At 39.7% G+C, this 115,343-nt stretch carries 101 protein-coding genes, 3 tRNA genes and 1 CRISPR repeat array (2 of these 105 only partly in view); of the genes, 42 read left to right on the top strand and 62 right to left on the bottom strand.

The features are described 5' to 3' along the window. The 3 genes in view from ACYIB7_RS05550 to ACYIB7_RS05540 are tightly spaced (at most 18 nt apart) and all read left to right on the top strand, a layout consistent with a single transcriptional unit that may run on beyond the window. Window positions 1-1,937: the 3' portion of a TonB-dependent receptor gene (locus ACYIB7_RS05550; RefSeq protein WP_103983498.1), read on the top strand. 1,459 nt of this gene lie to the left of the window's left edge; the window shows 1,937 of its 3,396 coding nt (coding positions 1,460-3,396); the start codon falls outside the window, past its left edge; the stop codon is at window positions 1,935-1,937. Between the two features lie 18 nt (window positions 1,938-1,955). Continuing rightward, entirely contained in the window at window positions 1,956-3,428 is a 1,473-nt protein-coding gene (locus tag ACYIB7_RS05545; RefSeq protein WP_103983499.1) for a RagB/SusD family nutrient uptake outer membrane protein, read from the top strand. Between the two features lie 3 nt (window positions 3,429-3,431). Next, entirely contained in the window at window positions 3,432-4,244 is an 813-nt protein-coding gene (locus tag ACYIB7_RS05540) for a glycerophosphodiester phosphodiesterase (protein WP_103983500.1), read from the top strand. A 128-nt stretch (window positions 4,245-4,372) separates the two neighbouring features. Here ACYIB7_RS05540 and ACYIB7_RS05535 read toward each other — a convergent pair whose 3' ends face one another. After that, window positions 4,373-6,925 (bottom strand): DUF5686 and carboxypeptidase-like regulatory domain-containing protein, encoded by a 2,553-nt coding sequence (locus ACYIB7_RS05535; RefSeq protein ID WP_103983501.1) that lies wholly within the window; start codon window positions 6,923-6,925, stop codon window positions 4,373-4,375. 113 nt (window positions 6,926-7,038) lie between these two features. Continuing rightward, window positions 7,039-9,876: a bifunctional fucokinase/fucose-1-phosphate guanylyltransferase gene (locus ACYIB7_RS05530; protein ID WP_480338302.1), complete on the bottom strand. Its 2,838-nt coding sequence runs from the start codon at window positions 9,874-9,876 to the stop codon at window positions 7,039-7,041. A gap of 247 nt (window positions 9,877-10,123) precedes the next feature. Between ACYIB7_RS05530 and ACYIB7_RS05525 the strand changes: the two genes are divergently transcribed. From ACYIB7_RS05525 to cas2, 10 genes are all read left to right on the top strand, one after another. Beyond that, the gene (locus tag ACYIB7_RS05525; RefSeq protein WP_103983503.1) at window positions 10,124-10,732 is read left to right on the top strand and encodes a master DNA invertase Mpi family serine-type recombinase; all 609 of its coding nucleotides are present in this window, start codon (window positions 10,124-10,126) and stop codon (window positions 10,730-10,732) included. Between the two features lie 250 nt (window positions 10,733-10,982). Then, on the top strand, window positions 10,983-11,444 hold the full coding sequence (gene ndk / locus ACYIB7_RS05520) for a nucleoside-diphosphate kinase (protein ID WP_103983504.1): 462 nt from the start codon (window positions 10,983-10,985) through the stop codon (window positions 11,442-11,444). Between the two features lie 305 nt (window positions 11,445-11,749). Continuing rightward, window positions 11,750-12,259, top strand: coding sequence for a DUF4494 domain-containing protein (locus ACYIB7_RS05515; RefSeq protein ID WP_103983505.1), 510 nt, complete (start codon window positions 11,750-11,752; stop codon window positions 12,257-12,259). Continuing rightward, the gene (locus tag ACYIB7_RS05510) at window positions 12,256-12,924 is read left to right on the top strand and encodes a YggS family pyridoxal phosphate-dependent enzyme (protein ID WP_103983506.1); all 669 of its coding nucleotides are present in this window, start codon (window positions 12,256-12,258) and stop codon (window positions 12,922-12,924) included. Before ACYIB7_RS05515 ends, ACYIB7_RS05510 begins: the two co-directional genes overlap by 4 nt. 84 nt (window positions 12,925-13,008) lie before the next feature. Continuing rightward, the gene (locus ACYIB7_RS05505) at window positions 13,009-13,986 is read left to right on the top strand and encodes a dihydroorotate dehydrogenase-like protein (protein WP_103983507.1); all 978 of its coding nucleotides are present in this window, start codon (window positions 13,009-13,011) and stop codon (window positions 13,984-13,986) included. A 171-nt stretch (window positions 13,987-14,157) separates the two neighbouring features. Further along, window positions 14,158-14,523 carry a MarR family transcriptional regulator gene (locus ACYIB7_RS05500; protein ID WP_103983508.1) on the top strand — a complete coding sequence of 122 codons (366 nt, stop codon included), beginning with the start codon at window positions 14,158-14,160 and terminating at the stop codon, window positions 14,521-14,523. Window positions 14,524-14,588: 65 nt separating this feature from the next. After that, complete coding sequence (locus ACYIB7_RS05495; protein ID WP_480338301.1) at window positions 14,589-17,027, top strand: CoA-disulfide reductase; 2,439 nt, start codon at window positions 14,589-14,591, stop codon at window positions 17,025-17,027. A gap of 270 nt (window positions 17,028-17,297) precedes the next feature. Further along, window positions 17,298-21,416 (top strand): type II CRISPR RNA-guided endonuclease Cas9, encoded by a 4,119-nt coding sequence (gene cas9 / locus ACYIB7_RS05490; RefSeq protein WP_480338300.1) that lies wholly within the window; start codon window positions 17,298-17,300, stop codon window positions 21,414-21,416. Window positions 21,417-21,428: 12 nt separating this feature from the next. Next, window positions 21,429-22,361: a type II CRISPR-associated endonuclease Cas1 gene (cas1, locus tag ACYIB7_RS05485; RefSeq protein ID WP_480338299.1), complete on the top strand. Its 933-nt coding sequence runs from the start codon at window positions 21,429-21,431 to the stop codon at window positions 22,359-22,361. 1 nt (window position 22,362) lies between these two features. Beyond that, window positions 22,363-22,695 (top strand): CRISPR-associated endonuclease Cas2, encoded by a 333-nt coding sequence (gene cas2, locus ACYIB7_RS05480; RefSeq protein ID WP_480338298.1) that lies wholly within the window; start codon window positions 22,363-22,365, stop codon window positions 22,693-22,695. 109 nt (window positions 22,696-22,804) lie between these two features. After that, window positions 22,805-23,235: direct repeats of the CRISPR family, unit length 47 nt; unit sequence GTTGTATTCAGTATGTCAAAGATAATAGTTTGAAAGCAAATCACAAC. 12 nt (window positions 23,236-23,247) lie between these two features. Here the strand turns inward: cas2 and ACYIB7_RS05475 are convergent. The 5 genes from ACYIB7_RS05475 to rplU form a co-directional block, all read right to left on the bottom strand. Continuing rightward, window positions 23,248-23,946 carry a DUF4396 domain-containing protein gene (locus ACYIB7_RS05475; RefSeq protein ID WP_480338297.1) on the bottom strand — a complete coding sequence of 233 codons (699 nt, stop codon included), beginning with the start codon at window positions 23,944-23,946 and terminating at the stop codon, window positions 23,248-23,250. Window positions 23,947-24,092: 146 nt separating this feature from the next. Further along, window positions 24,093-25,364 (bottom strand): serine--tRNA ligase, encoded by a 1,272-nt coding sequence (gene serS / locus ACYIB7_RS05470; RefSeq protein ID WP_099463190.1) that lies wholly within the window; start codon window positions 25,362-25,364, stop codon window positions 24,093-24,095. Window positions 25,365-25,441: 77 nt separating this feature from the next. Further along, the gene (locus ACYIB7_RS05465) at window positions 25,442-25,969 is read right to left on the bottom strand and encodes an NlpC/P60 family protein (protein ID WP_103983510.1); all 528 of its coding nucleotides are present in this window, start codon (window positions 25,967-25,969) and stop codon (window positions 25,442-25,444) included. Between the two features lie 119 nt (window positions 25,970-26,088). Continuing rightward, window positions 26,089-26,352 carry a 50S ribosomal protein L27 gene (rpmA, locus tag ACYIB7_RS05460; RefSeq protein ID WP_099463192.1) on the bottom strand — a complete coding sequence of 88 codons (264 nt, stop codon included), beginning with the start codon at window positions 26,350-26,352 and terminating at the stop codon, window positions 26,089-26,091. Window positions 26,353-26,374: 22 nt separating this feature from the next. Continuing rightward, window positions 26,375-26,692: a 50S ribosomal protein L21 gene (gene rplU / locus ACYIB7_RS05455; RefSeq protein ID WP_099463193.1), complete on the bottom strand. Its 318-nt coding sequence runs from the start codon at window positions 26,690-26,692 to the stop codon at window positions 26,375-26,377. A gap of 274 nt (window positions 26,693-26,966) precedes the next feature. Between rplU and ACYIB7_RS05450 the strand changes: the two genes are divergently transcribed. From ACYIB7_RS05450 to gap, 6 genes are all read left to right on the top strand, one after another. Beyond that, entirely contained in the window at window positions 26,967-27,380 is a 414-nt protein-coding gene (locus ACYIB7_RS05450) for an ISAs1 family transposase (RefSeq protein ID WP_103983511.1), read from the top strand. A 240-nt stretch (window positions 27,381-27,620) separates the two neighbouring features. Further along, window positions 27,621-28,484 (top strand): 50S ribosomal protein L11 methyltransferase, encoded by an 864-nt coding sequence (gene prmA, locus ACYIB7_RS05445; RefSeq protein ID WP_480338296.1) that lies wholly within the window; start codon window positions 27,621-27,623, stop codon window positions 28,482-28,484. 79 nt (window positions 28,485-28,563) lie between these two features. After that, window positions 28,564-28,788, top strand: a complete 225-nt coding sequence (locus ACYIB7_RS05440) for a YtxH domain-containing protein (protein WP_099463197.1) — start codon at window positions 28,564-28,566, stop codon at window positions 28,786-28,788. Window positions 28,789-28,798: 10 nt separating this feature from the next. Beyond that, complete coding sequence (locus tag ACYIB7_RS05435) at window positions 28,799-29,206, top strand: phage holin family protein (RefSeq protein WP_099463198.1); 408 nt, start codon at window positions 28,799-28,801, stop codon at window positions 29,204-29,206. Next, a complete protein-coding gene (locus tag ACYIB7_RS05430) occupies window positions 29,154-29,543 on the top strand; it encodes a hypothetical protein (RefSeq protein ID WP_234999336.1) in 390 nt (129 codons plus the stop codon). The genes ACYIB7_RS05435 and ACYIB7_RS05430 overlap by 53 nt, the downstream gene beginning before the upstream one ends. 239 nt (window positions 29,544-29,782) lie before the next feature. Further along, window positions 29,783-30,784 (top strand): type I glyceraldehyde-3-phosphate dehydrogenase, encoded by a 1,002-nt coding sequence (gap, locus tag ACYIB7_RS05425; protein WP_099463199.1) that lies wholly within the window; start codon window positions 29,783-29,785, stop codon window positions 30,782-30,784. A gap of 197 nt (window positions 30,785-30,981) precedes the next feature. Here the strand turns inward: gap and ACYIB7_RS05420 are convergent, their stop codons facing one another. Further along, window positions 30,982-31,341, bottom strand: a complete 360-nt coding sequence (locus ACYIB7_RS05420; protein WP_234999337.1) for an outer membrane beta-barrel protein — start codon at window positions 31,339-31,341, stop codon at window positions 30,982-30,984. 156 nt (window positions 31,342-31,497) lie between these two features. Between ACYIB7_RS05420 and miaA the strand changes: the two genes are divergently transcribed. From miaA to ACYIB7_RS05405, 3 genes are read left to right on the top strand one after another with little or no spacing between them, the layout of a single operon-like run. Then, on the top strand, window positions 31,498-32,421 hold the full coding sequence (gene miaA, locus ACYIB7_RS05415; RefSeq protein WP_099463200.1) for a tRNA (adenosine(37)-N6)-dimethylallyltransferase MiaA: 924 nt from the start codon (window positions 31,498-31,500) through the stop codon (window positions 32,419-32,421). Window position 32,422: 1 nt separating this feature from the next. Continuing rightward, entirely contained in the window at window positions 32,423-33,226 is an 804-nt protein-coding gene (kdsA, locus tag ACYIB7_RS05410; protein ID WP_103983513.1) for a 3-deoxy-8-phosphooctulonate synthase, read from the top strand. 15 nt (window positions 33,227-33,241) lie between these two features. Then, a complete protein-coding gene (locus tag ACYIB7_RS05405) occupies window positions 33,242-33,922 on the top strand; it encodes a porin family protein (protein WP_103983514.1) in 681 nt (226 codons plus the stop codon). 57 nt (window positions 33,923-33,979) lie between these two features. On the opposite strand, the gene ACYIB7_RS05400 is transcribed toward ACYIB7_RS05405, so the two are convergent. Continuing rightward, window positions 33,980-34,681: a Crp/Fnr family transcriptional regulator gene (locus tag ACYIB7_RS05400; protein ID WP_099463202.1), complete on the bottom strand. Its 702-nt coding sequence runs from the start codon at window positions 34,679-34,681 to the stop codon at window positions 33,980-33,982. Between the two features lie 297 nt (window positions 34,682-34,978). Between ACYIB7_RS05400 and ACYIB7_RS05395 the strand changes: the two genes are divergently transcribed. Further along, window positions 34,979-37,018 carry a DUF5686 family protein gene (locus tag ACYIB7_RS05395; RefSeq protein ID WP_480338295.1) on the top strand — a complete coding sequence of 680 codons (2,040 nt, stop codon included), beginning with the start codon at window positions 34,979-34,981 and terminating at the stop codon, window positions 37,016-37,018. On the opposite strand, the gene ACYIB7_RS05390 is transcribed toward ACYIB7_RS05395, so the two are convergent. From ACYIB7_RS05390 to atpD, 15 genes are all read right to left on the bottom strand, one after another. Beyond that, window positions 37,007-37,900, bottom strand: a complete 894-nt coding sequence (locus tag ACYIB7_RS05390) for an N-acetylmuramoyl-L-alanine amidase-like domain-containing protein (protein WP_103983516.1) — start codon at window positions 37,898-37,900, stop codon at window positions 37,007-37,009. The genes ACYIB7_RS05395 and ACYIB7_RS05390 overlap by 12 nt on opposite strands. 7 nt (window positions 37,901-37,907) lie before the next feature. Continuing rightward, window positions 37,908-39,929 (bottom strand): excinuclease ABC subunit UvrB, encoded by a 2,022-nt coding sequence (gene uvrB, locus ACYIB7_RS05385; RefSeq protein WP_103983517.1) that lies wholly within the window; start codon window positions 39,927-39,929, stop codon window positions 37,908-37,910. 2 nt (window positions 39,930-39,931) lie between these two features. After that, complete coding sequence (locus ACYIB7_RS05380) at window positions 39,932-40,132, bottom strand: PspC domain-containing protein (RefSeq protein WP_480338294.1); 201 nt, start codon at window positions 40,130-40,132, stop codon at window positions 39,932-39,934. Window positions 40,133-40,216: 84 nt separating this feature from the next. Then, entirely contained in the window at window positions 40,217-42,880 is a 2,664-nt protein-coding gene (locus ACYIB7_RS05375) for a DUF5916 domain-containing protein (RefSeq protein ID WP_103983519.1), read from the bottom strand. Between the two features lie 308 nt (window positions 42,881-43,188). Beyond that, window positions 43,189-43,557, bottom strand: coding sequence for an RNA polymerase sigma factor (locus tag ACYIB7_RS05370; RefSeq protein ID WP_099463208.1), 369 nt, complete (start codon window positions 43,555-43,557; stop codon window positions 43,189-43,191). A 78-nt stretch (window positions 43,558-43,635) separates the two neighbouring features. Beyond that, window positions 43,636-44,376: a copper homeostasis protein CutC gene (locus ACYIB7_RS05365; RefSeq protein ID WP_455628172.1), complete on the bottom strand. Its 741-nt coding sequence runs from the start codon at window positions 44,374-44,376 to the stop codon at window positions 43,636-43,638. Window positions 44,377-44,444: 68 nt separating this feature from the next. Further along, the gene (locus ACYIB7_RS05360) at window positions 44,445-45,311 is read right to left on the bottom strand and encodes a F0F1 ATP synthase subunit gamma (RefSeq protein ID WP_103983520.1); all 867 of its coding nucleotides are present in this window, start codon (window positions 45,309-45,311) and stop codon (window positions 44,445-44,447) included. A gap of 4 nt (window positions 45,312-45,315) precedes the next feature. Then, window positions 45,316-46,899 carry a F0F1 ATP synthase subunit alpha gene (atpA, locus tag ACYIB7_RS05355; RefSeq protein ID WP_103983521.1) on the bottom strand — a complete coding sequence of 528 codons (1,584 nt, stop codon included), beginning with the start codon at window positions 46,897-46,899 and terminating at the stop codon, window positions 45,316-45,318. A 15-nt stretch (window positions 46,900-46,914) separates the two neighbouring features. Beyond that, complete coding sequence (locus ACYIB7_RS05350) at window positions 46,915-47,457, bottom strand: F0F1 ATP synthase subunit delta (protein WP_480338293.1); 543 nt, start codon at window positions 47,455-47,457, stop codon at window positions 46,915-46,917. A gap of 8 nt (window positions 47,458-47,465) precedes the next feature. Then, window positions 47,466-47,966, bottom strand: coding sequence for a F0F1 ATP synthase subunit B (gene atpF / locus ACYIB7_RS05345; protein ID WP_103983523.1), 501 nt, complete (start codon window positions 47,964-47,966; stop codon window positions 47,466-47,468). Between the two features lie 13 nt (window positions 47,967-47,979). Continuing rightward, window positions 47,980-48,234, bottom strand: coding sequence for an ATP synthase F0 subunit C (atpE, locus tag ACYIB7_RS05340; protein WP_103983589.1), 255 nt, complete (start codon window positions 48,232-48,234; stop codon window positions 47,980-47,982). 31 nt (window positions 48,235-48,265) lie between these two features. Beyond that, on the bottom strand, window positions 48,266-49,315 hold the full coding sequence (gene atpB / locus ACYIB7_RS05335) for a F0F1 ATP synthase subunit A (protein WP_103983524.1): 1,050 nt from the start codon (window positions 49,313-49,315) through the stop codon (window positions 48,266-48,268). Beyond that, window positions 49,299-49,721 carry a hypothetical protein gene (locus ACYIB7_RS05330; RefSeq protein WP_103983525.1) on the bottom strand — a complete coding sequence of 141 codons (423 nt, stop codon included), beginning with the start codon at window positions 49,719-49,721 and terminating at the stop codon, window positions 49,299-49,301. The genes atpB and ACYIB7_RS05330 overlap by 17 nt, the downstream gene beginning before the upstream one ends. Before the next feature lie 11 nt (window positions 49,722-49,732). Next, a complete protein-coding gene (locus ACYIB7_RS05325; protein ID WP_103983526.1) occupies window positions 49,733-49,966 on the bottom strand; it encodes a F0F1 ATP synthase subunit delta/epsilon in 234 nt (77 codons plus the stop codon). Between the two features lie 2 nt (window positions 49,967-49,968). Next, window positions 49,969-51,489, bottom strand: coding sequence for a F0F1 ATP synthase subunit beta (gene atpD / locus ACYIB7_RS05320; protein WP_103983527.1), 1,521 nt, complete (start codon window positions 51,487-51,489; stop codon window positions 49,969-49,971). Between the two features lie 388 nt (window positions 51,490-51,877). On the opposite strand from atpD, the gene ACYIB7_RS05315 reads away from it, so the two are divergent. From ACYIB7_RS05315 to ACYIB7_RS05295, 5 genes are all read left to right on the top strand, one after another. Beyond that, window positions 51,878-52,816 (top strand): DMT family transporter, encoded by a 939-nt coding sequence (locus ACYIB7_RS05315; protein ID WP_103983528.1) that lies wholly within the window; start codon window positions 51,878-51,880, stop codon window positions 52,814-52,816. Window positions 52,817-53,187: 371 nt separating this feature from the next. After that, on the top strand, window positions 53,188-55,626 hold the full coding sequence (gene thrA, locus ACYIB7_RS05310) for a bifunctional aspartate kinase/homoserine dehydrogenase I (RefSeq protein WP_480338292.1): 2,439 nt from the start codon (window positions 53,188-53,190) through the stop codon (window positions 55,624-55,626). 14 nt (window positions 55,627-55,640) lie between these two features. Then, complete coding sequence (locus tag ACYIB7_RS05305) at window positions 55,641-56,849, top strand: cofactor-independent phosphoglycerate mutase (protein WP_480338291.1); 1,209 nt, start codon at window positions 55,641-55,643, stop codon at window positions 56,847-56,849. Window positions 56,850-56,854: 5 nt separating this feature from the next. Next, entirely contained in the window at window positions 56,855-58,168 is a 1,314-nt protein-coding gene (thrC, locus tag ACYIB7_RS05300; protein ID WP_480338290.1) for a threonine synthase, read from the top strand. Between the two features lie 445 nt (window positions 58,169-58,613). Then, entirely contained in the window at window positions 58,614-60,149 is a 1,536-nt protein-coding gene (locus ACYIB7_RS05295; protein WP_480338289.1) for a family 43 glycosylhydrolase, read from the top strand. A gap of 27 nt (window positions 60,150-60,176) precedes the next feature. Here the strand turns inward: ACYIB7_RS05295 and ACYIB7_RS05290 are convergent, their stop codons facing one another. The 6 genes from ACYIB7_RS05290 to ACYIB7_RS05265 all read right to left on the bottom strand — a co-directional run bounded on the left by ACYIB7_RS05290 (window position 60,177) and on the right by ACYIB7_RS05265 (window position 68,396). Further along, window positions 60,177-60,614: a DUF695 domain-containing protein gene (locus tag ACYIB7_RS05290; protein ID WP_480338288.1), complete on the bottom strand. Its 438-nt coding sequence runs from the start codon at window positions 60,612-60,614 to the stop codon at window positions 60,177-60,179. A 141-nt stretch (window positions 60,615-60,755) separates the two neighbouring features. Next, window positions 60,756-61,706 carry a transporter gene (locus tag ACYIB7_RS05285; RefSeq protein ID WP_480338287.1) on the bottom strand — a complete coding sequence of 317 codons (951 nt, stop codon included), beginning with the start codon at window positions 61,704-61,706 and terminating at the stop codon, window positions 60,756-60,758. Window positions 61,707-61,888: 182 nt separating this feature from the next. After that, the gene (locus ACYIB7_RS05280) at window positions 61,889-63,877 is read right to left on the bottom strand and encodes a glucosamine-6-phosphate deaminase (protein WP_099463216.1); all 1,989 of its coding nucleotides are present in this window, start codon (window positions 63,875-63,877) and stop codon (window positions 61,889-61,891) included. Between the two features lie 106 nt (window positions 63,878-63,983). Then, window positions 63,984-65,150: an N-acetylglucosamine-6-phosphate deacetylase gene (gene nagA, locus ACYIB7_RS05275; protein ID WP_103983591.1), complete on the bottom strand. Its 1,167-nt coding sequence runs from the start codon at window positions 65,148-65,150 to the stop codon at window positions 63,984-63,986. Between the two features lie 19 nt (window positions 65,151-65,169). After that, window positions 65,170-66,339, bottom strand: coding sequence for an N-acetylglucosamine-6-phosphate deacetylase (gene nagA / locus ACYIB7_RS05270; RefSeq protein ID WP_480338286.1), 1,170 nt, complete (start codon window positions 66,337-66,339; stop codon window positions 65,170-65,172). Between the two features lie 110 nt (window positions 66,340-66,449). Beyond that, complete coding sequence (locus tag ACYIB7_RS05265) at window positions 66,450-68,396, bottom strand: ABC-F family ATP-binding cassette domain-containing protein (protein WP_103983535.1); 1,947 nt, start codon at window positions 68,394-68,396, stop codon at window positions 66,450-66,452. 235 nt (window positions 68,397-68,631) lie between these two features. Between ACYIB7_RS05265 and ACYIB7_RS05260 the strand changes: the two genes are divergently transcribed. After that, the gene (locus tag ACYIB7_RS05260; protein WP_099463220.1) at window positions 68,632-69,186 is read left to right on the top strand and encodes a DUF3332 domain-containing protein; all 555 of its coding nucleotides are present in this window, start codon (window positions 68,632-68,634) and stop codon (window positions 69,184-69,186) included. A gap of 100 nt (window positions 69,187-69,286) precedes the next feature. Further along, the gene (locus ACYIB7_RS05255; RefSeq protein WP_480338285.1) at window positions 69,287-72,679 is read left to right on the top strand and encodes a glycoside hydrolase family 2 TIM barrel-domain containing protein; all 3,393 of its coding nucleotides are present in this window, start codon (window positions 69,287-69,289) and stop codon (window positions 72,677-72,679) included. 200 nt (window positions 72,680-72,879) lie between these two features. On the opposite strand, the gene ACYIB7_RS05250 is transcribed toward ACYIB7_RS05255, so the two are convergent. The 3 genes from ACYIB7_RS05250 to ACYIB7_RS05240 form a co-directional block, all read right to left on the bottom strand. Further along, window positions 72,880-73,737 (bottom strand): TIGR01777 family oxidoreductase, encoded by an 858-nt coding sequence (locus ACYIB7_RS05250; protein ID WP_103982940.1) that lies wholly within the window; start codon window positions 73,735-73,737, stop codon window positions 72,880-72,882. A gap of 74 nt (window positions 73,738-73,811) precedes the next feature. After that, the gene (locus ACYIB7_RS05245; RefSeq protein WP_103983054.1) at window positions 73,812-74,795 is read right to left on the bottom strand and encodes a TlpA disulfide reductase family protein; all 984 of its coding nucleotides are present in this window, start codon (window positions 74,793-74,795) and stop codon (window positions 73,812-73,814) included. A gap of 19 nt (window positions 74,796-74,814) precedes the next feature. Then, on the bottom strand, window positions 74,815-75,588 hold the full coding sequence (locus tag ACYIB7_RS05240; RefSeq protein WP_480338284.1) for an EFR1 family ferrodoxin: 774 nt from the start codon (window positions 75,586-75,588) through the stop codon (window positions 74,815-74,817). 230 nt (window positions 75,589-75,818) lie between these two features. On the opposite strand from ACYIB7_RS05240, the gene ACYIB7_RS05235 reads away from it, so the two are divergent. Continuing rightward, window positions 75,819-77,366 carry a M28 family metallopeptidase gene (locus ACYIB7_RS05235; RefSeq protein WP_480338283.1) on the top strand — a complete coding sequence of 516 codons (1,548 nt, stop codon included), beginning with the start codon at window positions 75,819-75,821 and terminating at the stop codon, window positions 77,364-77,366. Between the two features lie 171 nt (window positions 77,367-77,537). Here ACYIB7_RS05235 and ACYIB7_RS05230 read toward each other — a convergent pair. The 6 genes from ACYIB7_RS05230 to panC form a co-directional block, all read right to left on the bottom strand. After that, window positions 77,538-77,614 (bottom strand) — tRNA-His (locus tag ACYIB7_RS05230). A 98-nt stretch (window positions 77,615-77,712) separates the two neighbouring features. After that, window positions 77,713-78,609 carry a bifunctional methylenetetrahydrofolate dehydrogenase/methenyltetrahydrofolate cyclohydrolase FolD gene (folD, locus tag ACYIB7_RS05225; protein ID WP_480338454.1) on the bottom strand — a complete coding sequence of 299 codons (897 nt, stop codon included), beginning with the start codon at window positions 78,607-78,609 and terminating at the stop codon, window positions 77,713-77,715. An 18-nt stretch (window positions 78,610-78,627) separates the two neighbouring features. Next, window positions 78,628-79,953 carry a signal recognition particle protein gene (gene ffh, locus ACYIB7_RS05220; RefSeq protein WP_103982943.1) on the bottom strand — a complete coding sequence of 442 codons (1,326 nt, stop codon included), beginning with the start codon at window positions 79,951-79,953 and terminating at the stop codon, window positions 78,628-78,630. A 69-nt stretch (window positions 79,954-80,022) separates the two neighbouring features. Further along, complete coding sequence (locus ACYIB7_RS05215) at window positions 80,023-81,345, bottom strand: MATE family efflux transporter (protein WP_103982944.1); 1,323 nt, start codon at window positions 81,343-81,345, stop codon at window positions 80,023-80,025. Between the two features lie 98 nt (window positions 81,346-81,443). After that, a complete protein-coding gene (gene panD, locus ACYIB7_RS05210; protein ID WP_103982945.1) occupies window positions 81,444-81,794 on the bottom strand; it encodes an aspartate 1-decarboxylase in 351 nt (116 codons plus the stop codon). Between the two features lie 36 nt (window positions 81,795-81,830). Further along, a complete protein-coding gene (gene panC, locus ACYIB7_RS05205) occupies window positions 81,831-82,673 on the bottom strand; it encodes a pantoate--beta-alanine ligase (RefSeq protein WP_103982946.1) in 843 nt (280 codons plus the stop codon). 99 nt (window positions 82,674-82,772) lie between these two features. On the opposite strand from panC, the gene ACYIB7_RS05200 reads away from it, so the two are divergent. Both ACYIB7_RS05200 and ACYIB7_RS05195 read left to right on the top strand, forming a co-directional pair. Further along, a complete protein-coding gene (locus tag ACYIB7_RS05200; protein WP_103983056.1) occupies window positions 82,773-83,597 on the top strand; it encodes a glycogen/starch synthase in 825 nt (274 codons plus the stop codon). Between the two features lie 11 nt (window positions 83,598-83,608). Further along, complete coding sequence (locus ACYIB7_RS05195) at window positions 83,609-84,985, top strand: DUF4270 domain-containing protein (protein WP_099463231.1); 1,377 nt, start codon at window positions 83,609-83,611, stop codon at window positions 84,983-84,985. Window positions 84,986-85,052: 67 nt separating this feature from the next. On the opposite strand, the gene ACYIB7_RS05190 is transcribed toward ACYIB7_RS05195, so the two are convergent. The 3 genes from ACYIB7_RS05190 to ACYIB7_RS05180 are packed head-to-tail and all read right to left on the bottom strand — an operon-like array spanning window position 85,053 to window position 89,608. Further along, window positions 85,053-86,357: a glycoside hydrolase family 57 protein gene (locus tag ACYIB7_RS05190; protein WP_103982947.1), complete on the bottom strand. Its 1,305-nt coding sequence runs from the start codon at window positions 86,355-86,357 to the stop codon at window positions 85,053-85,055. A 37-nt stretch (window positions 86,358-86,394) separates the two neighbouring features. Continuing rightward, a complete protein-coding gene (locus tag ACYIB7_RS05185) occupies window positions 86,395-87,660 on the bottom strand; it encodes a glycosyltransferase (RefSeq protein WP_103982948.1) in 1,266 nt (421 codons plus the stop codon). A gap of 13 nt (window positions 87,661-87,673) precedes the next feature. Continuing rightward, entirely contained in the window at window positions 87,674-89,608 is a 1,935-nt protein-coding gene (locus ACYIB7_RS05180; protein ID WP_480338282.1) for a glycogen debranching enzyme N-terminal domain-containing protein, read from the bottom strand. Between the two features lie 503 nt (window positions 89,609-90,111). Here ACYIB7_RS05180 and ACYIB7_RS05175 point away from each other — a divergent pair. The 4 genes from ACYIB7_RS05175 (at window position 90,112) to ACYIB7_RS05160 (ending at window position 95,017) form a co-directional block, all read left to right on the top strand. Continuing rightward, window positions 90,112-92,166 carry a M3 family metallopeptidase gene (locus tag ACYIB7_RS05175; protein ID WP_480338281.1) on the top strand — a complete coding sequence of 685 codons (2,055 nt, stop codon included), beginning with the start codon at window positions 90,112-90,114 and terminating at the stop codon, window positions 92,164-92,166. Window positions 92,167-92,374: 208 nt separating this feature from the next. Next, window positions 92,375-92,809: a dCMP deaminase family protein gene (locus ACYIB7_RS05170; protein WP_099463235.1), complete on the top strand. Its 435-nt coding sequence runs from the start codon at window positions 92,375-92,377 to the stop codon at window positions 92,807-92,809. 11 nt (window positions 92,810-92,820) lie between these two features. Continuing rightward, entirely contained in the window at window positions 92,821-94,536 is a 1,716-nt protein-coding gene (locus tag ACYIB7_RS05165; RefSeq protein WP_103982950.1) for a S41 family peptidase, read from the top strand. Continuing rightward, the gene (locus ACYIB7_RS05160) at window positions 94,493-95,017 is read left to right on the top strand and encodes a 5-formyltetrahydrofolate cyclo-ligase (protein ID WP_234999307.1); all 525 of its coding nucleotides are present in this window, start codon (window positions 94,493-94,495) and stop codon (window positions 95,015-95,017) included. The genes ACYIB7_RS05165 and ACYIB7_RS05160 overlap by 44 nt, the downstream gene beginning before the upstream one ends. A 3-nt stretch (window positions 95,018-95,020) precedes the next feature. Here ACYIB7_RS05160 and ACYIB7_RS05155 read toward each other — a convergent pair whose 3' ends face one another. Both ACYIB7_RS05155 and recF read right to left on the bottom strand, forming a co-directional pair. Next, entirely contained in the window at window positions 95,021-95,314 is a 294-nt protein-coding gene (locus tag ACYIB7_RS05155) for a DciA family protein (RefSeq protein WP_103982952.1), read from the bottom strand. A gap of 3 nt (window positions 95,315-95,317) precedes the next feature. Further along, window positions 95,318-96,415 carry a DNA replication/repair protein RecF gene (recF, locus tag ACYIB7_RS05150; RefSeq protein ID WP_103982953.1) on the bottom strand — a complete coding sequence of 366 codons (1,098 nt, stop codon included), beginning with the start codon at window positions 96,413-96,415 and terminating at the stop codon, window positions 95,318-95,320. A gap of 149 nt (window positions 96,416-96,564) precedes the next feature. On the opposite strand from recF, the gene ACYIB7_RS05145 reads away from it, so the two are divergent. From ACYIB7_RS05145 to ACYIB7_RS05125, 5 genes are all read left to right on the top strand, one after another. Next, window positions 96,565-97,254 carry a tetratricopeptide repeat protein gene (locus ACYIB7_RS05145; protein WP_103982954.1) on the top strand — a complete coding sequence of 230 codons (690 nt, stop codon included), beginning with the start codon at window positions 96,565-96,567 and terminating at the stop codon, window positions 97,252-97,254. 79 nt (window positions 97,255-97,333) lie between these two features. After that, window positions 97,334-97,828 (top strand): 6,7-dimethyl-8-ribityllumazine synthase, encoded by a 495-nt coding sequence (gene ribH / locus ACYIB7_RS05140; protein WP_103982955.1) that lies wholly within the window; start codon window positions 97,334-97,336, stop codon window positions 97,826-97,828. 31 nt (window positions 97,829-97,859) lie between these two features. Further along, window positions 97,860-97,942, top strand: a tRNA-Tyr gene (locus ACYIB7_RS05135). A gap of 19 nt (window positions 97,943-97,961) precedes the next feature. Then, window positions 97,962-98,034 (top strand) — tRNA-Gly (locus tag ACYIB7_RS05130). Window positions 98,035-98,144: 110 nt separating this feature from the next. Next, window positions 98,145-98,459 carry a hypothetical protein gene (locus ACYIB7_RS05125; RefSeq protein ID WP_103982956.1) on the top strand — a complete coding sequence of 105 codons (315 nt, stop codon included), beginning with the start codon at window positions 98,145-98,147 and terminating at the stop codon, window positions 98,457-98,459. A gap of 1 nt (window position 98,460) precedes the next feature. Here the strand turns inward: ACYIB7_RS05125 and ACYIB7_RS05120 are convergent, their stop codons facing one another. The 18 genes from ACYIB7_RS05120 to bamG form a co-directional block, all read right to left on the bottom strand. Further along, on the bottom strand, window positions 98,461-98,634 hold the full coding sequence (locus tag ACYIB7_RS05120; RefSeq protein WP_160034648.1) for a hypothetical protein: 174 nt from the start codon (window positions 98,632-98,634) through the stop codon (window positions 98,461-98,463). Between the two features lie 230 nt (window positions 98,635-98,864). Beyond that, entirely contained in the window at window positions 98,865-99,167 is a 303-nt protein-coding gene (locus ACYIB7_RS05115) for a DUF4491 family protein (RefSeq protein WP_099464044.1), read from the bottom strand. A gap of 179 nt (window positions 99,168-99,346) precedes the next feature. After that, window positions 99,347-99,712, bottom strand: a complete 366-nt coding sequence (gene secG, locus ACYIB7_RS05110) for a preprotein translocase subunit SecG (protein WP_103982957.1) — start codon at window positions 99,710-99,712, stop codon at window positions 99,347-99,349. Between the two features lie 7 nt (window positions 99,713-99,719). Then, window positions 99,720-100,487 carry a hypothetical protein gene (locus ACYIB7_RS05105; protein ID WP_103982958.1) on the bottom strand — a complete coding sequence of 256 codons (768 nt, stop codon included), beginning with the start codon at window positions 100,485-100,487 and terminating at the stop codon, window positions 99,720-99,722. A gap of 2 nt (window positions 100,488-100,489) precedes the next feature. Then, window positions 100,490-101,002 (bottom strand): LptE family protein, encoded by a 513-nt coding sequence (locus ACYIB7_RS05100; RefSeq protein WP_099463245.1) that lies wholly within the window; start codon window positions 101,000-101,002, stop codon window positions 100,490-100,492. A 1-nt stretch (window position 101,003) separates the two neighbouring features. Then, window positions 101,004-102,194 carry a sigma-54 interaction domain-containing protein gene (locus ACYIB7_RS05095; protein WP_480338453.1) on the bottom strand — a complete coding sequence of 397 codons (1,191 nt, stop codon included), beginning with the start codon at window positions 102,192-102,194 and terminating at the stop codon, window positions 101,004-101,006. A 100-nt stretch (window positions 102,195-102,294) separates the two neighbouring features. Next, window positions 102,295-103,122, bottom strand: coding sequence for a lysophospholipid acyltransferase family protein (locus ACYIB7_RS05090; RefSeq protein ID WP_103982959.1), 828 nt, complete (start codon window positions 103,120-103,122; stop codon window positions 102,295-102,297). An 8-nt stretch (window positions 103,123-103,130) separates the two neighbouring features. Beyond that, the gene (locus ACYIB7_RS05085; protein WP_103983059.1) at window positions 103,131-104,015 is read right to left on the bottom strand and encodes a CDP-alcohol phosphatidyltransferase family protein; all 885 of its coding nucleotides are present in this window, start codon (window positions 104,013-104,015) and stop codon (window positions 103,131-103,133) included. Window positions 104,016-104,022: 7 nt separating this feature from the next. Further along, window positions 104,023-104,751 carry an SDR family NAD(P)-dependent oxidoreductase gene (locus ACYIB7_RS05080; RefSeq protein WP_103982960.1) on the bottom strand — a complete coding sequence of 243 codons (729 nt, stop codon included), beginning with the start codon at window positions 104,749-104,751 and terminating at the stop codon, window positions 104,023-104,025. 10 nt (window positions 104,752-104,761) lie between these two features. Further along, window positions 104,762-105,232 carry an FAD synthase family protein gene (locus tag ACYIB7_RS05075; protein WP_099463248.1) on the bottom strand — a complete coding sequence of 157 codons (471 nt, stop codon included), beginning with the start codon at window positions 105,230-105,232 and terminating at the stop codon, window positions 104,762-104,764. 103 nt (window positions 105,233-105,335) lie between these two features. Continuing rightward, window positions 105,336-106,445: a 4-hydroxythreonine-4-phosphate dehydrogenase PdxA gene (gene pdxA / locus ACYIB7_RS05070; protein ID WP_103982961.1), complete on the bottom strand. Its 1,110-nt coding sequence runs from the start codon at window positions 106,443-106,445 to the stop codon at window positions 105,336-105,338. Window positions 106,446-106,456: 11 nt separating this feature from the next. Further along, on the bottom strand, window positions 106,457-107,491 hold the full coding sequence (locus ACYIB7_RS05065) for a DUF4837 family protein (RefSeq protein ID WP_103982962.1): 1,035 nt from the start codon (window positions 107,489-107,491) through the stop codon (window positions 106,457-106,459). Window positions 107,492-107,548: 57 nt separating this feature from the next. Continuing rightward, the gene (gene rlmN / locus ACYIB7_RS05060) at window positions 107,549-108,577 is read right to left on the bottom strand and encodes a dual-specificity RNA methyltransferase RlmN (RefSeq protein WP_099463251.1); all 1,029 of its coding nucleotides are present in this window, start codon (window positions 108,575-108,577) and stop codon (window positions 107,549-107,551) included. A gap of 115 nt (window positions 108,578-108,692) precedes the next feature. Further along, window positions 108,693-110,828, bottom strand: coding sequence for a peptidylprolyl isomerase (locus tag ACYIB7_RS05055; RefSeq protein ID WP_103982963.1), 2,136 nt, complete (start codon window positions 110,826-110,828; stop codon window positions 108,693-108,695). 98 nt (window positions 110,829-110,926) lie between these two features. Next, the gene (locus tag ACYIB7_RS05050; protein WP_103982964.1) at window positions 110,927-112,183 is read right to left on the bottom strand and encodes a hemolysin family protein; all 1,257 of its coding nucleotides are present in this window, start codon (window positions 112,181-112,183) and stop codon (window positions 110,927-110,929) included. Then, a complete protein-coding gene (lptC, locus tag ACYIB7_RS05045) occupies window positions 112,184-112,894 on the bottom strand; it encodes an LPS export ABC transporter periplasmic protein LptC (protein ID WP_480338280.1) in 711 nt (236 codons plus the stop codon). 2 nt (window positions 112,895-112,896) lie between these two features. Next, complete coding sequence (locus ACYIB7_RS05040; protein WP_480338279.1) at window positions 112,897-114,261, bottom strand: tetratricopeptide repeat protein; 1,365 nt, start codon at window positions 114,259-114,261, stop codon at window positions 112,897-112,899. Between the two features lie 31 nt (window positions 114,262-114,292). Then, a protein-coding gene (gene bamG / locus ACYIB7_RS05035) for a BamG family beta-barrel-assembly machinery protein (protein WP_103982967.1) crosses the window boundary here: on the bottom strand, window positions 114,293-115,343 show its 3' portion. It continues 233 nt past the right edge of the window; only the last 1,051 of its 1,284 coding nucleotides appear in the window; its start codon lies beyond the right edge, outside the window — the gene reads right to left on this strand; it ends in the stop codon at window positions 114,293-114,295.

The raw sequence follows: 115,343 nt of genomic DNA, 5'->3' as shown, positions 1-115,343 counted from the left end.
GAGTAGTATGGCAAGCTCTCCGGTTCAACCCGGCAATTCCATGCCGTATTGACGACGAACACTGGGGATCTGCTGTAGAGAATAATGAATTAGGAGATATAAACAATCCCGTATATGAGATATCTACAGAAAGGCATGAAAAAACCAACCACGGTTTACTGGCAGCCTTAACTCTGGATTTCAAAATCATAGATGATCTTGTTTTAAAAGGAAATGCAGCTTTCGATGGTACCATATATAATTACAAAGATTTTTTTCCACAAGTCACCGAACAGATGCGTAAAAGAAATGATGCCGAATTGCAGCAAGGATATCAAAACAGGTATTCATTTCTGGGCGAAGTATATCTTTCTTACCAAAAGAAGATACAAGAAAAACATAATATGAATATTATGGCCGGTTTCTCTGCCCAAAAAAACAAAGGTGATTTTTTTAACGCAACAAAGAAAAGTTTTGCAGACGAAAGCGATGATCAACTGGTTATGGATAACGGTTCCGTAATGGGAGCCATAAACGGAAATTATTATCCGGAGTCCTCCCTGGCCTCTTTCTTCGGACGCGGTTTTTATTCATTCAACAACAGATATTTATTGACATTGACATTCCGCGCCGACGGATCATCCAAATTTGCGCCGGGACAGCAATGGGGTTACTTCCCTGCATTTTCATTGGGTTGGAGACTTTCTGAAGAATCTTTCCTGAAAGATGTCAACTTTATTGATAACCTGAAATTAATCGGGGGTTGGGGACTACTGGGAAATCAAGACGTAGCAGACTTGCAGTATCTTACCATCATGAAAAAAAACATTGACTACGGCAACAAATACACCTTCGGTGCAGAACAAGTAGGCGGTGCCAAAATCAACAGCTTATCCAATCCTTTAATAACCTGGGAAAAGACAGGTATGACAAATATAGGAATAGACGGAACCTTTTTCGATCAGAAATTAACGGCTTCCGTGACATGGTTTGATAAGAAAACAGTAGATATGCTGGTCCCGACCGTAGCTATCGGGACACTGGGACGCGCCACCATACCTGACAGTAACATCGGAGAAATGAGAAACAGGGGCTGGGAAATTGAAGCAGGTTTTAGACAAGAGCTTTCTAATGGTTTTATGTACGACTTAAGTATGAATCTTTCTTTTGTAAAAAACAAGATTTTAAAGTTATACGGCAACAACAACTATATCGGTTCCGTTTCTTACGGACGCCAGGCTCAGGAAATATCACGCAGCTATGAAGGTAAACCCATCGCATCTTTTTATGGTTGGAAAACAGATGGTCTTTATCAAAACATGCAAGAGATACAAAACGACCCAAACATACAGAACGATCCTCAGAAAGGTAATATCACTCCGGGTGATGTCCGGTTTGTTGATATCAACAACGATGGTGTCATTGATGAAAAAGACCGTACATATCTGGGAGATCCGAATCCGAATACAATCCTAGGATTCCAGGCCAAGTTCGGATATAAAGGATTTGATTTATCATTAAACTTCATAGGCAGCTTCGGAGCCGAACTGTATAATGCAGACCGGATGCAAGGTCTGGATCCGAGTTATTCTTACAATATGTATGCAGAAGCATTGGGCAGATGGCACGGAGAAGGAACCAGCAATTCCATTCCTAAGATGTCAACACAACGGACTAACCTGAATCATCGTACTTCAGATTTGTTCATTGAAAAAGGAGATTATCTGAAACTAAAAACAGCCACATTAGGATACAATATTCCTAAACGGTTGACCCAACATCTCAGAATCAACGCCCTTCGTTTATACGTAACGGCAGAAAACCTGTTCACAATCACTCCATACACAGGTTATTCTCCCGAAATCGGCTACACGGATGGCAACAAGCAAAGAGGTGTTGACTATGCTCAATACCCTGCCAGCCGAAAATTCATCCTGGGATTGAAAGTTAATTTCTAATTTAAAACAATTACAGATATGAAACGAATAAATTTATATATAATAGCATGCCTTCTTACAGGGTATATGCTAACATCCTGTGAAAATTTCCTGTCTTCCGACCCCAAAGGTATCTATACAGAGGGAAATTACTTCAAAAACGAACAAGCTGTAGTGGATGCAGTTACCGGATTATATGGTATTTTAATAGTAGAAGACTTTGTTGCGCATGGAGACTATACATGGGATATCTGTTCTGACGATATGTTCCGGGCAGGCGACCATGCCGAAGACGAAGCTATAGAAACATTTACATTCGATACGGGAAATGCCCAGCTAAAAGCAGGTTGGAAATGGAAATATGAATTGATCTCGAGAGCCAACAATATATTAATTCATGTTCCATCTATGAATAATATTTCGGAATCCATAAAAAACCGCAGTCTGGGCGAAACATATTTCTTCAGGGCTTTCGCTTATTGGTGGCTTTATCTTCCGTATGGAGAAATACCTTTAATACTGGAGGATGACGTCAAAACGGCTAATTACAACAAGCCAAAAGCAAATATCGACGAAGTGCTTTCGCAAATAGAAAAAGACCTGAAAAAAGCAGCCGAATTGTTAGATGAAACGGCTTCTCCCGGAAGGATCAGCAAAGGGACAGCTTATGCTTACCTGACCCAGTTATACATGCATTGGTCTAGCTATAGCGGCAAAGAGAACCTGCTAAATGAGGCAATCTCTGCCGGAGAAAAGGTAATAAATAATGCCAACTATAAATTAGCAACAGATTATCAGGCCAATTTCAGGCAAAAATCCACACCTACTACAGAGATGTTATTATACGTAGCCTCTTCATCTACCTGGCGTAACACATCCACTATTTATTATTTTTCTCCCCGTGATTTGGGAGGCTGGAATTTTTTCCACCCACTTCCCAACTTATATGAAGCTTTCGGCAACGACCCGCGAAGAATCATGACCATGTGGGCTGCCGGAGACAAGATTCAAATAGGCAGTAAATTGCAGGATTATGATGCAAGCAAATCCGAAACAGGGTACCATTTCAATAAATATACTACCTTTACAAACGATGGTAAGCTCAATTTCGACTTGCTGATCCCTTTAATGCGTACATCCGATATTTACCTATTAGTGGCAGAAGCCAAAATTAGAAAATCGGGCACAGGGGCCGGCGACACAGAAATAAATACCGTGAGAGCACGTGTCGGCTTGCCTGCTATCAAGAACGCAGGAAAAGACGAATTAATAAAAGAACGGCGTCTGGAACTGGCGGGAGAAAACCGAAGACATTTTGACCTGGTTCGCTGGGATCGTATCAATTGGATAGATTTAGAGAAACTTTATGCCGATCCATCGTCATCCAACACCACAGATATAGGCCGTAAGAATTTCAAAAGACCTAAGAATTACTTTTTTCCGTTACCACAGGAAGAAATAGATAAAAGCTCCGGTATTTTGATTCAAAACAGTAATTACACAAATCTATAAATTATGAAGACTTACTTAATTCTAATCATCGGTTTACTCTCTGTTTTTATTTCAGAAGTAAACGGTTCCAACATTGACCGGAAATACCGGTTGATTGCCCATCGCGGCGGTGTTACAGAAAACGGTCTCTATCCTGAAAACAGTATTAGCGCTCTTGATGAAGCCATAAAACGAGGCTATACCGGAGTAGAAATTGATGTAAGACAAAGCAAAGACGGTAAACTATTCCTTTATCACAACCGGACATTCGAACAAGATTACGACTCGAAAGCAACCGGTTCGGAACTTACCTGGGCTGAAATACAAGCACTTCGTCCACTAAAAAGGAAAACCAATACAATTGTTTCAATGGAAGATTATTGCAATCATTGTAAAGGCAAAATAGAAGAACTGATGATCGATATAAAAATAGACAATCCCAGTCTCGAATTTTATCAGGAATTAGAACGGATACTCAGTCAGACCGGTTACCTGAAGTCTTCTTACTTTATTGGCCATGGCAACTATTTCAAAGGGAAAAGTTACATAACAATGCTGATCAGGGAAAAAGACGAATTCTTTAAAGCCAACGGCGAAAAAACAAAAGATTATTACTTTCTGTTTGCAGGCATTGACGAACTGAATTCGCGAATCATACAATGGTGCAAAAAGAACAACATTAAAATAATGGCTTGCGTTAATCGTCCATACAGGGTAGCAATGAATAACGACAATCTGCTGGATGCAAAAAAAGACATTGAATGGTTACAAAAATGGGGAGTAGTCGACTACCAGATTGATACAGACTATGACCTGTTCTTCAGGGAAGACGACTAAACACCGTGTTTGAATTTACATGTATCGAAAGATTTCATCGTAATGATTTTTATAACTCATAGTTATGATTTTGAAAAGTCATAACTATGAGTTCGTTTTTTTGCAAATCGGGATATACACAATTGACATCAGAATGTTAAATGCATACTGAACCGGACGCCACGTGTTTGAATGCCGGGATGATCTTTATAATTCAGACGCCAGACATAATCCAGGCGCAAAAATTTAAAAATATTCTCCACCCCTACTCCTACTTCCATATAAGGAGCCTTACCCATCGCATAAGAACCAGCCGGGAATAAATAAAGCCCTTCACCTCCATTTGCCGGATTATTCTTTTCAGTCAGGTTACCATATAATCCGCGAAACGAAAATACTTCACGCCACTTCAATTTTTTTATCAAAGGCAAACGGTTTAACAGAGCCCCGTTCATGAAGTAAGTCACATCCCATGATGCATATTCATCATTCAAAAACTCCATCGCATTCATACAAGTGTACGATTCGGGTTGTACCGTATACGAAAGGTTGGCATTCGGAATTATCAACAAAGGGTAAGGAACCTTATTCCAGACTTTACCGGCCTTACAAATAATGTCCGTATATCCGAATGCAGAGAACCAGAAACGTTTTTGAATTCCCACATCCGTACGGTTATAAGTATATGAAGATCCCAAAGCACCTTTAAGTGCTGTTATATGATTTACAGTAAACACCGGAGCATCCAACGTTATAGGATAACGATAATTCCGGGTTTGATAAAACTTTTCGTTCGGTGCAAATCTGAACTTAAACTCTAATTCTGTCATAGAATACGACTTCACCGGCGAAATCTCCTGATTTGCCCCAATACGATCAAACACGGCATACTCCGTAGCATATTCTTTCCTGTTTCTTAACACTGCACCATATGCCAAACCGTTGTAATGTTCACGATAATAAGTCAGTTCCGCCTTACGCAAATACGTAGCGCGGGTATCTTTCTGACGCTTCCATGCCAAAAAGATATTATCCTGATTCGTGTACATATACTGCTGCCCCAACTGATTGATATCATAACTATACTCAGCTCGTATGGAATGTACCGGAAATTCCTTTCGATATTCTTTCTTATCAATAAAAGAATATTCTGCAATGGCATCATATTTGATTTTTTCATCCTTTGTTCCGTAAGCCACGTAACCATCAAGGAAAAGCCTTTTGCTAAAAGCTGTAGTAGTTGTTCCTCCCACACGAAAACGTGCTCCTTCAATTGCATTACCACTGATAGTAGTATTCATAGGTCCGAACTCGAACTTGCTCTTCAGGGGATCTTTATTTGTTGCAATATACCCCGATACCAATATGGAAACAACCTTCTCCGTTATATAGAAAATAGGGACGGAACGTAATTTAGCCATTAAAGCTTCCACCGTATTTTGTTTGCGACGACCAGCCTCCAACGGCCTGTTATTATCCCAAAAATCCTCTGGTTGGCTGAATGCTTCTTTCACTGTAATAACAGGAGCACTTTGTTGAAAAACAGATTGATCTTCCGGAGGGGCAAAAGACTGATTAGAATATATATTGAGCCTGCGGGCATACATACCTTTTGACTTTTGGGACAATTTGAAATCTACATTTATATCATCTTTCGTGATAATGCGGGTACCATCCTCCGCCCTTTCAAAAGTTTGTTCGATAGTCATACCACCGACAAAGTTCAGATTTATATCTTTCGGTACATTCAGCTTCACCCTCTTGACAAAATAGGTGGAATCAAGAGTAATATACAAATGTCCCGTAAAACCGAACGTTTCCGAAGTAAAAGGGACAAAACCCAGATCAACACATTTACGATTGTCTATTTCCAACGTATCGAGCAGATAATACTTATAAAAATTAGGCCCCATTGTAGACAACGGGCTTACAAAACGATTCAAAAATAAAGGGATATCATTCTGAAAAATATTTACTTCACGAAAAACCTCATCCAAAAACTGTTGAATACCGTCACGCGAAAATATTTCATCAACACCCGCAGATTTTGAACCTTTAATCAACCGCTTCTCACTTTTCGGATCTTTCCTGAAATAAACCGTTGACACTTTTTCTTTTTCCGAAACCGGCAAAATTGTCGTTCCAATGTCTAATGTATCGATATAATCTACCAGGAAATCAAATTTACGGACTTTGCCATCCTGCCTTTTGGGTTTGGGCTGGAAGTCGTTCATGGCAAATACCATCTTTTCGTATTGGTCATACTGGAAATAATCATGATTACGGGGATCATTGCTTTCGCGCCTTTCTATCGCATTTTTGACGAAAGTAACAGCAGGGTTTTCTTTCTTGCTATACTTTTCTTTCTTAGGCTTTATTACAACCTCGGAAAGCGCAATAGAAACAGGGACTAATTGTACTTTAAACGTATTTGTTTTTCCCGGAATTACTTTTAATGTCTTTTCCGCATAACCCAAATATGAAACCTGAAGATTCCGGGGTTTGGATGACGTAGAAAATGAAAACTGTCCATCCAGATTCGTCGTTGTCCCAATAGTAGTACCTTCAAGCAATACCGAAACATACGGTAAAGCCTCCCCCGTAATAGAATCGGTAACAACTCCTCTTATTACAGTGTTTTGCCCATTAGCCGTCCAGGCAATCAGCATAAAAAATATCCAACAAATAAACCTTTTCACCATCACAACCAATATACCACATTAAAAACTCCGCAAAAGTATAACACCTTTCGGAATCCAAAATGTTCCAAATTACGTAGATAATATTCCAATTAGCTACAAACAAGTCTAAAACCTTAAGAACGGCTTATTTGCAATCCTTTATCCGATAAATTCATTTCCACAAACCGGGCATTCGGATTCTGAGGGGAAGCTGTTAATATTTTACGAATCTGAAGAGCAGCTTCCGGGCTCTTTGCTACCATATATAAATAGCCTCCTCCCCCTGCACCCGGCAACTTATACCCCCACGTAAAGTCTTTAATCCGGTTAATAATCTGCTCCACAGCCTGAGGATTAGTTCCTGAATCTAATGCTTTATTTTGTTCCCAGGTTTTACCCACTAATGTTCCATAAGTTTCAAAATCGCCACACTGTATTGCCTCATACATATCAAGAGCATGTTCCTTCATCTCCGAAAGCAAAGTCAGATGTGAATTGCTATTCAGGAACATTCCCCTTACAATTTCGGCTAATATATCCTTCGCCGTACGAGTTATACCTGTATAATACAACAAATGGCAAGCTTGATATTCAGGATCGGTAAACAAATATTCCGGCAACCACCTAACCAGAGGAGCCTGACTAAATCCTTCGCCGGTCTGGAGTATTTTTAGGCCATGAAGTATGCCTCCATACTGATCTTGCCATCCGCCGCCGGTAGTCAATAACTGTTCCAGAATAAGTGTACGGTTGCCTATTTCATTTTTATCCCAGGCCAAGCCACAAAAGTCGGATATTGCCCCCAATACCGTAGCTGCAAGAATAGAACTGGTTCCTAAACCCGAACCGGCAGGAATAGCCGCCAATAATGTAACTTCCAAGCCACAACCAAAGTTTTTCAATTGTTCTTCTAGCGAAGAATAATTTTCCAAGGCAAATTCAGGTACGAATCCAGCCAAAGCCAAAGCTGCTTTAGGTATGGAAAATGGAGAACCTACCTTATTATAGTTTCTGAGTTCATCCCAGGAAGTTATACATTCCATTGCCCCCAGGTCTATCGACCGTAAAATAATTTTATATTCATTCGATGGTTTTATATAAACCTGTAAAGGAGGTTGGCCATTTAATTCGATCGCCACATTTACCACGTTACCACCCGAGTACATACAAAAAGGAGGCGTATCTGTCCAACCTCCGGCCAAGTCTATCCGCACAGGGCTTCTACCCCAAACAATCTGATCGCGATATACATTAAGATGAGGATATTGTTTATCATCCGCAATAGATCCAATCAAACCATCACGTAATAAAGAAAAAGCATATTGTTGTTCGCTTGCAAAGTATTTTCCCTGCAATTGTAATACACGCGCTCTAAACATCCGATTGTGTATTCTTTTCATCAATGAAGCATCTTCCGGAAGTTGTTCCGGAAGATCTATATTGTTATTTACGAACTCCGCTGCGGCATCTGCCAGATCTAATTGATAAAAAACACTTTTCTCATGATTGGCCGCAAGCATTGGCCAATCTTTTTTTCTGAAAAATTCGCGTTGCTCTACCAAACGAAGCAAATTTGCTTTATCGGATAACTCATTGGCCGACATTTTTAGTGCAGACTTCCAAAGTTCTTTTCCCTCTGCCAATTCAGGTTCAGATATCATCCATCTCAAAAGAATACCTAAATCATCGACCGATTTACATATAGGAAATATACGGGCATTCTGAATATCATTACAAACAGGCAATTGTATTGCACGTTTCAAAGCCCATTCAATGACAGATTGCCCCATAAACGAAGTAGTACTATCTAGTAAACCGCCTTTGAACGCATCATTAAAGCCATAAGGACGGGCAACAAAATCTTTATCATTTACAGGAACCACATCCACACATGCACTCTCCGGCAGATTTAATGCCCAATTGTTTACAGGCACACCCGTAATTATGTGTTTACTATTTAACGTCCAATATTGACCTATACAACTATTTTCCACCCATAATTCAGAATTACCAACCGTCAATTTCTGATGAATTTCTGCATTCTGAACAAACATAGCTGGATGCGGTTTCACTTTACGTTGCATAATAGCCCGTTGGTCACGTACCAAGTTCTGCACAGCCAAAGTAGAAGAAATCAATTCACGGCTGGTTCCATAATGATAAAACTCACCTCCGGGTAAAGGCAATATGGCAACTCTCAATTTATTCAGTCCGGAATCTTTTATTTTAGGATTTTCACCAAGAGCTAAACCAAATTCAGAATAAAGATCATAGGTTTTCATCATGCCGTCACTCTGCTCATAAGAACGTTCCATCAGCAATTCAACAGCACGGTCGCTTAACAGCCAAATACCAATATCCATCAAAAACAGATGCGTTGCAGCCAACCTTCCTAATTCTTCCAAAGAAGGTTTTTGCAACATAAAGTCCAATTCATCCGGGGATTTCCGGCTGGACACAAAAACACCATGGTTTGTCGCTAATGCAGGTTCAACCCATAATCCGTAACAAACTACGTCTGCATCAGGTATTTCCTGTAAAGGCTGACTATTCCGGATATAAACATCACCGCTTGCTATTAATGTATGCAAAGACTCCGGAGCCTTTTGCATAATTTTCTCATATAAAGGCAATTGCAACGACAGCAAATTTTGAGATAATTTTTGCCCCCGTGCCCAACGAAAAACAGGAATCGGAGTTAACACTTTTCCCGACGGAGCATAACCGGGTAAACGCCGGCTTTGTCCTCCGGCATGAAGTAATATTCTTTTATCTGCAGATAACCATTCGGAAAAAGGCATCTCCTTTGCTTCGCTTTTATGGCACGACTCTAATAACCAAGTTGTTCCTCCCCCTGAACCTAAACGTGCACCGACAGGATCGGAAGTGCAAAACCATTCATTCGCATCAACTTTTTCTATTTTATGAAAGCAATCCACCAAATTAGGAGGCAAGGATAATAATTTTTTCATGACGTTTTTATACTAAAAGAACTCACTACACTAAGTAAATAGTCTATAAATTAGACCTGTAAAGGTACAAGTTTTATTTAATTTTTTCATTCTCCATACGTATTCATTTAAATTATCATTTTAAGAAAGGCATTAAATACCCTGCAAAAATTTAGAGTCCGATAAAAAAAGTTTGTTTTTACTAATCGACTCTTTGGATTAATACATAAAACGTATCTTACTTTGTATTTACTTAATATATAATAGTATGGTATACGGTTATGTAAGAGTCAGTACAGACAAACAAAGCACTGACAATCAAAGATTTGAAATTGAAAAATTCATCAAAGCTAGAAATATGCGTATTGATAGCTGGGTAGATGAAACAATCAGTGGGACGAAAGGTATATCCGAACGTCAATTGGGCAAATTGCTGAAGCAAATACGCAAAGGCGATATTCTTATTACAACTGAACTTTCCCGCCTTGGGCGTAATCTGATGCAAGTTATGAGTTTTTTGCATCAATGTATGGAAAGGGATATTATTGTTTTTACAGTAAAAGAGGGATACGAACTCGGTAATAATATTAACAGTAAAATTTTAGCATTTGCATTTAGTTTAAGTGCCGAAATTGAACGCAACCTCATATCTCAACGAACCCGCGAAGCTTTGGCCAGAAAGAAGACAGAAGGTACTAAATTGGGGCGCCCGAAAGGTCTCAGTCTGGATCAATGTAAACTAGCAGGTAAAGAAGAAATAATCCTGAAATTTTTAAAGGAGAAAAAAACGAAGTTATATATCAGTAAAAAACTGGGTGTCAACAGACAGACTCTACGTGATTTTATGAAAAATCATCTGGAATCGCCTCAGAAATAAAACCAGAATGGAAATTAGAACTTTTAACAACTTAGCAATTTTTTAACTTGTGTTAAATTAAGCAAGTTCCTCCATCCTTTTCTGCATTTATTTGTTTATTCGTATTAACTTGCAGAATTATATAAAGAAAATATGTTTGAAATATTTAAAAAGATACTTTTTCCTCTGTTTTTTACTATAGACAAAGATAGGATTATTTACACATATTTCGATTTGTATACTTTAGTTTAATCTCTTAATACAATTCTAAATGGAAAAAACACTCGTAATTTTAAAACCATGCACTGTTCAGCGCGGTTTGATCGGTGAAATTGTTTCTCGTTTTGAGAAAAAGGGGCTTCGTCTGGCAGGTATGAAAATGACCTGGTTGACTGACGAAATTTTAAGCGAACATTATGCACATCTGAAAGAAAAACCTTTCTTTCAGAGAATTAAAGATGCAATGAGCGTATGTCCTGTAATTGTATGTTGTTGGGAAGGTGTTGGCGCTATACAGGTTGTACGCACTTTAGCCGGTGCTACAAACGGAAGGAATGCAGCACCCGGAACTATCCGGGGAGATTATAGCATGAGTGTACAAGAAAATATTGTACATGCATCCGATTCGCCGGAAACAGCAGCTATGGAATTAAAAAGATTTTTCAATGATACAGAAATCTACGATTATAAGTTAAACAATCTGTTGAGTCTGTATGCCAATGATGAATTTTAATCATAAAATAGCCGGAATTGCAAGGTAAAAAACCTTTTCAATTCCGGCTATTTTATTTAGAAACTTACATCCTATCCTCTCGAACCGGATGAACAACCTAATTACTAATCTAAAAATCTAATACCATGAAAAACACACTACAACTTAATAACAAAAGCAGATTCAAAAAAGTTCCGGAAACGATCTCTTTTTCCATTTCATTCGAATGGAATAAAAGTTGACTTTATTGTATTTTTCCCCAATTGCGTCTATATTTGTACTTTTATTATCAACAAGAGTACAGACAAAATTAAAATGTATTAGATATGCATAATTGGTTTGAATGCAAAGTATCTTACGAAAAGATACTTGAAAACGGAATGCAGAAAAAGGTTACCGAACCTTACTTGGTAGATGCCCTGTCTTTCACAGAAGCAGAAGCTCGCATTATTGAAGAAATACGCCCTTTCATAACTGGCGAATTTACTGTAACAGACATTAAACGGGCTCGCCTTTCCGAACTATTCTTCAATGAAAATGGAGATCGTTTTTACAAAATAAAAGTCTATTTTATCACATTGGATGAAAAAAGCGGAGCAGAAAAGAAAACTGCCGCACAAATGCTTGCACAAGCTTGTACACTAAAAGAAGCTATTGCCGTATTGGAAGACGGAATGAAAGGAACTATGGCCGATTATACAATTGCCTCTGTTACTGAAACCCAATTAATGGACGTATTCCCGTTTGATGCAAACAGCATCCCTTCTGCTCCAAAAACGGGAGAAGAACTGATAGCCGAACAAAAGAAGCAGGCAGAAGAAAAGCAACAAATATGAGTATCACCCAGAATTTAGTACGACTGAAAGCTTCATTACCGGAAGGCATAAAGCTTGTTGCAGTATCAAAGTTTCATCCGGCAGAAGCTATACAGGAAGCGTATAATGCCGGACAACGCGTGTTTGGAGAAAGTAGAGCACAGGAATTGACTGCCAAACAGAAAGTACTGCCAGGAGATATTGAATGGCATTTTATCGGACCATTACAAAGTAATAAAGTAAAAGACATTGCTCCGTTTATTTATATGATCCACAGTATAGATTCTTTAAAGCTATTACAGGAAGTAAATAAACAGGCTGCAAAACAAAACCGGATCGTCCGCGTATTATTGGAAATACATGTTGCAGAAGAAGAAACAAAACATGGTTATACACCGGAAGAATGCAAAGAACTACTGGAAAGCAAAGCCCCTTTTGAATTGAAAAACATTTGTATATGCGGAATCATGGGAATGGCAACAAACACGGACGATACAGAACAAGTCCGTAAAGAGTTCCACTTGTTACACAATTTGTTTTTGGAAATCAAAGAGGCATACTTCAAAAATAACGAATATTTTACAGAGTTATCTATGGGTATGAGCCATGATTACCCAACTGCCATTCAAGAAGGTTGTACAATTATTCGTGTGGGAACCAGCATCTTCGGCGAACGTGAGTATTAGTCTTTTAACCATTTTAAATAACGGAGATAAAGGCTTGACAAAATAAATATCTATATTTGTAAAGTTAAACGAAATTAAATCGACATGATTGACATTAAAACCCAATATGCGGGACTTACACTTCGTAATCCGCTTATTGTTGGCAGTTCTGGGTTAACCAATAAAGCAGAACGCAACAAGGAATTTGAAAAAGCCGGTGCTGGTGCTATTGTATTGAAGTCTCTTTTCGAAGAACAGATTGAAATGCAAAGCGAAATACTTATGCAAGATTCCGATTACCCAGAAGCTGCTGACTACATTCGAGGTTATGTAAAAGCCAACCAGGTAAACGATTATATTGAACTTATCAAAAAATCAAAGGAACTTTGTACAATACCTATTATAGCAAGTATCAATTGCTATAAAGCCGATGCTTGGATTGATTTTGCCAAACAAATAGAACTGGCCGGCGCCGATGCCCTGGAATTAAATGTATTTTTCCTTGAAACTGAAATAGGGCAAGACTTTAATGAAATACGGGATCTTTACGTAAATATTATCCGTAAAGTTAAAGAGACAGTATCGATTCCGGTCATCTTAAAAATAGGAAAAAATTTCAGTAATATTCCGGATTTAGTTAATACGTTAAAGGTAAACGGAGCCGATGGAGTTGTCTTATTCAACCGGTTCTATCAACCGGATATTGATATTAATAACATGCAGTTAGTTTCGGGTAACGTATTTAGCAGCCACTCGGATCTGAGTGATACAATTCGATGGACAGCTATTATATCCGGAAAAATTCCGGGGATCAGCATTGCGTCATCAACAGGAATTCATGATTGGGAAGACGTTATCAAATGTCTTTTGGCTGGAGCATCTGCAGTACAAATGTGCAGTGCAGTTTACACACATGGATCGGAAATTATTTCGCAAGTACTTACCTGCATAGAAGAATGGATGCATCAGACACATTACCATTCGATTTCTCAATTTTGCGGAAAGCTGAATTATGCAAACATCTCCAATCCTGCAGTATATGAACGTTCACAATTTATGAAATATTTTTCTAACAGAGACTAGCAAATATCTCACAACAACAAAAGGAACCCGTCTGAAAAGTAATATTTGCATTTTACTTTTCAGACGGGTTCCTTTTATTTGTAAATAAGGCAAATAAAATATTTTCCACCAGACAATATTTTTATAAGAAATTATTTATATATTTGCAGCTATAATTCAATTTATAAGAAAATGGAGCCTATTTGCATTATAAAAGACATATATAAAACGCTGTATGCATTTGAAAAGACATTCACAGAAAACAACGATATAACAATCAATGAAGCAATGCTACTTTGTTGTTTGAAAGAGGGAGAATCAAAGTCTGCCGGAACGATTTGTGAATTTATCGGACTTTCCAACTCCAGAGTTTCCAAAGTAATTACAGCAGTGGAAAACAAAGGATTTATTCGCAGGAATATCAACAAAAACGATAAACGACAAATGTTTTTCTCTCTTACATCAAAAGGAAAAGAGAAAATACAACAAATGATGGAAAAGGAATTAAACTTTGATTTTCTTTTCAATCAATTACAAAATTGCATACAAAAGGAATAATCCCTTTTTTTATCAAATTATTTTCTACTAACAACTATGTATAGTATAAACAAAATAAATAAATTATGAAGTATTTGATTATTGGAGGCGTAGCCGGTGGAGCAACCGTAGCAGCCCGTTTGCGTAGAATGGACGAGAAAGCTGATATTATCTTGTTTGAACGCGGTAAGTATGTTTCGTATGCCAACTGTGGACTTCCTTATTATATAGGAGACACTATTAATGACAGAAACAAACTTTTCGTACAAACGGTAAAAGGTTTTACCGACAGGTTTCGTATCGATATTCGTACAGAACAAGAAGTAACAGCTATCTATCCCGACAAAAAACAAGTTGAAGTAAAAAATTTATCCACCGGAGAAATATATACCGAAACATACAATAAACTGGTTCTCTCACCAGGAGCAGAACCATTGCGCCCAGGTATCGAAGGAATCCAAAGTAAAAAAATATTTACATTACGAAACGTTCCCGATACAGATACTATAAAAAACTATGTAAATAAAGAAAAGCCCCAGCAAGCCGTTGTAGTTGGCGGAGGTTTCATTGGCCTGGAAATGGCAGAAAATCTCCACGAATTAGGCATTCATGTTACAATTATTGAAATGGCTAACCAGGTGATGGCACCATTGGATTATTCCATGGCAGCTATTGTTCACCAGCATTTGAAAGAAAAAAAAGTAAACCTGCTCTTGGAAGATGGTGTTGATCGCTTTGAAGAAAAAGGGAACAACATAATTGTGCACCTCAAAAGTGGGAAGCAAGTAATTTCGGACATGGTTCTACTAAGCATTGGAGTACGTCCCGAAACGAAACTGGCAAAAGAAGCCAACTTAACTCTTGGTAAACTGGGAGGTATTGAAGTCAATAAATATATGCAGACTTCCGATCCGGATATTTATGCTTTAGGCGATGCCATAGAAGTAAAACATCTGGTAACCGGCAAACCGGCATTAATACCATTGGCAGGTCCGGCAAATAAACAAGGCCGTATCGTGGCTGACAATATCGTTTTCGGTAATAAAGAAACTTATCAGGGAACTATTGGAAATTCCATTGCCAAGGTATTTGATCTGACAGTCGCGACTGCCGGAGCCAATGCAAAATTATTGAAACGTGAACAGATTATTTATTGTTCTTCTTATACACACTCTGCTTCCCATGCAGGTTATTATCCGGGAGCCGTACCTCTATCTATTAAAGTACTGTTTTCACCGGAAAGTGGTCAATTATTTGGAGCTCAAGTTGTAGGCTTTGGCGGCGTTGATAAACGCATTGAAATGATGGCACAGGTAATACAACGAAAAGGAACGATCTACGATTTAATTTCTTTGGAACAAGCCTATGCTCCTCCATATTCTTCTGCAAAAGATCCGGTAAACATGGCCGGATATGTCGCTGAAAATATCCTGACAGGAAAAGTCAAAGTAGTACAATGGAGAGACATCGCCAATTTAGACAAAGATACGCTTTTGGTAGATGTCCGTACCCGTGATGAATACAATCTTGGTTCTTTACCAGGAGCGATAAATATTCCGGTAGATGAATTGCGTGAACGTCTTTCCGAGCTACCAAAGGATAAACCCATAATAGTAAGTTGCGCTATAGGTCTCCGTGGCTATTTGGCTTATCGTATATTAGAACAAAATGGTTATACTAACATCCGCAACCTATCGGGTGGATACAAAACATGGCACACAGCAACGGCGAAAATAGCCCAACACAATAATTCTGTTCCCAACAAACCCATAATTGATGATGAGCCAGAAAGAACCTCAGGCAAATTAATCAAAATAGATGCATGCGGACTACAATGTCCGGGACCTGTCCTTCAACTCAAAAAGCATTATAGCGACCTCCAAACAGGCGAACGTTTACGTATTACAGCTACCGATCAGGGATTTGCCAAAGACGTTTCTTCTTGGTGTAATATGACTGGAGCCCGTTTAGTTGAAGTAGAAAATAAAGCCGGCATCATTCATGCAACCATAGAAAAAGGAGAAGCTAAAAATGCTTGCAAAATGATTACTAACGGAGACAATAAAACATTAATTGTTTTCAGTGATGATCTGGACAAGGCTCTAGCCTCGTTTGTTATTGCAAACGGAGCAGCTTCTACGGGTAAAAAAGTAACTATGTTTTTCACATTTTGGGGACTGAATGTCATAAAGAAACGAAAGAAACCGGCCGTATCAAAAGATATATTCGGAAAAATGTTCGGTTGGATGATGCCTTCACACAGTGGAAAACTAAAACTTTCAAAGATGAATATGGCAGGAGCCGGCAGTTGGATGATGCGTCTTATTATGAAACGCAAACATATCGACAGTTTGGAAAGCTTAATCACCCAAGCTACAGAAAACGGAGTGGAAATGATTGCCTGTACAATGAGTATGGATGTTATGGGTGTCAAAAAAGAAGAACTTCTAGACACTGTTACTTTAGGTGGAGTTGCCTCCTACCTTGAACGTACCGAAGAGGCTAATGTGAATTTGTTCATATAACCAACACAAATACATTATTCCTATTTTTAACCATTTCCAAAACTAACTCTGATAAGCCAAAAGGCTGCTTTTACAAGCAACTTTTTGGCTTTTATAATTCAAAAACAAAGGGCGAGTTGCCCCGCCCTAAATGTTTTCACAACGGAATGATCCTTATTGTGATTTGCTTCAAATTATCTTTGTATTAGCAAAGATATACATTTTTCAATAAGAACAAGAATATATTTACAGATATTTCTTATTTTTGAAAAAAACACAAATTTAATACAAATGAAAAAAATATTAGGTCTGGACTTAGGCACAAATAGCATTGGGTGGGCATTAGTAAATGAAGCAGAAAATAAGGAAGAGATATCTTCTATTGTAAAATTAGGAGTACGCGTTAACCCTTTAACTGTTGATGAACAAAAAAAATTTGAACAGGGAAAAAGTATTACTACAAATGCAGATCGAAGCCTTAAAAAAAGTATGCGAAGAAATTTGCAACGTTACAAACTCCGTCGCCAGAATCTTATTGAAGTACTGTGTAACAATGGTTTTATTACCAATAACACTATCTTATCTGAAAAAGGGAATTACACAACATTTCAGACCTATCGCCTACGTTCGAAAGCAATTACCGAAAAAATAACACTGGAGGAATTCTCACGCGTTCTTTTAATGATGAATAAGAAACGAGGATATAAAAGCAGTCGGAAAGTTCAATCAAATGATGAAGGAGAATTAATTGACAGTATGTCTATAGCCTTACAATTATATGAAAATGACCAGACTCCCGGCCAATTCTCTTTATCTTTATTAAGACAAGGAAAGAAACGTCTCCCTGCTTTTTACCGTTCTGATTTGCAATTAGAACTAAATAAAATATGGAATTTCCAAAAACAATTTTATCCAGATATTTTAACAAACGAATTCAAAGAACAAATTAAAGATAAAAGTAAACTGAATACCTCTAAAATATTTTTAGGCAAATATAAAATTTATACTGCGGACAATAAAGAGAAAAATAAGCAATTACAAGCTTATCAATGGCGTTCAGAAGCATTAAGCAAACAACTCTCATTGGAAGAAATTGCATTTGTAGTCAGTGATGTAAATGGAGCAATCTACAATTCGAGTGGTTATTTAGGCAACATCTGCAACAGAAGTAAAGAATTATATTTCAACAAACAAACCGTAGGACAATATTTAATGGCAGAATTGGATAAAAATCATAATTACAGCCTTAAAAACAAAGTATTCTATCGCCAAGACTACTTAGATGAATTTGAAAAGTTATGGGAAACGCAAGCTTTGTATCATCCGGAACTCACTTCAAAATTAAAAAAAGAAATAAGAGATATTATCATCTTTTATCAACGCCCTCTGAAAAGCAAAAAGGGATTAATTGATTTTTGTGAATTTGAGAGCAAAAATATAGAAATAACCTGCGACGGTAAAAAAAAATTGAAAACAGTTGGCCTTCGAGTATGTCCTAAATCCTCTCCTTTATTTCAGGAATTTAAAATCTGGCAGGTACTTAACAATATAATAGTAACAGAAGGAAGAAACCACAAACGTTTCCTGGAGCAAGAAGAGAAAGAACGGCTTTTTGCTGAATTGAACTGGAAAGAAAAACTATCTAAAGCCGAAATTTTACAATTATTATATGTAAAGCCGATAGGTATCGATTTAAATTTTAAAGAAATAGAAGGTAATCGGACACAAGCCGCACTACTCAATATTTATTTGAATATTATCGAAGCTAGCGGACATGACAGATCAAATTTATCCCAAATGTCTATGCCAGAGGTTGTAGATGTTATAAAATCCATATTTAATGGTTTAGGATACAATACTGGTATTCTATCCTTTGACTCCTCATTAGAGGGCAAAAAATTTGAAGAACAACCCATGTACAGGTTATGGCATTTGCTTTATTCTTTTGAAGGAGATGACTCCAAAACCGGAAATGAAAAATTAGTGAATAAATTAATTGAACTATATGGATTCGAGAAAGAATATGCCATTTTACTTGCAAATATTACCTTCCAACCTGATTACGGAAGTTTAAGCACTAAAGCTATACGCAAAATATTGTCATTCATGAAAGCTGGACATGAATATAGTCTAGCTTGTGAATATGCTGGATACCAACACTCAAAAAGAGCATTGACTAAAGAAGAACTGAACAAGAAAGTTTACAAAGATAGACTATCCCTCCTGCCTCGTAATAGCTTGAGAAATCCTGTTGTAGAAAAGATACTCAATCAAATGATTAATGTCGTCAACTCTATTGTAGAGACTTATGGAAAACCGGATGAAATTCGCATCGAATTAGCAAGAGAATTAAAAAAGAACGCTAAAGAGCGGGAAAAAATGACAAATAGCATTAGAAAAGCTACAAGTGAAAAAGAAGAATATAAAACAATCCTGCAAAAAGAATTTGGACTTGCAAATGTAAGCCGCAATGATATTATACGTTATAAGTTATATTTGGAATTAAAAGAAAATGGCTATAAAACATTATATTCAAACACTTATATTCCCAGAGAAGAACTTTTTAGCAAAAAGTTCGATATTGAACATATCATTCCACAAGCCAAATTATTTGACGATTCATTTTCCAATAAAACGCTTGAAAGTCGCAATGTAAATATTGCAAAAAGCAATACCACCGCTTACGATTTTGTGAAAAATAAATATAGTGAACAGGAATTATCTGATTATGAAGAAAGGATTCATAGGCTCTTCAAAAATAATTCTATCAGTAAGGCCAAACACGACAAATTGCTCATGGAAGAAGCTAATATTCCAAGTGGATTTATAGAAAGAGATTTACGGAATTCACAATATATCGCAAAGAAAGCACGTGAAATACTGGAAAATTTAGTAAAGTTTGTCGTACCCACTATTGGCTCTATTACAGACAGGTTACGTGAAGATTGGCAGTTGGTGAATATCATGCAGGAGTTAAATTGGGAGAAATATAATAAGCTTGGGCTCACTGAAATTTATGAAGATAAAGATGGTCGGAAAATACGCCGAATCAAAGATTGGACAAAACGCAATGACCATCGGCATCATGCCATGGACGCCTTGACAATCGCTTTTACGAAACAAAGTATCATTCAATATCTAAATAATATAAATGCAAAAAGCGATAAGTCTGGAAGCATTTATGGCATTGAACAAAAAGAATTATATAGAGATGAACACAATAAGTCAAGATTCATTCCTCCAATGCCATTAAATACATTTAGAGCAGAAGCCAAACGACAGTTAGAAAGTATTTTAGTCTCAATCAAAGCGAAAAACAAAGTTGTTACACAAAACACCAATAAAACAAAGAAAAAAAATGGTCTAAATACAAAAGTACAACTTACCCCACGTGGTCAGTTGCATAATGAAACCATATATGGAAGCATTAAGCAATACGTCATTAATATGGAAAAAGTAGGTTCAAATTTTAACTCTGAAAAAATATTGCAAGTAGCCAATAAAGAATACCGCGAAGCTTTATTGCATCGTTTAACTATATTTGATAACAACCCCCAAAAGGCATTTACGAGAAAAAACAGTTTGGATAAAAATCCAATCTACTTGAATAAACTTCAAACTAAACAAGTTCCATCAATAGTAAAAACAGTTTCATTGGAAACCATTTATACGATTCGTAAAGAAGTCTCTCCTGATTTGAAAATAGAGAAAGTTATTGATGCCCAAATTCGTCGGATTTTAGAAGCACGATTATATGAATATAAAGGAAATGCTAAGCAAGCATTTTCTAATTTGGAAGAAAATCCCATTTGGCTAAATAAAGAAAAAAATATTGCTATTAAACGAGTAACAATAAGCGGTGTCAGCAATGCAGTCGCTCTGCATGACAAACGAGACCATAGCGGGCATCCTATTCTTGATGGAAAAGGCAAGAAACAACCGGTTGACTTTGTAAGTACTAATAATAATCATCATGTAGCTATTTATAGAGATGCAAACAACCATTTACAGGAAAATGTCATTTCTTTCTTTGAAGCTACAGCTCGTGCGTCTTTGGGATTACCAATTGTGGATAAAGAATATAAAAAATCAGAAGGATGGATATTTTTATTTTCCATGAAACAAAATGAATATTTTGTTTTCCCAAATAAAGAGGCAGGTTTCGATCCAAGTGAAATAGACTTAATGGACCCCGATAATTATACACGAATTAGTCCGAATTTATTTAGGGTGCAAAAAATTACAACAAAAGATTATGTATTCAGGCATCATTTGGAAACAACAGTTAATGACGTAAAAGAACTACAAAACATCACTTGGGTCAGATTTCAATCCTTAACTGATATAGATAAACTAATTAAAGTAAGAATAAATCATATCGGTCAAATTATTTCCATTGGAGAATATTAAAACGAAACAACCATGATAAAAAGCACATTATACTTTGGAAATCCGGCATATCTATCATTGAAAAATAATCAATTGGTTATCAAGCTCCCTGAAGTAGAAAAAAATAATACTTTACCGGATAGTTTCAAAAGAGGCGCGGTCATAAGTAAGCCTATAGAAGATATAGGAGTTGTTGTTTTAGACAACAAGCAAGTTACAATAACTTCCGGGGTCTTAGAGGCTCTTCTTGAAAACAACTGCGCTGTTATTACATGCGACAATAAAAGTATGCCGGTTGGACTCATGTTACCTTTATGTGGAAATACGACCCAAAACGAACGTTTCCGGGATCAACTGGATGCTTCTCTACCATTAAAAAAGCAGCTTTGGCAACAAACGATCAAGATGAAAATCGATAATCAAGCAACAGTATTGTCTAAAAGTCAAAATTGTATAACTAAAAATATGCGCGTATGGGCTAAGGATGTCCGAAGTGGAGACCCTGATAATTTAGAAGCTCGCGCGGCAGCCTATTACTGGAAAAATTTATTTCCTAAAATCGAAGGTTTTACCAGAGACAGAGAAGGGATTCCACCCAATAATTTATTAAATTATGGATATGCCATCTTGCGTGCTGTGGTTGCCAGAGGATTAGTGTCAAGCGGCTTACTACCGACTTTAGGCATCCATCATCATAATCGTTATAATGCCTATTGCTTGGCAGATGACATAATGGAACCTTATCGCCCGTATGTTGATGAATTAATAATCAACATTATAAACAGTGAAAGTGACATTGCAAATCTATCAAAAGAAATAAAGGCTAAACTATTAACAATCCCGATTTTAGAAATTTCTGTAAACGGGAAACGTAGTCCTCTCATGATTGCCGTAAGTCAAACTACAGCGTCATTATACAAATGTTTTAGTGGTGAACTTCGCCACATAGCATATCCGGAAATGTAATATGAATAGATTTAGTGAATATCGTATTATGTGGATTCTTGTATTTTTTGATCTTCCGACAGACACAAAAAAAGAAAAGAAAGCCTATGCTGATTTCCGAAAGAATTTGCAGAAGGACGGTTTCACTATGTTTCAATTTTCTATCTATATACGCCATTGCGCAAGTGCTGAAAATACAGACGTGCACATAAAAAGGGTTAAATCTTTTCTTCCACCCAATGGTCAAGTTGGTATTCTATGCATAACGGATAAACAATTTGGCAACATTGAACTTTTCTTTGGCAAAAAAGAGCAACCAATTAATACTCCCGGCCAACAATTAGAACTTTTCTAAAATAAGAAATCCTGCTTGTGAGGCAGGATTTCTTACTAAATTACAACTACTTTTTCATTTTCTAATCATGCATATTAAATACTGAATTACAGCCAATTGTACACAGTCTGTTGTATTCAGTATGTCAAAGATAATAGTTTGAAAGCAAATCACAACGTTACATCGTTAGTATCGGTTATATACTGGTTGTATTCAGTATGTCAAAGATAATAGTTTGAAAGCAAATCACAACTCGTTTAAAACCTTCCCTTGAACAGAACTTGTTGTATTCAGTATGTCAAAGATAATAGTTTGAAAGCAAATCACAACGAGTTTTGCGTGAATAGCTGGCGGATATTTGTTGTATTCAGTATGTCAAAGATAATAGTTTGAAAGCAAATCACAACTAAACCCGGTTTGAACTTGCACGTTCATGTGTTGTATTCAGTATGTCAAAGATAATAGTTTGAAAGCAAATCACAACTAACATGTAATGCATATTAAACTCCTTTCTGTTGTATTCAGTATGTCAAAGATAATTGTTTGAAAACAAATCACAACACAACAAACGAATCACATTGCCGGCTTTATTCCTTTTTTCACCAAAAACCAATTCATTGGATATGAACATAAGAAGCCTGCACACATAGCTAACTGCATTATGAACCAAAATACCCAGGTATCGTGCGGTAAAGAATACGGCATAGCAACCATAAGCAATAGATAAGATAAAGCATACATTCCAATCTGCCAACTGGTCAGAGAAAGAAAATCTATTTTCAAAGCTCTTAAAAATACACTTCCGGTTGTTTTATTTTTCATCATCGGACGAATAGCAGCATACTGAAACCAGGCACCAATAACCAACGCCAATATATAATCCAATACCCATTGCCACGCAATATCATATAGACCAAAGGAATATAAGATTCTGGAACCTGCAGACTCCCCTATTATATCGGCCAATGTACATCCGGCACCACAGTGGAAGGTAGACAAAGCTATTTTTTGCCCAAAAGGTTTATCGTCCATCTTCATATCCATACCGGACATATCCATATTTTCATCCATTTGCATAGAATCATCTGAAGATTTTCCAAAAGAAAAATAAGCCCATAAACCAAGCAGACCACTCCACAAAACCGTCAATGGCCACACAATATTCATTACCCGCATAGACAGGGTATGAGATCTCAAGCTTTGAATAATTATTACAGCCGACAGAAAAGCCAGAAGGATAGAAATAACGGAAATAATAGCTAACCAGTCCATATATTCAGATATTAATGTTGTATCAATACGAACAACCGGTCTTCATCAAAAGTTTATTCCTATAATATACGAAAAACAAAGCTCCGGACAGTTACATAAAACTATCCGGAGCTTTTTATAATACTAATGGAGTCTTTTTCTCCTTCTTACTTAATCATATCAAAACCTGTATAAGGAATCAAAGCCTTTGGAATACGGATACCTTCCGGAGTCTGATTATTCTCCAATAAAGCAGCCACAATACGGGGCAAAGCTAATGCGCTACCATTCAATGTGTGGCAAAGTTGGGTTTTCTTATTTGCGTCACGATAACGACATTTCAGGCGATTTGCCTGATAGCTTTCAAAGTTTGAAACCGAACTAACCTCCAACCAACGTTTTTGAGCTTCCGAATAGACTTCAAAGTCAAAACACAGAGCAGAAGTAAAACTCATATCCCCTCCGCAAAGACGAAGAATACGATAAGGCAATTCCAACTTTTGAACCAAACCTTCTACGTGAGCCAACATTTCTTTCAAAGATTCATAGGAATGTTCCGGTGTATCGATCCGTACAATTTCTATCTTTGAAAATTCATGCAAACGGTTCAATCCGCGAACATCCTTACCATAAGAACCTGCTTCGCGACGGAAGCATTGAGTATAAGCGCAATTCTTTATCGGCAATGAATTTTCATCTAAAATAACATCGCGATAGATGTTTGTCACCGGAACCTCCGCCGTTGGGATCAAATACAAATCATCCAACCCACAATGATACATCTGCCCTTCTTTATCAGGCAACTGCCCTGTTCCGTAGCCGGAAGCAGCATTCACTACCGTAGGAGGCATAATTTCCATATAACCGGAATTACGGGCTTCATCCAGGAAAAAGTTAATTAAAGCACGTTGCAATCTGGCTCCCTGGCCTTTATAAACAGGAAAGCCGGCACCGGTTATCTTAACCCCCAGATCAAAATCAATCAAATCATATTTCTTTGCCAATTCCCAATGGGGAAGTGCATCCTTAGGAAGCTCTGTTTCCATACCTCCCATTTTCTCTACGACATTATCATCTGCGCCATTTCCTTCAGGCACACTTTCGTGAGGCATATTAGGAACCGTATATAGCAGATTTGTTATCTCTTCCTGGGCATTGTCCATAGCTTCCTGCAAATCTTTATTGCCTTCTTTCATCTCGGCAACTTTTGCACGTGCAGCTTCAGCCTCTTCTTTCTTTCCTTCCTTCATTAACTGACCGATCGACTTCGATATACGGTTCAGTTCTGCCAGATTAGCATCCAGAGCGGTCTGGCTATTACGTCTTGTCTTATCTAACTCGATAATCTTACCGATAATCTCTTTCGCATCAAAATGCTTTTTGGCCAATCTGCGGATTACTTCATCCGGATTTTCCGTAATTACTTTAAGCGTCAACATACTTTCAGTCTATGTTTTTTAAATGAAATGCAAATGTACGTAGAATTAAACAAAATAGAGCAAGCTATCTAAAAAAACTATTTCACGCGTCCGCCACTCAACCAGGTTCGCAGATAATATGGTTCGCTCAGACTGCTCACCATCACACCGCTTGAAGTACTGGTATGGATAAACCGTCCATTCTTCAGGTATATACCTACATGGTTAGGCACATTTTTCTTCCCTCTTCCTCCTGTTCGAAAAAAGACAAGATCACCTTCCTGCAGCTTTGCCCGGCTTACCTTGCGGCAATCATACTTTAGCATATCGGCCGACGAACGAGAAAGCTGCTTTCCATATACCTCCCGAAAGACAATCGCTACAAAAGCGGAACAGTCTACGCCCCGCTTTGTCAAGCCTCCCATTCGATGCGGAACACCCAGCCATTTAGCTCCTTCGTTATATAAGTAGATATTATCATCCGGTGTAATCCGAATACCGTAAAGACGGGACAACTCTTTCGGACCTTTAAAATCAGAAGGTAAAATAACTGTTGCTCTCCTGCTTCCGCACGAAGATAATAGAAGCAAAGCCAAAAGAATATATAGAAATTGTTGTTTATTCACAGATACGTCTTTTTTACAAAGGTAATGGTTTTCTTATTTCTGTTATATATTAAGAAAACAAAAAGAGGACATTCTTCAATGAAGATGTCCTCTTTTTATACTTTTCTATCAAGAAAAACTTACGCTTCTGCAACCGGTTGGATTGAAACGAAAGATCTGTCTTCTTTTGTTCTACGGAAAGTAACAACACCGTCTACCAAAGCATACAATGTATGATCTTTACCGATACCTACGTTTTCACCCGGGTGATGAACTGTACCTCTCTGGCGAACTAAAATGTTACCAGCTTTAGCAATTTCTCCACCAAAAAGCTTTACACCTAATCTTTTGCTATGTGATTCACGGCCGTTCTTAGAACTACCCACACCTTTCTTATGTGCCATTTCTTTTTTTCTCCTTTAAACGTTAAGCAACAATCTCTTTAATACTCACTTCGGTGAACTGCTGACGGTGACCGTTCAACTTGCGGTAACCTTTTCTTCTTTTCTTATGAAAAATAAGAACCTTGTCACCTTTTACCAGCGGAGACAGTACTTCACATACTACCTTTGCACCTTCAACTGTAGGAACACCTACTTTTACATCACCATCGTTGTCAACCAACAATACTTTGTCAAACTCAACAACAGCACCGCTTTCTGCATTCTGAATGTGGTGAACAAATAATTTCTTTCCTTGTTCAGCCTTGAACTGTTGTCCGTTAATTTCTACGATTACGTACATCTGTCTTTTAATTTAAACAGGTTAGGTCCCGGGGGTGGGCGTCGTCTCCGACTCCTCTTGTTTACCCTCTGCAGATTTTCAGACTGCAAAAGTACTGCATCCGAATTTATTATGCAAATGTTTCATGAATATTTTTGTTACCATACCCGGCACACGCATCAAAAAATAACGCCTGTTGCATTCTAATCTTTTGACAAAAGCTCCGTCACGTCATATACATTATAATATATGCCTGGTGTAACGGAAATCCATACTTTACAATTCGCAACCTCATTTGGGATGGATACCTGAGTGTGGAAAAGAATGGGAAGGAATCAAAAGCTTTGGTACAATTACTTCCCAAAGAACGATACTGTCTACAGGAGAAACGACCACAGAAACAAGATGTTTCATATCTTCCTTGGAGAAAGATGCACCCATGCAATTGAATATCATACGAAATCACTGGAAAATAGAGAACAATTTGCATTGGCAACTAGATGTTTCTTTTAATGAAGATGAGACCAAAATGAAAAAGAACCAAGTGTTAAACCTGGCTATATTAAGAAAAATGGCAATGCCGGTACTGAAAGCCTTTACATACAAAAAAGGAGCATCCTTGAAAAAGAAAATGTTAGCAGCAGCATTAAAGCCCAATATAAAGAAAGAGATAATGAAAAAGGCAATGGTACTATATCAAAAATCCTAATGCGTTTGCCCTGGATCTGTCCTGTCCTGAAATAAGTTGATAATTATCAACCGATCGGTTGATAACTATCAGCCATACGGTTGACAATTGTCGGCCGCTTGGCCGATAATTGTCAACATTCATTTTGCCAGGGATATTAATTACAAAACATATACTATTATTTCTATTTTTCCATGCGCCGAAAATCAAAGATATTTCGTATATTTGTAAATAAAACGTCTTATACAAAAAACGAAAAAGATGAATTACTACGAACTCGATTTCACATATACTTCACCCATAGAAGCATCCATACTGAACGACGTGCTTGCCGCCGAATTAGGCGAAATAGGTTTTGAAAGTTTTACAGAAAACGAATATGGATTGCTTGGCTACATCCCAGATACTTCATATAATGAGATAATATTAACGGATAAACTGAAAAACTTTCCGCTGGAAAACGTTGACATCCATTATACGGCAAAGTTGATTGAAAGCAAAGATTGGAACGAAGAATGGGAAAAAAACTATTTTAAACCTATCCGTATCGGAAACGAATGTATAATACGTGCCTCATTCCACAAGCCCGAACCAGGTTATGCCTATAACATTATTATTGATCCGAAAATGGCTTTCGGCACGGGCAACCATGAAACGACTTACCTGATGATAAATGAGATGCTAAAATTAGATCTCGAAGATAAAAAAATACTGGATATGGGTTGCGGAACAGCCGTCCTTGCCATTCTAGCCTGTATGAAAAGAGCCAAACGAGTAATAGGTATAGATATTGACGAATGGGCTTACAACAACGCGCTCGAAAACATCAGACTGAATAATGCACGAAAAATAGAAATTGCATTAGGAGGTGCAGAACAAATCCCGAATTTCGGTCTCTTTGATATTGTATTTGCCAATATAAACCGAAATATCCTGCTCAATGATATACAACGTTATACGCAATGTATGAAGCCGGGAGCTCTTTTATTTATGAGCGGATTTTATACAGAAGATATACCAGTAATTGAGGCAGAGTGTATTAAGAACGGGCTTACACTACTATCCCATGCAGAAAAAAACAATTGGGCAGCCGTAAAAACAATAAAAAACGATAACATTAATTAACCTCAAAAGTTAATACAATAATAAACTATAGTCTAAATAAAAACGTTATCTTAGTAGAAACTTTAAAAAAGGAAGAGTTATGAAAAATGTAGATTCTAAATTATTGCTAGGCCTCGTAGTAGGCGCTGCTGTAGGTGCTGCTGTAGGTTATTTAGCCGCTTCGGATAAAAGAGAACAGCTATTGGAAGATCTGAAAGAAGTAGCAGGCAAGGTAAAAGACGGCTTCAACTCTGCTTTGGCTAAAGCAAAGGAAAGCGGAGCTTTGAAAAGTGTAAAAGAAAAAGTAGCTGAAAGCGCAGAATAAAACTGATATAATGGAGAACGACTCAGAAAAATTCTTCGGTAAGCTAAAAAATGATATCTCAGCTTATGTGGAGTTAAAGCTTGAGCTCCTGAAATTAAGCACATACGAAAGGACCGGAAAGGTAATTGCGGTTCTTTCGTACAACTTGGTGTTATTGTTTCTGGCCTTCTTTGCTATCTTATTTATCTTTCTTGCCCTGGGATTTTTCTTGGGAGATTTGTTCAATTCATCCGGCTTGGGCTTTGTCAGTGTAGCAATTCTGTATATACTGCTAATAGGTATCATTGTAATAAACAAGAACAAGATTAGTAATGCCATACTGAACGAAGTCATCATAGCAATGACAGCAAATGACGATAAAAACAATGCAACAGAAAATAAACAACAAACAGACACCACTGGAGAAGCTGATTTCTGATAAAGAGCGCATTCGGAAACAATGCCGCGAACATGAGCAGAAACTCAACGAAGACTTCTCTTATATCCAAGAGAATGCAGGGAGTTTATTGCTTTCAGGCATATCGTCTTTATTGTTTCCAAAAACAAAATCGACAGCTAAATCCGGCGAAAACACAACAACACAAAATAACAAGGGAGATCTGCCTGCTGTCTCATTAGGTTTCTCTGACTATCTGTCTATTACCAAGAGTATGTTACCCCTTGTTTGGGACATAGCCCAACCGTTTATCATGACCTGGGGCATAAAAAAAGCAAAGAATTTACTCAGGAGCGTATTTTCGAAGAAAAAGAAATAAGCCCAACAATTAATTTATGTTAGAAAACATACTTTTCTGACCTTATTATAAAGCTCAATACAAAAAACATAGTTACATTTGCAGTCGTTAAAAGCAAGGATAAAATGAAACACTGTATCTATTTAATAATAGTAATTGCATTAATGCTTGCAATGTTGGTTTCATGTGCAACCCCTTGTGGCTGTTAGATAAGTTTTGGACAATCAATATTTTTAATAAACCATAAAAGTTTTATTACAATGATTAAAGTAGGTATAAACGGTTTCGGCCGTATCGGACGTATGGTGTTCCGTGCTGCAGTTAAGAACTTCGGCAATGATATTCAAATCGTAGGTATCAATGACTTGTTGGATGCTGATTATTTGGCATACATGTTGAAATATGACTCAGTACACGGTCGTTTCGACGGAACAGTTGCTGTAGAAGGTAACAATTTGGTTGTAAACGGTAACAAAATCCGTCTTACTGCAGAAATGGATCCTGCTAACTTGAAGTGGAACGAAGTTGATGCAGACGTAGTTGTTGAATCAACTGGTTTCTTCCTGACTGACGAAACAGCTCGCAAACACATCCAGGCTGGTGCAAAGAAAGTGATCATGTCTGCTCCTTCAAAGGATGCTACTCCTATGTTCGTTTATGGCGTTAACGACAAAACTTACGCAGGCCAGGACATCATCTCTAACGCTTCTTGTACAACTAACTGTTTGGCTCCTATCGCTAAAGTATTGAACGACAAGTTCGGTATCGTTAAAGGTTTGATGACTACAGTTCACGCTGCTACAGCTACTCAGAAGACTGTTGACGGTCCTTCTAAGAAAGACTGGAGAGGTGGTCGTGGTATCCTTGAAAACATCATCCCTTCTTCAACTGGTGCTGCTAAGGCTGTAGGTAAAGTATTACCTGTATTGAACGGCAAATTAACAGGTATGGCATTCCGCGTACCGACTTCTGACGTTTCAGTTGTTGACTTGACAGTAGTTCTTGAAAAGGCTGCTACAATGGAAGATATCTGTGCTGCTATGAAGGCTGCTTCTGAAGGCGAATTGAAAGGTGTACTTGGCTATACTGAAGATGCTGTTGTTTCAACTGACTTCCGTGGTTGCGCCAACACTTCAATCTTCGATGCTAAAGCTGGTATCTCTTTGGATTCCAACTTTGCTAAGATCGTTTCTTGGTATGACAACGAATGGGGTTATTCAAACAAAGTTTGTGAAATGGCCCGTGTTATCGCTGGTAAGTAATTTATCACAAAATAATAAAGAAAGCCGTCCTCACAAGGGGCGGCTTTTTAAATTCTGCCTTCAGATTAGGTTCGGATGAAATATGGAACGTATTATCCATATTTGCATAAAAGGCGAAATTGTCTTTATCAAAACTTATATCGTGATAATGTCTACTCTTCATTTTATCATAATAACCGTTTAAAGTTAATCTGGAATCAAGAACTGAGCCGGCTTTGAAAGATTGGGAACAAACTCCAATAATCAATCTCTTTATGTTTATAATATTCTCCGGACAAAGAAGCATTTACAGATAATTTATCAGAAAAACTTTTAGAAAAGCCCGCATATAAATCGTACACATATTCATTCAAGCTACTGCTGCTATTAGAGCCCGACCAATCATGCCCATCTAATGAATGGTAGATTTGAGAACTTTTATCCGAAGCAAAGCTAAACTTTGTACCATAATGAAGCTCCCACCCTTTTCCTAATTGATGATTTTGATCCGCATAAAATAAAAAACGACGAATATCCTGTTTGGACTGAGCATTAAAGATATTTTCTTTTCCTGCCATCTTCTCCCGGTAATGTTGTGTGGTATGGTTTTTATAAAGTGTAAAATCAGAACTTGCAAAGCAAAAGAAGCAATTATTTATTTGACTGAGGTATTCTTTTGGAAATATTAAGTAAGATAGCTATTTGGAGCATTTTTACCTATCTTTGTCTGCATAATGAAAAAGTATGAACTAATTACCGTTTTGGGGCCTACAGCATCCGGCAAAACATCTTTTGCTGCTGCCTTGGCCGAACGTCTGGACACGGAGATTATCAGTGCAGATTCCAGGCAAATATACCGTTCGATGGATATAGGAACAGGAAAAGACCTGAAAGACTATGTGGTAAACGGCAAAGCAGTTCCTTATCATCTGATTGATATTTGCGAGCCCGGATATAAATATAATGTATTCGAATACCAACACGATTTTTTCCGCGCTTACCAATCTATCAAAGAGAAAGGCAAACTGCCCGTACTTTGTGGAGGAACCGGAATGTATATAGAAGCTGTACTGAAGGGATATAAGCTACTGGATGTTCCACAGAATCCGGCTCTACGGGAATCGTTGAAAGATAAATCTTTGCAGGAACTGGAGAATATATTAGCTTCGTACAAGAGATTACACAATAAAACAGATGTAGATTCTGCCCAACGTGCTATCCGTGCCATCGAGATTGAAGAGTATTATAAAACGGAAGCACCGGATGCAAACGAATACGATCCTATCCATAGCCTGATTATTGGCATTGACATAGACCGCGAGCTACGTCGCGGGAAGATATCCAAACGTTTACGTGACCGGTTAAACGAAGGCATGGTAGATGAAGTTCGCAATATCATAGCCGGCGGTGTAAAGCCGGACGACCTGATTTATTATGGTCTGGAATATAAATTCCTAACATTATATATTATAGGGAAACTGTCGTATGAAGAGATGGTTTCGCAATTAGAGATTGCCATTCATCAATTTGCTAAAAGGCAAATGACCTGGTTCCGCGGAATGGAACGCCGTGGCTGCATGATACACTGGATCGATGCTACTCTACCGACAGAAGATAAAATAGAAATCACAGAAAATTTACTTCGTAACAAAGAATAATATGATTACAATAAAAGACTTAAGCAAAAGCGACAACTTCTTCCTGATGGCAGGCCCATGTGTAATTGAGGGCGAGGATATGGCTTTACGCATAGCCGAAAAGATAGCAGGTATAACAACTAAGCTAAATATTCCATATATATTTAAAGGTTCATATCGCAAGGCCAACCGTTCGCGTCTGGATTCATTTACAGGTATTGGCGACGAAAAGGCATTGAAGATTTTACGCAAAGTCAGTGAAACCTTTCATATACCGACTGTTACCGATATCCATGAGACATCCGAAGCTGCCATGGCTGCCGAATATGTAGATGTATTGCAAATTCCGGCTTTTCTATGCAGACAAACCGATCTGCTTGTTGCCGCCGCAGAAACCGGTAAAATTGTCAATATAAAGAAAGGACAGTTTCTCTCTCCCGGAGCTATGCAATTTGCTGCACAAAAAGTAGTAGACGCTGGTAATAATAACGTAATGCTGACCGAACGCGGAACAACATTCGGTTATACCGATCTAGTTGTTGATTACAGAGGGATTCCACAAATGCAGGAGTTTGGTTTTCCTGTAATCATGGATGTCACCCATTCATTACAACAACCGAACCAAACGTCCGGTGTTACAGGAGGAATGCCTGCCCTTATAGAAACAATAGCAAAAGCTGCTATTGCAGTTGGTGCAGACGGCCTGTTTATAGAAACACATCCGGAACCTTCCAAAGCAAAATCTGATGGAGCAAATATGTTACAATTGGATTTATTAGAAGAATTGCTTACAAAACTAATTCGAATCCGGGAAGCAATAAAATAATATCTTATTTAAAAGATGAAGAAATTAACATTAATACTTGGCTTTGTTCTATTCGCATTTGGAACAATAGCTCAATCATCTGTTTCATTCCAAGCAAAGGCGGGCGTTGGAGTTTCGAGTTTCTGGGGAAAAAATGCAGATAGCAATGCCAAATTTGCGTACAAACTCGGAATTGGAGCGGAATATGTCTTTAATAAGACATGGGCCTTACAGACATCGTTAAACTTTGCCTCTAAAGGTGGTAAAGATAAAGATGGTCAGACCGGAACAATCACAATGAACGAACTATATCTTGAATTGCCAATTTTAGCAGCAACTCGTTTTAATATTGGAACGAACACCAGATTTGTAATTAATGCAGGTCCGTATATAGCATGCGGAGTAGGTGGTAAAACTAAACTAGACCTAATTGAAAAGAACATTCCAACTACTACGGGATACATAACAATAGGTGGTAAATTCGATGTCAATACTTTTGGTAAAATCAGTGACGGAAATTTAGGTTGTAACCGTTTTGATGCAGGCGCCTGTCTAGGCATAGGAATCGAATACCATAAGTTTATTTTTGCATTGGATAATCAGCTCGGACTAGTTAGTATGGATGGCGATTTAGGTGATGTAGCTAAATATTTAGGTTACGAAAGTTTCTCTCCCAAGAATATATCATCTGTTCTGACCATAGGATATAAATTCTAAAAACAAATGACAGCCGGCAAATACACATATAACTGTCGGCTGTCACCCTACTAACTGTTATCCCATCTTGCTGATTTTCCTCAGCTTCTCCTCATCAATAAGTTTAATCTTTCTACCATCCAACGCAATAATACGCTCAGATACAAATGTAGATAAGGTACGGATTGCATTCGAAGTAGTCATATTAGACAGATTCGCCAAATCTTCACGTGCCAGATAAATACTTAATGTGGCACCATCCTCTTCCAAACCATAACTGTCTTTCAAGAACAACAGAGATTCAGCCAAACGTCCGCGAATATGTTTTTGTGTCAGATTAACGGTACGCTCATCCGCAACTCCCAAATCAATTGAAAGCTGGCGAATAAAAAACATTGCCAAATGAGGATTACCCATCAACAATTCTGTAACAACGGCCATTGGGATCAGACAGACGGTGGATGCTTCAAAAGCAGAAGCATTCGTCAGATAATTTTCCTGAGCAAAGTTTGCACGATATCCGAAGTACTGAACAGGTTTAATCATTCGAATAATCTGGCTTCTTCCGCCAACACCTTCTTTAAAGATTTTCACCTTGCCTTTTAATAAGCACATCATGTCTTTCGGTTCATCTCCCTCATAGTAAACCAATTCGTTCCGTTTAAAATGCTGAATGGACGAATTATTACGAAGGATTTCCCGTTCTTTATCGGTCAAAACCCTCCACACTTCTGATAAACTGGCCGATAAATCGACCTCTTCTTTTAGTTGTTTAACCACGACTGCTATATAACATACTTATGAAGCACAAATATACGGCTTTTCTTTTGAAACAATAAAACATTTTGTATGATTAATTGCAGGTAATCATAACATTTTATCTTCTTTCATCTATAATCTGAAATTTATTCATTATATTTGTATATAAAGATTAATCTACCATTGAAATACCTATATTTGATACTTGCCCTTCTTGCAACAACTGTAAGTACAATGCTAAATGCCAAAAATACTTATGGGGATTTATTTTTGCACACACACAATCATACAGCAAAAACTCAGCTAGCCGATTCTATCATGAATATTGTTATAGAAAGTGCTTGCGGTTATGCAGATGTCGTATCTAAGTATGATGCTGAAATATATATTAAAGGACGTACTGAAATACTAAAACACAACTTCTTAATCCGTTTCGCCAATAATCTCTTTCCTGTTGACCGGAAAAATAAAGATATGCTCTTTGAAATGTTCAGCCAATCTAAATTCAGCGCACCCAACAATTATTTCCATAGTTTTAAGGCTGTCAACGGAAACAGTATACCCAACCGTAGCAAACAGCAAGAAGTAGTAAGTTTTCTAAATCTCAATGTATATTCTCCCACCGCTTATAATGAAGAAATATTAATGCCGGTAGCAAGCAATGCATTCAGTTTCTATAATTTCACATTGGAAGACATACAAGATACACTCGGACTCAAAATCTACAAAATCCGCTTTATGCCTAAAATGTGGAGCCAAAAACTGGTATGCGGAGATTTATATATTACCAACAATTCCTGGGTGATTGACAAAATAGACATGAATGGACGTTTTTCTTTCGCCGAATTTAATCTGGTCATGACGTTTAATAGAGATTTCCGCCGTTTTCTTTTACCCGATAAAGCCGATCTGTTTCTTAGATACAACGTACTAGGGAATGTCATTGCCAGTACTTATCATGCGACTTTCAAATACAAGAAAGTTGAATGGATTGAAGAAAATCATCAAAGCAAGCGACAAAAATCACTCGATTTAACCAGCTATTACCGTCTGTCTTCCGATACGATCCCTATTATCAGGGATTCAACTTATTGGAATAAAAAACGGGATATTCCTCTCACCTATGAAGAAAATAAAATTCTCACCCAAGTCAAAAAAAACGAAGATAAATTAGATACTACCAACATGGTAAAGTATATAAAACTCACTCAGCAATTAACAAATACCGTAAACCTAGACTATCGCACTACCCGCATCAAATATTCAGGAATACTTAACCCTTTTCAATTAGGTTATTCCGCACGAAACGGTATAAACTACAAACAAAAAATACGCATAAGCAAAACATTTGAAAAAGACAGGCAAATCCGTTTCCGTCCCGAAATAGGTTTTACATCCAAAAGAAAAGAATTTTTCTTCAAAATTGCCGGCGACTGGGAATACAAACCTGAAAAGTTAGGAGCATTAAGTCTCATGATAGCAAATGGTAATCAAGGTTATTCATCCGAAATAACCAAAAAGATCAATGCAGAGTTAAAAGACTCCGTCTTCAATTTTGATGATCTCAATCTCAAATACTTCAAACACTATTATGTTGACCTGCGTAATACTATTGAATTATTCAATGGTTTCCAGTTAATGACGGGAATATCTTACCACCGTCGTATACCGGTAAAAACAAGTACAGATATTGACCCGGGAGAGGGTGTTGATAATATTTTAAATGAAAACTATCATGATTTCCTCACAACCGTTGGTTTTTCATATACCCCCCGGCAATACTATCGGATGGACGGGCATCGCAAAGAATATGTCCGTTCCTACTACCCGACCATTTCATTGGAAATAGCCAGAGCAATTCCTAATGTAGGGAAAAGCATAGGAAACTACGGGCGCATTGAAACCGATATACATCAAAGTATCTCTCTGGGCTTATTACGTAAACTGAATTATCATATCAGCGGAGGACTTTACACAAAACAAAAAGGAACCTATTTTGCAGACTTTGAATATTTTACACGGCACAATTTCCCGGATTCGTGGGATGATAAAATAGGTGGGGTCTTCAATTTGCTAAAAAGCGAATGGTATAATGCTTCCGATAAGTATATACAAGCGCATTTTATGTATCAAAGCCCTTTTATCCTTTTCCAACTACTAAAAAATAAAAGAGCTTCCAAACATATATTTTCCGAACGATTCTACTTAAGCCAATTATGGACTCCAATACTACCAAGCTATACCGAAGCCGGATATGGTGTCGGAAACAACATATTCAATATTGCCATTTTCCTCGGATTTAATAAATGGGAATATCAAAGTATAGGATTCAAATTTGCATTTGAATTATTTCAATGACGGACTTAACTGACGGACAACCATTATTCCGGCATTGCTCTTTATCCGTTTTGTATATGCTTCCAAAGACTCTTCATTGACAATAACCTTTTTTGCAACAGAAGAGGCATGTATAAAAGTAAGCTTATCCCCAACCCAATAAGCAATACCTACGTGAGAAATATCCAATCCTTTGATATTTGTCACAAAGCAAATTATATCTCCATCTTTAATACCACGGGCACAGGCCCCTATATCTTCTTTAGGTAAATAAAAATAAGAACGGGTATTTATCTCCTTTTCTTTTGCTGTTATCTTTGCAACACGTTCCGGAGAATCTTTCAACTGAACATAACTATCCGGATGCGTCGACATAAATGATAAATTTACGGCTAATGGCTTTCCGCCTATCTCTTTTGTAATATCTTTTATCCTGCCCTGCTTCTGGTTTTCATAAATCCAATCAGTCGTATAATGCAAACGATCCGTATAATCCAAACCGGCAGAAAGATTCTCTGACATATTATCACGATAACGGAAAAGAGATAAAACATGGCAGAAATTATCGAATGAAACAGACGGCATCTGCAATGTACGCACCAAAGCAACCGTATTCTCCACTAAAGTCATACAGTCCAATCCACTGAAATTGACAACCAGCTTTTCCGGAACTCGTTCCAATGTAGCGGCTACATAAGGTACACCCAAAAAGAACAAAGCAGCTTTCACCGTCAATTCCCCTGTAGGTAAAGATTTCTCCGACTCCACTTCTTTTATAAAACGGTCAAAAACAGCACGGTCTTCGCCCGTATAATATACAGAGTCGACAACAGGTAAGACCTGTGCTTTTCCACACAAAGGAAGAAGCAGGAAAATAGTCATACAAAAATATCTCAGAATCATATTTCAATTATTTTGTAGCCAACAAATCCTGAAGTTTAACCAGTTCATCACGAAATTGCGCAGCTTCTATAAAATCCAGCTTTTTGGCAGCTTCAGCCATTTGTTTCTTTGTACGTTCAATCGTTTTTTCCAATTGCTGGCGACTCATATACTGAACAACCGGGTCGGCCACCAGACTAGGTTCTGATTCTATATAAGCATATGGCTCAGATGTAACCGTTTGTTGTTTCTCCGCAACCAAAGAAACACTATTCTTAATAACCTGTTTTGGAGTGATACCATGTTTTTCATTATAAGCTAACTGTTTTTCGCGGCGGCGGGTTGTTTCATCCATTGTCAACTTCATACTATCAGTTATCTTATCAGCATAAAAAATCACCTTTCCATTTATGTTACGCGCCGCGCGTCCGGCTGTCTGCGTCAGCGAACGGTGAGAACGCAAAAAGCCTTCTTTATCCGCATCCAGAATTGCAACCAAAGACACCTCAGGCAAATCCAATCCTTCACGTAATAAGTTCACACCAATCAAAACATCAAACAGCCCTTTACGAAGATCATCCATTATCTGGATACGTTCTAACGTGTCCACATCACTATGAATATAATTGCACCTCACTCCCATACGAGTCATATAAGTAGTAAGCTCTTCAGCCATACGTTTAGTAAGTGTTGTCACCAACACCCGTTCATCTTTAGCAGCACGTTGCTCTATTTCTTCCATTAAATCATCTATCTGATTCAATGTCGGACGCACCTCTATTACCGGATCCAATAAGCCGGTAGGACGAATTACCTGGTCTACAACAATTCCTTCGCTTTTTTCCAATTCATAATCGGCAGGTGTTGCACTCACATAAATAGCCAAAGGAGTAAGAGATTCGAATTCATCAAAAGTAAGCGGACGGTTATCTATGGCAGACGGAAGGCGGAAACCATATTCAACCAGATTCTTCTTTCTGGCAAAATCGCCTCCGTACATAGCACGTATCTGCGGTATGGTTACGTGGCTTTCATCTATCACCAGCATGAAATCTTTCGGAAAATAATCCAACAAACAAAAAGGGCGTTCACCTGGAGCTCGCCCGTCAAAATAACGGGAATAATTCTCTATACCCGAACAATGTCCTAATTCCCGTATCATTTCCAGATCAAAAGTTACACGTTCGTATAAGCGTTTCGCTTCAAATGGCTTCCCTATTTCTTTCAGGAAATTCACTTGCGTACCTAAATCCACATCAATCTGACCAATAGCGGAATTAATCCTGTCTTGTGTAGTGACAAATAAATTCGTCGGGTAAATATTCAGTTCATCCTGTTCATCTATTTCCTGACCGGTCTTAGGATCAAAAGAAGATAAACGGTCTATCTCATCATCCCAAAACTCAATACGGTAAGCCACACCGTCAAAAGTCTCAATAGCAGGAAAAATATCCACCGTATCACCGTTTACCCGAAAACAGCCACTATTAAAATCCAATTTGTTATTAACATACAAAGCATCGACAAAACGTCTTAATAAAACATCCCGGTCAATCTTCATTCCCCGTTCCAAATGTGTTACTTTTTCTGCAAAAGCACGAGGATCGGCCATACCATACAAACAAGACACAGATGAAACCACAATAACATCTTGCCTGCCGGACAAAAGAGAGGCGGTAGCACGCAAGCGCAGTTTATCAATTTCTTCATTGATTGCCAAATCTTTTTCTATATAGGTATCTGTAGACGGAAGATAAGCTTCCGGTTGATAATAATCGTAATATGACACAAAATACTCTACAGCATTATTTGGGAAAAAGGCTTTAAACTCACTATACAACTGAGCTGCCAAAGTCTTGTTATGGCTCAAAATCAAGGTTGGTCTTTTCACCTCCTTAATCACGTTTGCAATTGTAAAAGTCTTACCGGAGCCTGTCACCCCCAACAAGGTTTGAAAAGGTACACCGCTCTGTATGCCTTCGGTAAGCGCAGCAATAGCCTCCGGTTGATCTCCGGTCGGACTAAAAGGCGACGATAATTCAAAATTCATTCTTAATACCCTTTTTCTTTAGGCATAATTAACCAGAGCACAAAATAAGCTATAACCCCGGAAAAAACAGTAAATATACTCAGCAATACATAACCGACACGAACCAATGTAGGGTCCCAGTCAAAATACTCGGCAATACCGCCACATACACCTGCAATCATTTTATCGTTTGAACGAGTAAGTCTTCTTTTTTTCTCTTCCATAATATTCTAGTTTTATGTTTTTATTTCAAGCAAAATATTCCGTATACGAGTTAAAAACAAAAATAATCAGAAAAACCGATTATACTATATATTAAACCAGTAATTTACTTTAATCATAAAAGTATTTGTGGAAGGAAGCCCAAACATACGATCCAGATTCGATCCCCAACCGCCAATTTGTTTACTGTCGCGGTTAGACATTTGGTGTTCCCATACAAAATAGAGAGTAGAACCCGGTAAATATTCCCAACGGGCCACCAGATTAGAACGGAATTCATTAAAGCTGAAATTCGGGTTCGGAAATTCATAGACTTTTCCTTCATGGGTAAAGCTATAAAGTCCTTCATTATAATTCAAAGCATCGGAATGTATTGAATAAAAACGATTATCATACGAATGAGACTTTGTATCATCAGCCAGTTTAAAGTCACTGAACTTCGCTGTAGACGTAAAAGGAGAACCATAAAATTGGATAGAAATATCAGGAGTTACGTTCACCTGTACTTTCATGGTAAGGCCATACGTTTTCTGATCCATGTGTCCCGCCAAATAAACAGGAGTAAATGTTTTTTGCGTATTCGGCAACTCTACATTAGCAGGAAGTAATGTATTTACATATTGCATATTGTCCGTATTCCACGCATAGTTCAACTCACCGGACAGATATACATGGTTTCCCAGACGGAATGTCAGGCTCGGCATCATCGTATTAAAACGATTATATCCGTCCAGATTATGGTTACCTTCATATTTCAGCATAAACATAACCCGCTTTGCTTTATCCGTGTTAAACTTTACAGATGTCAGAAAAAAAGGATTATAGCGCACATCAGGACCACCTCTGAGCATGCGTGTATCCAGTTTATTCCATCCGAATGTTTCTTTCATATCCATTTCATAACGATTCATAGTCATACTCTGCCAACGCAAAGCAACATCATTATTAATTGCATACCCACCATAATTCCACCAATTCGTTTGTGTAAGAGTAAATGCGTTATAGCGGAACATCTTCCATATATCTGTCTGGCGATAAGCTATCTCCGTTTCATTTTTTAGATAATCGGTCTCCTTCATATACCCCATATCATTCAAATCAAAACCGGGAGAAGACCAACCAAACGATTCAGAAAAAGCCCACTTAGCATTACCTTTCCTTCCTACTTTTACATAACCACCCGTTCCATTTAATGAAGTCCTGTCCGGATCGACTCCTAAATAGCCTTTAGATGATTCGCGTTGATAATAATGTACAGCATTCCGTTGTAAAAGAGTTATAGCTTCTTTTGTTCCATTCAAGGAACTCAACATTCCTTTAACGTCAATATAATACAGCCTATTGTTAAAATACTGTGTAAAATCAATACCTGCAGTAAACGCATTCCGTACCAGAAATTTTTCCAGATAAGGTTCGCTCAAATCTCTGTTTACAGAAGTCAGCATGCCCCCTAGTAACGTATTTCCTCTCCAGTTCTTTTGCACACGTCCCACCGTATAATTTGTAAGAGGTTCCACTACTTCCGTCGTTTCATTACCATTTCTACTGACTTTAACAGAAGAACGGGCTGTAACACTTTGTACTACACCGATTGTAACCCCTTTCCGATTGGTACCTGTAAGTTTCAACGCACCGATAATAGGAACATTATCTTTTGTTCCGGCAAAGCTGCTTACATTATCAATATTTTGCGGAGTATAAGACGGGGCTGCACCGATACGGCGGGTATAAAACATCATATCATTACCATTTGCAAAATCTAAGATATGTTTTCCTTCCAGAAAGAAGGGGCGTTTTTCATCATAAAAAGTTTCATAAGCTGTCAGATTCATTACCGAAGGGTCTAATTCCACTTGCCCAAAGTCCGGATTAATAGTCATATCCAACGTAAAGTCAGACAATGCAAATTTTGCATCCAGTCCAACATTACCTCCCCAACTATGCCCTTTTTGATACGGACTACCCGGTATCTGAGGTGAATTGCGAAACTTACCCATTACATAAGGCAAAAACTCTATTCCGCGCGGCTTGGGCAAATCTGTCATACCGTGCATCTCTCCGAAAGAGAAAACATGGCCATTATTTTTCAATGGTATCATGCTCCAGTTCTGAACTTCGTTGTTACGCCGGATTATACGCCGTACATGAAGCCCCCAGACACCATCATCCGATTTCTGATTATAACGAAGTTGGCTAAACGGAATACGCAGTTCTGCAGTCCATAAAGAATCTTTTTGGTCAATATGGGTTTTTCCTTCCCATACGGCATTCCAACTTAAATTGACACTTAATTTGTCAGTAACAACCAAATCTGTTTTATTGCCTCCCAGATTTATATTAAACTCAGGGGCAGCCCTATAATCATGATACGTATCAAAAGCGACACTAATCAAATCGCCCAAACTATTATCATCACGGTTTCCTATAAACCTATTCATCTTTTCGGGTACTGCGTCCTTGCACATAACCCCCACATAAATATACTTATTGTCATAAAAAAGTTTCACTTTTGTAGGAGAAGGAGAAATTACCCGTTCATAAGGAATAATTTGCACAAAACGATCAGACCACTCACCCTGTTCAGTCCAGAAACCTTCATCAAGTTTCCCATCTATCACAGGCTTCTGGCCGGAAACCTTCGTAATATTGTACACTCGCTTATATGCCTTGTCAAAAGGTACAATCGAATCTTGCTGTGCAAAACATAACATAGATATAAATAAGGCAACAAAAAAATACAGGTATTTCATGGTCATTCATCTATTCAATATACAATGATACAAAGATACAACAATATACTAAAAACATCCCGATCATTTCTCCAAATCATCTCGATGTTTCGAAAAAATGATCGGGATGTTTTTTAGTATATAACTTCTACCCCAAATCTTGTTTGCCACATAATTCATAAATCACAAATCACAAATCTTTCTTGCCTTTGCCTCACTGCGTGCATTGATTCATGGATATTTAACTATAAAAGCAGAGCGTAACGAACACATTCGGCGAATTCGTTACGCTCTGCTTTTTTCTTACTGCCGGTAAAGTTATTTATATCTTATTTGCTATCATCTTTATCGTTGCTCAAAACCTTATGTAAAGCTTGCCGTGCAAAATAAATACGACTTTTTACAGTACCGACAGGAATATTCAAATGCTTTGCTATTTCTTCATACTTATAACCGCTTATAAACAAGCTAAACGGAACTTTCAATTCATTACTGATACTACGAAGCGCTTTTGATACATCCTGCATAGAATAACTGTTTGTAGTTGAAGAACTAAAAACAGCATCAGAAGAAAGATCGATATCAGTCCAAATCTGCTGGTCGGCGTACTTATTTACAATCTTACGATATTCACTAACAAAAATATTACGCATTGCGACAATAATGCGACCTTTTAAAGCGTCTTTGTTATTCTCCATATATATGCTAATTTAAAATGAGCTCTACGTCTCCAATCAACAGAAGAATACTTTAAAAGGTTTCAGTTTTTTTGCTTTTTAACTCACAAAAGCAGCTACTTTTTTACGATCTGTCTCTACGGTTTCAAATTCGGAAGATACCACATTACTACCCATCGGAACATTTTCATTGCGATACACCATTTTACTGTAAACGATGCTGCGGGCTGACGTGTGAAACTCTTTAGCACCGGTTTCCTGCTCTATTTTTACTATATTCTCTTCGCGCACTCCGCAACCAGGCATAATAATGATGCGGTTGGCCGCACGCTTCACCAGTTCTGCAATCAAAGAGATACCTTTCACAGCATCCGACTGTTGTCCGGAAGTCAGAATACGGTCGCATCCCAATTCTATCAGCTGCTCTAAAGCAACAAAAGGATCCCGGCACACATCGAACGCCCGATGACAAGTTACCGATAAAGGCTTGGCTGCATCCATCAGCCGGCGCATCAGCGTAACATCGATATCTCCCTCTTTCGTAAGGCAACCAAACACTACGCCATGCACTCCCAATTGTTTACACATTTCTATATCATGCAACATCGACTGAACCTCGGCAGGCGTATACAGGAAATCGCCACCGCGAGGACGTATTATCACATTAATGTCGATAGCAGACGTTAACTCCCGGGCGGTCATGATCTCACCATAGCTGGGCGTTGTTCCTCCTTCGGGAATACCGGCACACAACTCTACACGTTTAGCGCCTCCCATTTCGGCCTCTACACAGCTCTGCGCCGAATTGGCACATATTTCAATAATACGAATCGGTTTCATAAACATTTATCTCTATATTCGTTTAAGCAAACACAAAGATAGAACTATTTTTGCGAAGGAGTTACAAGTTATCCGATTCCTCCCGCGATATCCAGCAATTCGTTCGTAATAGCTTGCTGGCGGGTTTTATTATATTGCAAGGTAAGTCGCCGTATGAGATCGTTTGCGTTATCATTTGCGGTCTGCATGGCCATCATCCGGGCGGCATGTTCGGCGGTTGCCGTATCAAGCATTGTTGTATAAACCGTCAGGTTGAGTAATTTGGGAAGGAGCAAAGTCTGTACATCCTCTGCTGACGGTTCCAGTATGTAGTCCGCCCTGACAGAACCGCTTGCTCCTTCTTCTTCCAGTGCCTGTATAGAAACAGGCAGGAAAATCTTCTTCACCAATATTTGCGAAGCCATACTTTTGAAGTGGTGATAAAGCAACTCTACCTGATCCGCTTTCCCGGATGCATACAATTCCATCAACTCAGTGGCCAAAGAAACAGCTCCTTCGAAAGAAGGTTTTTCTCCCATATGAATGAAATCATCGGTCGTTGCATAACCGGCCTTATGCAGTTCGTCGGCAATCTTCTTCCCTATCGGATAAAGAGATACAGCAATATTCCTATTGTTATAATCGATAAGGCATGCCGACAGTTCTTTCCAGACATTCACATTAAATGTACCGCAAAGACCGCTACTGGAAGAAAAGACAACAATAGCGACCCGTTTTACATCCCGTTGTCTCACAAACGGAGAATCCCATTCACATGCCGAAGCCAGAAGAGCATTCAGGATAGCGGACAATTTACCGGCATATAATTGAGTATGTTCCGCCAATGCCTGTGTATGGTGTAGCTTTGCAGAAGAAACCATCTTCATAGCAGAGGCTATCTTCTGTGTGCTCCGTATAGATGCAATCCTGACTTTTATTTCTTTCAATGACGCCATATTCCTATTTATATGATTCAGACAAACGCATTGCCGTATTTTCCAGAATTTTCATCACTTCATCGCTGATTGTTCCGGCTTTCAATACATCCAGCACATCGTGCCGGTGAGCAGCATGCAACTCCTGAAGGAAAGCATTCTCAAAGGCATGCACCTTCTCCAGTGGAACCTCTTTCAATAATCCTTTCGTTCCGCAATAAAGAATAGCAATCTGATCTTCAACAGGCATTGGATTATATTGTGGTTGTATCAACAACTGGGTATTCTTCCGCCCTTTATCTATCGTAAAAGCTGTAACGGCATCCATATCGTCGCCAAACTTGGAAAACGACTCCAGTTCACGGTACTGAGCCTGATCTATTTTTAACGTACCCGCTACTTTCTTCATCGCTTTCAACTGGGCATTACCTCCGACACGCGAAACAGAGATCCCAACATTGATAGCCGGCCGGTTTCCCTGGTTAAACAGATCAGTCTCCAAAAATATCTGTCCATCAGTAATAGATATCACGTTCGTAGGAATATAGGCGGAAACATCGCCTGCCTGTGTCTCAATAATAGGCAGAGCTGTAAGAGAGCCGCCACCTTTCACCTTGCTTTTCATACTTTCGGGCAAATCGTTCATCTCTCTCGCCACTTCAGGCTGGTTAATGATCTTTGCCGCCCGTTCCAGCAAGCGGGAATGCAAATAAAAGATATCACCCGGATAGGCCTCGCGCCCCGAGGGACGACGAAGGATCAACGATACTTCACGATAGGCAACCGCCTGTTTGGAAAGGTCGTCATATACCACCAAGGCATGCCGCCCAGTATCGCGGAAATACTCTCCGATGGAAGCACCGGCGAAAGGAGCAAAATACTGCATGGCAGCAGGATCAGAAGCCGTGGCACTTACCACGATGGTATAATCCATGGCGCCTTTCTCCTGTAACGTCTTAACTAAAGCGGCAACCGTAGACCCTTTTTGGCCAATCGCTACATATATACAATAAACAGGATGGCCGGCCTCATAATTGCTGCGTTGATTGATGATCGTATCGATAGCAATGGATGTTTTTCCCGTCTGGCGGTCGCCAATGATGAGTTCCCGTTGTCCACGTCCGATCGGAATCATCGCATCGACAGCCTTAATCCCTGTTTGCAAAGGCTCATTCACCGGTTGTCGGAAAATAACACCCGGTGCTTTGCGTTCGAGCGGCATTTCACAGGTTTCACCTATAATTTCGCCTTTTCCATCAAGCGGATTGCCCAAAGGGTCGATCACACGACCGATCATTCCTTCGCTCACCTGTATAGATGCAATGCGTCCGGTACGTTTTACAATGTCGCCTTCTTTTACCATATCGGTCAAGCCAAGTAAAACAGCTCCGACATTGTCTTCTTCCAGATTCATTACCACCGCTTCGATACCGTTATCAAATTGCAACAGCTCGTTCGCTTCGGCATTATCAAGACCGTAAATACGCACCACGCCATCACTTACCTGCAGTACTGTGCCAACCTCTTCCATATGGACACTGGTGCTGATTCCTTCCAGTTGCTGACGCAAAACGGCAGTAACTTCGCTTACTTTTATTTGTTCTGTCATACTTTTTGTTTCTTTTTATCTGTTTTCGAATAACCGGTTACGAATATCGTTCAGTCCTGTTGCATAACTGGCATCTATCCGGCAATTCCCTATTTGCAGGCAAAAACCGCCCAGTAATTCAGGTTTCACATAGCCAACAAACTCGATCTTGTTTTTCGTCTCTCTCTCCAGCTTATCTACCAGATGATGTTTCACTTCGTCGCCAACCGGCACCGCAGTACTAAAATACACACGGGCAATTTTCTTGTCTTTCCGGTATAAATGGATATAGATATAAGTAATGAAGAGCAACTGGTTTTCCCGTCTGTGTTGTAAAACCAGTCGAATAAAACGTTTATACAAATCACATACTTCTATACCACCTGCCGCTATCAGCAATTGCTCTTTTTCCGTTGCGGTTACAACCGGATTGGCAATAGCTTCTTTCAGTGCCGGTTCCAATGAAAAGCTATCGGCCAGCATTTTCATATCCTGATACACGCGCACCTCTTCTCCCTTTTCTTTAGCTAAGGAAAAAAGGGCACTTGCATACCGTGGAGATATTCGTCCTATATCCATAACATTATCTACGATTTACTGAAAGACACCTCATCAAGCAACCGATTAATAATTTGCTGCTGCTTGCCGCTACTGTCTATCTTTTCTTTTATCACTTTCTCTGCAATTGTGATAGACAAACCGGTTATTTCCGAACGGATATCGCGGATTGCCCTTTCTTTTTCTTCCTGGATGCGCTGGGTTGCTTCAGTAATCTGTTGCCGGGCTTCAGCCTCAGCTTTCGTACGCGCTTCATAGATGATCTTCTCTTTTTCTGTGATTGCTTCCTGGAGGATTGCATGCTGTTTTTCTTTCGCATCCATAAGAATCTTATCCGCTTCCATTTGCACATCGGCCAGTTGCTCTTTTACCAGACGCGCTTGCTCCAAGGAATTATCGATATATGCTTTCCGTTGCTCTATCGCTTTAATAATAACAGGAAAGCCGTACTTGGAAAGAATAACCAGAACCATTCCAAAAGAAACAATCATCCAGAATAGAAGGCCCAAATCCGGTGTTAATAATGACATAACAAACTAAAGTTTACTGAAACAATGCAAGGAAGCAAACAACTATTGCAAACAGAGCAACACCTTCAACCAAAGCACCCATAATCAACATCGATGTACGTATCTCTCCGGCGGCTGACGGCTGGCGGCCAATGGCTTCGACAGCTCCTTTCCCGATCAGTCCGATACCAATTCCGGCGCCGACAGCGGCAATACCTGCTCCTATTGTTGCACCCATCTTGGCCACTCCCATTCCTGCAGCCGCTTGTAATAAAATAGTCGATAACATAACATTTAACATTAAGTGAATATTCCAAATTTTAATCTTCTACTTTTGCCAACCCTATATAGTTGGCAGAAAGTAAGGTAAATATATACGCCTGTAAACAGGCAACCAATAACTCCAGACAATTCATAAAAGCACTGAAGAAGACAGATACAATTGTCATTCCAAAGTTCACCAGCAAGCCCATCGAAGTTGTAATAAAAATCAGACAAGTAAGAGCCAGAATAATAGTATGTCCGGCCATAATGTTGGCAAACAAACGAATCATTAGTGCAAACGGCTTAGTAAAAACGCCGAAAAACTCCACTAACGGCATAATTGGCAAAGGCAACTTCAGGTAAATCGGGGCCTTTGGCCAGAAAATTTCTTTCCAATAGTTTTTGGTGGCAAACAAATTGACAACAATAAACGTACAAGCTGCCAACACACCAGTTACAGCAATATTACCTGTTACATTCGCACCTCCCGGGAAAACCGGAATAATTCCAATCAAGTTATTAATCAGAATAAAGAAAAATACGGTAAGCAAGTATGAATTATATCGTTTATAATCTTTCCCGATCGCTCCTTTAATGACATTATCCTGCATGTAGCAAATGGCTGTTTCTATCAGTCCGATAAACCCGCCCGGAACTTCATTCGGATGTTTCTTATACCAGCGAGCCGTCCAAAGAATGATAAAAAGAATTATAGTGCAACTTATAAACAGGCCGCACACATTTTTCGTCAACGACAAATCCAGCGGGCGCACCACTTCTCCACGGCTGTTCTTCTCTACCACTTTGCCTGCGTGATCACCTTCGGTTGCGAGATAATAATTGTCATATGCATTTCCGTCATGCAAATTATGAGAGAAAAAGAAACTCCAACCCCGTTCCTCACTCTTTACCAGGACAGGCAATGAAATTGTAATTTCTTTTCCGTTCCATTTGGTAATATGCCAGGTATAAGCATCCTGAATATGCGAGAATACGATTTCCTGCACATCTACCGGGGATGATTCTGCTTTCACCGACGTCGTAAAGCAAAGCCATATCATCCCTATCATCCACCAAAGCCTGCTATTGCTAATATCGTTCATCATTTTCTTTTTTCTCTCTTTTCATCCTTTTCTTCTCAAACAAATAGATCGTATAGGTCTCAAGCCCCAGATAGATAAAATAGAACAACATCAGTGTAAAACCGAAAGTTTTTAACTGCTCTCCTACCAGATTTGCATACAACCAAAGAAACACCAGCACAAATGTAAACTTACAGAAACGCACCAGCATATAGGTAGTGACGGTAACATCCCCCTTCTTTTTCTTTACCCGGTCAAGGAAATAAGTCAAAACTATTCCTGTCACCCAATAAAAGACAGGAATGGAAGGATACCACGAGAAATAGTGTTCCGGCCAAATAGTGTATAACAAACCTCCCAGCGTAACTCCAATAGCAACATCTATGAAGGTGAATAATGCCATTAACTTTAATTTCAACCTGCCTTTCATACACCTGTCTGTTATTCGACACAAACGGATAAGATATTGTTGCTTATCTCAATGAATCCGTTCCGTATCTTTTGTTCATATCGTTTGATTCCGTCTTCATACCGGATCACTCCTTCTCCCAACGCAGCTATCATTGGAGCATGATTGGGCAATACATCGAAAGAACCGGCCAGTCCCGGAAAAGAGGCATCCTCTATCTCTCCATTGAAAAGCATTCCGTTAGGTGATACTATTTCCAGTCTCATAATTACTCTTTTGCTTGTTCGGCTAATCGTCGCCCCTTTTCAATAACTTGTTCTATCGTTCCCACATTCAGGAAAGCCTGTTCCGGAATTGTATCTGTTTCGCCGTCAAGAATCATCTTGAAGCCACGAACCGTATCTTCAATGGAGACCATTACGCCGGGGATTCCTGTAAACTGTTCCGCAACGGCAAAAGGTTGCGACAAGAAACGTTGTACACGCCGAGCCCGGTTTACTGTCTGGCGATCTTCTTCGGAAAGTTCTTCCATTCCCAATATGGAGATAATGTCCTGCAATTCCTTATTCCGCTGGAGAATCTGCTTCACCCGTTGGGCGGTTTCATAATGCTCTTTGCCTACAATGAGCGGATCAAGAATACGGGAAGTGGATTCCAGCGGATCGACTGCCGGATATATTCCAAGTTCCGTAATCTTACGGCTCAATACCGTAGTGGCATCCAGATGGGAGAAGGTGGTAGCCGGAGCCGGGTCTGTTAAATCGTCAGCCGGCACATAAACAGCCTGAACAGAAGTAATGGAACCTTTCTTTGTAGACGTGATCCGTTCTTGCATCGCTCCCATCTCCGTAGCCAGCGTAGGTTGATAGCCTACGGCAGAAGGCATACGTCCCAGCAAGGCGGAAACTTCCGATCCTGCTTGTGTAAAACGGAATATATTATCAATAAAGAACAAAATATCTTTTGTTTCGCCTTCGGCTGCCAGGTCACGAAACGATTCGGCAATCGTCAATCCGGACAAGGCTACCGACGAACGTGCTCCCGGCGGTTCGTTCATCTGTCCGAATACCAATGTAGCCTGCGACTTGGAAAGTTCCTCGCGGTCTATCTTAGACAGATCCCAATTTCCTTGTTCCATACTTTCCTTAAACGCTTCGCCGTAACGGATTACGCCGGACTGAATCATCTCTCGCAACAAATCATTTCCTTCGCGCGTACGTTCCCCCACACCGGCAAAGACAGAAAAGCCGTTATTCTTCTTCGCTATATTATTAATTAATTCCATAATAAGAACCGTTTTACCTACACCGGCACCTCCAAACAGTCCTATTTTACCGCCCTTAGCATATGGCTCCAACAAATCAATCACCTTAATACCGGTGTAAAGAACTTCCTGCGTTGTAGTCAGATCCTCAAACCGGGGAGGTTCCCGGTGTATTGGAAATGCACCCTTTTTATCCAGCTCTTCCATCCCGTCTATCGGGTTACCTGTTACATTCATCAAACGACCTTTCACCTGATCGCCAACAGGCATTGTAATAGGCGAACCATAAGATACAGCTTTCATACCTCGTCTTAATCCGTCTGTAGTATCCATGGCCACAGTACGGACAGTGTTCTCTCCTATATGTTGTTGTACCTCAACTATCAATTTTTTCCCATTAAGGCACATTACCTCCATAGCATCATGGATATGCGGAAGTACAATCTTCTCTTCCGGGTCTCCGTCAAAATGAATATCTACAACGGGACCGATAACCTGCGAAATATACCCTTTAATCTCCTTCATCAATCTCTGCTTTAACTTAACCTATTTCATTTGCAATATTACGAATTCAGAAAATCGCAAGTTGGGAAATATGACTTTTTCGCCTTTTTTGCATTTAGTTAAACATTTGACTATTTAGCTTATATTTTTAAATGGAACAATCTATTTCTGAAATGAACCAAACCTAAAAGTCGAATTGATTTGCAAATGCTGTAAAATGAACTACATCCTGTTTTCAACCTTTTTGATCACAGATTATACATCAAACGTTTTGTTTTGTTAAACTTTTTCGTTTTCAAACATAATATTGATATTCCTAATAACATTTCAGACAGGTTTACGCTTTTACCTATATCATTATTTACAAACAATGCCGTACATTTGTACTTTGAGATAAAGCAGCAAGAACATGAATTCAGAAAAACAAAAAGGACACCTACTTATATTGGTGGCAAACATCTTGTTCGCAATAAATATGCCTGTTTCCAAGTATTTATTGCCTACCCATCTAGCGCCTGAAGCTTTAACAATCATGCGTATGTCTTTTGCCTGCGTAATGTTCTGGATTACTTCACTGTTTGTCCCTTTCGAGAAAGTTTCGTTAAAAGATATGGGCACTTTATTTATATGCGCCTTATGCGGAGTAGGCTTTAACCAAGGCTTATTTATTTGGGGACTCAACATTACATCTCCGGTTGATGCTTCTATCATAGCCACTGCCGTACCTATTTTCGTTATGATACTTGCTGCTATTATACTAAAAGAGCCTATCACAAGAAAAAAGGCATTAGGTGTTTTACTGGGAGTAACCGGGGCTGTTTCCCTCATCCTGCAATCCGCACACAGTTCAAACCAGGCCAGCAGTTTAGCCGGAAATTTAATGATTACATTCAGTGGGTTCATCTATTCCATCTATTTAGTATTATCGAAACCGCTGACATTAAAATATTCATCCGTAACAATGATGAAGTGGATGTTTCTATTTTCAACATTAAGTGTATTACCGTTTACAATCGGGCACATAGCAGATTCTCCCGCTTTCCAAAGGTCAGTTCTTGATTTCCGGGAATTAGGAGCTATTTTCTTTGTTCTGTTCGGAGCAACGTTTGTACCTTACCTATTAATACCGATGTCTTTAAAGCGCATCCGTCCAACTACCGTCAGCATGTACAATTATGCACAACCTATCATAGCATCGTTTATTGCAGTTTTAATAGGACAAGATTCTTTCAGTTTTTACAAATTACTTTCTGCAGCATTTGTTTTTGTAGGCGTCTATATGGTTACGCAGAGTAAGAGCCGGGCAGATATAGAAAAGGAAAGAGCCTTAGAAACTGCAAAAAAGTAAGGATTTGCCATAAATCACCTTCTTTTTAGACACTTATTTTGGTAAAAATGCTTGCATTTGAAAAATAATGCGTAATATTGCCCCTGCAATACAAAATAGAGAACAAATCAATGAGTGCAGAATTTGCATATTATACATGGGCATTGATGACCCCTTGGGGGGTTAGAATCTATTCACTTCGATCAAATTGAGAGTTGACAGTGGACAGTTAATTATCTGCATTGTCCTTTCACATACAAGTCAACATTCAGTATCTCATTATTTCCTTATTAAGAAATTCTTATTAATAACCATGGTTGCCGGTTTACATATATGGTATTTATCTTTATGATAACCGTAATTGTCAACAGTCAGCTATCAATGATAAAAAGATGAAAGTATTAAAATTCGGCGGAACGTCCGTAGGTTCCGTAGATAGTATTTTAAGTGTAAAGAAGATTGTAGAAGCTATAGACGAACCGGTAATAGTAGTTGTATCTGCTCTTGGCGGTATCACAGACAAATTATTAAATACGGCAGCACTGGCTTCAAAAGGAGACGTGGCTTATGAGCGTGAAATGTCTGAGATTATCGCCAGGCACCTGGATGTAATAGAAGGTGTAATTCCCGATCCGGCTTTACGGAATGACGTTCAAAAGAAAGTAATGACTTTACTTGACGAACTGGCAAATATATTTAAGGGTGTTTACCTGATCAATGATCTTTCGGCCAAAACTTCGGACACGATCGTCAGCTATGGTGAGCGTCTTTCATCCCAAATCGTATCTAATGTCATAAAAGAAGCCCAATTATTCGATTCGCGCAAATTCATTAAAACGGTAAAGCAATTCAACAAACATATCGTCGACTTCGAATTAACGAATAAACTGGTTAAAGAGGCGTTCAGCCCGCTACCCAAAGTATCATTGGTTCCCGGCTTCATCTCTACCAGCACGGAAGGCGAAGTAACGAATTTAGGACGTGGCGGATCAGACTACACAGCCTCTATCCTGGCAACGGTTCTGGACGCAAACGTACTGGAAATATGGACAGACGTAGACGGTTTCATGACTGCCGACCCGCGTGTAATCAGTTCTGCTTATGTAATAGACCGCTTGACGTTTACCGAAGCAATGGAGTTGTGTAACTTTGGTGCCAAGGTAATTTACCCTCCGACAATCTATCCTGTCTACCATAAAAATATACCGATCCGGATATTGAATACGTTTAATCCGACAGCCCCGGGAACTTATATTTCCAAAGAACGGATAAAAGATAGCAGTAAGGCTATCATTAAAGGAATTTCATCTATTAACGATACCTGCCTGATCACCGTTCAGGGCCTAGGCATGGTGGGGGTTATCGGCGTAAATTATCGAATATTCAAAACCTTGGCAAAAAACGGTATCAGTGTATTTATGGTATCGCAGGCCAGTTCCGAAAACAATACTACGTTTGCAGTACGTAATGCGGATGCCGATTTAGCCGTTAACGTTTTGAACGAAGAATTTGCCCTTGAACGTGCGCAGGGAGACATGAGCGACACTGTTGCCGAAAAAGACCTGGCAACCGTAGCTATCGTAGGTGAAAATATGAAGCGTACTCCCGGTATTGCCGGAAAATTATTCGGTACGCTCGGCCGTGCAGGTATCAGTGTGATAGCCTGTGCCCAAGGTGCTTCTGAAACAAACATATCGTTTGTCATCAAGCTAAAATATCTACGTAAAGCATTAAATTCTATTCATGATTCTTTTTTCCTGTCGGAATATAAAGTGCTAAACCTTTTCATAGCGGGAGTTGGAACGGTAGGCGGTAACCTGCTCGAACAAATCCGCATCCAACAACCCAAATTAATGGATCAAAACGGGCTTAAACTAAATGTAGTAGGTGTATCCAACTCCAGACACGCACTTTTCTGCCGCGAAGGGTTGAATCTTGAAAACTGTATCGATGATCTGAAAGAAAAAGGTGAAGCCAGTAATCCTGAGCACCTCTGCGAAGAAATACTTAATATGAATATTTTCAACTCCGTATTCGTAGACTGTACTGCCAGCCCGAAGGTTTCGGCATTATACGAAACACTGTTGAATAATAACGTGTCCGTAGTAGCTGCTAATAAAGAAGCAGCATCTTCTTCTTTCGAGACTTATACGACCCTGAAAGAGACAGCCCGCCATCGTGATATCAAATTTCTGTTTGAAACAAATGTCGGAGCAGGCCTTCCTATAATCAATACAATGAACGACCTTATAAACAGTGGAGATCATATACTGAAACTGGAAGCTGTATTATCCGGCACTCTGAACTATATATTCAATACAATCAGTGCCGATATACCCTTCAGCAAAGCCATCCAGTTAGCAAAGGAGGCAGGCTATGCCGAACCCGATCCACGTATCGACTTAAGCGGAAAAGATGTTGTTCGTAAACTTGTTATTCTGGCGCGTGAAGCCGGTTACAGAGTAGAACAGGCAGACGTAAAGCGAAACTTATTTATTCCCGACGAATACTTCGAAGGATCTGTCGATGATTTTTGCGGAAAGATAAAAGAACTGGATGCTGCATTCGAAGCCAAGCGCCAGCAACTGGAAGCCGAACACAAACGCATCCGCTTTGTAGCCAAGATGGATCGCGGTGTCTGCGAAGTAGGTTTACAGGAAGTCGATGCCCATCATCCTTTTTATGAATTGGAAGGCAGCAACAATATCATCATGATTTCAACCGAACGTTATCACGAATATCCCATGATCATAAAAGGCTACGGTGCTGGGGCAGACGTGACAGCGGCCGGCGTGTTTGCTGATATCATCTCAATAGCGAACATCCGATAAAACTGAATTTTATTATGAAGCACATCATCATTCTGGGAGATGGCATGGCAGACGAACCTATCGAAGCACTCGGTGGTAAAACACCTATGCAGTATGCCAATACTCCCTATATGGATAAATTAGCAGAACTAGGTGTTACCGGACAGATGAAGACCGTTGCCAACGGTTTCCATCCCGGTAGTGAAGTTGCCAATATGGCTGTTCTGGGCTATGACCTGCCCAAAGTATACGAAGGCCGAGGCGTACTGGAAGCTGCAAGCATCGGCGTTACCCTGCAACCGGGAGAAATGGCCATGCGTTGCAACCTTATCTGTGTAGAAGGCGACATTCTGAAAAACCATTCATCCGGACATATATCCACCGAAGAAGCCAACGAACTGATCCGGTTCCTTAACGAGAAACTGGGTTCCGACCGGGTAAAGTTCCACACCGGTGTCTCCTACCGCCACCTGCTGGTTATAAAAGGCGGAGACAAAAGATTGGACTGTACACCTCCGCATGACGTACCGCTTCATCCTTTCAAACCGTTGATGATAAAAGCTGAAGTTCCGGAGGCCGGAGAAACAGCCGGTTTATTAAATGAACTTATATTGAAATCCCAGGAAATCCTGGCCGACCATCCGATAAACAAGAAACGTATTGCAGCCGGTAAAGATCCGGCCAACAGTATCTGGCCGTGGTCGCCGGGATACAGGCCAGCCATGCAAACTATGCAGGAAATGTACGGTTTCAAAAAAGGAGCCGTAATATCGGCTGTCGACCTGATCCGCGGTATCGGAGTATATGCAGGGCTTGAAGTTATCAACGTAGAAGGCGCTACCGGTTTATGGAATACGAACTACGAAGGAAAAGCCCATGCCGCCCTTGAAGCCCTGAAGACAAACGACTTTGTCTACCTGCATGTAGAAGCCAGTGACGAAGCCGGGCACGAAGGCGACGTAGACCTGAAAGTAAAAACAATCGAATATCTGGATAACCGTGCAATACGGATTATTTATGAAGAATTACAGAAATGGGACGAGCCTGTTGGTATTGCTATTCTGCCCGACCATCCTACTCCGTGTGCCATCCGTACGCATACTAATACACCTGTGCCTTTCCTTATATATAAACCAGACATACAACCGGACAGCGTAACCCGCTTCGACGAGTTTTCGGTACTGGACGGAAAATACGGAGTATTGGAAAAAGACCTGTTCATTAAAAAGTTTCTTAAAGAATAAATCACATGAAATATTACAGTACAAACAAACAAGCCCCTCTTGCTACGCTAGAGGAAACCGTCATAAAAGGTTTGGCCGGCGATAAGGGACTATATATGCCCGAAAGGATTCCTTCCTTAAGTAAGGATATTATTAGTAAAATGAAACATATGTCTTTCCATGAGATAGCGTGCACAGTGGCACAAGCTTTCTTCGGCGAAGACATCGAACCGGACGTATTGGACAAGATCGTAAAAGATACACTTTCGTTCGACACACCGGTAGTACATGTGGAAGACAACATCTACAGCCTGGAACTCTTTCACGGCCCCACGCTGGCATTTAAAGACGTAGGCGCCCGCTTCATGGCCCGTTTGCTGGGTTACTTCATTAAGAAACAAGGATTGAAAGAGGTAAACGTACTTGTTGCTACTTCGGGAGACACAGGTAGTGCCGTAGCCAACGGTTTTCTGGGCGTTGAAGGTATCCACGTGTATGTGCTCTACCCCAAAGGAAAGGTAAGCCCTATACAGGAATGCCAGTTCACAACGCTGGGACAAAACATCACGGCGCTCGAAATAGACGGTACCTTCGACGATTGCCAGGCCTTGGTAAAATCCGCCTTTATGGATAGCGAACTGAATGGACACATGAAACTCACTTCGGCCAATTCTATCAACGTAGCCCGCTTCCTTCCGCAATCATTCTATTACTTCAATGCGTATGCACAACTGGACAGAGCAGGAAAAGCAAACGAACTGGTAGTAAGTGTTCCCAGCGGGAACTTCGGCAACATCACAGCCGGGCTGTTTGCACACCGGATGGGACTTCCTGTCAAACGCTTTATAGCGGCCAACAACCGCAATGATGTATTCCTCGAATATCTCAACACCGGCAAGTACAATCCCCGTCCGTCCGTAGCCACCATTGCCAACGCGATGGACGTAGGCGATCCTAGCAACTTTGCACGCATTTTGGACTTGTTCGGTATCTATGGCGATCCGCACAAAGCAATCTGCGGATTGATCTCCGGCTACCGCTTTACAGATGAAGAAATTGCTTCCACTATGAAACGCGTTTACAACGACTGCGGCTATTTGCTGGATCCCCACGGGGCATGTGGCTTCCAGGCGTTGGTACAAAATGCACTTGATGCGAACGAAACCGGTGTATTCCTGGAGACAGCCCATCCTGCCAAGTTCAAAGGCACGGTAGACAGTATCCTGGCTTCGGACATCGAAATCCCCGCCAAGTTGCAAGCCTTTATGAAAGGTAAGAAACAAAGCATAGAACTCAACAAAGACTTTGCCGGCTTCAAAGCCTACCTGATGACACAATAATAGAAAAAAAGACAGTTCAAAGTCCGTTGTATCAGGAGTAACCCTTCCCCTATGGGGAGGGGAAAAGAGGGAGGCTGGAGTGCCCGCACCATACGGAAAACCTCCGTACCCCTACAAAAGTATCACCGGCGCACCGGCGGAGTCTCCGTACCCCTACAAAACCATTACCGGAGTAGCTGCAGCCATTTTGTAGGCCTACAAAACCATTACAGACGCGCCGGCAGCCATTTCGTACCCCTACAAAACCATTGCCGGAGCTCCGGTGATACCTCCGTAGGCCTACAGAGGCTTTACAGACCGGATTTCTCAATTTTCGACCTGCTATTAACCCATACAAATCAGCAGAAGGTTGCCATCAACACAAATACGCCTTATCAGCGTGCATAATATCAATGTATTTCTTTATATTTGCCCTGTTTTTAATTCTTTATTTACAATTCAGACCATGAAAAAGACATTTATCGCCATTGCCTGCGCTGCTTTGTGTGCAGCTAATATGTACGGGCAAACAAAAGGACACTTCAACAATCCGGTTATTCCCGGTGATGTGGCCGATCCCTCCATCATTCGTATAGGCAACACCTGGTATGCTACCGGAACCTCTTCGGAGTGGGCGCCTTATTATCCAGTGTTTACATCTACAGACCTGGTAAACTGGAAACAGACCGGGCATATCTTCGACAAACAGCCGAAGTGGACAGTTTCATCGTTCTGGGCTCCGGAGTTGTATTATATGAACAATAAGGTCTACGCCTACTATACGGCACGCAACAAAAAGGGCGTGTCCTATATAGGTGTAGCTACGGCAGACAACCCGACAAAGGAATTTACCGACCATGGCCCGGTTGTTGAATACGGAACCGAAGCCATCGATGCCTTTATTCTGGAAGACAACGGCAAGCAATACATCTCATGGAAAGCCTACGGACTGGATAACCGGCCTATCGAACTTCTTTGCAGCCAACTTTCGGACGACGGCCTGAGCCTTGTAGGAGAAACATTCACCCTGATGCGCGACAACGACCGGATCGGAATGGAAGGCCAATGCCACTTCAAGAAAGGAGATTATTATTATATGCTCTACTCTACGCATAGCTGCTGCGGACCTAAAAGCGATTATCAGGTACGCGTTGCCCGTTCCAAAACGCTGAAAGGCCCGTATGAAATATATGATGGTAATCCGGTCCTGCACGGCGGTAGCGACAAAGTTCAGTCATGCGGACACGGTACAGTGACCACTACCCCGGACGGACGTATGTTCTATTTCTTCCACGCCTATCTGACCGGAGGCCGTTTCTTTGCCGGACGCCAACCCATGCTCCAGGAAATGGTAATAGGCGATGACGGCTGGATACACTTCCCCACAGGCGATACGGCGCAATTAGAACAGCCGCTTCCATTCAAAGGAAAAGAGCAGAAAGCAACGCTTGGTTTCTTCGACAACTTCAAAAACAACAAGCTGAAAGCCGGATGGACATGGAACTATCCTTATACTACCGTTAATATCCACGCAGGCAAAGGTAAACTATCGCTAAGCGGAACCATGAAGGAAGGCAACCATAACGGCTCGGCACTTTGTCTCCGCCCGGTAAAACCCGATTATGCTTTTGCCACACAGGTAATCAACCATAATAGCAGCCTGAAAGGTCTTACCCTCTACGGCGATGACAAAACATTGGTAGCCTTTGGCGCCCAAGGAGACAAACTGATACTGAAAGAGGTGATAGACGGTAAAGAGCAGATCGTCTGCAACGAACCGCTCCCCGCTACTTCTCTTTATCTGAAAATAGAAGTAAACAACGGAACTCAATGTACTTTCTTCTGGAGCAAAGACGGAAAAACGTGGCAAGCCCTAAACAACATTGCCCCGAAACGCGATTATAGCAAACAAGTACGCTGGGACCGCGTTGCACGCCCGGGACTGATCCATTGTGGTTCGCCAACCGAACCGGCAGAGTACAGTTACTTCCGGTTACTATAAAATACCCATAGTAATAAGAACGGGCGGTTATTCCACCGCCCATTCTTTCATCTCCAACATATCCAGATATTCTTCCCATTCCGGGTCTACTTCGGTATAGATAGAAATAGGTAGAAGTTCGAAGGAAGCCAAAGCCTCGTTCAAACGTTCGCCAAAAACACGCACCGTACGGGTATAGAACACCCACACCTTCTCACCGCCTCCTGTATAAACGCCGGTAAGGATAGAAAGTTTATCCTTCTCCATCGCTTTTTGCAGCACGGCCTGTATCTCTTCCATACGTCCTGCAACTTCTTCCAAAGGCATGCCAAGTTTATCCGCTTCATACTTCCAGGTTATCTCTGCACGCTCCTTAAACTTGCCTGACTGTACAAACTCAGTCAGTTCTTCGCGGCCGCTCACCGTTATCATTTGTCCTTCCTCGCTCTCCGAAAGCGCGGTAAACCATACATTACTCAGTTTCATATTATCTTTATTATTAGTTGTCTGCTGCAACTGCAAAGATAGAGATTATTCCGTCATCATCACATGCAACTTTTTGCAGAAAATTACAGAGCAACCAAAGGCCATACGAGAATTTGGCAAACATTGTCAAGCCTGATTATTTCATCTATAGTCTTTTTTCCTTTTCTGCCACAACTGCCAGCTATTAAAAATATTCTGCCACAGCACATAGCTTCCGGGACCTACAGACGAAAGGGGATTTAAGTAGGTATAGGCCATCCAGATAGCTAAGACAGTATTTTTCTGTCCGAGAGCCTGACCGGCACTAATACGGTCTTTATAGACACTACCAATACGCCTACCCAAATAAAACTGAATACAGCAGGTAATGAGTCCTCCCAAAGCAATAAGTATCTCTACCAAGAGGTCGGCATCACTATTCACCAACGAACGGACGGTTTGTCCCGTTACAATTGCAAGTGCAACCGCCCAAAGATAAAAAGCAGCATCACGTAAACTTAATAAAAAGCGATGAACCGGCGGACAAAACAGGCGCAACACCCAAGCCAAAAAGAACGGAAACAACAGCAATGGAAATACTTTGCTTAATATAAGCAAAAATGCAGAGAAAAAGGTAATATCCGCATGAGGTTCCACCAATGGAAAAACGAATGGCACAACTATTGCCGCCAGTAAGTTTGAAAGTAATGTATATGTAGTTAAACTCGAAGCGCTGCCTCCCAATTTTCCGGTAATTACAGCGGCGGCAGTAGCGGTAGGACAGATCAAACAAACCATAATTCCTTCAAATACATCTTTGTAAGCTTCATCCATCCTCACAACTATCAGGAAAGTTGCCATTAAAGCACAGGTTACTATCTGAAATAGTAACAACCACCCATGCCAAGGTTGAGGCATTAGTTCATGCGGGTCCACTTTGCAGAAAGTAAGCAGCAACTGGGCAAAGATCAAAGTAGGCGTAAGGAAAGCTATTAAAGAAAAAACAAATGGTTTTGTCGGCTCCAGAAAAGAGAAGTTGGCAAAAATAAAGTACCCCGACGCTCCGGCCAGCATAGCAACCGGCAGAGTCCAGTTTTTCAGGAATTTCAACATAATACCTCACCCATTTATATTCGGCTGCAAAGTAACAGCTTATAAAAGGAATAGACAAGATTCACAGATGCTTTTTATAAGAAAAACACAAGCATTTTAAGCAAGAGTCATAAATATAAAGGAATAAAAAAAGCTTTAGCCCGTAATGAGCTAAAGCTTTTATATTCATTTTCCAACTCGGATTAACGTAATGGTATGTATTGTACAAATGCCTCCATCGCTTCATAAGAAGCCAGACCTAGTTGATGGTATACCTCCGCCGTTGCACGGTTGCGGTCTTCTGCACGTTGCCAGAACAAACGTTCATCATCTCCTAAGAACGGAGCACTCTCTGCCTGCGACTGATGTTTCAGGATTGCATTACGTTTATGGCGTAATTCTTCAGGAGAAATAGGAACCGCCATTTCTACGTGATCCATTTCCCATTCCGCCCATGCTCCACGATACATCCATACGCGGCAGTTCTTCATCCATTCTTCATCTTTTACGTCATCTATAGCTGCAAGAACAGCATCCAGACAAACCTTGTGGGTTCCATGAGGGTCTGCCAAGTCGCCTGCAACAAATATCTGATCCGGTTTTACTTTCAGCAGTAAGTTCTTTACAATATCCTTATCAGCTTCACTCAGTTCATTCTTTTTCACCATACCTGTTTCATAGAAGGGCAGGTCAAGGAAATGAACATGATCATCTTTCACTCCCGAATAACGGCAACCATGACGGGCTTCTTCACGACGAATCGTACCCTTCATAAATAGTACATCCTTACGTTCGGGTTCTCCATTTTCTACCTTTTCATAACGGAGGTAGTTGATTATTTCTTCCGCTTTTTTCTTTACGGAGTTATCTCCGGCAGCATATTTATCGCATACATCACGAAGATATTCGCAATAACGGATTACCTCTTCGTCACCTACTGCGATGTTACCGGAAGTCTGGTAAGCTACATGCACATCATGATGCTGGTCGCACAAACGGCGCAAAGTTCCTCCCATAGAGATAACATCGTCATCCGGATGCGGACTGAAAACAATCACTTTCTTCGGGAATGGAGTAGCACGTTCCGGACGGTTCGAATCGTCTGCATTCGGTTTTCCACCCGGCCAGCCGGTAATTGTATGCTGAATATCATTAAAAATCTTGATATTTACATTATATGCAGAACCGTACAAAGCCAGCAATTCGCCCAAACCATGTTCGCTATAATCACGATTCGTCAATTTCAGAATAGGCTTTCCTGTCAGCTGGCATAACCACACAATAGCACGACGAATCAGTTTATTATCCCATTCACAGTTGGTCACCAACCATGGATGGCTTATTCTTGTCAAATCATAAGCTGCAGACAGATCAACAACTACTTTTGAATTCGGATGATTCTGTATATAAGAAGAAGGGATCAGGTCTGTCACCGGGCCTTCTACTGTCTTAGCAATAATACCTGCTTTATCTTCACCCCAAGCCATTAATACTACGCTACGGGCATTCATCATAGTAGAGATACCCATTGTAATTACGCCGGCAGGTACGTTATCTATTGATGGAAAAGTACGGGCAGCTTCCTTACGGGCAGCACCTTCCAACACAACCAGGCGGGTACGCGAACTGATAGTTGAACCGGCTGCATTGAACATGATGTTACTGCTCTGTCCTAATCCCAATAAAATATAATCCAATCCTCCGGCTTGTTTGATATCTTCTTCATATTTCCGGCAGAAATCCAGAACCTCATCTTTCGGCATATTTCCATTCGGAGCATGAATATTTTCAGAAGGAATATCCACGTGCGCAAATAAGGCTTCCTGCAAACGGGCGACATTTCCACCGAAAGTTGATGCCAATGGATAAAACTCATATTCAACAAAAACGATCACATTACGGAAACTCAGATTTTCTTCCTTATGCATGCGTATCAACTCTTTGTACACATTCAGTGGAGAACGTCCTCCGGGAAGAGCGATAACGAATGACTCGCCTATCTCTTGTTTCATACGTATTTGAGTTGCTATTTCATTAGCTATAGCGAGAGACCCTTCATCTACCGACTCATAAATATTAGTCGGGATTTTTTCCAAGCGAGTTAACACTGAATGCTCAAAAGCATTTTCCGGACGGTAATACCGCTGGGGTATACGCGTCAAGGTAATCTGAGAACTAAGGTCCTTTTTCATGTCTTATTTACATTAAATTCGATTTACTTTACTTGAATTACAAATATAGCTATTTCCGCCAACATCATATTGCATTTATTTATAAAACAAATTTATCGGGAAAAAGTTAAGCCAATGTATTTGTCTCCGGTACCAATTTACCCATTGACCATACGGCACGGACATTATATTTTCGGTCCAATATAACAATATCGGCATCTTTTCCACGCTGTAAAGATCCTTTACGATCATCAACCCCCATCAAACGTGCCGGGGTTTCGGAAGCCATCCGTACGGCATCAGCCAACGGAATTTCTGCTTTTTGCACCATAACACGCACTAATGTGTCCATTGTAGCAATACTACCTGCCAATGACGAATGATCGGCAAGTTTACAAACATTGTCTTCTATAATGATGCGCGAACCAGGAGCCGGACGATCTCCTCCCGCAGCATACGAAAGAGCATCTGTAACAAGGCACATACGTTCCACTCCTTTCAATTTATAAACCAGGCGTAATATAGTAGACGGAAGATGCTTACCGTCGGCAATCACTTCCACGGTCATATCATCCATAAGAAATACGCTCTCAACGGTTCCTTCGTACTTGTATTCACGGCGTTTATGAAAACCCGGCATTGCATTATAGAATTGGGCAGCATGGGTAAAACCTGCTTTATAGGCATTCTTTATATCTTCAAATTCTGCTTCGGTATGCGTAATGGCAGCCAATATACCTTTGGATTTGATATACCGGGCAAATTCATGTGCGCCTTCCAGTTCGGGGCTAATATCCCAACGCTTGATACAATCCGTCTTTTCCAGCAAAGCGGTATACTCTTCTTTATCTAAAGCCTTAATCGTGTCTGCATAAAGAAGACTGGCCATTTTAGTATTCAGATAAGGCCCCTCTATATGAAGTCCAAGTACCGGACTGCCTGCTTCTGCCATCAACTTCTCACATACGGAGGCAGCCTTGTATATATCAGAAACGGAAGAAGAAGAAAGAGTTGGAAAGATAGAAGTAGCGCCATGCTTCATATGACCGGCAACTGCGCCTTTAAATGCGTCTTCGGTACATTCCCTGAAATCGCGGCCAGCCCCGCCATGCACATTCATGGCAACAAAGCCCGGAATAATATACATTCCTTTAGCATCCACCACAGTAGCATCTATCAACGCCAAATCGTTATTTGTAACTTCCAGGATTTTACCATCCCGAATCAATACAGATCCTTCTTCCAGCCATCCTTGGGGTGTAAGAATCCGGCCATTTATAATTTGTGTTAACATTGTATTTCCTTTCCGTGTTTTATGCAAATAACTTATTCGTGCCTTCCACCAATTTGCCCATAGCCCATACGGCACGAACATTCAGATCATTATCCAAAATCATAAGGTCGGCATCTTTACCGCGTTGCAGCGTACCTTTACGGTCGTCTACACCCATAATACGGGCAGGCGTTTCGGAGATCATACGTACAGCATCTTCCAGCGGTATCTCCGCTTTCTGCACCATTGTACGGATAAGCCTGTCCATTGTCGCTACACTACCAGCCAAAGCCGACCGGTCGGCCAATTTACAAACTCCGTCTTCTATAATCACACGCGGATCAAAAGCGTCCTGGCTATCGCTTGCCGCACAAGCCAAAGCATCTGTAATCAGGCAAGTTCTTTCCACACCTTTTACTTTATACACCAACCGAAGTATAGTAGGCGGAACGTGAATGCCATCGGCCACCACTTCAACTGTCATATCGTCTATCAGATAGATACTTTCGACCGTACCTTCGTATTTATACTCACGACGTTTATGAAAACCAGGCATTGCGTTATAGAAGTGTGTAGCATGTGTATAACCTGCTTCATAAGCTGTACGGATATCTTCATACTCCGCCTGCGTATGACCTACGGAAACCAACACGCCTTTTGAAGATACATACTTACCGAACTGCATAGCGCCCGGTAGTTCGGGAGCTGCATCCCAACGTTTAATACAATTTGTTTCTTCCAGTAACGGGATATATTCTTCCGGATCCGGATTTTTTATATTTTCAGGCATCTGGCCGCCTGCCATTTTCATATTGAAGTAATGCCCTTCCAAGTGCAATCCCAATACAGGACTATCTTTTTCGGCCATTAGTTTTTCGGTAGTAGCTGCTGCTGCACGAATCATCGGGATGGTAGAAGAAGAAAGGGTTGGAAAAATACTGGTAGTACCATGTTGCATGTGAGCAGCCACGGCAGCACGGAAAGCCTCTTCGGTTCCTTCCATAAAATCCCTGCCGCCACCTCCGTGTACATGGATTTCAACACCTCCGGGAACTATATACATTCCTTTGGCATCGATCAGAGTTGCTCCTATAACAGCTAAATCACAGTTGGTTACTTCCAAAATCTTGTTGTCCCTTATCAACACAGAGCCATCTTTTAGCCAGCCCTGCGGAGTAAGGATCTTGCCATTAATAATTTGAGTTAACATATTGATGAATTAGGTTGTGTGTTTGTTTTCTAGCATACAAAGCTAGCTACTTTTTACAAAAGTATGTTACTCAAATTAGTTTTTTTTTCAATAAAAAGGAGATTTACCGATTAAACGTTTTCCATTGTTAATCCTTCCTTTTCTATTGTCAACTCTGTCCATTTATCCATAATTTCAGACAATTCAGTCTTTAATTCTGAATAGTGAGTATACAAGGAGGCATCCGAAGCTCCTTCCTGAGTAGCCAATTTAGCTTCTGTTTCAGCAATTGAATTTTCGAGTACGGAAATACGCTCTTCAGCATCAGAGATAGCTTTCTCGAGCTTCTTGACAGCACGGTTCAATTCCTTGCGGGCTTCATACGACAACTTGTTTTGCGTTAGCTGAGTGTCCTGATTCTCGGCAGACTGGCTTGTCAATGAATTAGAACGTTCCAATTCGCGCAAGCTATCCATCTTTTTACGTTCCAGAAAGTCATAAATTCCTCCTAAATGTTCTACTACTTTCTGGTTTCCGAACTCATAAACTTTATCAACCAGTCCGTCCAGAAATTCGCGGTCATGGGAAACAAGAATAACCGTACCGTCAAACTCCTTCAAAGCATCTTTCAATACGTCTTTAGAACGCATATCCAAATGGTTGGTAGGTTCGTCTAATATCAATAAGTTGACAGGTTCCAGCAACAGGCGGATCATTGCCAGACGCGTCTTTTCTCCACCCGAAAGAACTTTTACTTTCTTATCGGAAGCCTCGCCCCCAAACATAAACGCACCTAATATATCCCGAATTTTAGTACGGATATCTCCTTGTGCAACGTAGTCTACCGTATCAAAAACCGTAAGATTTTCATCTAAAAGCTGGGCTTGGTTCTGCGCAAAGTAGCCAATTTTAACATTGTGTCCCAATTGAAGTTTGCCCTCATAATCTATTTCATCCATGATGCACTTCACAAGGGTAGATTTACCTTCGCCGTTCTTTCCCACAAAAGCTACTTTATCACCCCGGTTAATTGTGAAAGTGACATTTTGGAAAATCAAGTGATCACCATACCGTTTTGCCACATTTTCCATAATGACAGGGTATGAACCTGAGCGCGGAGCCGGTGGGAATTTAAGGCTCAACATAGCCGTATCCACTTCATCCACCTCAATACGTTCTATCTTTTCAAGTTGCTTTATACGTGACTGAACCTGTACCGACTTCGTTGCCTTATAGCGGAAACGCTCTATAAAAGCTTCCGTATCGGCTAATTTTTTCTGTTGATTTTCAAACGCCCGTAATTGTTGGTCACGACGTTCTTTACGGAGAATTACATAGTCGGAATATTTTACCTTATAATCATAAATACTACCCAGTTCTATTTCAAGCGTACGGATAGTTGTATTATCTATAAATGCCCGGTCGTGCGAAACCAGAATAACAGCATTTGCACGGGTAGCAATAAAGTTTTCAAGCCATTGTATTGATTCGATATCCAAGTGGTTGGTAGGTTCGTCCAACAATAAAACATCAGGACGACGCAACAACAGTTTTGCCAGTTCGATACGCATACGCCATCCGCCGCTAAATTCGGAGGTAGGGCGATCGAAGTCCGTACGTAAAAAACCCAACCCCATCAGAGTTCGTTCCAATTCGGCATGATAATTGTTTCCCCCCATCATTTGAAAATGTTCAGACAAATGAGTAACACGGTCAATTAACTTTTGGTAAGCCTCCGACTCATAATCGGTACGCTCACCCAATTCGATATTCAGACGTTCTATCTCTTTTTCAGTCTCGTGTATATGGGCAAAAGCCAATTCGGCCTCTTCGCGAACCGTACGGGAATCGGTCAGTTGCATTTGCTGCGGCAGATAGCCTATCGTTATATCTTTAGGAATACTTACGTTACCGGCAGTCGGAGATTGTAATCCGGCAAATATTTTCAACATCGTAGATTTACCGGCCCCGTTTTTACCCACCAACGCAATACGGTCTTTCTTATTTACTACAAATGATATATCATCAAACAGCGTAAAACCGCCGAATTCAACTGTTAACCCTTCAACCGAAATCATAATTATCTTTACTTTGGACAGCAAAGATACAATAAACTTTCCCAACGACGAAAGTGCCGCACAAGTTCATTGGCAAAATGAGATCATCCCGATCATTTAAAAAAATCATCGGGATGTTTTCAGAAAATGATCGGGATGATTTGTCGAAATGGTAATTCGCATAATAACAAAGTAGGAATTATTATAGAAAAGTTTATATCTTCGCAGTGAATTAATAACTAATAATTAAAAATTCATGAAAAAAAGAAGTTTAACACTATTATTAGCAACTACATTAGCAAGTAGTGTATTATTCTCATCCTGTATCGGTTCCTTCGGTTTGACCAACAAACTTTTAACATGGAACAGAAACATAGACAGCAAGTTCGTTAACGAACTTGTATTTATTGCATTCTGGATTGTTCCGGTATATGAAATCTCTGCATTGGCGGATGTATTGGTAATTAACTCTATTGAGTTCTGGAGCGGTGATAATCCTGTTGCAGACGTCGGTTCCGTAAAAACGGTTGACACCAAAGACGGAGTATATACCGTTGAAACAAAGAATGACGGTTATCATATCCAGAAAGAAGGAGAAGAAAAAGCCGTAGACCTTGTTTTCGACAAAGCAGACAAAACATGGAGTGTTGAAGCAAACGGAGAAACAACCAAGTTACTTAAGTTTGAAAACAATGACGAAGTGGTTATGTATCTGCCGGACGGAAAAGAAATGAATGTAGAACTAAACCAAGCCGGCGTACTTGCTTTCCAGCAAGTTGCTAACGGGTATTCTTACTATGCCGCAAGATAATTAACAATCGGGAGGTTGTGTCAAAACGATATTACCGGACGCAATTCCGACTTTTGACACACCTTCTCAATTTTCAGTCTGCTAATCTAAATATAACAACATGAAACGCAAGCACAAGAAGAAATTACTCTCCAGTCTATTCGGCTGTTTATTGTCAGTAGTTTTGCTGACCAATACGGCAAAAGCCCAACAAATCAAACCTTATTGGCAAGATATTCAAGTAGTTGCTATAAACAAAGAACTGCCACGTACATCTTTTATGACTTATCCCGACCGGACAACTGCTTTAACCGGACAATACGAAAAAAGTCCATATTACTCTTTGTTAAACGGTACATGGAAATTCTATTTTGCAGACTCTTACAAAGATTTACCCGCAGACATAACAGATCCTTCCATAAACACAGCAACCTGGGAAAATATACAAGTTCCAGGTAATTGGGAACTACAGGGACACGGCGTTGCAATCTATACCAACCACGGATACGAATTCAAACCCCGTAATCCTCAACCGCCATTATTGCCGGAAGAGAATCCGGTAGGTATTTACCGCCGGGATATAAATATTCCGGCAGGATGGGAAAAACGTGACATTTATTTGCAACTGGCAGGAGCAAAATCCGGCGTATATGTTTATATAAACGGAAAGGAAGTGGGCTACAGTGAAGACTCAAAGAATCCTGCGGAGTTTCTCATCAATCCCTATTTGCAACCGGGGAAGAATGTTCTTACCCTGAAAATTTACCGGTGGAGCACCGGTTCTTATCTGGAATGTCAGGACTTTTGGCGCATGAGCGGTATAGAAAGAGATGTATTTTTATGGTCCCAGCCAAAAGCCGGCATTCATGATTTCCGCGTTATATCTACGTTAGACGATAGTTATACAAACGGAATCTTCAAGCTTGCCATCGATCTGAAAAACAACACAAAGGAAGCAAAAAATCTGAATATAGATTACGAACTTCTGGATGCTGACCAAAAAGTAATCGCATCAGCAACCAAAACAATCTGGGTTAGCAATCCAAATATGCAGACTGTCTCTTTTGAGGCCAACCTGAAACAGGTAAACAAATGGAGCGCCGAACACCCAAACCTATATAAACTATTAATGACCGTAAAGGATGGTAATAAAGTATTGGAAGTTGTACCCTTCCATGTCGGATTCCGTCGTTTCGAAATGAAACAAACCGAACAACTGGCCGGCAATGGGAAACCGTACAACGTGCTTTTATTTAATGGACAACCTGTTAAGTTCAAAGGTGTAAACATCCATGAACATAACCCGGAGACCGGACACTATATGACTGAAGAGCTAATGCGCAAAGATTTTGAACTGATGAAACAAAACAACCTGAATGCCGTCAGACTTTGCCATTATCCGCAAGACCGCCGCTTTTACGAACTATGCGACGAATATGGCTTATATGTTTACGACGAAGCCAATATCGAGTCACACGGTATGTATTACAGCTTGAGTAAAGGAGGTTCTCTGGGAAATAATCCGGAATGGCTGGTTCCTCACATGGATCGTACACAAAACATGTATGAACGCAACAAAAATTACCCATCCGTCACCTTCTGGTCGCTTGGTAATGAAGCCGGCAACGGTTACAACTTTTACCAGACCTATCTCTATATAAAAAACAAAGAAAAGAACGGCATGAATCGTCCTGTAAACTACGAACGTGCTTTGTGGGAATGGAATACCGATATGTACGTTCCGCAATATCCGAGTGCCGAATGGCTGGAAGAAATCGGGAAAAAGGGAAGCGACCGCCCGGTTGTACCTTCCGAATACGCGCATGCTATGGGTAACTCTACCGGCAACCTGAATGCCCAGTGGGAAGCCATCTACAAATACCCCAACCTGCAAGGCGGATTTATCTGGGACTGGGTGGATCAAGGTATTCTGCAAAAAGATAAGAACGGACGCGAGTTCTGGGCTTACGGAGGAGACTTTGGCGTAAATGCCCCAAGCGACGGAAACTTCTTATGCAACGGATTGGTAAATCCTGACCGCAACCCGCATCCTGCCATGCAGGAGGTAAAGTATGCGCACCAGAACATAGGCTTTGAAATGCTGGACGCTTCAAACGGCAAATTCCGTGCAACCAACCGTTTTTATTTCACAGACCTGAAAGACTATCAGATAAGTTATACATTGACTGAGAACGGAAAAATAATTAAATCCGGTAAATTCTACCCCGAAATATTCCCTCCTCAGACAACCCGCGATTATACGGTTCCTGTAAACGGGTTGAAAGCACAACCGGGAGTAGAATACTTTGTAAACTTTAAAGTTACCACTACAAAACCGGACAAGTTGATTCCTGCCGGATTCGAAATTGCATCCGACCAATTCCAATTGCCTATCTTTGCAGAAAAGAAAGTATATAAGACTACAGGTCCTAAACTAAGTACGTCTACAAATGGAGAGCTACTGAAAGTATCTTCATCCAAAGTAAACTTTATATTCGATAAGAAAAGTGGAATCGTTACTTCCTACAAAGTAAACGGAACGGAATATTTCGACAAAGGTTTTGGTATACAGCCCAATTTCTGGCGTGCCCCTACCGACAATGATTACGGCAATGGTCAACCTAAGCGCGAACAAATCTGGAAACAGAGTAGTAAAAACTTCAATGTTACCGATGCCACAGCCGATATTATCGACGGCAATGCTATCGTTAGCGTGAATTACCTTTTACCTGCAGGAAACCTCTATATTGTTTCTTATAAAATATATCCCAGCGGAGTAATCAACGTAACTGCACGGTTCACTTCCACAGATATGGATGCTACAAAAACCGAAGTTTCCGAAGCTACAAAGATGGCAACCTTTACACCCGGACAAGATGCAGCACGCAGGGAGTCATCCAAGTTGAATGTACCCCGTATCGGTATACGCTTCCGTTTACCGGCGAATATGGAACAACTAACATTTTTCGGCCGTGGTCCTAAAGAAAACTATTGGGATCGCAAAGCTGGTTATCCTGTCGGCCTATACAGCAGTACGGCTACGGATGAGTACTATCCATACGTACGTCCTCAGGAAAACGGACATCACACCGATACACGCTGGCTGGCTCTCACGGAAGGCAAAGGCAATGGATTACTGATTGAGGCCGACAGCAACGGGCTGATAGAGTTTAATGCCTTACGCAATTCTATTGAGGACTTTGACGACGAAGAGCAAACAAACCTGCCCCGTCAATGGAATAATTTTACGCCGGAAGCAATAGCTAACCACGACGAAGAAGCAGCTAAAAACGTACTTCGCCGCCAACATCACGTTAACCATATTACACCACGCAACTTTGTGGAAGTATGTGTAGACATGAAACAACAAGGCCTTGCCGGCTACGACAGTTGGGGCGATCGCCCGCTGCCACAGCATACTTTGCCTGCCAATCGTGAATATAACTGGGGATTCACATTAATCCCTGTTAACAGCATAGCGAGCATACAGAGCAAAACCGGACATAGTTACTAGCAAATCATCCTGACTAAAAAACGAAAGAAGGGTAACCGGAAACTGATTTCCGGTTACCCTTCTCTTTTATTCCAAAACACAAGACTCTAGATTCGCATTATTTATAACGGAGATGGAGAAACAATTTAATAAAGACATGTGATAATGGTTTGCCCACAACGATCAAAGAAAGCAATCATTAACAACAACCGGACGTTGCATTAAACCACCAAGCTTTGCAGCGCGATCCGTATATCAGGATATAAAAAAGCATAACCCGCCGATTGTAACCTGGCAGGAAAAGCCTTCTGGCCTTCCGTTGCCAATACTTCTCCTTCTCCATATAAAAGACGGAACACAAACTTAGGAACCACAAACCAGGCAGGTCTGTGCAAAGCAGCCGCAGCAGCTTCTGTAAACACACGGTTCGTCACCGGCTGAGGAGATACAAAGTTGATTATTCCACTCAGTTCTTTGTGTGTAATAACAAATTGCATGGCAGACATCAAATCTTCAATATGAATCCAGGAAAAGCCTTGTTTGCCGGAAGCAATTTTTCCTCCTGCAAAAAAACGGAACGGAAGCAACATAAATGGAAGTGCACCGCCATCGGATGCCAGAACAACACCCAGGCGCGCAATAACCAAACGAATGTCAGTAGAAAGCTTCTGGGCTTCCTCTTCCCATTTCTTACAAACATCCGCTAAAAAGCCACTTCCTTCCTGGCTACTGCTTTCATTATATATACCATCAGAAGGATAAATACCTACAGCTGAGATGGAGATAAACAGGCTTGGCTTTAAAGGCATGTCATTAACGATAGAAACAAGTCGGCGTGTAGTCTGTACCCGGCTATTCATAATTTTGCGTTTGGCAACCTTTGTCCACCGCTGGTTAATAGTAGCCCCGGCCAGGTTTATAACAACATCGCAACCGGAAAGAGCATCTTTCAGAACATCGTCCGAAGACATCTTGAAATAAGCATGTTTTAACGGGACGACCGTATCGCCTTGTCTCGAAAAAAATGCACCCAAGTGCTTTCCTATAAAACCGCTGCTTCCACTGATTGCTATTTTCATTGTTCTATTCCTCAACTCTTTATTATGTTAAAATAACAAGTTGAAGAATAGATTTGTTTTTGATTGGAAAAGGTCTACTTAATAACTTCTTCCAATTTTTTATGCAGCTCTTCCTCTTTAATATTCTTAGCTATAATTACCCCATCCGGATCGAGCAACAGGTTGGCAGGAATACCACGTATTCCATAAAGGGCAGGTATTTCGGAATCCCAGTATTTCAGATCAGAAAGATGTGTCCACGTAAGCTGGTCATCTTCTATTGCTTTCAGCCATTTGCCTTTGTCTTTATCCAAAGAGATTCCTAGCACCGTAAAGTTCTTATCCTTATATTTCTGATATGCTTTTACGACATTCGGATTTTCTTTACGGCAAGGAGGACACCAGGATGCCCAGAAATCCAACAAGACATACTTACCTTTGAAATCGGATAAAGAAACAATCACACCTGCCGTATCGGGCAACGAAAACTCCGGAGCCTTCTGTCCGATCTGTACATGGTTCAATTGTTCGATAATAGCATCCAAATCTTTTACATAAGGACAATCGGCCAAGTTTTGCGACAACTGATTTCTCGTTTCAGTCAACTGTTGCAATGGCAATTGATAAGTGAAGTAACGGTATAAATAAAAAGCCGCCACCGGCGAACTGGGATACTTGTTAACCAAGCTGTCTATATTATATCCCTTTTCGAACACTTTGGTGGCATTCTCCCGGAAAAGATCGTTGATAGGAGAATTTTCAACAGTGATTGTTTCTCCTTCGGGGTCGACCGCTACATTCATATTGACATTTTCAATAAAGAACTGTACCGGGTAATCCATTTGGTCAGTAGCCAAACCAAACAATAAAGGCTGGTCTACTTCTCCTTTGAAAGTGAATTTGCCGTCTTTTACATCTGCCGTATCTACATCGAAGAACATTTTATTGCGAAACGACTTCAGGTAGACTTTACCTTCAGGCATATTCTCTACTATACCATTAATGACATATCCTTTGGGCACTTCCTGGCAGCTAACCATAAGCAAACCGGATAAAACCAGCATTACGAATTGTTTCATATTCATGATTATTTATTATTTATATTTCGGGATGATGATAACGTCCTTTTTTCAGCGTAGCTTTGCCATATTCTATAGCCTTCACAGGGCAACGGTGAATACAGGCAAGGCATTGCACACAACTATCCGACCATTGCGGCTTGCATCCTTTTTGCATGGAGATCGTATTTGTCGGACAAATACGTTCGCATAACCCACAAGAGACACATGCATCTGTTGCGTAAAAGGCATTACTTCCCAATGCAAATTTAGTAAAAAGGGGATAAATAAGATAGCTTTTGCAAAAAGCGGCACTTCCGGCATGGTATAAACTGCCTTCGTGTTGATGATTGATAGCATCCACTATTGCAGAAAGGCGAACCGGGGCGTTTACCAGTTTCTCCTGTTCCACCTTCTCCGGATCGACGTCAAAACCAGGCAAGAGTATATAGTTATTGGGCATTTGTACAGAAAAGGCAGCCGTAAGTTTCAAACCGCGGCTCCGGAGTTTTTTGTTTACAATATCCGATGTATGCCCGCAATCGTCTCCACAGGTACAAACCGAATAAACGGGATGTTGCTTATATCCTTCCAGCTTCAATAAAGAAATAAATTCGAGAACCATTACCGCCGGTCCCCACGAATGGACAGGATAAACAAAGATAACCTTTTCTCCTTCTTTAAGCGAATAACGAAGCTCGCTTTTATTCTGCTTTAATTCTTCAGCTATAGATAATAAAGGTTCATCAAATACTCCACCTAAATTCTTTGCTACCCAACGGGAATTGCCTGTACCTGTGAAATAGAATATCATATGTAACTTTAATTAGTTCAGACACAAAAATAAGAATTATAATTCCACATCCCATATTCCGGCGCTCTTTTCCAACCCTACAAGGGCAGCGCTATGGTTAAATAACGTTTCGATGTAAAGGTATTTATTTTATATATCAGCATTTTCCGATTAAAAAATCATTTTCACTCTTATCACTTGATATAATTTGAAATAATCCCGTTCTTTGTAAGGACTTAAATAATACTTGTATGAAAAGGAATATACTCATTTTTATGGCAATGGTCTGCCTGTCTTTCACTACTGTATTTGCACAAGAACCGGCAATAAAAAAGATTATCGAAACCGGACAAACAGACAATCAGGTCATGCACCATCTGGATATACTGACAAATCGTTTCGGCGGACGCCCTATTGGTTCCGATGCATACGAAAATGCCGCCGAATGGATCGTTCGTGAATTTAAAAGCTGGGGAGTAGACGTAGAGCTGCAAGAAGCCGGAACCCTTCCGGTAGGCTTCAACCGTGGCCCCTGGTTCGGACGTTTATTGGGAGACAATGCCATGGATCTTCATTTTGTCACTCCTTCTTATACATCAGGCACAAAAGGACTACAACGTGGTCATGTTTTATTAGAACCTCGCACGCAAGAAGAATTTAATCGCATGAAAGGCCGTTTGAAAGGTGCATGGGTACTCATATCCGGCACAAACGAAGGATGGCCTGTCGACCGTTCTGCACATGGAGATTCCATCCGTGTGGAAACCAAAAAGAAAAATGAAGAGATTGCTAAAAAGAATGATGAACTGATGGAAGAAAACTGGACAAAAGGTACAAAGCATGAAATGCTACCTTACGAAGAATATCCGGGTTTGTTTTACAAAGAAATGTGTGAAGCCGGAGCATTAGGATTCATTCAATCGGCAACAGTCCCTTTGCGTGCATTATATGACCGCAACATGCTTCAGGATACTGCTACCAATTTTGATAATTTGCCCGAAGTAGCAGACATCAAATTAGATGAACATCAATATGCAATCATCAAGCAAATGGCAAAGGAACGTCGTGAATTCTTGTTGGAATTTGACATTCGCAACCATTTCAAACTAGGCCCCGTAAAATACTATAATGTGGTAGGTTCTATCAAAGGTAGCAAGTATCCGGATGAATATGTAATCGTAAGCGGGCATCTCGATTCTTACGATGTAGCAACCGGAGGCATCGATTGTGGAACAGGTATAGGTCCGATGATGGAAGTAGCCCGCATGATTGCACAATCGGGTGCTAAACCCAAACGTACAATCCTGTTCATCGGTTTTGCAGGAGAAGAGTTCGGATTACTCGGAGCGCAAGCATGGGCTAAGACAAATGCTTCCAAATTACCCAAGATAGCCAACATGTTTAACCGTGACGGAGGACCGGAACCACCGGTAGGTATCTCTGTACCACAAAACGTATATGATGAGTTTGTCAAGATATGCGAACCAATTAAAAAAATACGTCCCGATTATCCGTTTGAAGTAAAAGTACGCGAACCTCGTAAACGTCCTACTAAAGCAGGAGGTACAGATGCTTCTGTATTTGCCGTACAAGGAGTGCCAACACTGGGATTCATTACCGAAGACATTAAAGGCTACAACTTCAGCTATGGCGAAATATGGCACACGGAACGTGACCTTTTTACCAAAAACATTCCGGAATACCAAGAACACACAGCTACAGTAACAGCAATTGTTGTCTTGGGAGTAGCTAATCTGGACAAACAATTATCCCGCGAAGGACTGTACACGAAAGAATAAAAGGTAAGTTGTTTTCATATTCCACTTTGTCACCTTCTGTTGAGCCCCATATATAACAGTATTTTGGTAGGCAACTAAATTGAATAAGGTAGGCAATGAAACCGTGACAGATAGACAACAAAAAAAGACTGTCTAACTTTTAATGTTAAACAGTCTCTCTTTTTACTTTGCTGGGGTGAAAGATGGGGTTCGAACCCACGACCCTTGGAACCACAATCCAATGCTCTAACCAACTGAGCTACATTCACCATGTCTATTTATAAGTCTCTCTTTCTTTAAGACGGTGCAAAGATAGATATTATTTTTAATTCCACAAATATTTCAGTCAAAAATCAATCTAAAAATTTCATTTATAGATTGCCTTTTTCCCAGCAAGCAGAGTATTGCGCATTAACGAAATAATAGTCATAGGACCTACTCCACCCGGTACCGGAGTGATATAGGAACACTTAGGTGCTACTTCATCGAACTTAACATCGCCGGTAAGCTTGAACCCGCTTTTAGTTGTTGCATTAGGAACACGGGTTGTACCCACGTCTACAATAACAGCTCCAGGCTTTACCATATCGGCTTTCAAAAATTCGGGAACACCTAATGCTGCAATAATAATATCGGCAGAAAGACACATTTCTTTCAGGTTAGTAGAACGGCTATGGCATACAGTGACAGTACAGTCCCCCGGATAGGCTTTCTGCATCATAAGGGTTGCCATCGGCTTGCCCACGATATTACTACGTCCTAACACTACGCAGTGTTTTCCTTGTGTAGGAATATTATATCGTTTCAATAATTCCAGGATACCGGCAGGGGTAGCAGAAACAAAACAAGGCAGCCCTATAGACATACGCCCTACATTAATAGGATGAAAACCGTCCACATCTTTACGATAATCTATTGCTTCAATCACTTTCTGTTCGGAAATGTGTTTAGGTAAAGGTAGTTGAACTATAAATCCGTCTACATCCGGATCATTATTCAGTTCGTCTACTTTACGAAGCAATTCTTCCTCGGTCACATCACTTTCATAACGAATCAGGGTAGATTTGAAACCTATTTCTTCGCAAGTCTTTACTTTACTGGCAACGTATGTTTCGCTTCCACCGTCATGACCTACCAAGATAGCAGCCAAATGAGGTATTTTACCTCCCGCCGCCTTAATCTGTACCACTTCTTCAGCCATCTCCTGCTTCATTTGTGCAGAAACAGCTTTACCATCAAGTAACTGATACTGTTTTTCTTCCATATTCATATCTCCTGTAGTTTATCGTCTGAATGAAGGTAATTTCCGTGCACCGGGTTTAGCGGCTGTAAGCATTTTCATCATCTTTCGTGTTTCTTCAAACTGTTTAACCAGTTTATTTACTTCCTGGATAGACGTACCACTTCCGGTAGCTATACGCTGCCGACGAGAACCATTCAACACTCCCGGATTAACACGTTCTTCCGGAGTCATTGAAAAAATAATTGCTTCTATACTCTTGAATGCATTATCGTCTATATCTATATTCTTCAATGCCTTACCTACTCCCGGAATCATTGATGCGAGTTCTTTCAGATTACCCATTTTCTTGATCTGTTGTATCTGGGTAAGGAAGTCATTAAAGTCGAATTGATTCTTGGCAATTCGTTTCTGCAAACGTTTAGCCTCTTCTTCGTTGTATTGTTCTTGCGCACGTTCTACCAACGAAACAATGTCTCCCATGCCTAATATACGGTCGGCCATACGGTCGGGGTGGAATACATCCAAGGCATCCATCTTTTCGCCGGTTCCTACAAACTTGATAGGTTTGTCTACTACGGAACGGATAGAAAGAGCAGCACCACCACGGGTATCACCATCCAGTTTGGTAAGAACAACACCATTAAAATCAAGACGTTCGTTAAATTCTTTTGCCGTGTTAACCGCATCTTGCCCAGTCATGGCATCTACCACAAACAAAGTTTCATTTGGTTGAATGGCATTTTTGATTGCAGTAATTTCCTGCATCATTTGTTCGTCTATAGCCAAACGTCCGGCTGTATCGACAATCACCAAGTCATTGCCTTTGTTTTTAGCTTCTTTAATAGCATTCAGTGCAATCTCTACCGGACTTTTGCTTTCCAGCTCTGCATATACAGGTACACCTATTTGCTCACCTAATACCTTCAGCTGCTCGATAGCCGCAGGGCGATATACATCGCAGGCAACCAATAATGGTGATTTGCCTTTTTTTGTCTTCAACATGTTTGCCAGCTTACCGGTAAATGTAGTCTTACCCGAACCTTGCAAACCAGACATCAAGATAATAGAAGGAGAACCTTTAAGGTCAATTTCCGCAGCCGTACCACCCATCAGGCTGGCCAATTCGTCATGTACGATCTTCACCATCAACTGGCTTGGCTTAATAGAAGTAAGCACATTCTGACCGAGAGCTTTCTCTTTTACGGTATCGGTAAATTGCTTCGCAACCTTATAATTAACGTCGGCATCCAAGAGGGCTTTACGGACATCTTTCAATGTTTCTGCCACATTTATCTCGGTAATTTTGCCTTCACCTTTCAACAGTTTAAACGATCTGTCTAACCTTTCGCTTAAATTTTCAAACATAATTTGTATGTATTTTTATTTTCTTCTTTCTATTAACGTGCGCAAAAGTACGAAAAAGGAAGCAATTATCTAAATCTTTTTATTCTGCCAAGATGCTTTTTTCAAATAAATCGCACTTGCTATAAGCAGGCCTGTATAATAGATGGCTTCGGTAGTGAAACATACACTTACAGGCATACGCAGACAGATACCGGCTACATAAACATAAACACAGTACAAAACCAATGTTGCCGTCTCCATAATAAGAGCCGGACGTGTATTGCCGGTTCCGGATATGCCATTGAAAACTATATTTGCCACAGCACCTACCAGCATCGCCCCTGCAATTACATACAGTGAAGGTACAGATTCTGCAATCAAAGCCTGTTCATTTGTATAAATAGACAATATTGTCTTAGGCATCAAACAGACAATTACGACACATACAGCCATAATATAAAACGACAAACGGGCTATCTTTTTAATAATCGGTATTACCTGGTCTACATGTCCGGCTCCAATAGTGTTGCTTACAAATGAGTTCGTGGTAGTAGACAATGAACTAACCGGTATCAGCAAAACGATGTATACACTCCTGACTATATTTGCAATTGCCAGCTCCCGTTGCCCCAACCGCTCAACAGCCACAAAGAAAAAGAACCATGTACTCATGGAAACAAAGTACTGCAGCATTGTAAAAACAGATATACTCAACACGCGCTTCAGTAAACCGAAATCAAATGAACGGAGATGGTCCAGTCCGTATTTTTTTATATCTACCGTAAAACGGGTATATACCACAAAGAAAACAATAGACACTGCTTCTGCCATGACTGAAGCTATAGCCGCCCCTTTGATTCCCAGCTGCGGAAATCCTGCATGACCGAATATAAGCAGATAATCAAGCAATACATTCGTCATTGCCATGAGAACAGCATTTAAAGTAAGGACTTTCGTTCTCGTAATACCGATAAACAGAGCACGAAACATAACGTTGACAAATGAAAAGAAGAACCCGAATACACGCCAGTCCAAAAACTCTTCGGTAGCATGCAGAATCGTATCCGACGAAATGAGCAAGCGCATTACACCTCCTGCAAAGAAACGGGAAAAAGCAAATAAAACGGCCGCCAGGAAAGAAAGGAAAAACACCCCCTGAATCATTACGGGGCCAACATCTTTATATTGCTGTTCTCCGTTTCTGCGGGCAATCACAATTTGCGAACCTGTGCTAAAACCAAAAGCAATCGTAAAGATACATATATAGTAGAGCCCTCCCATAGCAGAAGCGCCCAACTCCACTTCTCCCACCCTGCCCAGGAAAGCCGTATCAGTCACATTTATTACATTCTGCGCCAAAAGGCTCAGGAAGATAGGATAACTGACATTCCATATTTGTTTATTCGTATACATAATAATGTTTTCTATAAAACAGAAAAGGTGACAAAAAAAGCCCGCCATTCACGGCGAGCTTATATTATTCAATTTACAATCAATATCGCTTACCGATGCTATACCAGTTTATTCGTCGCCGTATCGGGAAACACAACGGCCGGTTTAAATGTTTTAGCTTCCTCAAAATCCATCAAAGCATACGACATAATGATAACAATGTCTCCGGGTTGTGCTTTTCGTGCGGCAGCTCCGTTCAGACAGACAACACCTGAACCGCGTTGCCCTTTAATAATGTACGTTTCAAAACGTTCACCGTTATTGTTATTCACGATAGAAACCTTTTCATTAGCAATCAGGTTGGCCGCATCCAGCAGATCTTCATCTACCGTTATGCTTCCGATATAGTTCAGATTGGCTTCAGTAACCGTCACCCTGTGAATCTTTGATTTAACTACTTCTATAAACATATATATTCTAGATTTACAATCTACAAACCACAATTCTCACTTGTATTTGATATTATCAATCAAACGAACTTCTCCGCAATATACGGTAATACAGCCTACCGGAAAGTTTGTATCCGACCAATTTTTAATGGATTCCAATGTATTGCCATCCACTATCTCATAGTACTCCACTTCCATGTCCGGATCGCTATTAATCGTTTTAACTACATAGCCGATAACTTCCTGTACACTCTTTGCGGATGCAAATGTAGTACTTTCTTTCAATGTGCGTGCAATAAGCGGTGCTTTTTGACGCAATTCAGGTGTTAAACGCGTATTACGACTACTCAATGCCAGGCCATCCGCCTCACGTATAATAGGACAATCTTTGATTTTAACAGGTATGTTCAACTGTTTTACCATTGCACGGATCACAGCAATCTGCTGGAAATCTTTTTCTCCGAAATAAGCATTATCCGGTTCTACCGCATAGAACAATTTACTGACAATCTGTGCCACTCCATTAAAGTGTCCGGGACGCTTTGCACCTTCCATTACCTGCGACACAGTACCAAAGTCAAATGTACGATTATCAGGCTCCGGATACATTTCTTCAACAGTCGGAGCGAAGACATATTTACATCCGGTTGGTTCCAATAAGGCACAATCCTTTTCCAATGTCCGAGGATAAGTTTCCAAATCGCGTTTATCGTTGAATTGTGTAGGGTTTACAAAAATACTTACTACACAAATTTCATTTTCTTCAACGCAATGTTTAACCAAACTCAAATGTCCTTCATGCAATGCTCCCATTGTAGGAACAAGGCCTATCTGCCTATTTTCCTGCCTTTCCCCGGCAAGAAACTGCTTCAATTCTTTAATGCTGTTTACTATTTTCATCTTATAGATGCTTAATGACGGTGCAAAGCAACTAAATAATTACGGTAAATGAAAGAAATTTATTATCTTTGTGGCGTCTTTATAAAACTAGTTTACAGAATGGATGCAAAAAAAATCTTGTTTATAGCTCAAGAAATCACTCCCTATCTTCCCGAATCAGAAATTGCAACAATTTGCAGAAATCTGCCGCAAGGCATTCAGGAACATGGCCGCGAAATCAGAACATTCATGCCTAAATTCGGAAATATCAACGAGCGACGCAACCAGTTGCACGAAGTAATCCGTCTTTCCGGGATGAATCTTATCATTGACGACACGGACCATCCTCTGATTATCAAGGTTGCTTCCATTCAATCAGCAAGAATGCAAGTATACTTTATCGACAACGAAGACTTTTTCCAGCGAAAAGCCACTATAGCAGATGAAAACGGAAATGAGTTTGAAGACAATGACGACCGTTCTATTTTCTACATACGAGGGGTATTGGAAACAGTCAAAAAACTTCGCTGGATTCCGGATATAATCCATTGCCACGGATGGATGTCTGCCCTGACAGGCTTATATATCCGCAGAATGTATGCTGACGATCCTTGTCTGCGTAATGCAAAAATTGTGTACTCCATATACAATGATGACTTCAAAAATCCGTTTAGAAAAGAGTTTGCCAATAAACTAAAAATGGATGGAGCTAAAGATGGTGATGTCAAAGCATTAAAAACTGATACTAGTTTTACTGCGTTAACTAAGCTGGCTATAGATTTTTCCGACGGTGTTATACAAGGTAGTGAAACAATTAATCAGGATGTATTGGATTATATTTCAACGAAAAAGAATACTCCTTTTCTTCCTTACCAATCACCGGAAACCTATATTGACAAGTTTAATGAGTTTTACGATATGGTATTGAACTCCAACAAGAAATAAAGATTAATAAGATGAAATTCAACCTTTTGATACTTGGACTTTGTTTAGGAGCAAGTTGTCTGAGTGGGTGTAATGATGATTTGAGCCTGGTAGGATCTACTATCCAACCAGAAGGAGACAGACCTATAGTATACAACGATACTTTTCATATAAAAGCATCGACTATACAAATGGATTCTATTTATGCAAAAACCGAATACGGTCTGCTTGGAGATATTTATGATCCTCTTTACGGTAATCTGAAAAGCGATTACATCTGTCAGTTTTACTGCCCCGAAGACTATCAATTCAAACACAAACCACTTGATGGTAAAATCGATTCGGTAGATTTCAAGATCAAATACAGTGCCAGTTCATGGATTGGTGATTCATTAGCTCCCATGCGTGCCGAAATATTTCAGGTTACCTCTCCTTTGACAAATAATTATTATACCAATATCGATCCGAAAGATTATTGTAATATGCAAATATCTTTAGGAGCGCAAACGTATACAGCTTTCGACCCAAGCATTACCGATTCTCTACGTAAGAACGGACTGGATGTAGATGGCACATACGCATATCCAAATGTGACAATCCGTATGCCGAAAGAACTTGGACAAAAGTTTTATGACGAAACAATCAATAACCCGGGCACTTTCAAAAATCAGGATTCTTTCAATAAATTCTTCCCAGGATTATATGTTACCAATACATATGGTACAGGTAACATCTTGTTTGTAGACCGTTCTTCCTTTACTATATATTATAAATACACCGTAACTGGTAGTGCCGGACAAGATTCCATAGTTAAGGGATATGAACGTTTCAATGTAACCAAGGAAGTTATCCAGCTCAATCGTTTCAAGAATACAGACATGACCGAACTCCTGAAACCGAATGATAAATATACATATATAAAGAGTCCGGCAGGTGTATGCACTCAAATAGTTTTACCGGCTAAAGACATTATATCCGTCGTACAAGGCCGTATCCTTACAAATTTACCTCTTACCATGAAAGCTATGCCTCAGCCAAACTGGCAATACGCATTAACGCCTCCCCCCTATTTACTATTGTTGCCTCAGGATTCGGTGAAAGGTTTCTTTGAAAAGAATCAGATTGAGAACAACAAAACATCGTTCTTATCAGGAACGTATGATGCAAGTACGCGCTCTTATACATTTGGCAACATTTCTAATATTCTTCAATACCAGATAGACAATGCTCCCGAAAAAGACCTCGTAATGGTTGCTATCCCGGTTAACAGAGAAGTATCACAGGCTACGTATTATCAGGATGCTTATACGATATCTCTGAGCAATTATCTGGCTCCGGCAGGTGTCGAATTAAGGAAAGACGATGAAGTTACTCAAGTTGTGGTAACATCGTGTATATTTAAGAACTGACATAAAACAAAAATAAATAAGAAAGGCGGATCCAAAAAGATCCGCCTTTCTTATTTTCCAACTGTTTCTATTTTCCAACAGCTTTCTTTGTTGCTTTCTTTTTGTATTTATCAAGCTCTTTCTGCAAAGTTTCAATCTCTTCTCCCTGATTCTTAATCGTAGTAAGAAGCGAATTTAATTCTTCATTCTCTATATTTTCCGGGAATTCTGCATTTACACGAACAATAAAGTCCGACAATACATTCATGTAGTTATTAAAAGCGTCATAAGGATTGTCATACGGGCTAAAACTTCCTTGTCCCATATGTTTCGTACTCATATAGTAGAAATGGTCGCTGCTCTGCAAATAATACCAATCCTGACGAATACGGCGAGGTTCACACATACGTACACGTTCGCCAATTTCATTGATTTTGCGGAAAGCCTCCTGTTGCAAGACATTTCCTAACCAAGAGTTACAGTCTTTTTCTTCATCTACCCATGACATCGGATAGGGAACCGAAATAGAATCTACCGGTTTAATCAATGTAAATATTTCAGAAGGAGTAGAGAAACGAATACCTTTTTCTTCGGCAAAGCGAGGCAACGCCTTGAAAAATTCAAAAATACCTGTCGCTGCCGGATGCAAAGAACCAAGCACCTCATAATTCATAAACAAATTAATAATCTGTTCTGATTCCGGTGTTGCTGCAATCCATGACATATATTTATCGGCAGTCAGTGGATATTCATTCCAACTATAGTCGCTAAAGCGATTGGATAAGTCTTCACTGAAGCGATCATTCTTCAATAGTAAACTCAGTTTAGGAGCCACGCAGGATGAGTACATATAATTAGGGCTCTTCCATCCCAAAATATGTTTAGCCCCCTCCGTCAACATTCCTTTATACCCCATTTCGGCAACCATTGTAGAAATATCGTCGGAATAGATCAGTTCGGTGTTACGGAATACTTTCGGTTTTACGCCAAACAGTGTTTTAATTTTATCTTCCTGTTTCTTTACCTGATGTTTAAATTCATCCGGATCTCCGAGAGAAGACAAAGAATGCGCATATGTTTCCGACAAAAATTCCACATTTCCTGTAGCGGCCAATTCCTTAAAACTGTCTATAACCTCAGGAGTGTAAATTTCCATCTGTTCCAAAGCAACACCGGAAATAGAGAAAGCCACTTTAAACTTACCTCCACTTGTTTTAATCATCTCCAGTATAGTCCGGTTTGCAGGCAAATAGCACTGTTCCGCTATACGGCGAATAATTTCTTCATTCTGAAAATCATCATAATAATAATGATCGTTACCTATATCAAAGAAGCGGTATCTTTTCAAACGGAACGGCTGATGTATCTGAAAATAAAAGCAGATCGTTTTCATAATATTATTCGTTTTATTCTTGTTTTGTCGTTAATTATTAATTACCTGTTACCATGTCATAGATACGGCGGACTTTCTGCCCGGCATACTCCCACTTAATATTATCCACTTCCTTCTTGCCTTCCACTTTCAGGAATTCATGCATTGCCGGATAAGTGATAATCGAGTACATCGCATCCGCTAATGCTTCTATATCCCAATAGTCTACCTTGATAGCATAATCCAATATCTCGGCACAGCCAGATTGTTTTGAGATAATAGTAGGAACGCCGCACTGCATAGCTTCCAAAGGAGAAATACCAAACGGTTCTGAAACTGAAGGCATTACATACACATCACTTGCTTTCAGCACTTCATATACCTGTTTACCCTTCATAAATCCGGTAAAGTGGAAACGGTCTGATATATTACGGGCAGCAGCCAAACGGATCATCTGATCCATCATATCACCGCTTCCCGCCATTACAAAACGTGCATACGGAGCTCTTGCCAACACTTTGGCTGCAGCTTCAACAAAATATTCAGGACCTTTTTGCATCGTGATACGTCCCAGGAAAGTAATTATCTTATCCTTCACGCCTTTTTTATCCTGAATTGACAGAATTTCCGGACTCATTGGCTCAACTGCATTGTGCACAGTCGTTACTTTCGACGGATCCTGATGATATTTCTCGATAACTGTCTGGCGGGTCAGATTACTTACCGTAATAATATGATCGGCATTATCCATACCATTTTTCTCTATGGCGTATACATCCGGGTTCACATTCCCGCGGCTACGGTCGTAATCGGTTGCATGCACATGAATCACCAACGGTTTACCACTCACCTGCTTCGCATGAATACCGGCCGGATAAGTAAGCCAGTCATGTGCATGGATTATATCAAACAGTTCCGTGCGGGCAATCACTCCTGCCACAATGGAATAATTGTTTATTTCTTCCAACAGGTTACCCGGATAACGGCCTGAAAACTCCATGCATCCTAATTCGTTAACGTAACGGTAACTAAAGTCGGCATAAATATGATCCCTGTACGCAAAATACTGGTCTGCGCTCATACCTGCTTTCGAAACTCGTTGTTGTACATAATTATAATCAACATCTTTCCAAACGATAGGTACATTATTGACACCTACAATTTTCAAAAAACTCTGATCTTCATCACCCCAGGGCTTCGGAATACAAAAAGTTATATCCATATCCGGTTGCATAGCCATACCTCGCGTAAGTCCGTAACTGGCAGTGCCTAGCCCCCCTAAGATATGCGGAGGAAATTCCCATCCAAACATCAATGCTTTCATATGGTACTTAGTTTTAATCGGCGTTATACTTCTTCAATAAATCAACCACCCGGAGAATTGCGGCGACATTCATAGCAAATGAAATGGCGCCTCTTCCGGTAAACGGAGGATTGCCATCAAACAATTCCGGAATCGTACCGATACAATGTAATGACATTTCTTCCTCCAAGCTTATCAACATACGTTCTGCGAAAGCTACGCCGCTCTTGCCGAATACGCGTAAATAAGCTTCCAGGTATGCTCCCAACAGCCACGGCCACGCCGTACCTTGATGATATGCCAAATCACGTTCATATTGTGCACCTACGTAATAAGGTTTATATCCCTCACTCTTAGGACTCAGAGAACGCAATCCTTTAGGCGTTAACAATTCTTTTGTCACGATATCCACCACAGCACGTTTCTGTACACGTGTCAAAGGAGAATATGTAAAAGCTACAGCAAAAATCATATTCGGGCGAACACTCCAGTCCATTGAAAAACCGCTAACCGAGTCAAACAGATAATTATAACCATTTACAAATGTTTCTGCAAAGGACTTATCCATTGCATTAATAATAGTATCTATTTTCTCAATAGACATTTCCCCCGTCAATTCTTTATAGAAGCAAAGAGCATTATACCATAAAGAATTAAACTCAATAATATAACCGGAACGGGGAACTACAGGTTTGCCGTTTACCGTAGAATTCATCCATGTAATTGCTTTATCACGCCCGTTTGCGAAAAGTAATCCATTATCCATCAGCTTCATATCCGGGTGTTTTTGCGATGAAATATAATCAATAATTTCGCCAACAAAACCGGAATATAACTCTCTGGCTTTCTCTATCCCTTGTTCTTTCGCATATTGTTGTATAGCCCAGATAGCCCACATAGGAACATCTGGAGCGTCTATTTCCTTAATTACGGAATCAAGCTGTCCGCTCACCATAAAATTACGTATGGCCGGCATTGCCGTATGCATAATTTTCTCAAAACGTACCGGATCATCAATAGAAAGAGTACATCCGGGAAGTGCAATAAATAAATCTCGCGCGCGTACCTTGAACCAAGGATAACCTGCCAACAAATAAGCATCATTTTCTTTAGGCCGGAAGTAGAATTGCTGTGCCGAGTTTTTCAGACAATTGTAAAAACTGGTACGCGGAGTACGCGCTAAGACTTCATTTTCATATAAAGCCTTCAAACGGGTTGTAGAGACCGCACTGTCGCCTGCACTAAAAATGATAGATTCACCTTTTTTAATCGGCACTTCAAAATATCCCGGAACATAAAGATCTTCTTTATACGGATAGCCTCTCTCTTGCTCTTTCGAATATTCTACGCCATTATACCAGTAAGGTTCATAAACGAACTTAACCTTTTTATTAAACTGCATGAACAATTCGGGATAGCCCGGATACATACAGGTTTTAATACCGTTTGTTATTTCCGTATACGATTGATTTACATTCCCGTTTGCCTGAGCTAAATTCTTTACACTACGAAATGCCAAAAACGGACGGAAACGAAGTGTCGTCGCCGAATGTGCATCTTCCAAAGTATATTTGATCATAATCCGGTTTTCAAACATCGAAAACACCTTCTCTTTGGAAAATATAACGCCACCTACTCTGTAAAGTGTTCTGGGTACTGTTTCCGAACTATACTCTCGGATATACTTATGTCCCTTCGGACTAAAGTTGTTCCCTTGATATTTATGTAAACCAAGATTAAATTCGGCACCATGCTGGATAACTGTTTCATCAAAAGATGATAAAATCACATGATTATCATCATCAACAGCAGGAACAGGCATTACGAGTAATCCGTGGTATTTCCTGGTATTACAATCAACAACAGTAGTGCTATGGTATGCCCCCAAACGATTCGTCCGGAGCACTTCACGAGTCAATGACTCTTCCAGGTTTATCATTACTGTTTTGTCAAATTTAAGATAACTCATACGTATATTTGGGTTTTAAGTTATTGCTTTTAATTATCAAAATGTAATCATTTCTATTGTGAATCAAATGTATTACTTATAAACTGAAAAAGCAAACTGCTTTTCATATTTATTCAGAAAGACGGTTATTTGGTTTCTTGAACATTTTTGACTATCAAATCATTATGGGCAAATATGCTCAAAAGGTGTGTTGTCAAACATACAAACTTTTGTTAATAGACACATCCTTTTCTTTACATTTTTCATGTTTTCAACCGTACTATTCTATCACTCCCGAAATGGCATTTTGTCGCAAAACTCGCTGTTTTGTCTTTCTCTTTACTGTTTACATATTTCATTATTAAATTTATGTATTACCTGCAAACGAAATACCAGGTATGTACTTGTTTATCCGAATCATCTGCAAATCGGGAATTTTATGTAATTTTGCAAATACAATTATCAACATATATCAAATGAAAAGGCTTATTATTAACGTAGTAATTTTATTAAGTATTTTAAATATGGCAGAAGCAGCAAACAATCCCTTTTTCGAGAAATACAAAACACCGTTTGAAACACCTCCTTTCGACAAGATCAAGACCGGACATTACGAACCGGCCTTTGAGGAAGGAATCAAACAGTTAAATGCAGAAATAGAAAACATTGCCAATAGCAACCAACCTGCTACTTTTGAGAACACCATCGTAGCAATCGAGCATGCCGGCAAGCTATTAGATAATGTAAGCAACGCATTTTTTAACGTATTAAGTGCGGAAGCCAACGACGAAATGATGGATATATCCCAACGCATATCTCCCAAACTGTCGGAAAGCTCAAATAATATTTATCTGAACGAGAAGCTGTTCAGCCGGGTAAAGTCCGTATATGATCAAAAAGATAAATTAAATCTTTCTACCGAAGACGCTAAATTACTTGATGAAACATACGAAGCTTTCAAAATACAAGGAGCCACTCTCAATCCTGAAGATAAGGAAAAGTATCGCAAACTAAGTACGGATTTAAGCATTCTTACCTTAAAGTTCGATCAAAATGCATTGAAAGACAAAAACCGTTTCGAATTGCTGATTACTAATGAAGAAGAATTAGCAGGATTACCCGAAAGTGCAAAAGAAGCTGCAGCCATAACTGCCAAAGCAAAAGGGAAAGAAGGTTGGCTGTTTACCCTGTCGGCACCTAGTTATACACCCTTCATGCGTTATTCAGACCGTCGTGATCTCCGCGAAAAAATGTACCGCGAATTCATGAGTATAGGTAATAAAGGAGACGAATACGACAATAAAGAGATCGTAAAACAAATAGCAAACATTCGTCTTAACATAGCCAATCTAATGGGTTTTAAAGACTTTGCCGATTACAACCTGAAGCACACTATGGCTAAAAACCAATCAAATGTGTACAAACTACTAAACCAACTGTTGGAAGCATACAAACCTGTCGCCATTAACGAATACAATGCCGTACAAGGTTTTGCCATAGGACAGGAAAAGGAAAACATCACGATTATGCCTTGGGACTGGAGTTACTATTCCGAGAAGCTAAAAGATATCCGTTTCAATATAAACGATGAAATGACGCGTCCGTACTTTGAACTCAATAACGTAAAAAAAGGTGTTTTTGGACTAGCAACCCAACTATATGGCATTACGTTTAAAGAAAACAAAAAGATTCCGGTTTACCACCCCGAAGTACAAGCTTACGAAGTATATGACGCCGACGGAAAATTCCTTTCCGTATTATATACAGATTTTTTTCCACGCGATGGAAAACAAAGCGGTGCATGGATGAACAACATCAAACCCCAGTACAAAGAAAATGCCAACGGCAAGGACAGCCGCCCACAAATCATAATCGTGATGAACTTCACCCGCCCTACAGACACAAAACCGTCTTTGCTTACATTTGATGAAGTAAACACCCTGTTACATGAATTTGGGCACGCACTACATGGCATGTTTGCCAACGGAACATACGCTAGCCTTTCGGGCACAAGTGTATATCGGGATTTTGTAGAATTGCCTTCGCAAATCATGGAAAACTGGCTGACCGAAAAGGAATTTCTCGACCAGATTGCCGTACATTACCAAACCGGCGAAAAAATTCCCCAGGATATGATTCAGAAACTGATCGATGCATCCAACTTCAACGCAGGTTACTTTTGTTGCCGCCAACTTAGTTTCGGTTTGCTGGATATGGCATGGCATACAATTACAACTCCATTCGAAGGAGATGTGGTAGCTTTCGAGAAACAGGCCTGGAAACCGGCTCAAATTCTTCCAGACATACCCGGTACACTGATGAGCACCAGTTTCGGCCATATCTTCTCCGGAGGTTATTCTGCCGGATATTATGGCTACAAATGGGCGGAAGTATTGGATGCCGACGCATTTGCCGCATTCAAAGCCGCCGGAATATTCAATAAAGAGGTTGCTAAATCGTTTCGTGATAATATTCTTTCAAAAGGCGGAACGGAAGATCCGGCAGTACTATACAAGCGTTTCCGTGGACAAGAACCAACCATTGATGCACTGTTAATCCGCAACGGCATCAGGAAATAAAAAACACCTGCAAAGGTTACAAATAAATGATCCCGATGATTTTTGGAAATGATCCCGATGAAATAAAAAAAACATCGGGATGAAAAGAAAAAAACATCGGCAGCCTAATAGAAAAAGGTCGGCATCAAAAAACAAAAAGATGCCGACCTTTTTTTCAACAAATATGTTTACCTTTGGCGGTTGATTACAAGGATAAAACAGGTAAACGATGTGCGAAAAAACAGAAAAGCAACTCGAATTGGATAAACGTTATCTCCGAATGGCTGCCGTATGGGCTGAAAATTCGTATTGCAAACGCCGTCAGGTAGGAGCTCTCATAGTAAAAGATCAAATGATTATTTCTGACGGTTACAATGGTACGCCTTCCGGTTTCGAGAATGTTTGCGAAGACGAAAACAACGTAACCAAGCCCTATGTACTACATGCCGAAGCAAATGCCATTACCAAAGTGGCGGCATCGTCCAACAGTAGTAAAGGAGCAACTATATACGTCACTTCCGCCCCATGCATAGAATGTGCGAAACTTATCATACAATCAGGTATTAAACGCGTGGTTTATTCCGAAAAATACCGTATAGAAGACGGCTGCAACTTACTGAAGCGTGCAGGTGTTATAATAGATTATATAGAGACGAAAGAATAATTAGACGTTTTATGAGTAAAAATAAAAGATTGGCCATCTGGCTACCCGTTATAATAGCTGCCAGCATTTCATTAGGTATTTTCATCGGAAACCATTACTATACCATAGGACAAGGCAAACGGCATAAGTATTCGAGCGGGAATAAGATAAACGCAGTATTGGACATAATAGATGAACAATATGTAGATACTGTCAACATGGGGCAACTGGTAGAAGGAGCTATTCCTAAGATATTCAGCGAACTCGACCCGCATTCGGTTTACATTCCGGCCGAAGACGCTGCAATGGTAAACGAAGACCTGGAAGGTTCATTCAGTGGTATTGGCGTTTCTTTTAACATGCAGACCGATACGATAATGATCATAAGTGTCATACCCGGCGGGCCATCCGAAAAAGCAGGCCTACTACCGTTTGACCGTATTATTACAATTAACGACTCGATATTCTCCGGCAACAAAACATCACAGGCAAAGATCATGAAAACCCTGCGTGGTGCAAAAAACAGCACAGTAAAACTGGGAGTAAAACGCGGCAACTCGCCCGAACTTATCTACTTTGATGTTACAAGAGGCGACGTACCTGTTAAATCTGTAGACGTAGCTTATGAAGTGCATAAAGGTGTCGGATATATCAAAGTAAGCAAATTCGGACGGACTACATACAACGAATTCATAACCGCCATAGCCAAACTAAAAGAGGCAGGATGCACCTCTTTTATCGTAGACCTCAGAGGAAATACAGGAGGATACATGGATGCTGCCATCAATATGTTGAATGAATTTTTACCGGAAGGACGACTGATAGTTTATACCGAAGGAAAATCTTTCCCCCGCTCGGATGTATATGCCAATGGTACCGGAACATGTAAGGATAATCCTATCGTAGTATTGACAGATGAAATATCGGCTTCAGCCAGTGAGATTTTCTCAGGAGCCATCCAGGATAACGACCGGGGGCTGATTATAGGACGACGCACATATGGAAAAGGATTGGTACAGACTCAGATAGCACTTACCGATGGCTCCGCGCTGCGCCTTACCATAGCCCGTTATTATACACCTTCAGGACGTTGCATTCAGAAAAACTATGAAATGGGTAAAACGGATGATTACGATCAGGATATTTATAACCGTTACATACACGGAGAGTTTGATTCGGCCGATAGTATCAAAATGAATGATAAATTAAAATACCAAACAGTGAAGGGCCGCACCGTTTACGGCGGAGGAGGTATTATGCCTGACATTTTCATCCCACGCGACACAAGCGGCATCACTTCTTATTATTCAAACATTATAAACAGTGGCGTACTTTACCTGTATGCGTTAGAATATTCCGACCGTAATCATAAGAAGCTGGCTTCTTTCAAGACCTGGCAGGACATGTACAAATATCTGCAACATCAACCATTGCTGACAGACTTTACAAACTTTGCAGCAACAAAAGGTATCAAGAAACGTCCTACACTGATTAACATATCAGGTAAACTGATCGAGAACCAGCTGCAAGCTTATATCGTACGCAATTTCTTTGACGACGAAGGTTTCTATCCGATCTTTTATAACGACGACGTTACATTGAAACGCGCAATTGAAATATTAAAAGAAGGAAAATCCGTACCGACTGCTGAAAAAACATCCAACAATGGAGAATTACAAAGCCAAGCAAATGCTACGCGAGGCTATGGCCTTGCGAAAGAAAGAATATTCGAGAACTACATTATCTGAATTATCCCAGCAGATAATGGATAAACTGGAGCAAACCGATGCTTTCAAAAAAGCCAACTGCATTGCTCTGTATCATGCCATTGCCGGAGAAGTACAAACGGCAGATTTCATTGAAAAATGGTATGAAAAGAAAAAAATACTCCTCCCCGTAATAGAAGGCAGCGATCTGAGATTGCTGCCTTATACGGGGAAAAGCTCCCTAAGATCAGGCATATTTGGCATCCTGGAACCGGCTACTCCAGATAAAGATGAAAAAGTCATGGATGAAAAGGAAATAGATTTAATCATCGTTCCGGGAGTAGCTTTCGATAGGCTACATAACCGCATGGGGCGGGGCAAAGGCTACTACGACCGACTATTATCTACACTTTCGGCACTTAAAATAGGAATATGTTTCGACTTCCAACTACAAAACGAAATCCCGGTGGAACCTTTTGATAAAAAAATGGATTACATCATCACGGAAAACGAAGTCATCTAACTCCTAACGGATAACCAAATCAGTAATAGCTGTTGCTTTGGCATATTCATTCAGGCTTTTAATAAGCCTTTCCCGGCAAAGGATAAGTTCGCTACGCAAGACTGAAGAAGTAAGCGAAACATAAAGTACCTTATCGCGTACATATATATTACGTGTATAATGCAAAACCATTGGGCCCAGCACCTCTCCCCAAGCACGTTGCACGCGGATTTCGATCATTTTCTCATACAGTTCGGTATTATCTTCAAAAAAGTCACGGAGAACCTCTCCTATCGATTGTGTATTTTTACGCAACATACATTATTCCTCCATTGGTTGAATTTCACCCTGTTCCACCTTAAACAATGCATAATCATGATGCATAGCCGATAATATTTCATCCAGATATTTACGGTTCGTATCCGTAATAAAAATCTGTCCGAATGTGTCATTACTCACCAACTTGACAATCTGCTCAACACGGGCGGCATCCAGTTTATCAAAAATATCGTCGAGCAACAGTATAGGCGTTGTATTGCCTTTTCTGGCAAGAAATACAAACTGCGCCAGCTTCAAAGCAATAAGATACGTTTTGTTCTGGCCTTGCGAACCGATACGACGAATCAGGTATCCTCCCAGTGTCATTTCGAGTTCATCTTTATGAATGCCCGTCGAGGAATAACCAAGAATACGATCCCGCTCACGGTTATTCAATAACATATCCGCCAGGTCTCCCTCCTCCAGTTGGGATGCGTAACGTAATCCAACCTGCTCTGCAGACTGGCAGATCGTTTGATAGTATTCATTAAAGATAGGGGTAAATTCGTCTACCAAAGATTGGCGTTTTTCCCTAATCATCCCGCCATACATACCCATTTGCATCTCGAGCACTTCGTACAAAGAAGCATCCTTAGATTGGTTTTTTAATAATACATTACGCTGTTGCATGGCTTTATTATACTGTATCAAAGCATGAAGATACTGCTTATCTTGCTGGGAAATAATAACATCCAACAAGCGTCGTCTTTCATCACTCCCGCCTTGGATCAATTCCGAATCGGCCGGAGACACCATCACGAGAGGCAAAAGGCCTATATGCTCCGAAAGCTTGTCATACTCTTTTTTATTCCGCTTAAACTGCTTCCGCTGGCGACGGCGCATAGCACAGAATATATCTTCTTCCCGCCCTTCATAGTCATAAAAACCTTGAATCACGCACAGTTCTTCATCATTACGAATAATTTGATTGTCCGGTGTATTGATATGACTTTTACAGAAAGACAAATAATGGATAGCATCCAGTAAGTTCGTCTTACCCATCCCGTTATTGCCAAAAAAGCAATTCATTTTGGGAGAGAAAGAAACTTCCGACTGAAGAATATTTTTGTAATTAAGAATAGAAAGCTTTTTTAATATCATCTGTACCGCATTAATCGTACAAAATTAAAAAATATACTTCTAAGTATAGATTATATCAGTAAAAAAAACTACTTTTGCGCTTTGAATTGCCAAGTTCATAATTACGGCATTAAATCAGTGATAAAATTAATAAATAACTATAACACATTATGGCTACTAAAGAAAAGGACACCAACAAAGAGTTAGAAGTGGAAGAAATTGTTTCCAAATCGGAACAGTTTATTGAAAACAACTCAAAGAAAATTATTTACAGTATAATAGCTATTGCACTCGTTGTTGGAGCTGTTTTGGGAATCAGGCATGGTTATTTAATTCCTCAGGAAAAGAAAGCCGCAGCTGCTATATTTAAAGGTGAACAATACTTTGCAAGAGACTCTTTTGCATTGGCATTGAACGGTAACGGTTCTGATTATGAAGGCTTCGAAGCTATCATCGACCAATACGGAAGCACCGATGCTGCTAATTTGGCAAAAGCATACGCCGGTATCTGCTATTTTAAGCTTGGAGATACGCAGAAAGCATTGGATTTATTGAAATCATTCAGCTCAGGCGACAACATGATTTCACCGGCCATCACAGGTCTTATCGGAGATTGTTATGTAAACATGGGTAATGTTAAAGAAGGCATCAGCTACTTTGAAAAAGCTGCAAAACAGGCAGACAACGAAGTAATAAGCCCGGTATATCTGAAAAAGGCAGGTACTGCTTACGAAAGTTTAAAACAATACAAAGATGCAGCAAAAGCATACACATCTATCAAAGAAAAATATGCTACTTCAATGGAAGCTGCCGATATTGAAAAGTACATTATTCGTGCTACTGCATTATCTGAAAATTAAAAACGGAATACATAGTTAATATAACAAACAAGAGGATGTCTCAACTTATAAGGCATCCTTTTCTTTTAAGAATACAATTATGGCTACAGCTTATCAGAATTTATCGGATTACGACTTCAACAGCGTTCCTGATGCATCAGAAATGAATATTGGTATCGTAGTTGCAGAATGGAACAAAAACATAACTGAAAAATTGCTGGAAGGTGCTTGCAACACATTGGAAAAGCACGGAGTAAAACCGGAAAATATCGTTGTCAAACGCGTTCCGGGTAGTTTTGAACTGACTTTTGGTGCCAAAAGATTGGCCGAATCTAAAGAATTAGACGCTATAATTGTTTTAGGATGCGTTGTAAGAGGAGATACTCCACATTTTGACTACGTATGTTCTGGAGTTACCCAAGGCATTACAGAACTGAATCTTATGTACGATATTCCTTTCATCTTCGGACTGTTAACTACTGACACCATGCAACAATCAGAAGATCGTGCCGGTGGAAAATACGGAAATAAAGGAGATGAAGCTGCTATTACAGCAATAAAAATGATAGATTTTTCTTGCAAATTACAAAATTAATAGTACCTTTGCACTGCAATTAAAAGCAAGGGGGCAGTTACCAGAGTGGCCAAATGGGGCTGACTGTAACTCAGCTGGCTTTCGCCTTCGGTGGTTCGAATCCATCACTGCCCACCCTTATTTTATGCAACTTGCGGAAGTAGCTCAGTTGATAGAGCATTAGCCTTCCAAGCTGAGGGTCGCGGGTTTGAGCCCCGTCTTCCGCTCTTAAAGAGGAAAACTTTTCAGTTTTCCTCTTTTTTTTATTCCTTTTCCACGAATGTCGCTAAAATAATATATATCTTAGCCCCATTAACAAATAAAAAACAAATACGATATGAGACCCACAAAATGGATATCTGTGCTGCTGACCGTTTTAATGCTGGCCAGTTGTGCTTCCTATAGAATAGAAAATCAAATGCACAAGATTGAATTAGGTATGTCCAAAAAGAAAGTAGTATCTGTGCTTGGTAAAAACTACGATACAGTTGGAGCCAGTGTAACACCGGACGGCTCTTTTGAAAGAATCAGCTATCCCTTTGCTAACATACTAAACGAAGAAGGTTATTACATTTTAAGTTTCAAAGACAATGTGCTTGTTGAATGGTTCAAAGAAAAAAAGCTAAACCGGAACCATTATCACGAACATTGAATTATATCCAGTTACTATTCTCTTTCTTTAGCAGGTCGTCATTATGAATGCTCCGCATCACTTTCTTAACGCTCGTTTTTAAATCACCGAAACGATAAGAAACCGAGATTCCAAAAGTATGGTTCCAATCTTTATTAGCCAGAACAGACGAAAAGCAAAGGACCGCTATTATCATTCAGCTTCGGATTCCACAATTACTCGGGAACTAAAAAGGCGATTGTCTCCGATCTGAACAAAGCTTTACCCTATACAATCATGCAAAACTCCGAACAATGGCTATCTCAAGACAATTTGCAGACCTATTCCAAATTATCCGATCTTTGGGAAGTCCGTTAGCTATAGAAAGTCCTTATAAAGATTTGATCGGGGCAAAGCATATATCCTCGAAATAAAAGAGGAATTAAATTACCGGGGATAATTCCTTTTAGGATTCTTCGGGAACCAACCTTTTAACACGCGCTCTTCTTGTTCAAATATCTCTTTTATTGTCCAGAAAGAAGAAAAGGCAAATACCCCGAATATAGCAGAAAGAAATACGCTCTCTATAAATAAAGAGGAAACAGTTCCAGCTATCCCCAAAACAAGGAATATCCACCAACATTTGGTTCCCCAGTAATATTCGGCTTTTACTACTACTGGATGGAATAATCCGATAATCAAGAAGGTTACAATACCTATCAGCAAACCATCAAAATTAATTGATTCCATATTCATTATTTTTCTAATATAAACTTTATTTGTAAATCAAAGATACGAAGATAAAGCATATATAAACAATAGATTCTTTTTATCTTATGATTGACAGATCATAATGTCCGGCCAAAAATAAAAAAAGACACCCGGCAATTCATGTCGGATGTCTCTCATATCGTTATTGAAACGTATTTTTATTCTGCCGGCTTTTCTGCAGGAGCTTCTTCAGTTGCAGCTGGCTGTTGAGCCGTTCCAAAGTTAGGAGCAACTGTATTCGGATCTATTGTTACAGCATTTTCAATTTGTTGTTTGATCTCTGACTGACTGGAATGTTCTACTCTAGGAATAAATGAAGTAATAACAATACTCAAAACTATTACAGTTCCAGCCAAAGTCCATGTAGCTTTTTCCAGAAAATCGGTAGTCTTACGTACCCCCATAATTTGGTTAGAAGAAGAGAATCCTGAAGCCAAACCGCCTCCTTTTGAATTTTGAACCAATACAATTAAGATTAACAGTATTGAAGCGATTAGGATTAAGATAGAAATAAATACGTACATCTTAGTTTTATTTTTTAGTGTTAATAATCAATTTTTCCAAAAATCTAATTTGATCTGCAAAGTAAATATTTTTTTCCGGATATTTCAAGTTTAAGTTTTTAATTATTTGTAACGCTTTCTCATATCGCTTTTGTTTAACATAAATATGAGCTAAAGTTTCCGTAAAATAGGAGTCATCCAACGGTTTAAGATGTGCTTCTTCCAATTCATCCGATGAATCAGAAATATCTAAACTCTCATCTGCAGACTCTATATTTAATCCACTGCCAGGAACACGTTGTTCTTCATTTTTGATAAAAGAATCAATCAGGTCATGATGCTGCAATTTTGCAACCGGTTCATTGTTCTCATGTTTTTCATCTGTTTCGGAAAGAGACCAATAAATATAATCCGAAGAAACAGACGGTTGGAACAGTAATGTATTCTCCGTCTGTTGTCCGTTATCATCTGCGCTTGAAGACAAGAATGCTTCTATTAAAGAAAAAGAATCATCTTTTTCAAAATCGTCTTTTATAGAAGAATTATTTGTTTTTAATCCATAAAGTTCACCCTTAACCAAAGCAAACATTTTTTTTCGGTCAGGAATATGAACTGCCATCTTTTTTAACTCCGAACCGAAACATATATCATTCAACACAGCAAGATTCTTCAAATATAACATTCTTGCCGTATGGAAATAAGGAAAATCATCCACAATCTGTTTTAAAACAGGAAGCGTTTCTTCCGACAACGAAGAAGGATTCTCCATTAAACGATATAGTTCCGCCGTATTCATCCTTACCAGTTAGCTACCGTTGCATTATAGATTTGATCTACCAGTTCATCTACAATCTCTTTACACAAAGAATCCTGTATATTTTGCAACATCACATTACTGTCAAATTCACGATATGCAGAAAAAGTTTGTTCAAAGTCATCATCCGGAGTAACCCGGTTTGAATAACGAACACGAACCGTAATTGTCAAACGTGTTTGAGACGCATAAGCATCTTCTTTCACTGCCATAGGCGTCAGTTCATAACCAGTTATCTCACCTTCCAAATCCAAATCGCCGTTGCTCCGTACTAATTGTAAACGGGTCTGACGTATGTAAATATCCTTCAATGTCTCTGTGAAGACCTGTGATAAAGGAGGATATACCAAAGCTGCCTGGTTGGGAAAATCTTTGATGGTTATTGTTTTAATCTTTGTATAATCAATAGAAGCGCCATTAAATTTATACGAAATAGAACATGCCGTAACCAATGCGGTCAAAAGACAAAAGAATACTATTATTTTTTTATTCAACATATTACTCCAGATTATATTCTTTAATTTTACGATACAATGTACGTTCTGAAATTTTCAAGTCGGCAGCAGCATTCTTACGACGACCGTTATGTTTCTCTAAAGCTTTACGAATCATTTCCTTTTCAACATCTTCCAAGGATAATGACACCTCTTCTTCTACATCTTCTGCTTCTTGTATCGGCGCATGGTGTACCTGATGAACCGGATGTATAGGATGAGCATATGATGATTCTTCCGGAACAGGCATTTGTATATTTCCTCCCATTATGTCATGCACTAATTTCTTTAGTTCGTTGACATCCTTTTTCATATCAAAAAGTACCTGATAAAGAATCTCCCGTTCACTGTTGAATATCTTTTGATCATTGTCTTGTTTTACCAGTACCGGATATTTCTCCAAATTCAAATTAGGCAGATATTGGCGTAATATATCAGCCGTAATATCTCTGTTTTCCTCAATTACTGAGATACGTTCGGTCACATTCTTTAATTCGCGCACATTCCCAGGCCAACGATAAGTTATCAGTAACTGACGTGCTTCATCTTCCAAACGGACAGGAGGCATTCTATATTTCTCTGCACAATCTCCGGCAAACTTACGGAATAACAAAGAAATATCTTCTGTGCGTTCACGTAATGGAGGAACCTGGATAGGTACCGTACTCAAACGATAAAATAAATCTTCACGGAATTTTCCTTCGGATACGGCCTGTATCAAATTTACATTGGTCGCCGCAACTATACGTACATTTGTTTTCTGAACTTTTGAAGAACCTACTTTAATAAACTCCCCTGTTTCCAATACGCGTAACAAACGAGCCTGTGTAGGCATGGGAAGCTCGCCCACTTCATCTAAAAATATGGTTCCACCATCAGCTACCTCAAAATATCCCTTACGGTCGGCCAACGCCCCTGTAAAAGAACCTTTTTCATGACCAAACAATTCTGAGTCAATAGTACCTTCAGGAATTGCACCACAATTTACTGCAATATATTGTCCGTGCTTACGGGGACTATTCTGGTGTATGATTTGAGGGAAAGTTTCTTTTCCCACACCACTTTCACCTGTAATCAAAACAGATAAATCGGTCGGAGCAACCTGCAGAGCCACATCAATCGCACGATTCAAGGCCGGGCTATTACCAATAATTCCAAAACGCTGCTTTATCTGTTGCACGTCTATTTTTAACATCATATTTATTAGATATCTGTAATTATTTCAGTTTATCTGCCAAAATTACAAATCTTAATCCAAACTTCCACAATAGAAAGCAGAATCTAATAGTCGTTTCTTATTTTTTAGCACCGTAAGTACGGTTATACAAAAATTCGGCTAGCTCCTTATCGTCTGAAATATTTTTTATCTCCTCTGGAGAAATTGGTTCACCTATATAAACATCAGCCGTCTTACCACGTTTATTAAACGCTTCTGCAGGTATACGCAATGTCCTTATTTTCCAACTGATATTTCCCAGCCAATAAAAGAATTTCGAATTCAGAAAATCAAAATATACAGGATAAACCGGAACATTTGATTTACGAATCAAACGTATGACACTATGAGTCCAAGGCAAATCTTGTATTCTTTTTGTATCTTTATTATAAAAGGAAATTGCTCCGGCCGGAAAGAAACCCATCGGATGCCCTTCTTTCAAACGTTGTAAAGAAACACGGACTCCATTAACATTAGCTGGATTTGCTCCTTGGTTATTGGAATCCGGTACTACCGATACGAAATTATCATCCATCGCTCCGATCTTGGAAAGAATACCGTTTACCATCACTTTAAAATCCGGGCGGCGAGCAGCGAATATATCAATCAACATAATACCGTCCAACGATCCGATCGGATGATTGGAAACTGTACAAAAAGCACCTTCCGGCAAATGGTCTAAAAGCCCTGCATTATGAACATTATATTTAATATCAATCAGCGGATCGCCCAACAAAGATGTTGTAAACTCAGCCCCACGTAATGCACAATTATTAGCATGTACTTTATTAACTTTGTCCACACAAAGCAACTTGATGACCAATTTCCCTAAGAAAGTTCCAACGGGTCCTTTAAAAAACGGGACCATTTCCTGTAGGTCATATATATCAACTACACTTTTTTTCATAATTCCTATTACAAGAAAGATGCGCACATCTTTTCATGCTTCTTCATTGCAATAGCCAAAACAATATTCAGCACGATTAGTTCATACAAATAATAAGCCCAAACTTGTCCAGTCAGCACTATAATAAACATGACTATAGTACGTCCGTTAAATGTTAGCAAATCTATAAGACGCATAAGTTCACGGCTCTGCTTACGAAAATTAATCCTGATATCTTCAGGAATATTATCTCCATATTCAGCATGTAAACGACATAGCATTTGTTGCAAAGTCGGAGTTGCTTTTACTTGCAGCAGGGTATACCAGCGATATAAGAAATAAAAAGCCTTATTAATACCATATTTCATTTCTTTGTGCTTGGCCTTCACCTGTTCTAAAGATTGAAATTCGGCTCCTTTATCCTTACTTATAAAATAAAGATGAAGTGTTTTGTAATAGTCAGTAATATTTGCTTGTATCAGATGAGAGAGTCCGGATAATACGGCCAAAGCAAAAAACCAGTAAGTTCCATAATCGTGCGCCAACCGCAAAGCGAAACCCACATATATACAAGTAAACCAGATATCTCCGGCAAAACCATCCAAAATACGTCCAATTGCCGATTTAATGCCAGTAAGACGTGCCAGCTGCCCATCTACACAGTCCAATATATTAGCAAATACAAGCAATAAAATTCCTATAATATTATACGTCAAATTATCGTGGTAAAACATAAATCCGGTACCAGCCCCTACAAAAATAGAAACAACTGTTACCATATTCGGTGTAATCCTTGTACCACGAAGCATCTTGGCAATACGAAAACCAATAGGACGATAAAATATCTTGTCAATTACATTTTCAGTCTCTATTGATTTTAACGAAGCCTCGTATTCTTTATCCAAATTACTCATTTGTTCATTATTTATATGAGTAGCCACCATCAACAACGACTATTTCGCCATTAAAGTAACTATTTTCTATCAACATTTTATAGACTTCAGCCAACTCGTCGGGATCACAAAAACGCCCTAAAGCGATCTTATTTTCTATATTCCGCCGTATCTTCACTGGTTTCGTTTTCTGCCATTCCGTATCAACAAAGCCGGGAGCCACAGCATTTATCCGTAAGTCATATGGAGCTAAAAACTTAACCAAATTTTTCACTAAAGCGTGAATCGCACTTTTAGTCACACCATATGCCAGAGATACGGAATGAGGTTCAATACCCATTAAAGAACCGGTAAAAACTATCGATCCTCTTTTATTCATTAAACCAACAATACGCTGTAGAAGAAATACAGGAAAATGAATATTCGCAAAAAATACCCGCTCCCATTCCGGCACCGACAATTCTTCAAACGGATCACGGCAAGTCATGCCTGCATTAAATACAATGGCATCTAACCGAATGGATTGGTCTGTCAAATACAGATATATGCTTTCTATGGAATTACAATCGGAAATATCAGCTTTCAAACTGCTGACTTTTACATCATAAATCGCCGAAAGTTCCTCACAAACCTGCGCAGCTTTTATACAATCCGAGGCATAAGTCAACAAAAGATTATAACCCGATTTGGCTAAACAAGAAGCAACCGCCTTACCAATACCCTTTGTGCCTCCGGTAATTAAAGCATATTTCTCCATGAAGTGTATTCTATTCTTTTTCGCTAAAGCCTTTTACGGATTGAGGCTTCGCATTACGTTGAGATTTAAGATTAGCTTCGTATGAATCATGAATGGTCTTTTTCAGATTTGAAGAGGAAACGCCTGTTCCATAAGGAAAATAAAAAACTTGAACTCCCAAATCTTTCAAATAGTCATATTTACCATACCAATCATCACCAACAACAAATGCATCGATATTTAATTTTTTGACAATTTCCGAATGATCCAACGAATGTTGGGGAATTACGATATCCGGTGTTTTCAAGGCTTCTATAATCTGAAGACGTTCATTAAACGGGATTATCGGACATGCCTTGTAAGAAGATACTAATTCATCCGTACTTACACCTACAATCAAAATATCCGCCAGGCTACGGGCATAATTAATCATCCGAAGATGATTGTAATGAAACATATCAAATGTCCCGGAAGTATATACTATTGTTTTATCCTTAAACATGTCGCTATTTTAATTTTGAACCGCAAACTTACACAAACTTTTCCTATCTAAAAAGTATAATAGGAAAAAGCATGGATTTCATTCTATCCATGCTTCTTTTCTTTTAAATATCACCGGATTCTTCGTCCTTCGTCAAATCTAGTTTTTCATTATCGCCTCCCTTGTCAAAGTATTGCTTACGGAGAGGGTTTGCTGTCGCTTCAAAATATCGTATCCGATTACGATATATATCCAAAGCCACATACAAAGCCTGACGAAACGATTCTTCAGAAGCCAGGTTCTGTCCGGCTATATCATAAGCCGTGCCATGTGCAGGAGAAGTACGGATAATTGGTAAACCGGCAGTATAATTTACACCGTCCTCCATTGCCAAAGTCTTAAACGGAGCCAGTCCCTGGTCATGATACATAGCTAAAACACCATCAAATTTATCATACATACAAGAACCAAAGAAGCCATCGGCGGCATAGGGTCCAAAAGACATCACACCTCTTTTTTCGGCCTCTTGCATAGCCGGTATAATAATCGTTTCTTCTTCATTTCCAAGCAAACCAGCATCTCCGGCGTGCGGATTCAATGACAATACAGCAATTCTGGGTTTTACTATTCCAAAGTCTTGCTTTAATGACTGATTAAATATACGGAGTTTACTTACAATATCTTCCTGAGTTATGGATGAAGAAACCTTTGACAAAGGTATATGTCCGGTAACCAAAGCAACACGAAGAGTATCATTCATCAATATCATCAGAGCTTTCTTTCCTAAACCGCCAAAACACTCTTCCAAATATTCCGTATGTCCGGGGAAATGGAAATCATCATTTTGGATATTATGCTTGTTAATCGGAGCCGTCAGTAATACATCAACAACACCTCGCTTCAGATCCATTACAGCAGCCTCCAATGACTTAAATGCAGCTTCTCCTGCCACAGCAGTTGACTGAGCAAGCTCAACCTTTGTCTCGTCATCCACACAATTGATGATATTTACGCGATTTACACCAGCTTCTTCCGCCTTGGTAATAATATTCATATTAACAGGAGGAAGCTCTAAAGCTTTCCTATGGTATGCCGCGATCTTTGAAGAACCATAAATAACAGGTGTACAAAGTTCAGCAACACGGGCGTCCGAGAATGTTTTCAGTATCACTTCATATCCGATACCGTTTATATCTCCGTGAGTAATCCCCACTTTAATCAATCGTTCTTCCATATATAATATGTTTATTTCTTTTGTTCAGGAACATCAAGCGGATCACTTACCGGCTTGTCAAATTCCCCTGGCAAACGTAAAGTATATAATGCCGCTTCTATACGACGTATAAAATTACGCTTACTTGTCTCAGGTGCAAAAACAAAACCTTCAGCAACCACAACCCTATTATTCTTTTCATCCAAACGGATATGGCTTACAAACGGCCCTCCCATCATATCACCTCGCATTTTCCATAAACCGCGTAACACTCCGCAATATTTACCATTAACAGTAATTGGTTCATAATGAACGCCCCCCAGGGTTTCTGTTGCCATATAAGAACCTGGGAATGCACCCGGCAGATTAGCCTTCAACACAGAATCGCGCTTTGCTACCAGATAATCGGCTGTAAATGTATCCGGATCCGTATAGGGGAATGTGTAAACGACTAAATCTGTGCGTCCTGTATTTGCATTATTAGATGCCCAGAAAAAGTTTGTCGTATCCTTATAATAAGTCATATTTTCTGGTGCATTCAACATTACGTCAAAATCTTTCTTCAAATGCTCCATTACAACAGAACTATAATTCTTTTCCAACTGAGCAATCGCGCGGTTCATTTCTGCTTCAACAAAGAAATTGGCCAGTTTATTTTTATTAGCGGTCAAATATTCAACAATACTTTGTGCATCCGGAGCTTTTAAAGTCAGCACGACTTGTCCTTTTGCCCAAGGATTATTTTCATAGCTTAATGAAACTTTCGTATAAGTAGACGGATTAATTTTAACAATCAATATATTACGTACAAGCTTAAGCAATCCGTTAAAATCTTTAGGTTGAGCATATGTAATTTTAAGAGAAGGCTCCGACTGAGGAAGGCCAGGCACCGGAGATTCCAGGTCAGCCTTGATTATCTCACCTGCTTCCCCTTTCCAATCCTTTTGATCCATTACGACAATAACTTCATAAGCAAGCCCAGTAGCCTGTGTCATCACCGGACCGGAACTACAAGCCCCTAATAATACCAGGAGCAACAAACTGGCAATAAATAAATGTGTTTTCATACCCGTTATGTTTTATATAATACAAATGTAATCCTTTTCTGTCAAAATACCGCCTGTTTAATCTTTTTGCTTGTTTTTTGCAGTAGATAACATCCCGCAAGCAGCAAAAATATCCTCTCCCCTGGAAGCACGGATAGTACAGATAATGCCTTTGGAGTTCAACATATCCCTGAACAATTCCATTTTACCCATGTCCGAACTTTCCAACGGTACATCCGGTATTGCATGAAAACGGATCAGGTTCACCCGGCAAGGTATTTCTTTTAATAAACAAGCCAACGCTTCCGCATGTTTCAAACTATCGTTCAAATCTTTAAAAACAATATATTCAAAAGAGACACGTCTTTGATGCGTAAAATCATATTGCTTTATCAATTCCAGCACATCATGAGCCGGAAAAGCTTTCTCTACAGGCATTAAAGACAAACGTTCTGCAGAATAAGGGGAATGTAAACTAACCGCCAAGTGGCAATCACTTTCATCTAAAAAGCGTTTCAGTCCCTTTGCTCCGATTGTAGACACGGTAATACGTTTCGGACTCCAGGCATATCCATAAGGGGCTGTTAATATTTCCAGCACTTTAAATAACTCGCCTACATTGTCCAACGGCTCTCCCATTCCCATAAAAACGATATTTGTCAATTGTTCGTTTTCCGGCAATGACTGTATCTGATTCAATATTTGATTCGAAGTCAAATCAGCAGTAAAACCTTGCTTTCCTGTCATACAAAAAAGGCAATTCATTTTACATCCAACCTGAGATGACACGCACAATGTTGCCCTATCTTCCGTAGGTATATACACTGATTCAACAAAACGTCCCTCCCCTACCTGAAAAAGATATTTTATAGTACCATCTACCGACTTCATAAAATCCGATGGAGCCATTGCTCCAACTTCATAATGATTTTCAAGCCAAGAACGTTTAGCTGCAGCAATATTTGTCATTTCAGCTATTGAAACAACTTTCTTCTTATACAACCAATCAGCCATTTGCTTTGCCGCATATCCAGGCAATCCTGCTTCCGAAGCAACCTCTTTCAATTCATCCAGAGTCATACCCAGCAAACGTTTTTTTCCGTTCATTCCGTATTAATCTATTATTTTATTTTGCAAAGATATAAAAAAGCTGCCGTGCTCATATAGAGTACGGCAGCTTTATCACAGGCCATATACTTAAGCCTTATATCTTCATCCGGTATTAATAAAAACGGATACGGTTATCTTCTATTTTTGCTTTATTTACCAAAGCCTGTATAGCCTGGAATCCGATTCTGTATGAGTTTGCTGCATCTAAAGCACGAACTTCACTTACTTCATTATATTCTTTATTTTCCTTATTCTTCGCAAAAACATCAAATACATATACACCGTTGTTTCCTGCAACCGGAGCACTCAATTTACCTTCCGGAGTTAAAGAGACCATTGCATTCAACTTAGGTTCTACACCCATACCGGCAATACGACGTGTTCCAAAGCTAATAAATTTAACAGAGTCAACAGAAGTTCCCATAGTCTGAGCATATGCATCCAAAGATGTCAGATTTTTAGCAATCAAATCACTAACAATCTTTTCGCCTTTCTTCTGATTGATCAACTCTGCTTTCAATACAGGAGCAACCATATCAACAGGACGATATCCTTCAGGCAGCGAACCCTGAACTGCAGCAATTACAAATTTATTGTCACATTCAAAAATTTCAGAAACCTTACCTTTATCATTCTGGAATGCCCAACGGATAACCGGACGAGAATTCTTGATTGTTCCCAACATCTGATTGTCAGCTGTTACCGTTACATCTGAAATAATACTATAACCGGCTTCTTTAGCAGCATCATCCAATTTAGCAATATCACTGTTCTTTGAAATAAATTGATTCAATTCATTATAGATATTGCTGTAAGTCTTTGAACTTGCAGATACAGACATATCTATATCTGCAACTTTATATTTATTCACATTAGCAGTTTTGTCTGTTACTTTAACAATATGTGTACCATATAAAGACTTAACCAACGCAACATTATTTACCGGAGTTGAAAAAACAGCATTCTTAAATTCCTCATTTACACCTCTCAAAGCAGTAGCTTCTGTAAACCAGCCAAGTTCGCCACCCTTTTCGGCAGCCTGATCTGCAGAGAATTGTTTTGCCAATTCTTCAAAGTTTCCACCATTCTTCAATACATTCATCAAACTATCAGCCAAAGCAGCTGTTTCCTTCTCTGCTTTACCTGCTAACATAATATGGCTTACTTTTACAGAATCAGGTGCATTTGTTTTGTCAACCAGCTTAAACATTCTGTACTTGTCATTTTCAAATACTGGTCCATATACAGCACCTACTTCGGCTGTTGTTGCAAATTGTTTCAACTCAGGATCAAAAGCAGAAGCCGTAAAGAATGCATCCATATAAGGCACCTCTGAGTTTTCGTTTACCAAATCGGCAACTTTTGCAGAAGAAATTAATTCCTCCTTCAAGCTTTCAATATCAGCCTGAGCTTTGTCATAATCTTCTTTACTAGGACGAATGTCTACAGCAATGTATTTAACTACTTTGCCTTCTTTCTGTTTAAACATTTCCTTACGCTGGTTATACAGCTTTTCAATTTCACTCTTACTTACCTGTACTGCAGAATCAGGAATTGTTGCATAAGATTGCATTGCATATACAATATCCGAACTTTCTGCATTTTCATTAAATGCTTCTTTTGCATCCAGCATATTAGCAGAAATCGCCTTACTCAATAAAGTAGTATATTTATCTTCCAAACGTTGACGTTTAATATTCTTTTCCCAAAACAACCAGAAATTTTTAGCCTTAACTATTTGAGCTTGCTGATCGGCCGGATAGTTAGCCAAATTATCATCACTGATAGTTTTCAGGAAATTCAACAATGCTGTTTTATCAAATGCTCCTGTTTGGGGATTTGTAAACATCTGCATTTGTTGAATCAGCGGAGAAATATTTTCACCCTGAACCATATCAAATAATTCTTCAGGAGTCACGACCATGCCTAATTTAGCTGTAGCCTCATCCAGAACGATCTCCTGAACAATAGCATCAAATACAGACTGACGAATCTGTGACATATATTCTTCAGGCAAACTATTCGAACCAGTCTGCATTTTATACATCTCGGCCATTTCGTCTACACGTGCCTGATAATCCTGAATCTTAACAACTTCTCCGTCAACTTCCGCAACTCTTTCCTGAGTTTGTCTGAAATAAGTAGAACCAGAGTTCAAAAAGTCTCCAATAATAAAAGCAAACAATGCCAATCCCACAACAAGGACCAACAAACCTGCTTTGCTTCTAATTTTCTCCAGCGTAGCCATTTATCTTTATTTATTTTTTAAAGTTTATTATTTCTCATTTAAGGGCACGAAGATACGAAAAAAAGAATTTGTCACATCATTTAATCCTTTTTTTTTCATCATTCAGCCACTTTCATACGCACAAGTTCTATTTTAGTTGCCGTAACCTTTATGATTTTGAATGTGTATTTATCAATGACCACCGATTCGTTCAATTTCGGAAATCTCTGATAAAAATGAAGAATAAAACCCGCAATAGTGACATAATCGTCCGATTCCGGCAGCTCCAGTCCAAACATTTCGTTCAAAGTATCAATTTCAATTCTACCGGATAAAAGATATTCGTCCTCTCCTACTTTTTTAGCGACATGAGATTTCATATCATGTTCATCCTCTATTTCACCAAAAATTTCTTCTACCAAGTCTTCCAAGGTCACAATACCCGAGGTTCCCCCAAACTCATCCACAACGACAGCCAGGCTTTTCTTATCTTGCATCAAAACCTTCATCAACTTATTGGCGGCCATTGTTTCTGGAACAATTGACACACTACGAATACTTTCTGTCCAGTCTTCCGGATGTTTAAACAATTCGGATGAATGGATATAGCCTATAATATCGTCAATATTTTCGTTATAAATTAATATTTTAGAAAGTCCGGTTTCTATAAATTTTGAGCGCAGTTCATCTATAGTAGCAGACGTATCACATGCTACAATTTCCGTACGAGGCACGATACAATCCCTTAAACGGACATTCGAAAAATCCAACGCATTCTGAAATATCTTCACCTCCGTATCCATATCAGAATTTTGCGGAGCATCTTCTATGCTTTGCTGAATAAAATAATCCAAGTCAACTTTACCTAACGTACGGTCGGATGAATCTTTCAGATTTTTCACTCCTCCCAATTTCAAAAAGGCAAAAGATAGCAAAGAAGAAAATTTAGAAACCGGATATAGAATTACATATATAACAAAAAGCGGCACCGAGAATATCTTTAATGACAAATTCGGATTCAGCTTAAATATGGTTTTCGGAATAAACTCTCCTGTAAACAAAATCAACACCGTAGAAATAACAGATTGTATAAGTACAATCAAAGCTTCGTTATCAACAACTTTTGCGATATAAGGTTCAAGCAACATGGCCATTTGCAGACCATATACAACCAAAGCAATATTATTGCCAACCAGCATCGTTGAAATAAACTGGTTCGGATTATTATAAAAAACATCTAATATCTTACTTATAAAACTTTTATTCCGTTTATCAAGTTCATACCGTAACTTGTTGGAAGAAATAAAAGCGATTTCCATACCTGAAAAAAAAGCAGAAAATGCTAATGATATTAGTATATACGGTAAAGCATTCATTTACTTACTTTTTAAAGGAGTCATTGTAGACATTGGCATATCCTCTTCCTGTGTTTTTTCTTCTAATTTTTCTTCCAAAGGTGTTTCCTGTAAAGGTTGATTTGTCCGAATACTATCAGCCGGTGCTTCTTTCACAGGGAAAATGCCTGTCGAATTAAATATTTTATATTTAGTCATATCCTGATTAGACTCAAAACCGACACCTGTAATTACCTTATCTACCTGTTCTATCCGGATATATTTATCAGAATATACCTTTCCTTGCTTTTCATCCCAATATAGCAATGACGTTTGAAAGTGCTCACCTTCTAAATTCTCTATTGCAACATTGCCAATTAATTTCCACAATCCTTTTTTATTATAATAATAAGCCGTATCAGCCTGTACACTTGCTTCCGTATGGAAAGTCGTATCAAATTTTTCTATATACAGACCTTCAGGGAAATACCAATAAGGTTCGACCGCCTTGTCAAACATCAACCACTCTTTAGCTTTCACGCTATACCGGGTTATTCCGGAATCCGATATAAGGCTTGCCACTTCCGTCGTCTTCATTGTATATGTTTGATTCGGATCAAACTCCACATCTACAACCTCTTTATTTTCTTTTGAACAAGATGCCGAAAATAAAAGAAGCATAACAACTATCACCGGGATAGTTGTTATGCCTTTATCTTTATTCGTTTTACTAAGAAAACGTGATCCAACCATAATTATCTAACAATTGTACGCTCTCCGATCCAGCCGCCGATTGTAATACTCTTTCCTTTTTCCAAATCAGGATGCATGAAAATTTCTTCGGTAGACGGCAAGTGAGCACGGTAAGTATTAATCAATGTATTAGCTTCATCAGCCACACTGGGATCAACCTGTTTTGCTCTTTCAAACTTGTCAATTGCAGCATAATACACGGCTCTTACCATTACAGGGTCATCCGGATAAACAGACTTAGCTGTTGCCGCATACATTTTACCTATCAACATTAAAGGAGCTCCTGAATTAGGATTCAATTCCAAAGCCTTCTGACAATATTGTCTGGACTTTGAATAGCTATTCTGTTCAAAGCACAACAAAGCAATCATATAATAATCGTCTGCCTTTGCTGAATTATCAGTTTCCATATTAGCAGCTTCTTCAAAATACTTAATAGCTTTATCGTAATCTTTTGCCTTAACAGCCTGCTTGGCAATACCTATAGCAGCTTCAGCACTCGGTTCCAGTTTATATGCATAAGCAGAAGCAGCAAAGTAAGCATCAATCTCCTGGCAACGAACACGTCTTAATAAAGCAATAGTCTCTTTCAGGAAAGGAAGATTATCTTTGTTTTCATCAATCTTAGCTGCATACAGATTCTGCAGTGTTTCACAATCGGCAGCACCGCTACTTGCAAAACCGTTATCCACGCCACTCTTTATCGTAGTAATCGCCGCAATTTCTTTTGCGTTATTTGCAGCCTGGGCAGCATTCAATTGTGTTTCCAATATTTTTGAAACTTTCAAATAATCCTGAATATATTGTTCCTTGAAATTCGGATCTGCCATCAATTTCTTTAACGCAGAAAAAGCAAACAATGAAACACCCAGAATCTCCGTATCGTCGCCTTTTTCATTAATAATTTCATTCAACCAGTTATAGACAGTATTAAAATCGGCATTTTCGCCCATATACTGCAAATAATCCTGGGCCTTACGCGAAATAATCCAGTCCTTGCCATAACGTTTGTCGTTCCCGAAATATTTAACACGCTTATCATAGACAGCCATCAAATCATTGATAAGAGCCTGTCTTTTTGCAGGATCTTTTTCGTTTTCAATCTGCCATCCTACAATTCTCACACCATATAAATAAATATCCTTTGTTGCAGCAGGACATTCATTATACGCAATTTTCCATGACTCCAATGCATCCTTATAGTTTCCTCCTTTAGCATAAGGAACAAATAAACTGATATTGGTTATGCATCGAACACTATCCTCACCTGATCCGAACTGTGTACCATTATCCACACCTTTCTGTGCATATGCACCTAATGCTCCTATCGAGCATCCGATTGCAAGCAATAATACTTTGATCTTCATATCTATTTTTATATTAAAGTTAACTATTTAATTAATCGACTTTTCGTTTAAAGAACCATAATTCATTAAATGTATAGTTCACTGTAAACCGGAAATACTGTTCATTAATCATAGTCTTCACTTCGGGACGAATCTTTACATATTCAAAAGATACATTCACAAATGAACGGGAATCCACTAATGGCAGTCCAAAACCGACACTTGCACCATATTCGCCATAGCTACCGCTGGCATATCCATTATCTTCCGTCTGGTTAATCTTCAGATAAGAATTACTATAATGGAAACCTGCGCGATATCTCACCTTTGCCAGGAAATTATGATTTTGCACATCCGGTATAAATTCGCCACCTACAGCTACACGGATACGATTTTTAAAATCATCTTTACTATCAAAAAAACGGGCTTTCCCCCATTCTTCGTATAAGAAATCAGCCGCCAAAGTTAATTTATTTTGTTTTACATACGAAATACCCGCTCCGTACGAATTAGGTAAATCAAATGCCTGATTCGTTATCGTATCAGCAACATTATCAACCACGCCTCCACTGGATGTTACCTTTTGCAAAGTATTATAAGATTTTGCATTCAAATGGTTATTCGGCGAATAAGCAAAACCCACTGTAATATTTTCGGTTGCACTTATCGGATGAGTATATTGAATACCAAAATCCAATTTATAATCCCGCACCTGCACCTCTTGTGTACGGACTATATTATATCCCGGACTTGGAAAAGTAACATTTTGTTCATGCGTAATGTTTCCAAATAAATATCCGGCATTTAAACCGACAGCCAGTCTTTTCTTCCACAGATCGACAGAAATACCTCCATATGCTTCTGTCAAACCTCCTTTTCCCACATAAGAAGCTACGGCATCCAAACCATTATCTTTATTATTGATTTTACTTCCGTATTTATATCCTACATAAGAATAAGGCAGCATACCTACACTCATAGCAATACGCCTGGAAATAGGGAATTGCATTGCAATGTACTCCACGTTACCATTTACATTCTTTTGCCTGTTTGTTCCGTCATCATACCAGGATAATTGCGCGGATGCACCAAAGTCAAACAAA

The organism is Parabacteroides sp. KHUB-03 (assembly GCF_056640975.1).
Note: the sequence above shows the minus strand (reverse complement) of the source record. Positions and strands in the feature narration are given on the sequence as shown.

Coding starts and splice junctions, on each gene's coding strand:
- atpA (WP_103983521.1), bottom strand. CDS start 46,899: ATGACAGAACAAATAAAAGTAAGCGAAGTTACTGCCGTTTTGCGTCAG.
- ACYIB7_RS05510 (WP_103983506.1), top strand. CDS start 12,256: ATGAGTATCACCCAGAATTTAGTACGACTGAAAGCTTCATTACCGGAA.
- ACYIB7_RS05405 (WP_103983514.1), top strand. CDS start 33,242: ATGAAGAAATTAACATTAATACTTGGCTTTGTTCTATTCGCATTTGGA.
- ACYIB7_RS05265 (WP_103983535.1), bottom strand. CDS start 68,396: ATGATTTCGGTTGAAGGGTTAACAGTTGAATTCGGCGGTTTTACGCTG.
- ACYIB7_RS05525 (WP_103983503.1), top strand. CDS start 10,124: ATGGTATACGGTTATGTAAGAGTCAGTACAGACAAACAAAGCACTGAC.
- gap (WP_099463199.1), top strand. CDS start 29,783: ATGATTAAAGTAGGTATAAACGGTTTCGGCCGTATCGGACGTATGGTG.
- kdsA (WP_103983513.1), top strand. CDS start 32,423: ATGATTACAATAAAAGACTTAAGCAAAAGCGACAACTTCTTCCTGATG.
- ACYIB7_RS05080 (WP_103982960.1), bottom strand. CDS start 104,751: ATGGAGAAATATGCTTTAATTACCGGAGGCACAAAGGGTATTGGTAAG.
- ACYIB7_RS05095 (WP_480338453.1), bottom strand. CDS start 102,194: ATGTTAAAAATAGACGTGCAACAGATAAAGCAGCGTTTTGGAATTATT.
- panC (WP_103982946.1), bottom strand. CDS start 82,673: ATGAAAATAGTAAACAGCATTAAAGAATTGAAGCAGTTTCTTGCCGGG.
- ACYIB7_RS05375 (WP_103983519.1), bottom strand. CDS start 42,880: ATGAAATACCTGTATTTTTTTGTTGCCTTATTTATATCTATGTTATGT.
- ACYIB7_RS05420 (WP_234999337.1), bottom strand. CDS start 31,341: ATGGCAGGAAAAGAAAATATCTTTAATGCTCAGTCCAAACAGGATATT.
- ACYIB7_RS05175 (WP_480338281.1), top strand. CDS start 90,112: ATGGCAGAAGCAGCAAACAATCCCTTTTTCGAGAAATACAAAACACCG.
- ACYIB7_RS05170 (WP_099463235.1), top strand. CDS start 92,375: ATGTGCGAAAAAACAGAAAAGCAACTCGAATTGGATAAACGTTATCTC.
- recF (WP_103982953.1), bottom strand. CDS start 96,415: ATGATATTAAAAAAGCTTTCTATTCTTAATTACAAAAATATTCTTCAG.
- ACYIB7_RS05190 (WP_103982947.1), bottom strand. CDS start 86,357: ATGAAAACGATCTGCTTTTATTTTCAGATACATCAGCCGTTCCGTTTG.
- panD (WP_103982945.1), bottom strand. CDS start 81,794: ATGTTTATAGAAGTAGTTAAATCAAAGATTCACAGGGTGACGGTTACT.
- miaA (WP_099463200.1), top strand. CDS start 31,498: ATGAAAAAGTATGAACTAATTACCGTTTTGGGGCCTACAGCATCCGGC.
- ACYIB7_RS05055 (WP_103982963.1), bottom strand. CDS start 110,828: ATGGCTACGCTGGAGAAAATTAGAAGCAAAGCAGGTTTGTTGGTCCTT.
- atpB (WP_103983524.1), bottom strand. CDS start 49,315: ATGATGAACGATATTAGCAATAGCAGGCTTTGGTGGATGATAGGGATG.
- ACYIB7_RS05535 (WP_103983501.1), bottom strand. CDS start 6,925: ATGGTGAAAAGGTTTATTTGTTGGATATTTTTTATGCTGATTGCCTGG.
- ACYIB7_RS05245 (WP_103983054.1), bottom strand. CDS start 74,795: ATGAAACAATTCGTAATGCTGGTTTTATCCGGTTTGCTTATGGTTAGC.
- ACYIB7_RS05255 (WP_480338285.1), top strand. CDS start 69,287: ATGAAACGCAAGCACAAGAAGAAATTACTCTCCAGTCTATTCGGCTGT.
- ACYIB7_RS05090 (WP_103982959.1), bottom strand. CDS start 103,122: ATGAAAAAAAGTGTAGTTGATATATATGACCTACAGGAAATGGTCCCG.
- lptC (WP_480338280.1), bottom strand. CDS start 112,894: ATGGTTGGATCACGTTTTCTTAGTAAAACGAATAAAGATAAAGGCATA.
- ACYIB7_RS05515 (WP_103983505.1), top strand. CDS start 11,750: ATGCATAATTGGTTTGAATGCAAAGTATCTTACGAAAAGATACTTGAA.
- prmA (WP_480338296.1), top strand. CDS start 27,621: ATGAATTACTACGAACTCGATTTCACATATACTTCACCCATAGAAGCA.
- ACYIB7_RS05185 (WP_103982948.1), bottom strand. CDS start 87,660: ATGAAAGCATTGATGTTTGGATGGGAATTTCCTCCGCATATCTTAGGG.
- pdxA (WP_103982961.1), bottom strand. CDS start 106,445: ATGGAAGAACGATTGATTAAAGTGGGGATTACTCACGGAGATATAAAC.
- nagA (WP_480338286.1), bottom strand. CDS start 66,339: ATGTTAACTCAAATTATTAATGGCAAGATCCTTACTCCGCAGGGCTGG.
- ACYIB7_RS05430 (WP_234999336.1), top strand. CDS start 29,154: ATGCAACAGAAAATAAACAACAAACAGACACCACTGGAGAAGCTGATT.
- folD (WP_480338454.1), bottom strand. CDS start 78,609: ATGGAAGAAAAACAGTATCAGTTACTTGATGGTAAAGCTGTTTCTGCA.
- thrC (WP_480338290.1), top strand. CDS start 56,855: ATGAAATATTACAGTACAAACAAACAAGCCCCTCTTGCTACGCTAGAG.
- ACYIB7_RS05325 (WP_103983526.1), bottom strand. CDS start 49,966: ATGAGACTGGAAATAGTATCACCTAACGGAATGCTTTTCAATGGAGAG.
- ACYIB7_RS05365 (WP_455628172.1), bottom strand. CDS start 44,376: ATGAAACCGATTCGTATTATTGAAATATGTGCCAATTCGGCGCAGAGC.
- ACYIB7_RS05145 (WP_103982954.1), top strand. CDS start 96,565: ATGGCTACTAAAGAAAAGGACACCAACAAAGAGTTAGAAGTGGAAGAA.
- ndk (WP_103983504.1), top strand. CDS start 10,983: ATGGAAAAAACACTCGTAATTTTAAAACCATGCACTGTTCAGCGCGGT.
- atpF (WP_103983523.1), bottom strand. CDS start 47,966: ATGTCATTATTAACACCGGATTTGGGCCTTCTATTCTGGATGATTGTT.
- ACYIB7_RS05195 (WP_099463231.1), top strand. CDS start 83,609: ATGAAATTCAACCTTTTGATACTTGGACTTTGTTTAGGAGCAAGTTGT.
- ACYIB7_RS05280 (WP_099463216.1), bottom strand. CDS start 63,877: ATGAAAAAGGACCTTAGTTCTCAGATTACCTTGACGCGTATACCCCAG.
- ACYIB7_RS05215 (WP_103982944.1), bottom strand. CDS start 81,345: ATGTATACGAATAAACAAATATGGAATGTCAGTTATCCTATCTTCCTG.
- ACYIB7_RS05240 (WP_480338284.1), bottom strand. CDS start 75,588: ATGATATTCTATTTCACAGGTACAGGCAATTCCCGTTGGGTAGCAAAG.
- thrA (WP_480338292.1), top strand. CDS start 53,188: ATGAAAGTATTAAAATTCGGCGGAACGTCCGTAGGTTCCGTAGATAGT.
- ACYIB7_RS05435 (WP_099463198.1), top strand. CDS start 28,799: ATGGAGAACGACTCAGAAAAATTCTTCGGTAAGCTAAAAAATGATATC.
- ACYIB7_RS05350 (WP_480338293.1), bottom strand. CDS start 47,457: ATGGATATAGGACGAATATCTCCACGGTATGCAAGTGCCCTTTTTTCC.
- ACYIB7_RS05050 (WP_103982964.1), bottom strand. CDS start 112,183: ATGAATGCTTTACCGTATATACTAATATCATTAGCATTTTCTGCTTTT.
- ACYIB7_RS05475 (WP_480338297.1), bottom strand. CDS start 23,946: ATGGACTGGTTAGCTATTATTTCCGTTATTTCTATCCTTCTGGCTTTT.
- ribH (WP_103982955.1), top strand. CDS start 97,334: ATGGCTACAGCTTATCAGAATTTATCGGATTACGACTTCAACAGCGTT.
- ACYIB7_RS05065 (WP_103982962.1), bottom strand. CDS start 107,491: ATGAAAACACATTTATTTATTGCCAGTTTGTTGCTCCTGGTATTATTA.
- ACYIB7_RS05075 (WP_099463248.1), bottom strand. CDS start 105,232: ATGTTTAAGGATAAAACAATAGTATATACTTCCGGGACATTTGATATG.
- ACYIB7_RS05440 (WP_099463197.1), top strand. CDS start 28,564: ATGAAAAATGTAGATTCTAAATTATTGCTAGGCCTCGTAGTAGGCGCT.
- ACYIB7_RS05250 (WP_103982940.1), bottom strand. CDS start 73,737: ATGAAAATAGCAATCAGTGGAAGCAGCGGTTTTATAGGAAAGCACTTG.
- ACYIB7_RS05540 (WP_103983500.1), top strand. CDS start 3,432: ATGAAGACTTACTTAATTCTAATCATCGGTTTACTCTCTGTTTTTATT.
- serS (WP_099463190.1), bottom strand. CDS start 25,364: ATGTTGACGCTTAAAGTAATTACGGAAAATCCGGATGAAGTAATCCGC.
- ACYIB7_RS05380 (WP_480338294.1), bottom strand. CDS start 40,132: ATGGAAGAGAAAAAAAGAAGACTTACTCGTTCAAACGATAAAATGATT.
- secG (WP_103982957.1), bottom strand. CDS start 99,712: ATGTACGTATTTATTTCTATCTTAATCCTAATCGCTTCAATACTGTTA.
- ffh (WP_103982943.1), bottom strand. CDS start 79,953: ATGTTTGAAAATTTAAGCGAAAGGTTAGACAGATCGTTTAAACTGTTG.
- ACYIB7_RS05545 (WP_103983499.1), top strand. CDS start 1,956: ATGAAACGAATAAATTTATATATAATAGCATGCCTTCTTACAGGGTAT.
- cas9 (WP_480338300.1), top strand. CDS start 17,298: ATGAAAAAAATATTAGGTCTGGACTTAGGCACAAATAGCATTGGGTGG.
- ACYIB7_RS05180 (WP_480338282.1), bottom strand. CDS start 89,608: ATGAGTTATCTTAAATTTGACAAAACAGTAATGATAAACCTGGAAGAG.
- rplU (WP_099463193.1), bottom strand. CDS start 26,692: ATGTACGTAATCGTAGAAATTAACGGACAACAGTTCAAGGCTGAACAA.
- ACYIB7_RS05530 (WP_480338302.1), bottom strand. CDS start 9,876: ATGAAAAAATTATTATCCTTGCCTCCTAATTTGGTGGATTGCTTTCAT.
- ACYIB7_RS05100 (WP_099463245.1), bottom strand. CDS start 101,002: ATGTTGAATAAAAAAATAATAGTATTCTTTTGTCTTTTGACCGCATTG.
- ACYIB7_RS05330 (WP_103983525.1), bottom strand. CDS start 49,721: ATGAAAGGCAGGTTGAAATTAAAGTTAATGGCATTATTCACCTTCATA.
- ACYIB7_RS05115 (WP_099464044.1), bottom strand. CDS start 99,167: ATGGAATCAATTAATTTTGATGGTTTGCTGATAGGTATTGTAACCTTC.
- ACYIB7_RS05295 (WP_480338289.1), top strand. CDS start 58,614: ATGAAAAAGACATTTATCGCCATTGCCTGCGCTGCTTTGTGTGCAGCT.
- ACYIB7_RS05200 (WP_103983056.1), top strand. CDS start 82,773: ATGGATGCAAAAAAAATCTTGTTTATAGCTCAAGAAATCACTCCCTAT.
- ACYIB7_RS05040 (WP_480338279.1), bottom strand. CDS start 114,261: ATGAAGATCAAAGTATTATTGCTTGCAATCGGATGCTCGATAGGAGCA.
- ACYIB7_RS05235 (WP_480338283.1), top strand. CDS start 75,819: ATGAAAAGGAATATACTCATTTTTATGGCAATGGTCTGCCTGTCTTTC.
- nagA (WP_103983591.1), bottom strand. CDS start 65,150: ATGTTAACACAAATTATAAATGGCCGGATTCTTACACCCCAAGGATGG.
- ACYIB7_RS05315 (WP_103983528.1), top strand. CDS start 51,878: ATGAATTCAGAAAAACAAAAAGGACACCTACTTATATTGGTGGCAAAC.
- atpD (WP_103983527.1), bottom strand. CDS start 51,489: ATGAAGGAGATTAAAGGGTATATTTCGCAGGTTATCGGTCCCGTTGTA.
- atpE (WP_103983589.1), bottom strand. CDS start 48,234: ATGTTATCGACTATTTTATTACAAGCGGCTGCAGGAATGGGAGTGGCC.
- rlmN (WP_099463251.1), bottom strand. CDS start 108,577: ATGAACGGAAAAAAACGTTTGCTGGGTATGACTCTGGATGAATTGAAA.
- ACYIB7_RS05160 (WP_234999307.1), top strand. CDS start 94,493: ATGGCCTTGCGAAAGAAAGAATATTCGAGAACTACATTATCTGAATTA.
- ACYIB7_RS05390 (WP_103983516.1), bottom strand. CDS start 37,900: ATGATTCTGAGATATTTTTGTATGACTATTTTCCTGCTTCTTCCTTTG.
- rpmA (WP_099463192.1), bottom strand. CDS start 26,352: ATGGCACATAAGAAAGGTGTGGGTAGTTCTAAGAACGGCCGTGAATCA.
- ACYIB7_RS05085 (WP_103983059.1), bottom strand. CDS start 104,015: ATGAGTAATTTGGATAAAGAATACGAGGCTTCGTTAAAATCAATAGAG.
- ACYIB7_RS05120 (WP_160034648.1), bottom strand. CDS start 98,634: ATGATAATAGCGGTCCTTTGCTTTTCGTCTGTTCTGGCTAATAAAGAT.
- ACYIB7_RS05370 (WP_099463208.1), bottom strand. CDS start 43,557: ATGGAGAATAACAAAGACGCTTTAAAAGGTCGCATTATTGTCGCAATG.
- ACYIB7_RS05105 (WP_103982958.1), bottom strand. CDS start 100,487: ATGAATACGGCGGAACTATATCGTTTAATGGAGAATCCTTCTTCGTTG.
- ACYIB7_RS05500 (WP_103983508.1), top strand. CDS start 14,158: ATGGAGCCTATTTGCATTATAAAAGACATATATAAAACGCTGTATGCA.
- ACYIB7_RS05305 (WP_480338291.1), top strand. CDS start 55,641: ATGAAGCACATCATCATTCTGGGAGATGGCATGGCAGACGAACCTATC.
- ACYIB7_RS05285 (WP_480338287.1), bottom strand. CDS start 61,706: ATGTTGAAATTCCTGAAAAACTGGACTCTGCCGGTTGCTATGCTGGCC.
- cas1 (WP_480338299.1), top strand. CDS start 21,429: ATGATAAAAAGCACATTATACTTTGGAAATCCGGCATATCTATCATTG.
- ACYIB7_RS05505 (WP_103983507.1), top strand. CDS start 13,009: ATGATTGACATTAAAACCCAATATGCGGGACTTACACTTCGTAATCCG.
- ACYIB7_RS05155 (WP_103982952.1), bottom strand. CDS start 95,314: ATGTTGCGTAAAAATACACAATCGATAGGAGAGGTTCTCCGTGACTTT.
- ACYIB7_RS05290 (WP_480338288.1), bottom strand. CDS start 60,614: ATGAAACTGAGTAATGTATGGTTTACCGCGCTTTCGGAGAGCGAGGAA.
- ACYIB7_RS05360 (WP_103983520.1), bottom strand. CDS start 45,311: ATGGCGTCATTGAAAGAAATAAAAGTCAGGATTGCATCTATACGGAGC.
- cas2 (WP_480338298.1), top strand. CDS start 22,363: ATGAATAGATTTAGTGAATATCGTATTATGTGGATTCTTGTATTTTTT.
- ACYIB7_RS05260 (WP_099463220.1), top strand. CDS start 68,632: ATGAAAAAAAGAAGTTTAACACTATTATTAGCAACTACATTAGCAAGT.
- ACYIB7_RS05395 (WP_480338295.1), top strand. CDS start 34,979: ATGAATATTGTTATAGAAAGTGCTTGCGGTTATGCAGATGTCGTATCT.
- ACYIB7_RS05165 (WP_103982950.1), top strand. CDS start 92,821: ATGAGTAAAAATAAAAGATTGGCCATCTGGCTACCCGTTATAATAGCT.
- ACYIB7_RS05125 (WP_103982956.1), top strand. CDS start 98,145: ATGAGACCCACAAAATGGATATCTGTGCTGCTGACCGTTTTAATGCTG.
- ACYIB7_RS05495 (WP_480338301.1), top strand. CDS start 14,589: ATGAAGTATTTGATTATTGGAGGCGTAGCCGGTGGAGCAACCGTAGCA.
- uvrB (WP_103983517.1), bottom strand. CDS start 39,929: ATGAATTTTGAATTATCGTCGCCTTTTAGTCCGACCGGAGATCAACCG.